Origin of the sequence: Paenibacillus tuaregi, assembly GCF_900086655.1 — a bacterium.
Lineage (GTDB): Bacteria > Bacillota > Bacilli > Paenibacillales > Paenibacillaceae > Fontibacillus > Fontibacillus tuaregi.
In genome coordinates this window covers 5,465,014-5,561,930 of sequence record NZ_LT575476.1, presented here as the reverse complement: position 1 = coordinate 5,561,930, position 96,917 = coordinate 5,465,014, and the positions used below count along the sequence as shown (strand labels likewise).

The 96,917-nt window shown below is 48.6% G+C and carries 85 protein-coding genes, 1 tRNA gene and 2 pseudogenes (2 of these 88 only partly in view); 58 read left to right on the top strand and 30 right to left on the bottom strand.

The features are described from left to right. Window positions 1–1,705, bottom strand: partial view of a DNA gyrase subunit A gene (gene gyrA, locus BN6628_RS25100; protein ID WP_068621663.1) — the 5' portion only. 830 nt of this gene lie to the left of the window's left edge; the window shows 1,705 of its 2,535 coding nt (coding positions 1–1,705); the start codon lies at window positions 1,703–1,705; its stop codon lies off the left edge, out of view. Between the two features lie 473 nt (window positions 1,706–2,178). On the opposite strand from gyrA, the gene BN6628_RS25095 reads away from it, so the two are divergent. Then, window positions 2,179–3,021: a YheC/YheD family protein gene (locus BN6628_RS25095; RefSeq protein WP_068621661.1), complete on the top strand. Its 843-nt coding sequence runs from the start codon at window positions 2,179–2,181 to the stop codon at window positions 3,019–3,021. 52 nt (window positions 3,022–3,073) lie between these two features. On the opposite strand, the gene gyrB is transcribed toward BN6628_RS25095, so the two are convergent. From gyrB to BN6628_RS25050, 9 genes are all read right to left on the bottom strand, one after another. Beyond that, complete coding sequence (gyrB, locus tag BN6628_RS25090) at window positions 3,074–4,984, bottom strand: DNA topoisomerase (ATP-hydrolyzing) subunit B (RefSeq protein WP_068621659.1); 1,911 nt, start codon at window positions 4,982–4,984, stop codon at window positions 3,074–3,076. A gap of 38 nt (window positions 4,985–5,022) precedes the next feature. Next, window positions 5,023–5,274 (bottom strand): extracellular matrix regulator RemB, encoded by a 252-nt coding sequence (gene remB / locus BN6628_RS25085; protein WP_068621657.1) that lies wholly within the window; start codon window positions 5,272–5,274, stop codon window positions 5,023–5,025. 14 nt (window positions 5,275–5,288) lie between these two features. Next, entirely contained in the window at window positions 5,289–6,401 is a 1,113-nt protein-coding gene (gene recF, locus BN6628_RS25080; RefSeq protein WP_068621655.1) for a DNA replication/repair protein RecF, read from the bottom strand. A 68-nt stretch (window positions 6,402–6,469) separates the two neighbouring features. Further along, a complete protein-coding gene (gene yaaA, locus BN6628_RS25075) occupies window positions 6,470–6,685 on the bottom strand; it encodes a S4 domain-containing protein YaaA (protein WP_068621653.1) in 216 nt (71 codons plus the stop codon). Between the two features lie 44 nt (window positions 6,686–6,729). After that, complete coding sequence (gene dnaN, locus BN6628_RS25070) at window positions 6,730–7,872, bottom strand: DNA polymerase III subunit beta (RefSeq protein WP_068621651.1); 1,143 nt, start codon at window positions 7,870–7,872, stop codon at window positions 6,730–6,732. A gap of 306 nt (window positions 7,873–8,178) precedes the next feature. Beyond that, complete coding sequence (gene dnaA / locus BN6628_RS25065) at window positions 8,179–9,525, bottom strand: chromosomal replication initiator protein DnaA (protein WP_068621650.1); 1,347 nt, start codon at window positions 9,523–9,525, stop codon at window positions 8,179–8,181. A 503-nt stretch (window positions 9,526–10,028) separates the two neighbouring features. Next, window positions 10,029–11,573, bottom strand: a complete 1,545-nt coding sequence (gntK, locus tag BN6628_RS25060; protein ID WP_068621648.1) for a gluconokinase — start codon at window positions 11,571–11,573, stop codon at window positions 10,029–10,031. Window positions 11,574–11,607: 34 nt separating this feature from the next. Beyond that, complete coding sequence (locus BN6628_RS25055) at window positions 11,608–12,969, bottom strand: GntP family permease (protein ID WP_068621646.1); 1,362 nt, start codon at window positions 12,967–12,969, stop codon at window positions 11,608–11,610. A gap of 267 nt (window positions 12,970–13,236) precedes the next feature. Next, window positions 13,237–13,914 (bottom strand): GntR family transcriptional regulator, encoded by a 678-nt coding sequence (locus BN6628_RS25050; RefSeq protein ID WP_068622657.1) that lies wholly within the window; start codon window positions 13,912–13,914, stop codon window positions 13,237–13,239. Between the two features lie 611 nt (window positions 13,915–14,525). Between BN6628_RS25050 and rpmH the strand changes: the two genes are divergently transcribed. The 12 genes from rpmH (at window position 14,526) to BN6628_RS24990 (ending at window position 26,464) form a co-directional block, all read left to right on the top strand. Further along, window positions 14,526–14,660, top strand: a complete 135-nt coding sequence (gene rpmH, locus BN6628_RS25045; RefSeq protein ID WP_068621644.1) for a 50S ribosomal protein L34 — start codon at window positions 14,526–14,528, stop codon at window positions 14,658–14,660. Between the two features lie 177 nt (window positions 14,661–14,837). Further along, window positions 14,838–15,188: a ribonuclease P protein component gene (gene rnpA / locus BN6628_RS25040; RefSeq protein WP_068621643.1), complete on the top strand. Its 351-nt coding sequence runs from the start codon at window positions 14,838–14,840 to the stop codon at window positions 15,186–15,188. A gap of 73 nt (window positions 15,189–15,261) precedes the next feature. Then, window positions 15,262–16,149 (top strand): YidC/Oxa1 family membrane protein insertase, encoded by an 888-nt coding sequence (locus tag BN6628_RS25035; protein ID WP_068621642.1) that lies wholly within the window; start codon window positions 15,262–15,264, stop codon window positions 16,147–16,149. Continuing rightward, window positions 16,146–16,868 (top strand): RNA-binding cell elongation regulator Jag/EloR, encoded by a 723-nt coding sequence (gene jag, locus BN6628_RS25030; protein ID WP_068621640.1) that lies wholly within the window; start codon window positions 16,146–16,148, stop codon window positions 16,866–16,868. Before BN6628_RS25035 ends, jag begins: the two co-directional genes overlap by 4 nt. Window positions 16,869–16,936: 68 nt before the next feature. After that, window positions 16,937–18,316 carry a tRNA uridine-5-carboxymethylaminomethyl(34) synthesis GTPase MnmE gene (mnmE, locus tag BN6628_RS25025; protein ID WP_068621637.1) on the top strand — a complete coding sequence of 460 codons (1,380 nt, stop codon included), beginning with the start codon at window positions 16,937–16,939 and terminating at the stop codon, window positions 18,314–18,316. 426 nt (window positions 18,317–18,742) lie between these two features. Continuing rightward, complete coding sequence (mnmG, locus tag BN6628_RS25020; protein ID WP_068621635.1) at window positions 18,743–20,629, top strand: tRNA uridine-5-carboxymethylaminomethyl(34) synthesis enzyme MnmG; 1,887 nt, start codon at window positions 18,743–18,745, stop codon at window positions 20,627–20,629. Window positions 20,630–20,632: 3 nt separating this feature from the next. After that, window positions 20,633–21,355, top strand: coding sequence for a 16S rRNA (guanine(527)-N(7))-methyltransferase RsmG (rsmG, locus tag BN6628_RS25015; RefSeq protein ID WP_068621633.1), 723 nt, complete (start codon window positions 20,633–20,635; stop codon window positions 21,353–21,355). Window positions 21,356–21,770: 415 nt separating this feature from the next. Beyond that, window positions 21,771–22,586 carry a nucleoid occlusion protein gene (gene noc, locus BN6628_RS25010; RefSeq protein ID WP_068621631.1) on the top strand — a complete coding sequence of 272 codons (816 nt, stop codon included), beginning with the start codon at window positions 21,771–21,773 and terminating at the stop codon, window positions 22,584–22,586. Between the two features lie 505 nt (window positions 22,587–23,091). Beyond that, window positions 23,092–23,853, top strand: a complete 762-nt coding sequence (locus BN6628_RS25005) for a ParA family protein (RefSeq protein WP_068621629.1) — start codon at window positions 23,092–23,094, stop codon at window positions 23,851–23,853. Further along, entirely contained in the window at window positions 23,846–24,691 is an 846-nt protein-coding gene (locus BN6628_RS25000; RefSeq protein ID WP_068621627.1) for a ParB/RepB/Spo0J family partition protein, read from the top strand. The genes BN6628_RS25005 and BN6628_RS25000 overlap by 8 nt, the downstream gene beginning before the upstream one ends. Window positions 24,692–24,791: 100 nt before the next feature. Next, a complete protein-coding gene (locus tag BN6628_RS24995) occupies window positions 24,792–25,937 on the top strand; it encodes an aminotransferase class V-fold PLP-dependent enzyme (RefSeq protein WP_068621625.1) in 1,146 nt (381 codons plus the stop codon). A gap of 26 nt (window positions 25,938–25,963) precedes the next feature. Next, window positions 25,964–26,464, top strand: a complete 501-nt coding sequence (locus tag BN6628_RS24990) for a DUF4446 family protein (RefSeq protein WP_068621624.1) — start codon at window positions 25,964–25,966, stop codon at window positions 26,462–26,464. Here BN6628_RS24990 and yyaC read toward each other — a convergent pair. Next, window positions 26,391–27,044, bottom strand: coding sequence for a spore protease YyaC (gene yyaC, locus BN6628_RS24985; RefSeq protein ID WP_068621622.1), 654 nt, complete (start codon window positions 27,042–27,044; stop codon window positions 26,391–26,393). The two genes, BN6628_RS24990 and yyaC, sit on opposite strands and share 74 nt — an antisense overlap. Before the next feature lie 148 nt (window positions 27,045–27,192). Here yyaC and BN6628_RS24980 point away from each other — a divergent pair, with 148 nt between their 5' ends. From BN6628_RS24980 to BN6628_RS24965, 4 genes are all read left to right on the top strand, one after another. Beyond that, on the top strand, window positions 27,193–27,453 hold the full coding sequence (locus tag BN6628_RS24980) for a putative Se/S carrier protein (protein WP_068622655.1): 261 nt from the start codon (window positions 27,193–27,195) through the stop codon (window positions 27,451–27,453). 54 nt (window positions 27,454–27,507) lie between these two features. After that, the gene (locus BN6628_RS24975) at window positions 27,508–28,398 is read left to right on the top strand and encodes a mechanosensitive ion channel family protein (protein ID WP_068621620.1); all 891 of its coding nucleotides are present in this window, start codon (window positions 27,508–27,510) and stop codon (window positions 28,396–28,398) included. Between the two features lie 29 nt (window positions 28,399–28,427). Next, window positions 28,428–28,661 carry a DUF951 domain-containing protein gene (locus tag BN6628_RS24970; protein ID WP_068621619.1) on the top strand — a complete coding sequence of 78 codons (234 nt, stop codon included), beginning with the start codon at window positions 28,428–28,430 and terminating at the stop codon, window positions 28,659–28,661. A 154-nt stretch (window positions 28,662–28,815) separates the two neighbouring features. Beyond that, a tRNA-Ser gene (locus tag BN6628_RS24965) sits at window positions 28,816–28,906 on the top strand. A gap of 517 nt (window positions 28,907–29,423) precedes the next feature. On the opposite strand, the gene BN6628_RS24960 is transcribed toward BN6628_RS24965, so the two are convergent. Continuing rightward, complete coding sequence (locus BN6628_RS24960) at window positions 29,424–29,621, bottom strand: YjzC family protein (RefSeq protein ID WP_068621617.1); 198 nt, start codon at window positions 29,619–29,621, stop codon at window positions 29,424–29,426. Window positions 29,622–29,929: 308 nt separating this feature from the next. Between BN6628_RS24960 and rpsF the strand changes: the two genes are divergently transcribed. From rpsF to BN6628_RS24850, 23 genes are all read left to right on the top strand, one after another. After that, window positions 29,930–30,214 (top strand): 30S ribosomal protein S6, encoded by a 285-nt coding sequence (gene rpsF / locus BN6628_RS24955; RefSeq protein ID WP_068621615.1) that lies wholly within the window; start codon window positions 29,930–29,932, stop codon window positions 30,212–30,214. 40 nt (window positions 30,215–30,254) lie between these two features. Then, window positions 30,255–30,722 (top strand): single-stranded DNA-binding protein, encoded by a 468-nt coding sequence (ssb, locus tag BN6628_RS24950; protein ID WP_068621613.1) that lies wholly within the window; start codon window positions 30,255–30,257, stop codon window positions 30,720–30,722. Between the two features lie 22 nt (window positions 30,723–30,744). Then, the gene (rpsR, locus tag BN6628_RS25835) at window positions 30,745–31,017 is read left to right on the top strand and encodes a 30S ribosomal protein S18 (protein WP_082927055.1); all 273 of its coding nucleotides are present in this window, start codon (window positions 30,745–30,747) and stop codon (window positions 31,015–31,017) included. A gap of 721 nt (window positions 31,018–31,738) precedes the next feature. Then, the gene (locus BN6628_RS24945; protein ID WP_068621611.1) at window positions 31,739–33,457 is read left to right on the top strand and encodes an ABC transporter substrate-binding protein; all 1,719 of its coding nucleotides are present in this window, start codon (window positions 31,739–31,741) and stop codon (window positions 33,455–33,457) included. A gap of 105 nt (window positions 33,458–33,562) precedes the next feature. Further along, on the top strand, window positions 33,563–34,531 hold the full coding sequence (locus BN6628_RS24940; RefSeq protein WP_068621609.1) for an ABC transporter permease: 969 nt from the start codon (window positions 33,563–33,565) through the stop codon (window positions 34,529–34,531). Further along, window positions 34,528–35,508 carry an ABC transporter permease gene (locus BN6628_RS24935; RefSeq protein WP_068621607.1) on the top strand — a complete coding sequence of 327 codons (981 nt, stop codon included), beginning with the start codon at window positions 34,528–34,530 and terminating at the stop codon, window positions 35,506–35,508. Before BN6628_RS24940 ends, BN6628_RS24935 begins: the two co-directional genes overlap by 4 nt. After that, window positions 35,484–36,500, top strand: a complete 1,017-nt coding sequence (locus tag BN6628_RS24930) for an ABC transporter ATP-binding protein (protein WP_068621606.1) — start codon at window positions 35,484–35,486, stop codon at window positions 36,498–36,500. Before BN6628_RS24935 ends, BN6628_RS24930 begins: the two co-directional genes overlap by 25 nt. Then, window positions 36,497–37,525, top strand: a complete 1,029-nt coding sequence (locus tag BN6628_RS24925) for an ABC transporter ATP-binding protein (protein ID WP_068621604.1) — start codon at window positions 36,497–36,499, stop codon at window positions 37,523–37,525. Before BN6628_RS24930 ends, BN6628_RS24925 begins: the two co-directional genes overlap by 4 nt. Before the next feature lie 551 nt (window positions 37,526–38,076). Then, window positions 38,077–39,105: an LCP family protein gene (locus BN6628_RS24920; RefSeq protein ID WP_068621602.1), complete on the top strand. Its 1,029-nt coding sequence runs from the start codon at window positions 38,077–38,079 to the stop codon at window positions 39,103–39,105. Window positions 39,106–39,305: 200 nt separating this feature from the next. Then, window positions 39,306–39,734: a CBS domain-containing protein gene (locus BN6628_RS24915; RefSeq protein ID WP_068621601.1), complete on the top strand. Its 429-nt coding sequence runs from the start codon at window positions 39,306–39,308 to the stop codon at window positions 39,732–39,734. A 108-nt stretch (window positions 39,735–39,842) separates the two neighbouring features. After that, entirely contained in the window at window positions 39,843–40,145 is a 303-nt protein-coding gene (locus tag BN6628_RS24910) for a MazG-like family protein (protein ID WP_068621599.1), read from the top strand. A gap of 6 nt (window positions 40,146–40,151) precedes the next feature. Further along, window positions 40,152–41,087 (top strand): DUF2232 domain-containing protein, encoded by a 936-nt coding sequence (locus tag BN6628_RS24905; RefSeq protein WP_068621597.1) that lies wholly within the window; start codon window positions 40,152–40,154, stop codon window positions 41,085–41,087. A gap of 11 nt (window positions 41,088–41,098) precedes the next feature. Further along, the gene (locus BN6628_RS24900; RefSeq protein WP_068621596.1) at window positions 41,099–43,081 is read left to right on the top strand and encodes a DHH family phosphoesterase; all 1,983 of its coding nucleotides are present in this window, start codon (window positions 41,099–41,101) and stop codon (window positions 43,079–43,081) included. Next, window positions 43,078–43,521, top strand: coding sequence for a 50S ribosomal protein L9 (gene rplI / locus BN6628_RS24895; protein ID WP_068621595.1), 444 nt, complete (start codon window positions 43,078–43,080; stop codon window positions 43,519–43,521). Before BN6628_RS24900 ends, rplI begins: the two co-directional genes overlap by 4 nt. A 1-nt stretch (window position 43,522) precedes the next feature. After that, window positions 43,523–44,884 (top strand): replicative DNA helicase, encoded by a 1,362-nt coding sequence (dnaB, locus tag BN6628_RS24890; RefSeq protein ID WP_068621594.1) that lies wholly within the window; start codon window positions 43,523–43,525, stop codon window positions 44,882–44,884. Window positions 44,885–45,157: 273 nt separating this feature from the next. Then, entirely contained in the window at window positions 45,158–46,444 is a 1,287-nt protein-coding gene (locus tag BN6628_RS24885) for an adenylosuccinate synthase (protein WP_068621593.1), read from the top strand. Between the two features lie 297 nt (window positions 46,445–46,741). Next, window positions 46,742–47,518 (top strand): hypothetical protein, encoded by a 777-nt coding sequence (locus tag BN6628_RS24880; protein ID WP_068621592.1) that lies wholly within the window; start codon window positions 46,742–46,744, stop codon window positions 47,516–47,518. Between the two features lie 227 nt (window positions 47,519–47,745). Next, window positions 47,746–49,191, top strand: a complete 1,446-nt coding sequence (locus BN6628_RS24875; protein WP_068621591.1) for a M23 family metallopeptidase — start codon at window positions 47,746–47,748, stop codon at window positions 49,189–49,191. Between the two features lie 290 nt (window positions 49,192–49,481). Beyond that, entirely contained in the window at window positions 49,482–50,201 is a 720-nt protein-coding gene (gene yycF, locus BN6628_RS24870; protein WP_068621589.1) for a response regulator YycF, read from the top strand. 2 nt (window positions 50,202–50,203) lie between these two features. Beyond that, window positions 50,204–52,042, top strand: a complete 1,839-nt coding sequence (walK, locus tag BN6628_RS24865) for a cell wall metabolism sensor histidine kinase WalK (protein WP_392397655.1) — start codon at window positions 50,204–50,206, stop codon at window positions 52,040–52,042. Further along, on the top strand, window positions 52,039–53,364 hold the full coding sequence (locus BN6628_RS24860) for a YycH family regulatory protein (protein WP_068621587.1): 1,326 nt from the start codon (window positions 52,039–52,041) through the stop codon (window positions 53,362–53,364). Before walK ends, BN6628_RS24860 begins: the two co-directional genes overlap by 4 nt. Window positions 53,365–53,392: 28 nt before the next feature. Further along, window positions 53,393–54,133: a two-component system regulatory protein YycI gene (gene yycI / locus BN6628_RS24855; RefSeq protein ID WP_068621585.1), complete on the top strand. Its 741-nt coding sequence runs from the start codon at window positions 53,393–53,395 to the stop codon at window positions 54,131–54,133. Between the two features lie 5 nt (window positions 54,134–54,138). Next, window positions 54,139–54,945: an MBL fold metallo-hydrolase gene (locus BN6628_RS24850; RefSeq protein WP_068621583.1), complete on the top strand. Its 807-nt coding sequence runs from the start codon at window positions 54,139–54,141 to the stop codon at window positions 54,943–54,945. Here BN6628_RS24850 and BN6628_RS24845 read toward each other — a convergent pair. Further along, on the bottom strand, window positions 54,914–55,120 hold the full coding sequence (locus tag BN6628_RS24845; protein ID WP_068621582.1) for a hypothetical protein: 207 nt from the start codon (window positions 55,118–55,120) through the stop codon (window positions 54,914–54,916). The genes BN6628_RS24850 and BN6628_RS24845 overlap by 32 nt on opposite strands. A gap of 629 nt (window positions 55,121–55,749) precedes the next feature. On the opposite strand from BN6628_RS24845, the gene BN6628_RS24840 reads away from it, so the two are divergent. The 6 genes from BN6628_RS24840 to BN6628_RS24815 all read left to right on the top strand — a co-directional run bounded on the left by BN6628_RS24840 (window position 55,750) and on the right by BN6628_RS24815 (window position 63,049). Further along, window positions 55,750–57,006 carry a S1C family serine protease gene (locus tag BN6628_RS24840; RefSeq protein WP_068621580.1) on the top strand — a complete coding sequence of 419 codons (1,257 nt, stop codon included), beginning with the start codon at window positions 55,750–55,752 and terminating at the stop codon, window positions 57,004–57,006. Window positions 57,007–57,668: 662 nt separating this feature from the next. Next, on the top strand, window positions 57,669–58,226 hold the full coding sequence (locus BN6628_RS24835; protein ID WP_068621578.1) for a glycerol-3-phosphate responsive antiterminator: 558 nt from the start codon (window positions 57,669–57,671) through the stop codon (window positions 58,224–58,226). 250 nt (window positions 58,227–58,476) lie between these two features. Beyond that, window positions 58,477–59,322: an MIP/aquaporin family protein gene (locus BN6628_RS24830; protein ID WP_374706287.1), complete on the top strand. Its 846-nt coding sequence runs from the start codon at window positions 58,477–58,479 to the stop codon at window positions 59,320–59,322. A gap of 42 nt (window positions 59,323–59,364) precedes the next feature. Continuing rightward, window positions 59,365–60,855 carry a glycerol kinase GlpK gene (gene glpK / locus BN6628_RS24825; RefSeq protein WP_068621576.1) on the top strand — a complete coding sequence of 497 codons (1,491 nt, stop codon included), beginning with the start codon at window positions 59,365–59,367 and terminating at the stop codon, window positions 60,853–60,855. Between the two features lie 170 nt (window positions 60,856–61,025). Next, a complete protein-coding gene (locus BN6628_RS24820; protein WP_068621574.1) occupies window positions 61,026–62,735 on the top strand; it encodes a glycerol-3-phosphate dehydrogenase/oxidase in 1,710 nt (569 codons plus the stop codon). 146 nt (window positions 62,736–62,881) lie between these two features. Beyond that, a complete protein-coding gene (locus BN6628_RS24815; protein WP_068621573.1) occupies window positions 62,882–63,049 on the top strand; it encodes a CxxH/CxxC protein in 168 nt (55 codons plus the stop codon). 320 nt (window positions 63,050–63,369) lie between these two features. Here the strand turns inward: BN6628_RS24815 and BN6628_RS24810 are convergent, their stop codons facing one another. Beyond that, window positions 63,370–63,747 carry a VOC family protein gene (locus tag BN6628_RS24810; RefSeq protein WP_068621571.1) on the bottom strand — a complete coding sequence of 126 codons (378 nt, stop codon included), beginning with the start codon at window positions 63,745–63,747 and terminating at the stop codon, window positions 63,370–63,372. An 89-nt stretch (window positions 63,748–63,836) separates the two neighbouring features. Continuing rightward, the gene (locus BN6628_RS24805) at window positions 63,837–64,655 is read right to left on the bottom strand and encodes a helix-turn-helix transcriptional regulator (protein ID WP_068621569.1); all 819 of its coding nucleotides are present in this window, start codon (window positions 64,653–64,655) and stop codon (window positions 63,837–63,839) included. Window positions 64,656–64,934: 279 nt separating this feature from the next. Between BN6628_RS24805 and BN6628_RS24800 the strand changes: the two genes are divergently transcribed. After that, window positions 64,935–65,969 (top strand): NADP-dependent oxidoreductase, encoded by a 1,035-nt coding sequence (locus BN6628_RS24800; RefSeq protein ID WP_068621568.1) that lies wholly within the window; start codon window positions 64,935–64,937, stop codon window positions 65,967–65,969. 580 nt (window positions 65,970–66,549) lie between these two features. Here BN6628_RS24800 and BN6628_RS24790 read toward each other — a convergent pair. After that, entirely contained in the window at window positions 66,550–67,905 is a 1,356-nt protein-coding gene (locus tag BN6628_RS24790) for an aminotransferase-like domain-containing protein (RefSeq protein WP_068621565.1), read from the bottom strand. A gap of 164 nt (window positions 67,906–68,069) precedes the next feature. On the opposite strand from BN6628_RS24790, the gene BN6628_RS24785 reads away from it, so the two are divergent. Then, window positions 68,070–69,038 (top strand): DMT family transporter, encoded by a 969-nt coding sequence (locus tag BN6628_RS24785; protein WP_392397673.1) that lies wholly within the window; start codon window positions 68,070–68,072, stop codon window positions 69,036–69,038. Between the two features lie 480 nt (window positions 69,039–69,518). Here the strand turns inward: BN6628_RS24785 and BN6628_RS24780 are convergent, their stop codons facing one another. The 8 genes from BN6628_RS24780 to BN6628_RS24745 form a co-directional block, all read right to left on the bottom strand. Then, window positions 69,519–70,475, bottom strand: a complete 957-nt coding sequence (locus BN6628_RS24780) for a hypothetical protein (RefSeq protein ID WP_148449318.1) — start codon at window positions 70,473–70,475, stop codon at window positions 69,519–69,521. 308 nt (window positions 70,476–70,783) lie between these two features. Further along, window positions 70,784–72,286 (bottom strand): glycoside hydrolase family 32 protein, encoded by a 1,503-nt coding sequence (locus tag BN6628_RS24775; protein ID WP_392397654.1) that lies wholly within the window; start codon window positions 72,284–72,286, stop codon window positions 70,784–70,786. Between the two features lie 66 nt (window positions 72,287–72,352). Continuing rightward, window positions 72,353–73,810, bottom strand: coding sequence for a glycoside hydrolase family 68 protein (locus BN6628_RS24770; RefSeq protein WP_068621559.1), 1,458 nt, complete (start codon window positions 73,808–73,810; stop codon window positions 72,353–72,355). 265 nt (window positions 73,811–74,075) lie between these two features. Beyond that, window positions 74,076–74,948, bottom strand: a complete 873-nt coding sequence (locus tag BN6628_RS24765; RefSeq protein ID WP_068621558.1) for a PRD domain-containing protein — start codon at window positions 74,946–74,948, stop codon at window positions 74,076–74,078. Further along, window positions 74,945–76,477, bottom strand: a complete 1,533-nt coding sequence (locus tag BN6628_RS24760; protein ID WP_082927053.1) for a PTS transporter subunit EIIC — start codon at window positions 76,475–76,477, stop codon at window positions 74,945–74,947. Before BN6628_RS24760 ends, BN6628_RS24765 begins: the two co-directional genes overlap by 4 nt. Before the next feature lie 268 nt (window positions 76,478–76,745). Then, complete coding sequence (locus BN6628_RS24755) at window positions 76,746–77,450, bottom strand: DUF4097 family beta strand repeat-containing protein (protein WP_068621556.1); 705 nt, start codon at window positions 77,448–77,450, stop codon at window positions 76,746–76,748. A 110-nt stretch (window positions 77,451–77,560) separates the two neighbouring features. Beyond that, entirely contained in the window at window positions 77,561–78,496 is a 936-nt protein-coding gene (locus BN6628_RS24750; RefSeq protein WP_068621554.1) for an ABC transporter permease, read from the bottom strand. Continuing rightward, window positions 78,493–79,404, bottom strand: a complete 912-nt coding sequence (locus BN6628_RS24745; protein ID WP_068621553.1) for an ABC transporter ATP-binding protein — start codon at window positions 79,402–79,404, stop codon at window positions 78,493–78,495. The genes BN6628_RS24750 and BN6628_RS24745 overlap by 4 nt, the downstream gene beginning before the upstream one ends. 203 nt (window positions 79,405–79,607) lie before the next feature. On the opposite strand from BN6628_RS24745, the gene BN6628_RS24740 reads away from it, so the two are divergent. The 4 genes from BN6628_RS24740 (at window position 79,608) to rlmH (ending at window position 86,348) form a co-directional block, all read left to right on the top strand. Then, on the top strand, window positions 79,608–81,395 hold the full coding sequence (locus BN6628_RS24740) for a helix-turn-helix transcriptional regulator (RefSeq protein WP_068621551.1): 1,788 nt from the start codon (window positions 79,608–79,610) through the stop codon (window positions 81,393–81,395). Then, complete coding sequence (locus BN6628_RS24735; protein ID WP_068621549.1) at window positions 81,392–84,559, top strand: ATP-binding response regulator; 3,168 nt, start codon at window positions 81,392–81,394, stop codon at window positions 84,557–84,559. The genes BN6628_RS24740 and BN6628_RS24735 overlap by 4 nt, the downstream gene beginning before the upstream one ends. A gap of 558 nt (window positions 84,560–85,117) precedes the next feature. Next, window positions 85,118–85,555: a hypothetical protein gene (locus BN6628_RS24730; protein WP_082927052.1), complete on the top strand. Its 438-nt coding sequence runs from the start codon at window positions 85,118–85,120 to the stop codon at window positions 85,553–85,555. 313 nt (window positions 85,556–85,868) lie between these two features. Further along, on the top strand, window positions 85,869–86,348 hold the full coding sequence (gene rlmH, locus BN6628_RS24725; protein ID WP_068621546.1) for a 23S rRNA (pseudouridine(1915)-N(3))-methyltransferase RlmH: 480 nt from the start codon (window positions 85,869–85,871) through the stop codon (window positions 86,346–86,348). Window positions 86,349–86,449: 101 nt separating this feature from the next. Here rlmH and BN6628_RS24720 read toward each other — a convergent pair whose 3' ends face one another. Then, complete coding sequence (locus BN6628_RS24720) at window positions 86,450–87,898, bottom strand: serine hydrolase domain-containing protein (protein ID WP_068621544.1); 1,449 nt, start codon at window positions 87,896–87,898, stop codon at window positions 86,450–86,452. A 356-nt stretch (window positions 87,899–88,254) separates the two neighbouring features. Between BN6628_RS24720 and BN6628_RS24715 the strand changes: the two genes are divergently transcribed. The 3 genes from BN6628_RS24715 (at window position 88,255) to BN6628_RS24705 (ending at window position 90,693) form a co-directional block, all read left to right on the top strand. Continuing rightward, window positions 88,255–88,710, top strand: coding sequence for a MarR family winged helix-turn-helix transcriptional regulator (locus BN6628_RS24715; protein WP_068621542.1), 456 nt, complete (start codon window positions 88,255–88,257; stop codon window positions 88,708–88,710). Window positions 88,711–88,795: 85 nt separating this feature from the next. Beyond that, window positions 88,796–89,779 (top strand): aldo/keto reductase, encoded by a 984-nt coding sequence (locus BN6628_RS24710; protein ID WP_235847701.1) that lies wholly within the window; start codon window positions 88,796–88,798, stop codon window positions 89,777–89,779. A gap of 35 nt (window positions 89,780–89,814) precedes the next feature. Further along, window positions 89,815–90,693, top strand: a complete 879-nt coding sequence (locus BN6628_RS24705) for an SDR family oxidoreductase (RefSeq protein ID WP_068621538.1) — start codon at window positions 89,815–89,817, stop codon at window positions 90,691–90,693. Window positions 90,694–90,856: 163 nt separating this feature from the next. On the opposite strand, the pseudogene BN6628_RS24700 reads toward BN6628_RS24705, so the two are convergent. The 3 genes and pseudogenes from BN6628_RS24700 to BN6628_RS24690 all read right to left on the bottom strand — a co-directional run bounded on the left by BN6628_RS24700 (window position 90,857) and on the right by BN6628_RS24690 (window position 92,770). Further along, a pseudogene (locus tag BN6628_RS24700) lies at window positions 90,857–91,388 on the bottom strand (SDR family NAD(P)-dependent oxidoreductase). After that, complete coding sequence (locus BN6628_RS24695) at window positions 91,385–91,552, bottom strand: MerR family transcriptional regulator (protein WP_187386153.1); 168 nt, start codon at window positions 91,550–91,552, stop codon at window positions 91,385–91,387. The pseudogene BN6628_RS24700 and the gene BN6628_RS24695 overlap by 4 nt, the downstream one beginning before the upstream one ends. 87 nt (window positions 91,553–91,639) lie before the next feature. Further along, complete coding sequence (locus BN6628_RS24690; RefSeq protein ID WP_082927051.1) at window positions 91,640–92,770, bottom strand: amidohydrolase family protein; 1,131 nt, start codon at window positions 92,768–92,770, stop codon at window positions 91,640–91,642. A gap of 147 nt (window positions 92,771–92,917) precedes the next feature. Between BN6628_RS24690 and BN6628_RS24685 the strand changes: the two genes are divergently transcribed. Further along, window positions 92,918–93,511, top strand: coding sequence for a TetR/AcrR family transcriptional regulator (locus tag BN6628_RS24685; RefSeq protein WP_068621537.1), 594 nt, complete (start codon window positions 92,918–92,920; stop codon window positions 93,509–93,511). Between the two features lie 211 nt (window positions 93,512–93,722). Then, window positions 93,723–93,893, top strand: a pseudogene (locus BN6628_RS27040) (IS4 family transposase); the annotation flags it as partial. 164 nt (window positions 93,894–94,057) lie between these two features. Here the strand turns inward: BN6628_RS27040 and BN6628_RS24680 are convergent. Then, window positions 94,058–94,366 carry a winged helix-turn-helix transcriptional regulator gene (locus tag BN6628_RS24680; RefSeq protein WP_068621535.1) on the bottom strand — a complete coding sequence of 103 codons (309 nt, stop codon included), beginning with the start codon at window positions 94,364–94,366 and terminating at the stop codon, window positions 94,058–94,060. 170 nt (window positions 94,367–94,536) lie between these two features. On the opposite strand from BN6628_RS24680, the gene BN6628_RS24675 reads away from it, so the two are divergent. Next, complete coding sequence (locus BN6628_RS24675; RefSeq protein WP_068621534.1) at window positions 94,537–95,463, top strand: alpha/beta hydrolase; 927 nt, start codon at window positions 94,537–94,539, stop codon at window positions 95,461–95,463. A 1,006-nt stretch (window positions 95,464–96,469) separates the two neighbouring features. Here BN6628_RS24675 and BN6628_RS26490 read toward each other — a convergent pair. After that, window positions 96,470–96,917: the 3' portion of a hypothetical protein gene (locus BN6628_RS26490; protein WP_068621530.1), read on the bottom strand. It continues 218 nt past the right edge of the window; the window shows 448 of its 666 coding nt (coding positions 219–666); the start codon falls outside the window, past its right edge; it ends in the stop codon at window positions 96,470–96,472.

Sequence of the window (96,917 nt, the reverse complement as noted above, 5' to 3'; positions counted from 1 at the left end):
CTTTAATCCGGTAAGCCTTCCCTTTATCCGTAAAGAACATCAGATAGTGATGTGAGTTCGTTACAAATAAATGCTCCACGAAGTCGCTATCCTTAGTATCCATGCCAACCACGCCCCGGCCTCCGCGTTTCTGGCTCCGGTAAGTGGATACAGGCAGACGCTTGATATAGCCGGTATGCGTAATGGTAATGACCACATCCTCCCGAGGGATCAGGTCTTCATCGAGAATACTCTCTTCCCCTACGGTAATGACGGTACGGCGATCATCCGTGAATTTCTCTTTAATCTCTTGTAATTCCTGATCAATGATCTCAAGAACAAGAGATTCATTAGCAAGAATCTCGCGGTATTCCGCAATTTTCTTAAGCAGTTCGTTATATTCATTTTCAATCTTCTCGCGTTCAAGTCCTGTCAGACGCTGTAGACGCATATCCAGGATCGCCTGAGCTTGTTCAAAGCTCAAGCCAAACCGTTCAATGAGTCCTTCACGGGCAATTTCCGCCGTCTGGGAACTGCGGATCAGTGCGATCACTTCATCCAGATGGTCAAGCGCAATCCGCAAACCTTCCAGAATGTGTGCACGTGCCTCAGCCTTTTTCAGATCAAATTCAGTCCTGCGGCGAATAACCTCAATTTGGTGCTGGAGATAATAATGCAGAACCTCACGAAGAGTCAGAATCTTCGGTTCCTTATTCACAATCGCCAGCATATTGATTCCGAAGGTGGACTGCATCGCTGTATGCTTATACAGGTTATTGAGCACCACATTCGGATTTACATCCCGGCGGAGCTCAATCACGATACGCATACCGTTGCGGTCAGATTCATCACGCAGATCCGTAATTCCCTCAATCCGCTTCTCACGGACAAGTTCGGCAATTTTCTCGACAAGGCGAGCTTTATTAACCTGATATGGAATCTCATGCACAATGATCCGTGCCTTATTGTTATTCTCTTCTATGGTTGCATTGGCACGCATTGTAACCGATCCACGGCCCGTTGTATAAGCCTGACGTATACCCGAGCGGCCAAGGATAAAGCCTCCAGTCGGGAAATCCGGTCCTTGAATGTAATCCATCAGTTCCAGGGAAGTAATCTCTGGATTCTTGATTAATGCCTGAACCCCATCGATCACCTCACCCAGATTGTGTGGCGGTATGTTTGTAGCCATCCCCACCGCAATCCCGGTTACCCCGTTAACAAGCAGGTTTGGAAAACGTGCCGGCAAGACAACAGGTTCCTGCTCTTCCCCGTCGTAGTTCGGCATGAAATCAATGGTCTCTTTATTGATATCACGGAGCATTTCTATCGCAATCTTGGATAGACGTGCCTCCGTATATCGCATGGCCGCAGCCATATCACCGTCAATTGAACCGAAGTTGCCATGTCCATCTACAAGCATGGTACGCATTGCAAAATCCTGAGCCATCCGCACCATGGATTCGTATACAGCAGAGTCCCCGTGAGGGTGGTACTTACCAATAACTTCGCCTACGATTCTGGCGGATTTCTTGTAAGGCTTGTCCGGTGACATGCCTAATTCATTCATGGCGTATAAAATACGGCGGTGAACCGGCTTAAGCCCGTCCCGAACATCCGGGAGGGCACGGCTAACAATGATGCTCATCGCGTAATCCATAAAGGATTCACGCATCTCCACACCAATATCCCGATCTATAATTTGCGAGTGTTTCTCTTCCGCCATGCTGTACCTCCTTATCATCTTCCAAAATGCCTATTTGGTTAAACCCATCCGCTAAATCAACAGCTGCTGTCAGCCGTTCATTCCGATCGTCTTGTATGCGGAGTGAGCTGTACAAATAGACCTGTAAATCAGTCTCAAGATCAATCCACTTAAGTATGAAAAAAGCCGTTAAATCGGCTTAAACGCCTGAAAACCACTAACATTTATTATATTACTTTCACGATATAAGCACAATTAAACGTTAGCTTCGTAAAACTTCCTTTTCTTCATGCGTTTGATGAAAATTGGGGATGTGTCCATTCCCCTTGCCCACCATTCACATACACTACAAGCATAGGCATTCCTGAATTGTCCAAAAAACTTGAAAAATCCCCATATCTTATAATTATATCATTGTTTTTCTCTTCTGTCCTATGTTTTTCGTGTATCCATGGATAACCATCACCTGCTGAGGGAAAGGAAGGAAATTGAACTTGAGAATTCAACGAATAGCAAGCAAGTGGCAAAAAACTCAAATTCTACTGCAGGGCCCGCATCTTCAAGTCTATATTCCCGAGACCCAGAAATTCTCGCTCGAAAATCTAAACACGATGATCCATAAATATGGGCTGGTCTACATCAAGCCGGATAGAGGCACCTACGGTCAAGGGGTTATGAGCGCGGAGTATAACGGACCGCTCACTAGCGATACATCGCCCCAAGCTGAACCGCAGGTACCGCAAATACAGGAGCCTTCACCGCTTCCTCCGTCGTATAAGCATCGTTATGGTGTGCAAACCCAAACCTATCTGAGCATTGATGAGTTGTATGCCGTCTTGATTCACAAAATCCAAGGACGAGAGTATCTCATCCAGCAAGGGATTGACATGCTGACCTATCAAAGACGTAAATTTGACCTTCGGGTGCTTGTTCAAAAAAACCTCAAAGGAGAGTGGGAAACAACCGGTTATATCGGGCGTGTGGCCGCGCATCAAAAGATTATTACAAACCACCACGGGGGAGGAACCGCTCTTCCAATTGAGCACTTATTGGGTCCACATATGAATGAACGCCAGCTCCAGCTTATGATTCAAGAACTCCGGCAAATCGGAACTCTGGTTGGATACCAACTCCAGAGTGCATATCCACGGCTTAAAGAGCTCGGACTGGATGTAGCGGTAGACGCAGGTTTCAAAGCCTGGATTCTGGAGGTAAACACACTGCCTGCGCTTTTCCCATTTAAAGAACTCAAGGATAAAAACATTTACAAGAGAATCCGGAAATACGCGATTCATTATGGAAGGTTCTCCAGGTCAAGAAGCGCATCATTCCGGTAACGAGATCCGTGCACAACAAAAAAGCCACAGCCATAGGCTGCAGCTTCATCAATTAAAAATCAAGGTTGGTCACATATTTGGCATGTTCCTGAATGAAATCACGCCGCGGCTCGACATTGTCACCCATCAGCGTATCGAAGATCGAGTCAGCCTGAATGGCATCCGCAATGGAGACCTGCTGCATAGTCCGGCTTTCCGGGTCCATCGTTGTCTCCCACAGCTGCGTGGCATTCATCTCGCCCAATCCTTTGTAGCGCTGAATGTTGACCTTGGCGTTCTCACCAAATTCAGCGATGATCTCGTCACGTTCCTTCTCGGAGCCCGCATAACGGACCGTCTTATTGCGTTCAATCTTGAAGAGCGGCGGCTGTGCAATATACACGTAACCAGCTTCAATGATCTTGCGCATATAACGATAAAAGAAGGTTAGCATCAGAGTACGGATATGCGCCCCGTCCACGTCCGCATCGGTCATAATAATGACCTTGTGATAACGGGCTTTCTCAAGATCGAAATCATCTCCGATACCGGTACCCAGAGCGGTGATAATCGCCCGGATCTCGGCATTGCCGAGAATACGGTCAAGGCGAGCTTTCTCCACATTCAGGATCTTACCACGGAGCGGCAGAATCGCCTGAAAATGACGATCGCGCCCCTGCTTGGCCGAACCTCCCGCAGAGTCCCCTTCGACAATGTACAGCTCACTGATAGAAGCATCCTTGGAGGAGCAGTCAGCAAGTTTACCCGGCAGCGAGCTGACTTCCAGCGCACTCTTGCGCCGGGTCAGTTCCCGTGCCTTACGGGCCGCTTCACGGGCCCGGGAGGCTTGCAGCGCTTTCTCCAGAATCCGCTTGGAGACCGAAGGGTTCTCCTCCATGAATTCCTGAAGCTTCTCAGCGAACAGGGATTCCACGATGCCGCGCACTTCACTGTTCCCGAGCTTCGTCTTCGTCTGACCTTCGAACTGAGGTTCAGGAATCTTCACCGAGATAATCGCGGTCAGGCCTTCACGAACATCATCACCGGTAAGATTGGAGTCACTATCCTTGATCAGGTTATATTTGCGGGCATAGTCGTTAATAATCCGGGTTAGAGCACTCTTGAATCCGGATTCGTGGGTACCGCCCTCATGTGTATTAATATTATTGGCAAATGAGTAAATATTCTCGGTATAGCTGTCATTGTACTGGAGAGCAACCTCCACCTGAATCATGTCTCTTGAACCTTCGACATAAATCGGATTCTCATGAAGAGCTTCTTTGTTCTGATTCAGAAACTGTACGTATTCACTGATTCCGCCTTCGTATTTGAACGAATTGGACTGTCCTGTCCGCTCATCATGCAGGGAGATGGATATTCCTTTGTTCAGGAAGGCCAGCTCGCGGATACGCGTAAGCAGAATATCGTAATCAAAGACGGTTGTCTCGGTGAAGATTTCCGGATCCGGCACAAACGTTGTTTTGGTTCCTGTCTCATCCGTGTCACCAATAATGCGCAGATCATACTGAGGCACACCGCGCCGATATTCCTGCTGATGGATATGACCGTCCCGCTTGACTTCAACAACAACCTTCTCGGACAGTGCGTTTACAACCGATACGCCCACCCCGTGCAGACCGCCGGATACCTTGTATCCTCCACCGCCGAATTTACCGCCGGCGTGAAGCACAGTCATGACTACTTCCAGCGTGGAACGCTTCAGCTTCGGATGTTCTCCTACCGGAATTCCGCGTCCGTTATCAATAACCGTCACACTGTTGTCCTGGTGCACAATAACATCGATGTGGTCGCAGTAACCTCCCAGCGCTTCATCAATACTATTGTCCACGATTTCCCATACCAAATGATGCAGACCTCTGGCGCTGGTAGAGCCGATATACATACCTGGACGTTTCCGTACGGCTTCTAGGCCCTCCAGCACCTGTATCTGATTCTCATCATAGGATTGTTCATTCATCGACATGCTTTCACCTGCTTCTTATAGAAATTCAGTTGCTGCATTTACGCATTTGCAAAAAAATGATGTGCCCGCTTCTTGAGCGTAGCTGAGGAGATCGGTGAATAGTACACAGTCTGCTTCGTCACCACGATCGACTTCGATTCTTCCTCACTGATGTGAACCACCTGTTTCATCTTGAGCGCATGGGTTACGAATTGCTTGGAGATTTTCGAAGACTTCTCGACAGATATATCAAAAATAGCGACAAGCTCAGCAGAAGAAATAATCTTCTCTCCGCCTAAATGAATGTACATACCGTTCCTCCATCCTAGCTATTTACTTGTCCGTCCTGGACATGATAAATACCGGCGTCCTTCAGCTTGCCGGCATTGATCGTCTCAATCCCGGTAGCGGTAATGAACGTCTGTACTTTGCTTTGAAAGGTCTCAATCAATTGAGTCTGGCGGTACGGGTCCAGCTCAGAAAGAACATCATCAAGAAGGAGAACCGGGTATTCTCCGATCTCCTCATGAATCAGCTCGATTTCCGCCAGCTTCAGGGAGAGGGCCGTTGTTCTCTGCTGGCCCTGAGACCCATAAACTTGGGCTTCTTTGCCGTTGATATGGAAGGCCAGATCGTCCCGGTGCGGTCCTGCAAGCGTCATGCCCCGGCGCATCTCCTGATCCTTCATTTGTGATAACTTTATCATAAACTGCCGCAATAAGACAGCTTCATCTTCTTCCTCTGCCTCTCCGAAGGAAGGCAGATAAGCGAGCTCGAGCTTTTCCGTTCCGTTCGTTATGCCCTGATGGATATCAGAGGCCCACTTTTGCAGCTTTCTTATAAATTGTTTCCTTTTCCTGATAATTTTAACACCATGCTCGGCCAGCTGCTCATTCCAAATCTCCAGCATCGTGGACATGTCGCTCCCACTGCCCCAAGATTGCTTAAGCATGTTGTTGCGTTGAATCAGAACTTTCTGATACATCTGCAGATGATACAGATAACTTGGTGTAACCTGTCCAATCTCCATATCCAGGAATCGCCGTCTGATGCCAGGAGTCCCCTTAACAATCTCCAGATCCTCTGGAGCGAACATCACCACATTCAGCGCTCCGATGAAGTCGCTCAGCTTCCGCTGCTCCAAGCCGTTGATCTTAGCCTTCTTCCCCTGGGGGGACAGCCTCAGCTCCAAAGTCACAGCTCCATACTGCTTGTCCACTTCAGCACCTAGATGGGCCGCATTCTCCTGGAATGCGATAAGCTCCTTGTCCTTGCTTGTCCGGTGCGACTTCGTGAGGGCCAGTACAAAGATGGCCTCGAGCAGGTTCGTCTTCCCCTGAGCATTCCGGCCAATGATCAGGTTGACACTGCCGAAGGAATCCATCTTCAGCTCATTATAGTTGCGGTAATGCTGTAGATTTAAATTTTTGACAAACATTGAACGGTTACCCCCTCATCTTACGCTGCCTTTCCCGGGTAGGGCAGTAACGCGGATTACCAGGGAGATTATTCAGCCGTAACTTGAAAAGTACCGCAGTCCTCAACCTCCACAATATCCCCCGGATACAACTTCCGGCCCCGGCGCTCCTCCGGTTCGCGGTTCACCTTAACCGCCCCCTCCTGCAGCAGGGCCTTCGCCATCCCGCCTGTCGGCACACAATCAGCCAACTTCAGAAATTGGTCCAGCTTAATATATTCACTGTGGATAAGTATATTTTTCATGCATAATCCCTCCTTCTGAAGTTATCAACAGGTGTATAACTTATTTAGTTGGTAGTCCGGTACGGGAGAATCAGGTATAGGCTGCGGCTCTCATCAACCGGCTTAATAATAATTGGACTCATAGGCCCGGTGAATCCAATGTGCAGCTGCTCACTTTCGACAACTTTAAGAACATCAAGCATATATTTAGAGTTAAAAGAAATGCGAAGCGGGTCCCCGGTGAACTCGGCAACATCCAGCTGCTCCGTAACTTTACCAAGTTCAGATGAGCTTGAGGAAATCTCTATTGTACCATCTTCCAAGGTCTGTAGGCGAACAATATTCGTCTTTTCTTCCCTGGAGAGCAAATAAGCACGGTCAATAGATTCGCTGAGCTTCTTGGTATCCAGCACAATCTCCGTTTTGTAGTTGGTTGGAATAATTTTAGAAGTATCGGGATATGTGCCGTCCAATATACGTGAATAGAACAGCACCCGGTCAATTTTGAACAGAACCTGGTTATCTGCCACAACGATATCCACGCGGGTGTTCTGGTCCGGAATGATTTTGCTGAGCTCGTTCAGCGTTTTGCCAGAAATGACAATATTGCTGAATCTTACATTCTCGGCATCATCCAATGGAGCCGTACGGCTGGCTAGACGGTGGCGGTCAGTAGCCACGAATTTGAACAGGCTGTCGCTCAAGTTCCAGAGAACACCTGTAAGAATTGGCGTTGTCTCTTGGGTGGAAATGGAGAAGACCGTCTGCTTAATCATATTACGGAGCAAATCTCCTGGCATGGAAATAACCTGATCCTCTTCGATGCTTGGAAGCACTGGGAATTCCTCGGGATCAAGCCCCACCATCTGGATGTCGGTTGCGCCAGAGCGGATAAAGGTTTGGAAGCCGTCTCTCACTTCCATCTCAATCTCCTGGGATGGCAGCTTTTTAATGATTTCGACAAAAAACTTCGCAGGCAGCACGACACTACCCGGACGTTCTACCTGAACGATGGTCTTCTTGTCATCTTCAGCCGGAATAAAAGCCTGAATGGAAATGTCAGTATCACTTGCGGTCAGAATAACGCCTTGAAAGTTAACCTCCAGCTTAATACCAGTCAGAATCGGGATAGTAGTGCGACTGGAGATTGCTTTGGATACATGCTGGATAGATTCGTTCAGATCATTTTTTAATATGCGAATTTTCATAGTTTCAGCTCCTAAAGGTGGTATAGGCAAAAAGTTTGCAGTATAAGGCATATTGGGATGTTGTCATACATATACTTTAATATGCTGCTTATTTGGTTGAAGATGAAGATTGCCGTTAGGGGGATTTCATCTGCACGTGTTATGAAGATGTATATCTTTTAAATAATTTATAGAAGTAGTAGGGGGCCTGAATATGTGGATAACCAGGCAAACAACATAAAACGAAGCCTATTCACATGTGTATAAATTGTGCATAGGCTTTTGATCTTTTTATGCTGAAATTTTGAGCTATTTCTGTAAGATGACTTAGGACGAATTCTTGATTTTCTCGGTTAGCGTGTTGATCACTTTATACAGCTCGGGATCGACCTTTAGATGCTGGGTGATCTTCTCATGAGCATGGATAACGGTTGTATGATCCCGGCCTCCGAAGGCATCCCCGATCTTAGGAAGGGAATAATCGGTCAGCTCCCGGGATAGATACATCGCAATCTGCCTTGGGAATGCAATGGCCTTCGTCCGTTTGCGCGCTTTGAAATCCTCCATCCGCAGGTTGTAATAATCGCCAACTTTCTGCTGGATATCCTGGATTGTGATCATCTTCGGCCGGCTGGACGGAATAATATCCTTTAGCGCCTCGGCAGCCAAATGGGTGGTCACATCCTGGTTGATGAGCGAGGAATAAGCTACGACACGGATCAGGGCGCCTTCAAGCTCCCGGATGTTCGTATCGATCTGATTCGCGATATACATCATCGCCTCATTCGGAATATCAAGATTCTCAGCCTTGGCTTTCTTGCGGAGAATCGCGATCCGGGTCTCCAGGTCCGGAGGTTGAATATCCGTAATGAGCCCCCATTCAAAGCGGGATCTCAGCCGCTCTTCAAGCGTCGGAATTTCTTTTGGCGGACGGTCACTGGAGATAATGATCTGCTTGCGCTCTTCATGCAGCGCGTTGAACGTATGGAAAAATTCCTCCTGCGTGGACTCCTTGCCGGCCAGGAACTGGATATCATCAATCAGCAGAATATCGATATTCCGGTATTTGTTGCGGAAGCTCTCTGCCCGGTTGTCCCGGATGGAATTAATGAACTCGTTCGTAAATTTCTCGGAAGAAATATAAACCACCTTGCTGCTTGGACTATGTTCGAGAATATAATGTCCGATCGCATGCATAAGGTGGGTTTTGCCGAGACCTACCCCTCCATAGAGAAACAGCGGATTATATGCCCTGGCCGGTGCTTCTGCAACAGCCAAAGAAGCGGCATGTGCGAACCGGTTGCCTGAACCAATAACGAACGTATCGAACGTATATTTCGGATTAAGCATGTGGGTTATCGTGTCTTCACTTGGAACGGGAGGAGGTGTTTGGGCCTGGGGAAGGGATGGTTCGCTTGGTCTTGATTCCTCAATCACAAAGGAAACATCAACTTGCTTGCCCATAATTTCCATGACTGTCGTTGCTACGAGCTTGGTGTAGCGGCTCTCCAGCCACTCCACCGCAAAAGTAGTCGGTGCGGAAATGACGATAGTCTGATCGGTTATAGAAACGGCCTTGGTTGCCTTGAACCAGGTATCATAACTCGGCTTGCTCAGCTTGGTTTGTATAATGGATAAAATTTGCTGCCATATTTCAGAGGTATGGCTGTCCACAGACTGTCACTCCTTTAAAATCATCCAATTGTGGTTAAAGCCATGCGTGGAATGTCGAAAAAAACTGAAATATGGGGGATTTATCCCCATTAATCAGTGAAACGGGAGGATATACACAAAGTATAAAATCGAATTGTTCACAATTTTATCCACAGGCTGTTGATAAGGTTATACGAAAAAGCAAGATATACACAAAGAAAACAATTCAATCATAGCAAAAGAAGTGTTATATTTCAACGCAAAGCCGGAATTTATCCACAAATTCAATAACTTGTGTATAAATATAATTAACACCACTACATATTGTTTATAAATTGTTTAAATTTCGACAGAACCTGTAGAAAACTAAAAAAAATTATTCACAGGTTGTCCGATAACGCAAAAACGGCTGTCCCCAATTTCATGGGGAGCAGCCGTTAGTTTTTGCCCTAAATTGTGATTTATAGCGCTGATTCTGCATCAAATTTCCGCAAAAATGAAGTTATACACAGCCTGATTTCTGCTTATTGATGGACAATTTTACGCTGATACTCGGATATTGCCATATATTCTTTCTCCAAATTGCGGGAGATCCGGATATAGATCGGCAGGAGCTCCTGATACATCTTTACATGCTCTGGAATTGGGGTATGACGATGGGTTGGCCCTACCATAGTGGAGACAACCGACAAGGAGTCGACTTTGCCTAAAGCGTACAAACCAAGCACAACAGCGCCCAGACAAGAGCTTTCGAAGCTCTCCGGGACAATAACCTCCTGATCAAATATGTCCGCCATCATCTGACGCCAAATTGGCGATCGGGCGAATCCGCCCGTCGCATGAATGACTGAAGGCACCATTTGTTCCTTCATGGCAAGCAGTACGGTGTACATATTGAAAATAACGCCCTCCAGGACGGAGCGCACCATATGTTCCTTTTTATGATGAAGCGTAAGGCCGAAGAACGAGCCTCTGGCATCGGGATTCCACAGTGGAGCCCGCTCACCGGTTAAATAAGGATGGAAGAGCAGCCCGTCAGAGCCGGGCTGAACCCGTTCCGCAATCTTGGTCAGCACATCATAAGGGTTGATCCCCAGTCTCTTGGCAGTCTCAACCTCGGAAGCTGCAAATTCATCCTTGACCCACCGGAAGATCACTCCTCCGTTATTCACAGGCCCTCCGATAACCCAGTGTTTATCGGTAAGCGCATAGCAAAAGATCCGCCCCTTCGGATCTGTGACAGGACGGTCTACGACGGTACGGATCGCTCCGCTGGTTCCGATGGTGGCCGCCAGAACTCCCGGTTCAATAGCGTTTACACCGAGATTGGACAGAACTCCGTCACTCGCCCCGATGACAAAAGGGGTTGATGGCAATAGCCCCATCACCCCCGCATATATGGGATCCAATCCTTCGAGCTTGTAAGTCGTCGGTACGAGCTGTGACAGCCGGTCTTTGGTGATCCCAGCCACACGCAGAGCCTCCTCGTCCCAATCCAGGTTCTTAAGATTCATTAGTCCCGTGGAGGAGGCGATGGAATGATCGACGACATATTGTTGGAACAGCTTGGCTGTCACATACTCCTTAATAGAAATAAACTTATCTGTACGGCCGAAAATCTCCGGATGGTCCTCCCGCAGCCAGATCAGCTTAGCAAGAGGGGACATCGGATGAACCGGTGTCCCTGTGCGCAGATATATTTCATGTCCGTTCATGTCCTTCTTAAGTTTGGCAGCCCAGGCTGCACTCCGGTTATCCGCCCAGGTTATGCAGGCCGTCAGCGGCTTGCCTTCCTGATCCACAGCAATGACGCTGTGCATGGCTGAGCTGAATGCGGCGAACATCACTCGTTCCGGCTGTACCCCGCTTGTCTCCATCACTTGCCGGACAGACTGAAGGACCGCACCAAAAATTTGCTCGGGGTCTTGCTCGGCTACCGAAGAATCAGGAGTATAGAGCGGATATTCCTGGGTTGCTGAGGTAACGACCCGTCCATCTTCTTCAAATAACACGGCCTTTGTGCTTGTAGTTCCCATATCAATGCCAATCATGTAGTTCGTATTATTCATGTTTGTACCTTCTTTCTATAATGCTGAGGATGCTTTATACAAAGGCGCTCAGTATAAGAATGAGGACAAGCCCCATCACGGATAATAGAGTCTCCATCACAGTCCAGGATTTCAGAGTCTGTGGAACCGACATGTTGAAGAATTCTTTAACCATCCAGAAGCCGGCGTCATTGACGTGGGACAGGATGATGGAGCCCGCACCGGTTGCCAGAACTACCAGCTCCACATTGGCTCCTGGAGTCAGTGCAAGTACGGGAGCAACGATGCCTGCTGCCGTTGTCATCGCCACGGTGGCTGAACCAGTTGCCACACGAATCAGAGCTGCAACAAGCCAGGCGAACAAGATGACGTTAACATGTGCGCTTGTGGCTATGTCCGCAATAGCTGTGCCGACGCCGCTGTTAATTAACACCTGCTTAAATGCGCCGCCTGCCCCAATAATTAATATGATGGTCGCTGTAGGGGCCAGACATTCACTGGTGAATTTGCTGATGTCTTCCTTCGAGAATTTTCTGGCAAAGCCAAGCGAGAAGAAGGAGAACACCGCTGCAATCAGGAGTGCAATAATTTCATGGCCAATAAACTCGCAAAAGCGGGTAAGACTGCTTATGGCCTTGGGATCAATAATATTAGCCACAGATCCGATGAGCATAAGGATGACCGGCAGCAGGATCGTGAACAGGGTGATGCCGAAGCCGGGCAGGCCGCGTTCGCTTTTTAGGGCGAACTGTTCAGCCAATTTGGCTGGCGGCTCTACTTTAATGCGCTTACCAATATATTTACCGAACAGAGGACCTGCGAAGATGGCTACAGGAAGTCCGACTAGAATCGAGTATAGAATCGTTTTACCCAGATCCGCATGGTAGGCTTCAATGGCAATCATCGGAGCTGGATGCGGGGGTACAAGACCATGAACGGTGGATAGACCCGCCAGAATCGGAATCCCAATTTGCAGCAAAGACATCTTTGTCTTCTTGGCCACGGTGAACACAATTGGGATCAGCAGAATCACACCGACCTCAAAAAATACCGGGATACCGACAATAAAACCAACAAACATCATCGCCCAGTGAACTCTCTTCTCACCGAACTTATTCACAAGGGTGGTGGCAATCTGTTCAGCCCCGCCGGATTCGGCCATCATCTTACCCAGCATGGTCCCAAGAGCTATGACAATCGCAATGGTACCCAGCGTTCCGCCAAGACCACCGGTGATCGATTTAATGACTTCCTCCGGTTTCATGCCGGTAAGCAGACCAAGCATCAGAGCGGAGATAAGCAGGGTCACAAACGGGTTCCATTTGTACTTGGAAATCAGCACAATCAGGAAGACGATAGCGACCAGCGTCCAAATTAACAACGTTGCATTATGACTTAATCCAAAGATGCTGTTCATTGCAATGACTCCTCTGTTTGTAAATTTTTTTATTTCAAGGGGATGAACAAAAGAGTGGAAAAGCTGTTCATCCACTTAAAAGCGCTTACAATAAGTCTTTGTTTTGACTAGTATGGTTAAAATTAAGATAAATCACTCTGGTGTATACTTGTCGACAAGTTTGGTGGCAGCAAGTGCTGCTCCTCTAAGTCTTATTAGGAATGAAATAAATGAATAATCAAGGACAGAGGTTGGGTGAAGCCCTTAGTTCATTCCATACCTTCTTATTTATAAAGAAGGAAAACTGTGGTGAAGTGTCGTTCTGGAATCGGAGAAATATTCACGAACCACCTCTTGAATACGCTTGGGGTCCTTGGATTCAAGTCCTTTTACCAGCAGACGGTGTTTATCAATAACAAACTGGACTTTGTCTTCACCTTTGGAGAACACTTCCTCTGTAGTAATCAGCATGACGGTCATGACGATATGGCGGATGCTCTTCCAGAGATGGAGAATCCGGGTATGGTCAGCTTCCATCACCATCGATTCATGGAATGATAAATCCAAATAAGAAAAATCAACGACATCTTTATGCCTTGCAGCCAGTTCCATCTTATCGATGATCATCTTAAGGCTTGGGATCAGCGTGCCAAGCTTCATCACGGATACCCGCTGCTGAACGAAACTTTCAATCAGGTAACGAACATCATACAGCTCTTCCACATCTTTAAGGCTGAGCCCCAGAACTACGGCTCCCATTCGTTCCAGCCGGATTAGTCCCTCGCTGGCAAGAACCCGCATTGCTTCACGCACGGGCGAGCGGCTTGTGCCGAAATCGGCTGCAATCCGGTTCTCAGACAGAACCTCACCCACCTTGATGGTTCCCTTTATAATTTGTAATCTCAGCTCGCAAGCGATAGATTCACCAAGTGAAGCCCCCTGCAGCCATGATGAAGGATACTGCATCATTAGTAACTCTCCTATCAAGTTCGAGTAACGTTACATTAAACGTATATCCCGATCTTAACACAGGTGCGTGAGCAGGTTCTATGGGACACAGCTGATCTGTAAAACCAACTCCTTATTCATTTGGTATACTTGTATACAACTTGTAAGTGTATATTAACCCAACCAGCTATAACTGTAAACAGGAAATTGTAAGCGATAACAAAAAAACGCAATATATTTTTTCACACTCCTTTTAAAAAAAGAGGGAGATAAGTTGAACTTAAGAAGAAGCAGGAGTGTGAAATGCTTCAAAAAAAGGGTGAAGCCGTCATGCAACGTCACACCGCGCGAAGCGTCCGCCTGGGGGACCGGGCTTTTTCTTTATAAGTTTATTTAGAAAAATAATTATTCACATGTGTATAAGTCAAAACAGGGTTTCAAAGGCATTAAACATGTGGATAACTGCATTTATAAAAAAATTATCCACTGAAATTTGAATTTAAGATCTAGGTTAAGGGGGAGAGGATTGGTTGACTTTCAGCACATTTCATGGTTAAATGTATAAAGGCTTTTTCTGCGGTGATTTTAAAGTAAGAAGAAGACAGTAATCCTGTGAGGGGGTGCAATATATGAAACCGACTTTCAAACCGAATGTGAGCAAACGTAGTAAGGTTCACGGTTTCCGTAAGAGAATGAGCACAAAAAACGGCCGCAAGGTGTTGGCTGCTCGCCGTCTGAAAGGTAGAAAAGTACTTAGTGCGTAAATGATGCGCGTGAAGACCACTGCGGTGGTCTTTTTTTCATAAATGGCAGTAAAAAAGGTAGATCAATCGGATTTTCTTGAATTTGATACTGGTTTAGGGTCTACGGAGATGGTTCATAATACAAGCAATTAACGTACATCTCTTCGGTAAATTAGGTGTGCATTCAAGGAGATTATCGTGCATAAAAAACTGCGTTTGAGAAACCGGGCTGATTTTGGACGGGTATATCGTTATGGCAAGTCCTTTGCCAACCGTCAGCTGGTGGTGTATTGGTCTGTTAAAAATGATGTGGAGCAGTTCCGGCTGGGCATTTCCGTCAGCAAAAAGATTGGCAATGCGGTAGTCCGCAACCGGATGAGGCGGCTGATCAAGGAGATTGTCAGGCTGCATAAGCTTGAGATCCGGGATCATGTTGACATTATTTTTATCGTAAGAAAAGGCGCGGTAACGATGGAGTACAAGGAGCTTGAGAAGAGTGTGCTTCATGCACTTCGAAAAGCAGGCCTTGTAAGGGCTTCACGTGCTTGAGGGGCTTGTTTATTTGTCCTTTCAAATATGGTATGATTTAGGCTGATGGATTGGTTAAGAGAGGGGTTATGAAGTGTCGCGATTGAAGTCAAATAAAAGCAAGTGGCTGCTTATTGCATTGGCCATAGGATTGCTTGTTCTGTTAGCGGGCTGTGCGCCAAGTTCCACCGCCACACATACCACGGCGGATATGGCTAAGAGTGGTTCGTGGTGGACAAGGAATGTGGTTTATTATTTCTCGTATGCTTTGGATACGTTCGCCCAATGGTTCGGCGGCGAGTATGGACTGGCTATTCTGGTCATGGTGATTATTGTGCGGACGATTATTCTTCCGCTTACCCTTAAGCAAGTGAAGAGTTCGAAGGCGATGCAGGCGATTCAGCCGCAGCTGGCTAAGATCAAGGAACAGTATAAGGATAACCCTCAGCTTCAACAGCAGGAGACGATGAAGCTGTTCCAGGAGAATAAGGTAAATCCGATGGCTGGTTGTTTCCCTCTGCTTATTCAGATGCCGGTATTCATCGCGCTGTATAACTCGATTTTCTATAACTCCGCTATTCGGGAGCATCCGTTCTTATGGCTTCAGCTCGGTCAGCCGGATCACTTGTTCATCCTGCCAGCTCTAGCTGCGATCAGTACATTTGTTCAAACGAAAATGATGTCCAATATGAACCCAGCGGGAATGCAGGGACCTATGCAGTTCATGATGTTTATCTATCCTGTTCTGATCTTCATCATGGCTTACAATTTCCCTTCCGCACTTCCTTTGTACTGGTTCTTCAGTAATATCTATACGATTATTCAGAACTACTTCCTCTACAAGAAACCAGCTGGTGAAGTAGCAGCGGCTGTTGCCGGTGGACCTAGCACAGGCGGCGGCAAATCGAAGAGAGGCGGATCGAATCTGAAGGCCGGAACTCCGGCAAGAGGCACCAACAAGGAGGCCAACAAGAAAAAATGAACAGAGTTGTGACGTCGGGAAAAACCATTGAAGATGCTGTAAAACAAGGATTGGCCAAGCTCGGCACCACCGAGAGTCAAGTCGCCGTGAAAGTGTTAGAGCAGCCGTCAAAAGGATTCCTGGGTCTGTTCGGAGTCAAGGAGGCCAAGGTAGAGCTTACTCTGCTGGCTGACAACGGATCAGAACCGCCTGAGATTGAATCTGCTCATGCAGAGATTGTAGAGCCGCCCGTTACAAGCAGCGATGAATTTCAGCATGAAGATAAAGATCCTTATCAAGAGGCGGCGTCATTTATTACTGAAGTGGGTGCAAGTATGGGCCTGCAGGTTGAAGTTGAGATAGTAAAGCGTAAAGACAGCGCAATACTCAACATCTCTGGCTCTGATCTAGGCTTATTGATTGGCCGAAGAGGTCAGACACTGGATGCTTTGCAGTATTTGACCAACATTGTAGCCAACCGCTACTCGCATAGTTTCATACGTCTGGTACTCGATGCGGAGAACTTCCGGGAGCGCCGGAAGAAGACACTCGAGGAGCTTGCCTTAAGGCTCGCAGGAAGAGTGGTTCGGACACAGAAGGAGGTCTCCTTGGAGCCGATGTCCCCTCAGGAGAGGAAGGTTATTCACTCCAAGCTGCAGGATCATCCGGATGTCAAAACTTACAGTAAAGGCGAGGAACCTAATCGCCGGGTTGTCATTACGGTAAGACAAAGTAAATGAATGTATGGGGAGTGACGTTTGCTTAGGCAATCGTCATTTCTTTTTATCTATATATGAAGAGGTGACTTATGGTTACGGATACGATTGCTGCCATTTCAACGGCAGTGGGAGAAGGCGGAATTGCGGTTATACGTGTGAGCGGTCCTGAATCCATTGCTGAGGTAGGCCGTCTGCTCCGTTCCAGAACACCACTGGTCGAAGCTGACAGCCATACCGTGCATTACGGGTTTATTATAGATCCGGATTCGGGAAATAAACTGGAAGAGGTTCTGGTTACAGTGATGAGGGCCCCGCGTTCCTTTACCACAGAGGATGTAGTGGAGATCAGCACGCATGGCGGAGTGATCTCAGTTAAACGGGTGATGGATCTGCTGCTCCGGCAGCCAGCTATTCGTCTCGCTGAGCCGGGTGAGTTCACGAAGCGGGCTTTCTTGAACGGAAGAATTGACTTGTCCCAAGCGGAGGCCGTCATTGATTTGATCCGATCGAAGTCGGACCGCGCTTTCTCAGTGGCTCTAAAGCAGGTCGAGGGGGATCTATCCCGGAGAATTCAAGACATCCGTCAGACGCTTCTTGAGACGCTGGCCCACATTGAGGTGAACATTGATTATCCGGAGCATGACGTGGAGTCTCTAACTTCTGCTTTTATTAAAGATAAATGTTCTCTTGCTATACAGGAAATCGACAAGCTGCTTAAGCGGTCGAACGAAGGTAAAATTCTGCGCGAGGGGATTACAACTGCAATTGTCGGTCGTCCGAACGTGGGCAAATCATCGTTGATGAACGCACTTTCGCGGGAGAATAAAGCTATTGTTACGGATATCCCGGGCACAACGCGGGATGTTATTGAGGAGTTCGTTACGATTAACAATATCCCACTGAAGCTGCTCGATACCGCAGGGATTCGGGAGACGATGGATGTTGTAGAGCAGATTGGTGTGGAGCGCTCCAAAGCGGCGGTGAATGAAGCCGATCTGATCCTGCTTGTACTGAACGGGGCTGAGCCGCTGCATGAGGATGAGGTTAAGTTGATGGAGCAAATTCAAGACCGTCAGGTTATTGTGCTCATCAACAAGAGTGACCTTCCTCAGCAAATTGATCTTGAAACTGTCAGCCGTTATTTTCCGGAGCAGAACCGGGTTAAACTGTCGGTACGGACAACGGAGGGGTTGGAAAAGCTGGAGGAGGCGATCACGGAGTTGTTCCTTGGGGGCCAGCTTGAATCGGGCGATCTGACGTATGTCAGCAATGTAAGGCATATAGCCCTGCTTCACAAAGCTGCCGCCTCGCTTAAGGATGCTTATGCGGCCGCAGATGCCGGAATACCTATTGATATTTATCAAATTGATGTACGGCTTGCGTGGGAACAACTGGGTGAAGTGATTGGAGATTCCGCTCCTGATTCGCTGCTTGATCAGATTTTCTCCCAATTTTGCTTGGGGAAATAAAAGGATTTATGCCAGCGTGCCGTTCAGAGGACCCGGATCATGATATGATGGTGAAGGATTGTAATGCAAGGTGAGCTAAAGATTTACCAATAGGCAAAAGTGTGAATGATTCTGGAGAAGCGAAGCGTTCGCCTTTGTGACCGGGCTTCCACCTCATAAATTTAATTCAAGAAATCTGGGAGCAACAGCGATCGAAAGAACATTTCACACGGCTGCGTTACTTGTAAATCAATTGTTCAACTTATCTATTCCATAAATCCAAGAACAACAGTTGATTTTAGGAGCATTTTACGTGCTGTACTTTTCTTGTCCATCATTAGTTCAGTCGTTGTAGGTAATAATGAGATAGATCAGCGTTTCTCGGATGCGGTGAGGATGGAAATCATAAGACGAGAGAAACGCTCTATATAAGGAGGCAACAATAAAATGGGATACCCAGCGGGTGAATATGATGTAATCGTCGTGGGCGCGGGTCATGCCGGTGTGGAGGCTGCGCTTGCTGCGGCACGGATGGGCTGTAGTACACTAATGGTCACCATTAATCTGGATATGGTGGCATTCATGCCTTGTAACCCGTCCATTGGCGGCCCTGCTAAAGGCCATGTGGTTCGTGAGATTGACGCGCTTGGCGGCGAAATGGGCCGGAATATCGATAAAACCTTCATCCAAATGCGGATGTTGAACACAGGGAAAGGACCGGCTGTTCATGCTCTGCGGGCTCAGGCGGATAAGTTCCTGTATCAACATGCGATGAAGGAAACGATGGAGAAGGAAGAGAATCTAACCCTTCGCCAAGGTATGGTTGAGAAATTAATTATTGAAGACGGAAACTGTGTCGGCGTTATTACGAAGACTGGAGCAGAGTACCGCGGGAAAGCGGTAGTGTTAACCACTGGTACTTATCTCCGCGGCAAAATTATAATGGGTGAACTGATGTACGAAAGCGGCCCTAATAATCAGCAGCCTTCTGTAGGACTGGCCCACCATTTGAAGGAAATTGGTTTTGAACTGGTTCGCTTTAAGACGGGAACACCACCGCGTGTTCATAAAGATACGATTGATTTCTCCCAAACTGAAATTCAGCCAGGGGATGATAAGCCGAAGTTCTTCTCTTACGAAACCAAAGGTTCGAACAATGAACAGCTGCCATGCTGGCTGACTTATACTTCAATTGAAACCCATGAGATTATCAATGCGAATCTGCACCGGGCTCCGATGTTCTCGGGAGTTATTGAAGGAACGGGCCCAAGATATTGTCCTTCTATTGAGGATAAAATCGTGCGGTTCAGCGATAAGCCTAAGCATCAGATTTTTCTTGAGCCGGAAGGTAAGAACACTTCTGAGTACTATGTGCAAGGGCTATCCACCAGCATGCCGGAGGATGTTCAGCTGCAGATTCTTCGTTCGATTCCAGGCCTGCAAAATGTGGAGATGATGCGTACCGGATATGCGATCGAGTACGATGCCATGGTGCCGACTCAGCTCTGGCCTTCGCTGGAGACCAAGCTTGTTCCCGGCCTGTTCACGGCTGGCCAGCTTAATGGTACTTCGGGTTATGAGGAAGCGGCTGGCCAGGGGATTATGGCAGGTATTAATGCCGCACGGAAAGTACAAGGCAAAGAGCCTGTTGTACTGGACCGTTCCCAAGGTTATATTGGAGTGTTGATTGATGACCTGGTCACCAAAGGAACCAATGAACCTTACCGTCTGCTGACCTCCCGGGCGGAATACCGTCTTCTGCTCCGCCATGATAATGCCGATCTTCGTTTAACTCCAATCGGTTATGAGATTGGCCTGATCAAGCAGGAGCGATATGATCAATTCCTCACCAAAAAGATGAATGTGGAAGTGGAGATTGAGCGGCTCAAGAACACGAAGGTGAAACCGGTGGATGTGAATCCGATTCTGGAATCGATTGGGTCAGCGCCTATTCAGGATGGCAGTACACTGCTGAACATTTTGCGTCGTCCTGAAGTTGGCTATGCTCATATTGAGCCTTTGTCTCCTTCTTCGGTAGAACTGGACGAAGAGACCAAAGAGCAGGTTGAAATTCAAGTGAAATACGCGGGATACATCGAGAAGCAATTGCTCCACGTGGAACGTTTACAGAAGATGGAAAAGAAGAAAATACCGGAGAACATTAAGTATGAAGATATCCATGGCATCGCTATGGAAGCCCGTCAGAAGCTTGACCGGATCCGCCCGATTTCCATTGGGCAGGCTTCCCGGATTTCGGGAGTTACCCCAGCCGATATTTCGATCCTGCTTGTCTATCTTGAACACTATAACCGGGTAACCGCAGCAGGGGGATAAGGAATGGATTCTGTTCAGACGGGATTTGTAGAATTACTTCAAAATCAAGGAATGGAATTAAGCGAGCATCAGTTGAACCAGTTTGAGATTTATTTCAAGGAACTGGTGGCATGGAATGAAAAAATGAATCTAACCGGGATTACGGAGCGTGATCAGGTTTACCTGAAGCATTTTTATGATTCATTGAGTCTTAGCTTCTATATGGAGATGGGCAAGATAAGCAACCTCATCGATGTAGGTTCTGGGGCGGGTTTTCCAGGTATACCGCTAAAAATCGCTTTTCCTCATTTACGGTTAACGATTGTTGATTCATTAAATAAACGTATTGGCTTCCTTCAGCATGTAGTGGATGATTTGCAGTTGGAGCAGGTTAAGTTAATTCATGGCAGGGCAGAGGACGTGGCCAGACTGGCAGAGCATAGAGACTCTTATGATTTGGCCACGGCGCGTGCTGTTGCACGAATGGCTGTACTGAATGAGTTCTGTTTACCTTTTGTGAAACCCGGTGGGACTTTTGCCGCCATGAAGGGCAATGATCCAGAGGAAGAGCTAAAGGAAGCTGCTTTTAGCTTGAAAGAGCTTAAAGGTTCAGTAGTTAAAAACTTCAAGTTTTCACTTCCAGTTGAGCAGTCAGAACGGCATATAATCTTGATTAAAAAGACGGCGGCTACTCCAAAAAAATATCCGCGAAAAGCGGGAACACCATTAAAATCACCTCTAATTTAGGGGTGATTTTTTTGGTATATTTTGTGTTCCACGTGAAACAAATACTTGAGGAAGTAAAGTAAATTTCACTTTTTAAAATGCCCTGAAGTCGCCATTTCATAAAAGGGTGGAAAAGAGCAGCTTGGTTTCATACAAAGTGATGATACATAACATGTTTACAAAACCTGCATTTATCAGAAATCTGGTATGATTCTATAGAAACTGGTAAGATAGAGAATAGGATTATAGAGGAAAAAGTGATAGAATAGATTATATGTATAGCTAGCGAATTTCCTTCTGAAATGGGATGGATATCCCGCATGACCTGAGGTAACTTAAGGACCTTATAGGATGCCATTAAACTCATTCCCATGGAATGAAGATCATAAGGCTAGAGAGCCTTATGCTACTTTGAAATTAGGTGGTAATCTACGGAATGAAAGAACAATTTTCTAAATTGTTTGGGTTGACCGAACGAAATCATGGGGAAGAAGTGAAGCAGCTTCCGGTGGACAATATTGTCAGCGGGCCTTATCAGCCAAGGACAATCTTTGACGATGAACGGATTGATGAGTTGTGTCAGACCATCAAGACTCATGGCGTCATTCAACCCATTGTGGTTCGCCTCCGGAATGAGAAATATGAGATTATTGCAGGTGAGCGTCGTTGGCGTGCGGTTAGGAAGCTCGGTATCGAGACGATTCCTGCTATTATCCGGGACTTCAATGATTCTCAAGCAGCCTCGATTGCATTGATCGAGAACCTTCAGCGTGAGAATCTGACCTCAATTGAGGAAGCAATTGCTTACCAGAACCTCATTGATCTTCATCAATTAACCCAGGAAAGTCTGGCCCAGAGACTTGGAAAGAGCCAGTCTACCATCGCAAACAAGATACGTCTTCTTCAGCTGCCGGAAGTCGTGAAGAATGCTTTAATGGAACGTAAAATTACAGAACGTCATGCAAGAGCCTTGCTCTCCCTGGAGACCGAGGAATTGCAGCTCAAAATTCTGGAAGAGATTATTGCCAAAGACTTAAATGTCAAACAGACGGAGGCAAGAATTGCTTTCTACAAAGAAGTAGCTAAAAACAAAAAATCAAAGCGTATTTCTTTCACTAAAGATGTCCGTCTGGCCTTAAATACGATTCGTCAATCCATTGATATGGTATCGGGATCCGGCTTGCAGATTAAGACGGCTGAAACAGATCATGAAGATCATTATGAAATCGTAATCAAAATTCCCAAACGCTAAAACGGGCAAATTTGCGCTAGAAGGCGGCGGCAGAGCCGCTTTTTCTGTCTTTTTGTAGCTGCTTCTTGGTGTTGACTGGCATAGTTGTACAGATATGATAGGCTTAACCGAGATGCTTGGGGAAGAGGACTAGGGTGTTCAAGTTGAATAAGGCAGACGACATTACACTCTAGGTCAGCTATGCTGATACAGGGTGAATTGTCTGATAGTGATGAACAGTGACTACTGGCAGGGAGTAAGTGATCCTTTGTAACGTAAGTGGCTGCTTTGGCAAGTAGATTTCTATTGTATGACTAGCCATGGGATCAAGAAGCCGAGGCACAACGACGAAAGGAACATTTTACTCACGAAAAGGATTGGTCCTGAAATTTCACTATTGAGATTTTCTGTATTAATCAGTCATCCTATTTGAACAGTTTAGCTTAAATCGTTTTCCAGCTTCCGCACAGCCTGTATTCTGTATGGATCTACAAGAAGATTTTTAAATAATATTGAGGTGAACAGGTTGTCTAAAATCATTGCCATTGCCAACCAAAAAGGCGGTGTAGGAAAAACAACAACATCGGTCAATTTGGGAGCCGGGCTGGCTACGTTGGGGAAGAAAGTTTTACTTGTGGACATAGACCCTCAAGGAAATACAACCAGCGGTATTGGTATAAATAAAGCGGACGTTGCCAATTGCATATATGATGTTTTAATTAACGAGGTTCATCCTAAAGAAGCCATCACTTCAACGCAAATTGAAGGGTTAGATATGATTCCGGCAACCATTCAGCTTGCGGGTGCTGAGATTGAACTTGTTCCCACCATTTCGCGTGAGGTGAGACTGAAGAAGTCGCTGCAGATGGTGAAGAGCCAATACGATTATATTATTATCGATTGTCCTCCTTCGCTTGGTATTCTTACGATTAACTCACTGACAGCTGCCGATTCGGTGCTGATCCCGATTCAATGTGAGTATTATGCTCTTGAGGGACTCAGCCAACTGCTTAATACGGTACGTCTTGTTCAGAAGCATCTGAATACCTCGTTGCAGATCGAAGGTGTGCTTCTTACCATGTTTGATGCAAGAACAAATCTTGGTATTCAGGTTATTGAAGAAGTGAAGAAGTATTTCCAGCAGAAGGTATATAAAACTGTTATTCCGAGAAATGTCAGACTTAGTGAAGCGCCTTCGCACGGTCAGTCAATTATTACGTACGACCCTCGCTCCAAAGGGGCAGAAGTGTATCTAGAATTGGCAAAGGAAGTGATTTCTTATGAGTAAGCGCCTGGGAAAAGGTCTTGATGCGTTGATTCCATCGCTTACTGTGAGTGAGGACGATAAGGTGGTCGAAATCCCCCTTAATCAACTTCGGGCGAATCCATACCAGCCACGTAAAACTTTTGATGAGGAAGCCATTCGTGATCTTGCGGAATCGATTCGTCAGCATGGTGTTATTCAACCTATTATTGTACGAAGTGTTCTCAAGGGCTACGAGATTATTGCCGGGGAGCGCCGGTTTAGAGCTTCTCAATATTGCGGCAACACAACCGTGCCTGCTGTAGTGAGAAATTTTACCGATCAACAGGTTATGGAAATTGCATTGATTGAGAACCTTCAGCGTGAGAATTTAAATGCAATGGAAATTGCAGTCGCTTATCAGGGGCTAATGGATCAGTTTGATCTCACACAGGAGGAGTTATCTTTAAAGGTAGGAAAGTCGCGTTCTCATATTGCCAACTTCCTTCGCTTGCTAGCTCTACCTGAAGAGGTGAAGGATTATGTTTCACGTGGAACATTATCTATGGGGCATGCAAGAGCCATAGTTGGATTGAAGGATGCGACTATGATTAAACAGCTTGCTAAGCAGTGTATTGAGAATGAGTGGAGTGTTAGAGAACTTGAGGATGCGGTTCAGCAATTAGATCGTAAGAAGCTGGACGCAGCAAAAGTGAAAGTTGCAACTAAGAAACGGGACCCTTATATTGAAGAAGTAGAAGAAAGTTTGCGGGAACGTTTCAAGACAACGGTCAAAATCAAGTCATCTAAGGACAAAGGAAAGATCGAAATTAACTACTTCAGCCAACAGGATCTACAGCGATTACTTGACATGCTTCAATGATGGATTGACATATCTCTCCTTGTAGTCAGGGGCAGGGGTATGTCTTTCTTGATCTTAAAGTCAAAGATTGAAGTGAGCAGAGGGGGAGGGTGAGAGGAAGATGATTTACCTGGATCATGCAGCTACCTCATGGCCCAAACCGGCAGGTGTTATTCAAGCCGTTCAGGAAGTTCTTACCAGCGGCACAACCAATCCTGGACGTGGTACCCATGGGATGGCAATACAGGCGGGCCGGGTTCTGATGCGGACGCGAAGCCGTATAGCACAGCTGCTTAATGTTAAGAATCCAGCAGATATTGCATTTACTTCCAATACTACCAGTGCCCTGAATCTAGCGATCAAAGGGCTGTTAAGGCCAGGAGATCATGTGATAGCTACAATGGTGGAGCATAATTCTGTCCGTAGGCCGTTGGAGTTTCTAAAGAGGGCATACGGGGTTAAGGTTGATTATATAGCTGCGGATCAAGAAGGAAAGATTGATCTGGTGGGGTTCGAACGTAGTTTTATGTCCAATAATACAAGACTGGTTGTCTGCAGCCATAGCTCCAATCTGCTGGGAAGTATTACTCCTGTTAAGGAAATTTCTAAGTTGGCTCATAAGAATGGGGCTTTACTGCTGGTCGATGCTGCCCAGACCGCTGGTGCGTATTCCATCGATGTGGGGGACATGGGCATTGATCTATTGGCTTTCCCCGGGCATAAAGCACTCTTGGGACCTCAGGGAACGGGTGGGCTCTACATTAGCCCGGAAATTGATTTGGTTCCCCATTTGCATGGCGGGACCGGAAGCCAGTCGGAAGAGCTGGAGCAGCCTTCAGTCCGGCCGGACCGATATGAAGCGGGGACACCTAACACCCCTGGAATAGCCGGCTTGGGAGAAGGGGTAGGTGAAGTGTTGTCTGTGGGCGTGGATAACATCCATAAGCATGAGTGGATGCTGACCCAGCTGATCATGAAGGGATTGGCTGAGATTCCTGGAATACACATACTTGGTCCCGCATTGGGCAAGCCAAGAACGGGTATTGTATCTTTTAACGTGGAGAATATGGATGCAGCAGAGGTTGCATTCAAGTTAGACCGCAATTATCAAATTGCTGTGAGGGCTGGTTTTCATTGTACTCCGCTTGGACATGAGACAGCGGGTACACTTCAGAGCGGGGCTGTGAGAGCGAGCGTCGGATATAACACAACGGTAGAGGAAGTTCAGGCGTTGATCACGGCCATGCAGGAGATATATAAGTCATAGATTATTATAGAGGGGTAGAGCCAGGCATGTGGGAGTGGAATAAACTAGTCAGCGAGCAATTGGGATTAATCATCGTAGGTACCGCACTGTTGTTTATCTTATTTCTCATCTGGAATATCGTACAGGGCAGCAAGCTGAAGAAGATGCGCCGGAAATATGAAGTAATGATGGCTGGTGCGGGCGTTGAGAACCTGGAGACTTTATTGATTGATCTTAAAGTGCAGATGGATCAAATTGAGGATGAGCAGGGAGAACAGCAGCGGCAACTGCAGTCCATCCACAAGCTCCTCCCGAAGCAAAAAGCAAAAATAGGCATTAAGCGTTATAATGCCTTTGAAGAACGTGGCAACGAGCTAAGCTTTTCTGTCGCTTTTGTTGATAATCAGCTGGATGGGGTAGTACTGACCGGGATTTACAGCCGGGAGGGCTCCTATGTATATGCCAAGCCCGTAGTTAGTGGAGATTCGCCTTATTCATTATCTCCTGAGGAAAAGGACGCCATTCGTCTCGCCGGGCAAGAGGCTTAAAGCTTCGATTCCATTCTTTAATGGCGGCGAACAGGCTGGTCGCAATGATGTCAGATAGACGCATGACCAGACTTAATCTGGTGTTCTGCAGCACAAAATATTCCATAAAGCCGCCGACATTGACGATGCCTGTAAGATGGATATCGCCAACCGGCGGCAGTTCTTTATTTACCCCGGCACCAGGACGCAGAGGGCCCTGCACTACCTGGATGCATCCCACACTGGAAGATTGGCCAAGACAAGCGTCTATTCCTATGACAAAAGGGTTCTCGTGAACCTGCTGAATATGAAGAAGGGTATCTTGAAGATTCATGGCATGTACGGGTTCCTCGAGTGTTCCGTATAAATGATAGCTGCCGCTTTGAAGCTTGGATAAGGCGGTGCCTACCAGAGGGCCTAGACAGTCCCCTGTAGAACGGTCAGTGCCAATACATACGATTACGATATCTTGCCTGGAAGAGAGCTTGGTGAAATGGAGAAGAAGCCGATGGATAATAGCCGAATGTATGCCAGGCTCAGTGTGGGGGATTTTTAAATAAGGTGTCTCTTGAGCAGCATGAGTTGGATCTGTAGGGGACATAGTATCTTCCTTTCCATTCAATATAAGAAGAATAAACTTCTGAATAGCCTATGGACTCTAACTTGTATAGTAGTCAGTATATGAATGTATGGAAGATTTTATACTCGCAGGGTATTTTGAAGTTTGGAAGCAAAGGGGTATTCTGATGATGGATAACTGGCTGGTTATGGCTTTTGACTCTACACAGCAGGCGCTGCGGGCGGAAATGCTGCTGGAATATGCGGAGATTGAGATCGACCTGTTTCCCACACCGAAGGAGATTACAGCCGGCTGTGCACTGTCTATTCAATTTGACAGAGTGGATCTGCCAAGGGTTCAGCGGATTGTCCTGGAAGAAACCGTAGAGATCCGGGGGATATATTCGAAAGATGGCAGGGGTTATGTTAACATTGATATAAATATAGACTAAAGCCGCCATAGAGGACGTAAAGAAAGGCGGAGGTTGGAAGCAGGAGGGGGAGCCATGTACTTTCCATTGAACAATTCGGATGGCGCAGCAGATAAAGCGTTTAAGGGTGTACTGACTTTAAAGGACAAGATTTGGAACTGGTTCACGGATGTAGATATGTGGGAAAAGCTTATGTTTTCCTGCCTAAGAATAATTCTTATCATGGTAATAACGCGGTTATTTATCCGCATTGTCTTTAAGTTTATTGACCACTCGCTGGAGCGGCATGAAGAAAGCCGGATTAACTTGAATCCGCGGCGCTTTGTCACCGTAGGGGCCCTGCTGAAAAATATCATAACTATCACTAGTAATTTTATTATGATCATGCTCCTGCTTCAGGAGTTCGGCGTGAATCTGGCTCCGCTGCTGGCTGGAGCGGGCGTTATCGGCTTGGCCGTTGGATTTGGAGCCCAGAGTCTCGTGAAAGATGTCATTACTGGTTTTTTTATCATCTTGGAGGATCAATTTGCTGTGGGTGACGTGATTCAGACGGGAACACTTAAGGGGACGGTGGAAATTATCGGGCTTCGGACCACACGTCTGGTCAGCTGGACGGGAGAGGTGCACATTATTCCCAATGGCATGATCACGAATGTGACCAACTATTCCTTGAATAATGCGCTGGCTGTGGTTGACATCCCCTTCAGTAATCAGAAGAAGCTGGATGATTCCCTTGCGGTTCTGCGCAAATCTATGCAGGAGCTTAAGGATAGCTCCGAGGCTATGGTGAGTGTGCCAAATGTGTTAGGTATTCAGTCGATCACATCAAGTGAGTATGTGGTGCGGATTATTGCGGAGACGCTGCCTGGTAACCGTGCTGATCTGGAGCGTCAAATCCAGACCTATGCCAAGGAAGCGTTGGAAGAGGTTGAAGCGAGGCAGTTGTCTGAGGCCAACGGCGGATAAATTTATAGGTGTAAAGGAGTTGTATCGATTTGGAGCGCAAAGTATTTCAGCTTGGCGATATCGTACAGATGAAAAAAAATCATCCTTGCGGCAGCAATGAAATGGAGATCATCCGCATGGGAATGGATATCCGGATTAAGTGTGTCGGATGTAAGCACAGCGTGCTGATCCCGCGCGCCAAATTCGAGAAGAACATGAAGAAGGTTCTTCGGTCTGCCGAGGCTGAGATGGGTGCAGACGCAAGTCCGAACGACCTCACTTAAGGGCTGAATCTGAATCCTTGAACACAGGGGCCTGGCAACATTGACGGCCGTCATGAAGCACCACCTCGTGTGCTGTAAGCTTCGCAAAGTGCAAAATCAGCCAACTAAGAAGGTTGCAAAATAACATAGTTTATGCTACAATGTTATATGCTGCGGAAAGGTACCCAAGAGGCCCAAGGGGGCTGACTCGAAATCAGCTAGGCGTCGCAAGGCGTGCGTGGGTTCGAATCCCACTCTTTCCGCCACCATATATGAACATGAACGCCTCCGTCGATGACGGGGGCTTTTTTATTGCTTATTTATAGAAGTTGAACTAAATAAGGATCAGGGAATTAGGAAAAAAGGGAAATGATTCCGAAAAAAGCGTAGTGTTCGCTTTTGTGAATGAAAAAGAACATTTCACCCGGAGTCTTCATCCGTGCAGCAAGTTGTCCAACTTATATAAGTTGAAGCCATCTAAGGAAAAAGGCCCCCGAATGGGGACCTCTTTATGGTTGACGGCGTACGAATGGAATTCTTCTCTCACACAAATGCAGGATACGATCCTTCACAGATAATCAAAGCTTACATCCGCCCATCTTCACAGAGGTCAGATATTTCTTCACATTATGCTGAACACTGGTTGTGAATAAGACTCCTGAACAGATGATTCGCTGAAACGGTCCAACGGAACCACACCTCTCTTGTACGCCGTCTGAATATAGAATGTGCAGAAGCTGAGTGGAATATACGAATAGGTTCTGGAAAACGCAACCGGTTACTTTAGTGAACTCTGGCTTTCTCGGCCTTCTTCCACTTTCTGTTCTTGTTCGTGGTATCCGGGAATGTTTCTCCGCGCTCCAGCTTAATGCGTTTCGGATTTTGAATTTGAGTATGGAAGCTCCGCGCTTCGCCTACCTCGGTATAAATGCCGGGATTCGGGGCTTTATCCCCTGGTTCGTATTCGGTCTGCTCACCCATATCAGATTAAGCTCCTTTCCTTAAGTTATAAAGAGTACGGATTTATTGTGCACGATTATGGGGAAGTTGATGTGAAGCGAACGGGAGAGCGGTAAGGTAGTTCATGGGATGACTGCTTCCTGGCCCCGGGAGAAGATAAATAACAGGACGATGATCTGCGTATGGAAAATGGCGAAAGGCTGCGATGAGCCTAATTAGACTTGCATCGGATGTTCGGATTTGTTATATTATTATGGTGCGAGTTTAGGCTCGCTCCTTGCTCCCAAGCCTTGCATTGGGGGCCGTGAGTCCAAGAGGAGGTGAAAGATATGCGCAAATACGAAGTGATGTACATTATTCGTCCTGATCTTGAACAAGAAGCGGTTCAAGCTGTAGTCGAAAAATTCCAAGGCATCATCCAAAACGGCGGGGAAATTACAAAACATGATGTTTTAGGTAAACGCCGGCTTGCGTATGAGATTAACAAGGTTCGTGATGGAGTTTATGTTCTTGTAAACTTTACTGCGACTCCAGATGTGGTAAACGAGTTGGAACGTATTCTGAAGATTTCCGACGAAGTTATCCGTTATCTCATTACCAAAGACGTTGCTTAAGACTTGTTTGTAAATTATTCGCTCAGAGGAGGAGACCAGATTGTTAAACCGTGTCATTCTCATCGGAAGACTAACCCGTGATCCGGAGCTGCGTTATACGCCATCAGGCGTGGCGGTCACCCAGTTTACGATTGCCGTAGACAGACCTTTCACATCCCAAGGCGGAGAACGCGAAGCGGACTTTATACCGGTCGTTACGTGGAGACAGCTGGCTGAGACTTGTGCCAACTACCTGCGTAAAGGTCGTTTGACCGCAGTAGAAGGACGCATTCAAGTACGGAATTACGATAATAACGAAGGTAAACGTGTATACGTGACCGAAGTCATCGCCGATAATGTCCGTTTCTTGGAGTCGAACCGAGAAGGTGGCGGCGGGCAACGGGAAGAAGCTCCATTCGGAGGCGGCAGCGGTGGTAACCGCAGCGGCAGCAGCTCCCGCAGCAATCAGGATCCATTCTCCGATGACGGTAAGCCGATTGATATTTCGGATGACGATTTGCCATTTTAATATTGGAAAGGACTGAAACAGCATGGCTTTTAAACCAAGAGAAGGCGGAGACAACGACAAAAGACCGGCTCGCCGCGGCGGCCGTAACAAACGTCGTAAAGTGTGCTTCTTCACTGTGAACAAAATTACTCACATTGACTATAAAGACACTGAACTGTTGAAGAAATTCATCAGCGAACGCGGTAAAATTTTGCCACGCCGTGTAACTGGCACTAGCGCAAAATACCAACGTTTGTTGACAATTGCTATCAAACGTTCCCGTCAAATCGCATTGTTGCCTTATACGACGGAGTAATAAAGTTAACAGAGCAGCCGAGAAATCGGCTGTTTTTTTGTTTTAAGTCGGTATTATAAATATGCAGAAAAGTAGGATTTTATACAATCTTATACAGCAAAAATGGAAGTTTTGGAGGCTTCTTTTCTTAAAGGAAAATGAAATTTAGAGGGTGCAGCCGAGTGACCTTCCAGGCAAATCGTAGATTGAAAAGTTTTTTCTATACATGACATTAAAAAAAAATTAAAAACAAAACATAAAATTAGTTGGAATTTTGGTAAATTTAATGTATATTATTTACTAATAATGAAACATAGCATTAATAATTCAGATGTTTGTTCGGAAATGTAATAGGGAGACATTAACATTAAATTGACCCGTGGTTAACAAAATTGGTTTTAGGGGACCGCAGCAAGAAATTGTCTTTGAGAATATAATTCCGAGTAAACCTATGTATATTATGCTTTTTTTATTAGGATATATTGATTAACAATATATTAGAAGTTAATTAAACAGCTTCTCAGATTCTGAACCATGAGGGGGGTCAAAGCCCACGTAGCATGTGAAATGAACTAAAGACTGGTGAAGTCAGCCATGCTGGAGGTGTAGTTGAAGCAGCAATAGCATGTTGTATCTTTAGTTCAATTCATATCGTAGACAGAATTAGGAAAGACGTGAGGTTAGCTTCGACCCGGAGGACGCTTTACAGCAGTACAATTTTAAAAATGGGAGGAACACGTTAATGGTAAAAACAAAAAAATGGGTTGCCCTATTAGCGACGCTTACACTTGTTGGCGCTCTGTTCGTAGGTTGCAGCAACTCCAACAAATCCGCTGAAGGTGGATCTACTAAAGCGCCTACAGGCTCCGAGACAAATGCCAATAAGTCTACTGATAAACCGGTAGATGGTGGAACACTGACATTCAGCAGCTTCTCTGATATCGTATCGATCAACCCGATCTATATCGATAACACAGCTTCTGCGGATGCAGCCAAGTTCGTGATGGCTAATCTGTATGATCTTGACCGTAAGGGTAACCTTGCTGCTGAACCTTGGTCTCTTGCAGCTGAACTGCCAAAAGTATCCGCTGACGGCAAAACTTATGAGATCAAGCTGAAAAAAGAAGCTAAATGGAGTGACGGCCAACCGGTTACTGCGGATGACGTTATCTTCACAATTGACACGTTCCGTAACCCTAAAGCAGGTTCTCCGGGTATCGGGCAATTTGACAAAGTGGATAAGCTTGAGAAAATTGACGATCAAACCGTTAAAATTACTTTGAAGCAAGTATTTGCACCGTTCCAATACAGCTTGTTCAACCAGTTGATTCCATATCACGTGTTGAAGGATGTTAAACCGGAAGATCTGAAGAACAATGCATATGGTAAGGACCCTGCCAAGACTGTAACTAACGGTACTTGGAAATGGACCGAGTGGAAACAAAAGCAGTATCTGACATTTGAGAAAGATCCTAACTACTGGGGTCAACAACCTCACATTGACAAAGTCGTTTACAAAATCTATGCGGACCAAAACACTGAGGTTCAAGCTCTGATTAAAGGCGATGTGGACATGGTCCAAGCGATTCCTGTAACCCAAGTGGAAGCTGTTAAGAAGAAACAAGGCCTGACCGTTCTTCTTGCTCCAGGACCTCAATATGAGTATGTTGCATTCAACTTCAAGCCTGAGAACTTCCCGGACAAATTCGTTCCATTCACTGGCGTGAAGACAAGACAAGCGATTGCCACAGCACTTAACCGCGAAGGTATGATCAACAACATTCTTAAAGGAACTGGTACTAAGCTGAATGCTCCGTTCCTGCCAAATACTTGGGCTGATCCAGGCTCAGCTGTAACTGAGTACAAATATGACCCTGAAGCAGCTAAGAAGCTTCTTGCTGAAGACGGTTGGGTTGCAGGCTCTGATGGTATCCTGGCTAAAGACGGTCATCGTTTCTCCTTCGAGCTTCAATACAATGCGGGTAACAGCCGCCGTCAACAAGTGGCTACGGTTATCCAACAGAACCTGAAAGAAGTAGGTATCGAGGTTAAACCTAAAGCGATTGACTTCTCTTCCTGGGCTGATAACAACCTGACACCAGGTAAGTTCCCTGCAGTTCTGTTGTCTTGGTCTCTGAACAACCCGGATCCAGATGGAGAGCAAACCTTCTCCTCCAAATACTTCCCACCAAATGGTCAAAACATGGGATGGTATAAAAACGAGAAGCTCGATAAGCTGTGGGTAGATGGATATTCCACAGTTGACCAAGCTCAGCGTAAGAAAATTTATGAAGAAGTGGGTAAGGAAATTTCCACTGACCTGCCATATGTATTCTTGTACCAATATGGACAACCGCAAGGTTTAGGCTCACGTGTAAAATTTGCTGAAGCCGATGCACCTGAAGCATCACTTCCATATGGAGCTTTCTTCCATATTCAAAACTGGTGGGTAACTCAATAATTACACGACTACTAAACGAGGGGGAAGGAGAGTCTTCTCCTCTCCCTTTTTTTGTTTTTAGGCTTAAATCGGTTGTACCTATGTACAATCATGGGAGGATAGTCAATGACTGAATATTTCATTCGCCGTGTCCTGCAGTCTCTTTTGGTTCTTGTTCTGATCAGTATCGTCACTTTCGGTCTGATCCATGCGGCACCGGGTGGCCCTACACAGATTTTCTTAGCGCCGGGCTTATCTCAGGAGGCAGCCAAAATACAGGCTCATAACTTAGGACTTGATAGACCAGTATACGAGCAATACTTCTCTTGGGTTGGCGGATTGCTTAAGGGCGATCTGGGTTATACATTTAAGAACCACGTTCCTGTAGGTCAAATTCTATGGCCAACTGTTCAAAATACCGTCATCTTGATGAGTGTAGCTTGGCTTCTATCCTTGCTGATAGCGATTCCATGGGGTATTTATAACAGTACCAAGGAATATGGCCTTTCTGACCAAACGGCTTCATTTGTTGCTTATATTGGTTTTGCCATGCCAACCTTCTGGTTTGGTATATTGCTTCAGGAGCTGTTCGCACTAGAACTCGATTGGCTTCCACTTTCAGATATGTGGACCATGGGGCAAGAAGGAAACCTGGGCAATTTGTTCATGCATATGATTCTGCCGGTATCCGTACTGACTTTAGGATTCCTGGCCTCTTACTCTAAGTACTCTCGTGCAAGTATGCTGGAAGTGCTTGAGCAGGATTATATCCGCACAGCACGTGCTAAAGGGGTTAAAGAAAACAAGGTTATTTTCCGTCACGCGCTGCGTAATGCGCTCATTCCTGTTATTACGGTACTGGGTCTTGATCTGCCGATCCTGGTTAGTGGTGCCGCACTAACTGAGAGCGTGTTTAACTGGCCGGGTATGGGCCGTTTGTTCATTGAAATGGCAAATGCCAGAGAATACTCGGTATTGATGGCAATTGCTCTGATTACTGCAGTTGTTGTTATTGTTGGTAATCTGATTGCCGATATTCTATACGCAGTAGTCGATCCTCGGGTTCAGCTTGGTAAGGGAGGAAAATCGGCATGAGTATGAATATGAATACGGAAATTGCACAAAGCAGTCAGCCGGGCCTTGAGCCTCCAATGGAGGAAGTCACTTCTACTGCACCTTCCAAGAAGCCGCCGGGTCCGTGGAAGACTGTGTGGAAGAAATTTTCCCGTAATCCGTACGCGATGACGGGTTTGGTCGTCCTGTCCATTTTTGTACTCGCGGCTATTTTTGCTCCATGGCTGGCTCCTTACAAGCCAGAAGCGATTAATCTGGATGGGGATATGGGAGGCGGTGGCCATCTGCTTGGCGTGGATGAGCTTGGCCGTGATATTTTCTCCAGATTGTTATACAGCGCCCGAATTTCCTTGTTAGTTGGTTTTACTGTGGCTGCGGCTTCGGTTATTATCGGATCGTTTGTCGGAGCTATTTCGGGTTATTTCGGCGGATGGATCGATACAATCTTTATGCGTTTTGTTGATGTTATGAACTCGATCCCACTATTGTTCTTGAACATTCTCGTTCTCGCCATCTTTGGTTCGAAAGTAAGTTATATGATTATGATCTTGGTATTTACAAGCTGGATGAGCGTAGCCCGTCTGGTGCGGGGGAACTTCCTGCAGCTGCGGGAGACTCAGTACGTAGAGGCTGCCAAAGCGATTGGTGTGTCCAGCTGGGGAATTATATTCAGACATTTGCTTCGCAACGCAAGCTTCCCGATTATCGTTAATGCCACGTTGATGGTAGGGGGCGCTATCCTGAGTGAATCAGCACTATCCTTCCTTGGGCTTGGTGTACAGGCTCCGGATACAAGCTGGGGGCAAATGCTGAGTAATGCACAGGAATTCATGCTCACTGATCCTATCCAAGCGGTATATCCAGGATTATGTATCCTGATTGTGGTGTTGTCCGTTAACTTTATCGGTGATGGCATCCGTGATGCTCTTGATCCTAGACAAAAAGCGACGGTATCCCGGAGGAGGCTGAAACAATGGCGGAAAGATTACTCGAAATAGAGAATCTGACAACCGGATTTATGACAGAAAAGGGATTTGTCAAAGCGACAGACAATATCTCTATAAACATAGAAAAAGGAAAGACACTCTGCCTTGTTGGCGAATCCGGTAGCGGTAAGAGTGTAACCTCCTTGTCCATCATGCGCCTGATCGATTATGCGGGCGGAGCCATCTTGGATGGCAAAATTAAATTTCAGGGTGAGGATCTGGCCTCCAAAGACCAGGAGGACATGCGCAAGATTCGCGGTAACAAGATTGCGATGATCTTCCAGGACCCAATGTCCGCACTTAACCCTGTATTTACCGTGGGCGATCAGATCGCAGAAAGTATTATTCTGCACCAGAACAAGAGTGAGGCAGAAGCGAAGAAGGAAGCGATCAACCTGCTGAGAATGGTTGGTATTCCTGCACCGGAAATCCGTGTTAAGCAGTATCCGCATGAATTGTCCGGGGGGATGTGTCAGCGTGTCGTTATTGCGGTAGCCTTGGCATGTAATCCCGAGCTGTTGATTGCGGATGAGCCTACTACAGCACTTGACGTAACTGTGCAGGCACAGATTCTCGATCTTCTCCAGCGTCTGAAGGAAGAGCTGGGTATGTCCATTCTTCTTATTACCCACGATATGGGGGTAGCTGCTGAAATGGCAGACCGGATCGCGGTTATGTACGCTGGAGCTATTGTAGAAGAGGGTACTGTTGAGGAGATCTTCTCCAACCCGTCCCATCCTTATACCGTAGGTCTGCTGCAATCCATTCCAGGGTTTGAAGGCACCCGCGGAAAAGAACTGTACACCATCAAAGGAACGATTCCGGGCCTCGGTAATCTTCCGGGTGGCTGCCGCTTCAATCCCCGCTGTCCGCATGTGATGGATAAATGCAAATCCCAGGAGCCGCTTAACTTCAAGGTAGGCGACGATCATAGTGCCGTGTGCTGGCTGTATGAGGATAAGGCGCCTGTGGAGATCGGCAGAAACGGGGGCGACACCAAATGAGTATGAAAGAGCCAAAAGTTCAAGATAATGAGAATTTGATTGAGATTAAACATCTCAAAAAGTATTTCCCAATTAAGGCGGGGTTATTTAACCGCGTTGTCGGCAACGTTAAAGCGGTTGACGACGTATCTGTCACGATCCGCAAGGGTGAGACCTTTGGCCTTGTTGGTGAATCAGGCTGTGGCAAGTCCACGTTCGGCCGTGTTGTGCTCAAGCTGCAAAGCGCTACCGATGGAGAGGTCCTGTTCAACGGGAAGAATGTACATTCCCTGAGTGGTTCGGAGCTTCGTAAGCTTCGGGAAGAGATGCAGATTATTTTCCAGGATCCGTTTGGTTCCCTGAATCCGCGCTTTCTGGTCAAAGATATTATCGGTGAGCCGCTGCGCGTTCACCGCAATATGTCCGCCAAGGAGATTGACGACCGGGTGGTCGAGCTTCTGCAGTTGGTCGGACTTGATCCGTCCCGCCGAAACCGGTATCCGCACGAATTCTCCGGTGGACAGCGGCAGCGGATCGGAATTGCCCGGGCAATTGCCCTGAACCCTCAGTTTATCGTAGCGGATGAGGCGGTATCGGCGCTTGACGTGTCCGTCCAGTCCCAGGTTATCAACCTGCTGATGAAACTGCAGAAGGAGCTGGGACTGACCTTCCTATTCATTGCTCACGGGTTGAATGTGGTGCGCCATATTTCGGACCGCGTTGGAGTTATGTACCTGGGTAAAATGGTTGAGGTATCCGAAACGGAAGAGCTCTTTGCGCATCCGCTCCATCCTTACACGGCGGCACTGCTGTCGGCTATTCCGAAGCCGACTCCAAGCCGTAAGCGGGAGCGTATCGTCTTGAAGGGTGATGTTCCGTCACCTGCAAATCCGCCGTCCGGCTGCCGGTTCCATACCCGCTGTCCTCTTGCACAAGAGAAGTGCAGCCAGGTTGAACCGCTGCTGGAAGAGGCTCTTCCAGGCAGACAGGTGGCCTGCCACTTCCCACTGCTGGAAGGCAGCGATGCGCTCAAGAAGCTTCAATAGTATGCAGCTTAGGAGCGGGTAAAGGAGTTGTCCTTTACCCGCTTTTTTTGGTGCCCAGGGATAATTAAGTGCTGTGGGCTCACAAGGTCTTACTTAGGAACATTTACAGCTTTCATTCGTATTTTGTTAGAGGATATTTATCATTATAGAAGCGTTATTAGGATAGAAGATCAGGCATATCCCAGTGTTTAATAGTTGATAGATGATAGTTAATTAGGTTATATTGTTCGTTGTGCAAGTGTATTTTAACCTTTTTGTAGTGTTTTGCTGGAAACAACTCAGTACAATGGAAGATAAAGTAGATTTGTGTTGCAAAAGCCTTGATTCTCGTGCTTCGGTAAACGGCTCTAGCGTTTATTAAGGAAGGAGGATGGATACGTTCATTTGAAGCCCAAGGCCACTTATGCCGTAAAAATATGTCGTATGGTATTCTACTATACTTTCGAGTAGGACTTTAATCATGTCTTCTGCTAGGAAAGACATGTATAACATATACATGAAGATGAAGATGTACTCGGGGATCTGAGCTGCATCTAAATGGAGGCAAATGAATGAGTGATAAACAATTAAGCAGGGTAAAGCCAAAACCCAAAAAGAAAAAGAATAGATTAAGAACGTGGGGAATTGTCCTTCTGGTTCTTGTTATTCTGGGTTCAGGCGCTTATGTATACAGGAAACCTCTTGCCATTATGGCATTTGATTTATTTCTGTCTGATCATGTGGAGCAGAAATTGCAGAAATCCTATGCCCCTCTTCAAGGGGAGAAACCCAAGCCGGTGGTCTATCAGACCAAGCCGTTTACCGCGCTTCTTCTTGGGGTAGATCAGCGGGATAACGAGCCAGCACGTTCGGATACGATGATCTATGCGGTGATTCGGCCTAAAGATTCCAAGGTGTTGCTCATTTCAATTCCGCGGGATACGTACACTGAGATTGTAGGCAAGCACAAAAAGGATAAGATCAACCATGCATACGCGTTCGGCGGGGAAAAGATGTCTAAGGATACCGTAGAAGCTTTCCTGGGGCATAAGGTAGAGTATTATGCTGCCATTAACTTCAAAGGTCTGCGGGACGTCGTTGACGCGCTGGGCGGCGTGGAGCTGCCAATTACGAAGGATATTGTGAACAAAGCCAAGGAACACGAGAAGTTCACGATCAAGGCAAACCAGCCTATCTATAACGGGAAGGACGCCCTTAATTTCGTCCGTTACCGGGAAGACAGTGACTTTAACCGGACCAAGAGACATCAGGTCTTCCTGAATGCAATGGTTAGCCGGGTTCTAAAGCTGGATCAAGTCGGTAAAATTCCTGAGCTGATGGACATCGCGGGTGCGAACTTCAAGACAGATATTATGCCAAACAATATTATTGATCTTGCTAAACAGCTGTTGACCGGGGAGAATCCGCCGCAGATTTACAGTTTTACAATCATGGGCAAAGGTGTCCGTATGAATAATATCTTCTATGACCTGGCTGATAAGAAGGATGTGGCTTATGCCGAACAGCTGATTGAAAGCTGGTCTGATCCGAATACAGCAGCTTCACAGCTTATGATTCCTGAGAAGCAGGCCGTTGAATGAGCGTCCTAGAGATGCCATAATATATACAGAAACTGGATGGGTACATCTGCTTTTTGTATGGAGGAGATGTCTGTTCGGCAGTCCGGGGTACCGGCTGCCGATTTTTTCGCCCTGTGAGAAAACGGGCAGGGGTCCATACGGTCCATGGGGGCTTATACTTTCTTGACCTTTAAGAAAGGATAGAGGAGGCTTATTGTTCAATGAATATCGCGTTTTTCCTGCTGCCGAAAAGTGAGGTCGCAACGGTTACTCTGGATTCCACACTAAGACAAACGCTGGAACGCATGGAGTACCATCGTTATACGGCTGTCCCGATTATTGATAGACACGGGGTTTATGTTGGCACAATTACGGAAGGAGATCTGTTGTGGTACATGAAGAATTCTCAAGGTAAGGTGACTTTTGAGAACGCTTCGAAATACTTGCTGAAGGATATCCCGCTTAGACTGGATATCAAGCCAGTCTCGATTGACGAAGATATGGAGGACCTGATTAATTTGGCCAAGGTCCAGAACTTTGTTCCAGTTGTGGATGACATGAACCGGTTCATCGGCATCGTCCGCCGCAGCCAAATCATCGAATACTGTGAGAAATTTGTATCCCGTGGTGAAGCAGCGCCCAGACAATAGGGCACGGGAGCATCCTGTCAGTCACATACCGGCCTTGGGCTGGCCACCGGGTTTTATGCTATAATGGAGAATAAAGCTTTTTCTAGGAGAGAGAGTGATTGGTCTACTATGCATAAAGAAATGGATGTAGCCAAACGGGCGAAGGTCATTGAGTGGCTGAAAACGGAAGTCGTCGATCATGTATCCCGTCTGTTCAAAGCTCTGTGGGAGGGCAGCACGACCCGGATTACCGACAGTCTCGCCAGTCTGATTGTGAGCGGGTATATATTAGGCAGAAGACTGGGCATCTCATATCGTGACTTGGATGAGAATATTATGGAGAAGCTGAAGAAGCACAAGCAGGAAGGCCATCAGCTTGAGGATTGGTATCAAGACATTTCTGCATTGGAAGAACATATGCGTAAGAGGTGAACCTATTTGAAATTTCACTGGACATCCGTTGCCTGGAGCGTGGTCTATTTCCTACTCCTGCTATCTCTGATAACGCCGTTGACTGTGATCACGGCTTTGTTCCTTCTGGTGCCAGGCGTAGTGCTCTACTCAACCTTATCCAAAACATCATTTATTGTGCACATTGTGCCTGTATTAGTTCTCTTATTTTTAGTATTTAATTCAGTATTGTCTAACTCTCTATTTATCTTGATCCCGCTCTATTTCCTGGTTCCTTCTGTGGTTATGGGACATCTGTATAAAAAAAGAGCGTCCGCGCTGCGGACCGTATTATTTGGGGCGGGAACGATCCTGCTGGAGTTCATTCTGCTGCTGCTGATCAGCACACTGTTCTTCGACTTCAATCTCGTACAAACAATTGAGGATGTGATCAACTCTACCGCCTCACCGTTCAGGGACATGGCCGGCAGTGGTCTTGCGCCAGGCCTGGCTTGGACGGAAGAAATGACGCGTCAGCTGTCCAGTCTCACGGTGCGGATGATTCCTTTCACCATGACGGTCACCTCGCTTGCTATTGCGATTGTGACCCATGCGGTGACGCGGCCGACGCTCAGCAGTATGGGGCAGATTACACCGAAGATGAAGCCGCTGCGGGACTGGAGACTGCCTCGTTCCCTGGTCTGGTATTATATTATTGGTCTGATCGTGCAGATGTTTGCGGGCGAGGCGGCTCGTCAGGGATTCCTTGGAACCGTACTGCTTAACCTGATGCCGCTGCTTCAATTCGGCTTCATTATCCAAACAGCAGGTTTCTTCTTCTTTCTGGCCTATCAGAGAAAATGGAACTTGGCCATACCTATCCTGCTGACCATCGCACTTGTGTTCGTTCGCCCTTTATGGCTTATTGGTGTGTTTGACATTGCTTTTCCGCTGCGGGACATGATTACTAGATCAAGACGATAGGGTGAGAAGGCATGCCAAATTTATTGCAAAAGCGCTGGTACGGCTATCAGACCGTGTGGGCGTTCATGCTCATGCTGCTGCTTGTCATTTTCGTATCCTATTACAATTGGATTCTGGGTCTGGTAGGTCTGTGCCTGGTATGTGCGTTAGCCTACATCATGCTTCAAGCGGAGCGAAGATTCCGGAAGGACATGGTTCAATATATTACGGAGCTTACCTTCCGCATCAAAAGGGTGGAAGGGGAGGCCATCAGCAGGCTGCCATTCGGCGTCCTGTTGTACGCCGAGGATAAGACGGTAGAGTGGCATAACCGCTTCGTGAAGGGCATGTTCGGCCGCGGGAGTGTGGTCGGGGTTAGCCTGCAGGAGCTTCTGCCGCCCCTCCCTCAGCTGAGCCGTGACAAGCGGGAAGGGGAGCACAACCGTTCGACGGTGGAAGTTGTGGTCAATGGCCGCTATTACGAGTTGACGATTCAGGCTGACGAACGCCTGATCTATGTTCATGATATGACCGAGCTTGCCGTTCTGAGGGAGAAGTATGAAGACGAGCGGCTCGCTCTGGGTATTATTATGCTCGACAATCTGGATGAGGCCTCCCAAGGGATGGACGACCAGCAGAGGGCGGCCCTTATTGCGCGTGTAGCTGCCGCTTTAACGGCGTGGGCGAAGCAGTACAGAGTGTATCTGCGGCGGCTGTCCTCCGAGAGATACCTGATGATGTTCAACCATCTGTCGCTGAAGGAGCTTGAGCAGAGCCGGTTCGTCATCCTGGATGAGGTGCGGGAGATGACAGCCGAGCTTAAGGTGCCGATTACCCTCAGCATAGGACTCGCCTTTGGTACGGAGAGCATCAGTGAGCTTGGCGAGCTGGCACAATCGAGTCTGGATATGGCTCTGGGTCGTGGTGGAGACCAGGCAGCTGTGAAGTCCGGACAGCGGCTGAGCTTCTACGGAGGCAAGACGACAGCAGTTGAGAAGCGGACCCGCGTGCGTGCACGGGTGATTGCCCATGCCCTGCGTGATTTGATGCAGGAAAGCGACCGAGTGATGATTATGGGCCACAGGGTGCCTGATCTTGATGTAATTGGAGCCTCTATCGGGGTGCTGAAAGCCGCGGATATGTACCGTGTGGAAGCCCACATTGTCTTAGAAGGCGTGAATCCAGCGGTCGAGCGAATTATGGAGCGAATTGAGAAGGACGAACCGCTTAGGAAAAGATTTATTTCTCCTGAGCAGGCGATGGCCATGGTGACGGAGAATACGCTGCTTGTGATTGTGGATACACATAAGGCTTCGATGACGATGGAGCCGCGGCTGGTGGAAGCCGCACGCCGGGTTGTGATTGTTGACCATCACCGGCGCGGTGAGGAGTTTATTAATGATGCGGTTCTGGTATACCTGGAGCCGTATGCCTCCTCGGCATGTGAGCTGGTCACCGAGCTGCTTCAGTACATTCACGAGAAAGTGGAGCTGAGTCCACTGGAGGCCACGGCCCTATTGGCCGGGATTACTGTGGATACGAAGCATTTTGCGCTGCATACGGGATCGCGGACGTTCGAAGCGGCGGGCTTCCTCCGCCGGAGCGGGGCGGATACCGTTATGGTGCAGCGGATTCTGAAAGAAGACCTTCAAGAATATATCGAGAAGGCCGAGATTATTAAACATGCCCGCATGCTTCATGGGCATATCGCTTTGGCGGTAACGGAACCGAACCGTAAAATTCCGCAGCTGCTGATTGCCCAAGTGGCCGATACTCTGCTTAACATGACCAATGTTCTGGCCTCGTTCGTGATCAGTGAGCGGCCGGACGGGAAGATCGGCATCAGTGCGAGATCGCTGGGCACGATGAACGTGCAGGTGGTCATGGAGCGGCTGGGCGGCGGAGGGCATCTGACCAATGCGGCAGCCCAGCTGGACTGTTCGCAGGCGGAAGCGGAGAAACGGCTGCTCGAAGTGCTTGATGAAATTGAGAAGAAAGAGGGGTTATTCGAATGAAAGTAATTTTCTTGCAGGACGTTAAAGGACAAGGCAAAAAGGGGCAGGTTAAAGAGGTTTCTGAGGGATACGCGCAGAACTTCCTGCTGCCTAAGGGTCTGGTTAAGCCGGCGACCCAAGGCAATATGAAGACGCTGGAGAACCAATCGGCTGCAGAGCTTAGACGCAAGCAGCAGGAGAAGGAAGAGGCGATCCAGCTTGGCAAGAAGCTGGAGGAGCTGACTGTAGGTCTGAAAGCAAAATCGGGGGAAGGCGGCCGTCTGTTTGGGGCCATCACCAGCAAGCAGATTGCGGAAGGTCTTCAGGGGCTTGGTATCAAGATTGACAAGCGCAAAATTGAACTGAATGACCCGATCCGTACGTTGGGGGTTACCCAGGTAACAGTTAAGCTTCATCCAGAAGTAAAAACAACGCTCAAGGTCCAAGTGACGGAGGAATAAGATGGGCGCAGAGTTATTTATCGACCGAATTCCTCCTCAGAACCTGGAAGCAGAGCAGGCGGTTCTCGGTGCCATTCTGCTGCAGTCCGAAGCGTTAATTACCGCGATGGAACGGGTGCGTACCGAGGACTTCTACGATAAGTCTCATCAAATGATCTATGAAGCCATGATTGAGCTTGGGGAGGCTGGCGAGCCGATTGATCTGATTACCCTGACCTCAAGGCTTCAGGATAAAGGCGAGCTGGAGGAGGTCGGCGGGGTCAGCCATTTGGCCAGATTAGCCCATGCTGTGCCGACAGCGGCCAACGTGGATTATTATGCCCGGATTATAGAAGAGAAATCGATGCTGCGCAGGTTGATCCGCACAGCCACCCAGATCGTCAGCGATGGTTATACAAGCGGTGACGATGTGGGCGGCATGTTGAGCGATGCGGAGCGCCGGATTCTGGAGATATCCAACGGGCGCTCGGGCAGCGGCTTTATTGCCATCCGCGATGTGCTTATGGAAGTGTTCGAGCGGGTGGAGGAGCTGCATCAGAACCGCGGCACGACTACCGGAGTCTCGTCCGGGTTCGTGGACCTGGACAAGATGACCTCCGGATTTCAGCGCAACGACCTCATAATTGTGGCTGCCCGTCCTTCCGTAGGTAAGACGGCGTTCGCCTTGAATATAGCCCAGAATGCGGCTGTACGCAGCAAGGAGACGGTAGCGATCTTCAGTCTGGAGATGTCCGCCGCCCAGCTGGTGCAGCGGATGATCTGTGCGGAAGCGAACCTGGACGCGGGGGTTATGCGGACAGGGGACTTCAAGAGCGATGATGATTGGTCCAAGCTGACGATGGGCATTGCGGCCCTGTCTGAAGCGGAGATTTATATTGATGATACGCCAGGCGTTACCGTGGCCGATATTCGTGCCAAGTGCCGCCGCCTCAAGAAGGAGAGAGGCCTCGGCATGATTGTAATCGACTACCTGCAGCTGATTCACGGCCGGGGTAAAGCGGGCGAGAACCGTCAGCAGGAGGTATCGGAGATCTCCCGTACCCTGAAGCAGATTGCCCGTGAGCTTGAAGTGCCGGTTATTGCGCTCTCCCAGCTCAGCCGGGGTGTGGAGCAGCGTCAGGACAAGCGTCCGATGATGTCCGACCTTCGGGAATCCGGTTCTATCGAGCAGGATGCCGATATTGTCGCGTTCTTGTACCGCGATGACTATTACAACCAGGAGACCGAGAAGAAGAATATTATCGAGATTATCATTGCCAAACAGCGTAATGGCCCAGTAGGTACGGTCGAGCTGGTTTTTTTGAAGAACTACAACAAGTTTGCGAATTATGAGCGGGCACATGCCGATCCTTTTGCAGGATAAATAGAGAGAGCAATTGAACTTTTAACCTTATAAATTTGTATATTCCCGAACAATTCTGCACAGAGGTGTGGAATTGTTCGTTTTTGATTTGACTTTAAAAAAGCGGACTGGTACACTGATATTGCTGCTTTAGGGCAGTAAATGGTTGCAATGCGTATAATGTCCAAGACGTTCCATAAGCTAAGCGAATGGCAGCACCGTTTGCTTTGAAGGTTTATGGGTAGTTATTTTGAGTGAAAATAAAGGTGCGGGTGCACCGGCGGGGGAATGTACATGTCAACAGTAGTCGTTGTGGGGACACAATGGGGAGACGAAGGCAAAGGCAAAATCACGGATTATCTGGCGGAAAGCGCCGATGTGGTGGCCCGTTATCAAGGCGGTAACAACGCCGGTCACACTATACTGATTGATGGGAAGAAGTACAAACTTAGCTTGATTCCATCCGGAGTTTTTTATGAAGATAAAATCTGTGTCATCGGCAATGGAATGGTTATCAATCCGGAAGCGTTGATTCAGGAGATCACATACATTCATGACAATGGCTTCAGTACGAAGAACTTGAGAATCAGCGACCGCGCACATGTGATTCTGCCTTATCATATGCTGCTGGATGCGCTGGAAGAGGACCGCAAGGGGCCGAACAAGATCGGAACGACCCGTAAGGGGATTGGTCCGGCTTATATGGACAAGGCGGCCAGAAACGGAATCCGGATCGCAGACCTGCTTGATGCGGAGGAGTTCGAATTAAAACTTCGCCATCTGGTCAAGGAGAAGAACCATATTATTCAGCAGGTATATGGTGCCGAGCCGCTGAATGTGGAGGAGATTCTCAAGCAGTATCTGGAGTATGCAGAATTCATCCGTCCGTATGTTACGGATACTTCTGTTGTTCTGAACGATGCAATTGATGAGGATAAGAAGGTTCTGTTCGAGGGTGCGCAGGGCGTTATGCTGGATATTGACCAGGGGACCTATCCGTTCGTTACTTCTTCCAACCCGTCCGCTGGCGGAGTATGCATTGGCTCAGGCGTTGGACCATCGAAGATCAAACAGGTTATCGGTGTGGCGAAGTCTTACACGACGCGTGTCGGTGATGGCCCATTTCCTACAGAGCTGCATGATGAAATCGGCGATCAGATCCGGGAGACTGGACATGAGTACGGAACCGTTACAGGCCGCCCGCGGCGCGTGGGCTGGTTCGATAGTGTCGTTGTGCGCCATGCCCGCCGTGTGAGCGGTCTGACAGGGTTGTCACTGAACTCTCTGGACGTGCTTACAGGTCTAGAGACCGTGAAGATCTGCACCGGGTACAAGTACCGCGGTGAGGTAATCACACACTATCCGGCAAGCCTTAAGATGCTGGCGGAGTGCGAAGCCGTCTATGAAGAGCTTCCAGGCTGGAGCGAAGATATTACCGGTGCGAAGACGCTGGAGGATCTTCCTGAGACAACACGGAATTACGTGAAGCGTGTATCTGAGTTGACGGGCATTCCAATTGCTATTTTCTCCGTTGGACGCAACCGGAATCAGACGAATCAGGTGCTTCCAATTTACGAATAAGCAAGTACAGAGCTGTTCCCGGGTCCGGTATGGACTGCGGGGAACAGCTTTTTTATTTCCACATGCGCGGAGTGCTGATGTTTGCTGACCCGGAAATATCTACGGCCTTTGGTATTCCTCAGTGATTTCAATGATAGTTACCCAAACCCAAACCCAAACCCAAACCCGTTGTAGCCGCGGGATCAAAGAGTCCTCCTCTTAGACTTTTTCCCAAATCCTAGGTAGAAAAAGTGCCTAAAAGGGCAATACTTAAGCCTAAGTAAGCCAATGTGCGGCTGGGAAAAGGAGGAGTAACGGATGAAATGGGCCTCAAGAGCTGCTGTGATTGCACTGGGAACCATATTGGTCTGCGCCATGACTATTCTGACAACGGGATATGTTGTTAATGCGTATGTTCAGTCTTTGTTAACAAGCTTAAATATTAAGTGGGAGGGGCAGCCTACAAGCTTTGGGGGCATGCTTCAGAGTGCAGTGGGACTTGGTGGCGGTAGTGGGAGCACAGCTAAGAAGGAGAAGGCTGAGTCCAAGGAGCAAGAACAAACGAAGGCACAAACAGATACGCCAGCAGGAACACAGACAGGGACACATGGAGAAGCTCAGGGCCTAAGCGGGCCTGAACATAAGGAGACAGGGAGCCTAGGGCAAAGATCAACGGGCGATAATGCTGCCGCTCTGGGACAAGAGTCCACCGGGGCAGGAGTGCCGGATAAAGGGCCTAAGTCTGGTGATGGTGTGGAAGATAATGGTGGTACGAAAGGTACCAGCCAGGGGATTCCAGAGAATGCCGTACCGGTAATGGGTGGGGAATCTTCGTCTTCTTCCTCGGAGTCAAAAGATGAGATGGTGATTACACCGGATGATCTGGCGGCAAAGAAGAAGGAACTGGCAGACAAGGACAAGGCGGAAATCTTTCAAATTCTGATGAACAAGCTTCCGCAAAAAGAGATGCAGTCGATTACAGCTTCGCTGGAAGACGGTCTGACAGAGACCGAAATGATTGATATTCAGCAGGTGCTGTCCAAATATCTGGACAAGACGGAATATGCTAAAATAATGAATATGTTAGGGAAATAATCGAAGCAGAAAAAATTAACAATATTGTTACTAACGGATGAACATGCCGGATATAAGCCATAATAGGAAAACCCGCGATTTTAGCGGGTTTTTCACATTTTTTACAAAGTTGAAATAGCCGTTCGAATTATGTTAAGGTTAGTTAGTGTTTAAAAGGTTAATTTTTTGACACTATTTGGGGAGTTATCCACCTCTTTTTGAAATCAGGAAATAAAAAGGAGAGCATCATGAAGGGTTCCAACAAGATACAGAGGTTACGAATCGGTATGGCTGCTGCAGCTGGAGGTTTGCTGGTTGCTGGCACCCTGCTGTGGGCGGGCCATCAATATGTGGAGGCGAATACGGTTCCCTATTACCGGGTATATAAGGATGGCCGGGAGGTAGGCACGGTGCGAAGCAAGGAGTCATTACAGAAACTGTACGACAGCACCCAAGCCGAGTACGAGCGGAAATATCCGGCGGCTGAAATCAAGCTGGATACCCAAGGGATTACTACAGTGTATGAGCAGGCCTATAAGGCGGATATAGAACAGGATACGGCTATCGCGAAGCTTGGCACATTGCTTAAGCCTACCGCTGTGGGCGTGGAGCTGAAGGTAGATGGGAAGACGGTTGGTATTGTTAAAGATCAAGCGACGGCCGACAAGGTACTAAACCAGGTGAAGAGTAAGTACATACCGGAAGCAGCAGTGCCTGTTTTTGCAAGTAAAGTGCAGCGGACCTCTTACACACCGGGTGAAGCCAAGAAACCGGCAGCCGGACAGGCAGCCGCACTTATAGAGTCTGCTGTATTTGTGGAGAAGGTTGCGAAAAGGACTGTTGAGACTGACCCTGCGAAGGTGATGACCCCAGAAGAGGCCGTAAACAAGCTCGTTCGCGGAGAGAAAGAGACAGTAACCTATAAAGTTCAGCCCGGCGATACAATCAGCTCGATTGCCAAGGCTGCGGGAATCAGCCAAAAGGAACTGAGAAGCATGAACCCCGGTGTCAAGGAGACCGCGATACAGATCGGTGCCGATCTGAACCTGTCTGTTTCAGAGCCGATCTTAACAGTGAAGACCGTGGAGAGCATTTCGAAGGAAGCAGCGAGCAAGCCGGATGTTCAGATTCGTAAAACCAATCAGCTGCGCAAAGGCATTACCAAAGTGGTAGCTCCCGGCGTTGAAGGAAAGAAGCTGATGTCCTTCCGTGTCGTTAAGGAGAACGGACAAGTTGTTCAGAAACAGTTCTTGAGTCAAAAGGTGATCAGTGCGTCCCAGCCCAAGGTAATTCTGCAAGGGACGAAGGTGGTCAGCACGGCAGGCAGCGGCCGGTTCGCATGGCCGGTCTCCGCTCATTCGATTACAAGCCGCTTCGGGGAACGCTGGAACAAGCTGCACAAAGGGATTGATATGATCTCATCCAACTCCAGCATCATGGCCGCGGACGGCGGGACCGTAAGTTTTGCGGGCGTGAAGACTGGCTATGGCAACTGTATCATCATCAGACATGGCAACGGGTATGAGACTTTGTACGGGCACCTTAGCCGCATTGATGTGAAGCGGGGGGACAAGGTGGAGAAGGGTGAACATATTGGAGTGATGGGTGATACGGGCCATTCTTTCGGAATTCACCTTCACTTTGAGATTCACCGGAACGGAGAGCTTCAGAATCCGATCAAGTACTTGAGCTAAAGTAAGTTGAACAGCTGCTTGCACGGATGAGGGCATCCTGGTGAGATAAAATAGGGCTTAGCCTCTCTTCCAAGCTACTTTGGAATTCGTGGATATATACTGCAGCATCCGGGACAAGTAAGGGGTTCCGGGTGCTTTTTTGTGAGTGGAGAGTGGAGGTTATGAGATAGCCTGAGAGGGGATCTGGATTTTAATGGTTATTTTTATGACAGTTTAGGATACGGGGCCCCAGGTGTGCTAAAATAGAGGAAGTGTGGGTGAAAGCCTGAAAATATGGGGTGAAAGAGAGAATGCAGGGGAAAATTCTAGTCGTAGATGATGAACAGCCAATTGCGGATATTCTAAAATTTAATTTAGAAAAAGAGGGGTATGAAGTTATTCTCGCCTTCGATGGAATCAGCGCCGCAGAGCTTGCTTTGTCTGAACGCCCGGACCTGATTCTGCTCGACCTGATGCTGCCTGGCAAGGATGGCATGGATGTGTGCCGGGAAGTGCGGGCGAAGCTTGAGACCCCTATTATTATGCTCACAGCCAAGGATGGGGAGATTGATAAAGTGCTCGGTCTTGAGCTGGGTGCCGATGATTATGTGACCAAGCCTTTCAGCACAAGAGAGCTGCTAGCCCGGGTCAAGGCGCAAATGCGGCGGCGCCAGAGCAAGCCGGAAGAGGCGGCAGGGAATGGGGCCGGCAGCCAGGGACTTCATTTGTTTGATTTATTCATAGATACAGACATGTATACCGTATATAAGAATGGTGAACCGCTGGATTTGACCCACCGGGAATATGAGCTTGTCTACTACATGGCGCGGAATGCCGGAAAGGTGATGACGCGCGAGCATTTGCTGCAGGCCGTATGGGGCTTTGAGTATTTCGGGGACGTCCGGACGGTGGATGTGACGATCCGGCGGCTTAGAGAGAAGATTGAGGATGACCCGAGCAAGCCGGAATATATTTTGACGCGGCGGGGACTTGGTTATTTGATGAGAAGCTCGAAAACGGGTGGTTTCTAGTCATGAGACTGAAGCTGAAGCTGCCTGCTTTCTTCCGTACAATTCAAGCTAAGCTGATTATTATCTATGTCTTGCTAATCCTGATCGCGATGCAGTTGATCGGGGTTTATTTCGTCAGTGCGATGAAAAATTCCCTGACCAGCAACTTCACCCAGGAGCTGAAGGCCCGGGCTGAGCTGCTGTCGGTGCTGGCCGCGCAGAATCTGGGCACCGCAGGGACGGCGGAGACCCGGGGGGAGAAGCTCGATAACCTCGGTGTGCTGGTGGAGAACTTATTCAATCAGCCGGGTGCGGAGATTCAGGTGCTTGATTCCAGCGGCAAGGTGCTTAAGACATCCAAGTGGTCCCATGCTGATTATGTGGGCCGCAAGAATACACAGACAGTAGTTAGTATGGCGCTTCAGGGGATTGAAGATAACGAGGAATATATTATCGATGATGACAACATCCGCAAAAAGGTGGTAGCCAAGCCCGTAGTAAGTGACGGTAAGATCGTTGGCGCCATCTATATTGCCGCTTCGATGAGTGAGCTGTATGCGACCATGGACCGGATCAACAGCATCTTCATCTCGGGGATTCTGCTGGCTCTTGGTCTGACGGCGATCTTGGGCGTAATTCTAGCCCATACCATTACCTCGCCGATCAAAGAGCTTACCCGGCGGGCTACGGCCGTGGCTGAAGGCCAGCTGTACCAGAAGGTGCCTGTGCTGGGGAACGATGAAATCGGCCAGCTCAGCAACGCCTTTAATTATATGACCAGCCGGCTGCGGGATGCGCTCGCCCAGAATGAAGAGGAGAAGGAGAAGCTGGCATCGATTCTCACCAATATGAGCGATGGGGTGATCGCCACCGATGAGCTGGGGACCGTGATCCTCATGAATCGGCGGGCCAGCGCGATGCTGTTCACGGAAGGCGAGGACAAGCTTGGAACGAGCATCCAGAGCCTGCTCAGCCTGCCGAAGGATGGGAATACCACCTTCGTGCAGGGCGGCATGCCGACCGAACTCCTGGAGATCGATACGCCGGAGGGCGGGACATCGTTGATCCGGGTGACCTTTACGCCGATCCATCGGCGTGAATTCGGGATCATCGGTACGATTGCCGTGCTTCAGGATGTCACGGAGCAGGAGAAGCTGGAGGCATCCCGCCGTGAGTTCGTGGCGAATGTCTCCCACGAGCTGCGCACTCCGCTGACGACCATCAAGAGCTACACCGAAGCGCTGGAGGACGGCGCGCTGCAGGACCCGGCTCTTGGACCCCGCTTCGTCGGCGTGATCCAGAACGAGACCGAGCGGATGATCCGCCTGGTCACGGATCTGCTGCATCTGTCCCGGCTCGATTCCAAGGAATCGCCGCTGCGGATGCAGATGACCGGGATTGCCGAGATGCTGGACGAGGTGGCTGACCGGTTTTCTTTTCAGATGCAGGAGAAGGAGATCGACATCCATGTTGAAGTGGAGCAAGGCATCCATGAGGTGGCGCTTGACCGGGATCAGATTGACCAGGTGCTGGACAACCTGATTTCCAATGCAATGAAATATACCGCTGGCGGGTCGATTGCAATCAAGGCTCGCAGAACCGAAGATGGAATGCTGGCGATCTCGGTTCAGGATACCGGAATCGGAATTCCTAAGAAGGATTTGGACCGTATTTTTGAACGCTTTTACCGCGTGGACAAGGCCCGTTCGCGCAATATGGGCGGCACTGGGCTTGGATTATCCATTGCCCGGGAAATTGTCAAAGCGCATGGGGGGACGATCTCCCTGGAATCCGAACTTGGCAAGGGCACGACAGTCACCTTCACCTTACCGATGGAGATGAGAGGGGGCGGAGAGCTGTGAAGGAGACAGTGAAGTCCACGGTGCTTCTGCTGCTGATCCTCTGCAGCTTGGTTCAGAGTTATTTCCTGATTTACCGGCTTCCCGGCAACAATCCGGTGGTGAAGTCGGAGAGCGACTATGTGAAGACGGACAATATGGGTGCGGAGATGAAGGCGGAGGAACTGGTCTACCCGGCGGAGATGATTGTGCATATGGGCAGCGGCAAGCATACTATCTTCTACCCAGGATCAACCTTCTACAAGTTGATTAATACGCGCCTGCAGGGCCGGTTATTCGGCGGGTTCCAGCGCTATGACACAAGTGGAATGAACTGGAATACCATCCGGAAGCAGAATGAGGGCATTGAGCTGCGGTTTGGCGCAGGAGTTCCAGTAGCGATGCTGCAGAAGGTTATGCAAATCTCCAATGATCTGATGCTTCAAGAGGAGACGATCAACCGGATTCTGATCTACAATGTGAAGAGCGAGGACAAGGTCCGCGCATTCTTCTTCAGCTCACGGGGCGGGGCGGTGTATGAAGCCAAGAGTGCCGACTTGACGGTGCAGGATGTACGGCAGCAGGTCGGCTTTGGCAGAGAATGGACACCGTCGTACACTCTGATGGACAGCGGTTATTATGTGCCAGATACGAAAATTGGGGCCCTTGAGGTGACCCTCAAGACAGGAGTCTTCACAACGGATCAAATGCAGAAGAGCCTGTTCGCGGACCCGAGCATTACCCGGAATATCCGGGAGAAGGATGGCTCCGAAATTTATACAGATATCAAGCGAAGTCTGCAATTCAAGCAGAATCAGAACTGGATTAACTATACCGACCCGGCGGCATCGGGCGGTACAGATAATAATATCGGGAAGAACGCCCTATCCGCGGTGGAGTTCGTCAACCAGCACGGCGGATGGGATAATACGGCCGGTTCCTCTTACCGGATGGAAGTAACCAGCGAAGCTGAGTTCAGCGGAGACAGCAAGCGCCGCCAGGATCTGGTGACGTTCCAGCAGTATTATAAGTCCCTGCCGATCCTGGATCTGGATGCGTTCCATTATGGCGTGATGAGGCTGGACATGCATCAGGGGATGGTGACGAGCTATGAGCGGTCACTGATCTATACCCGCAGTATGGATATGGGCAAGACCGTTAAGAGACAACTGCCTGGCGGCAAAGAGCTTGCCGCGCTGGTGAATAAGGCGGCGAAGGACAGAACCGTAAGCTGGCTGTATCCTGCGTATCAGCCGCTCCTTACAGGCGAGGAGCTTCAGCTCCAGCCGGTCTGGGTGCTGGTATTCAGCAGCGGTGAGAAGCAAATTTTGCAGCAGGGTTTCTGAGAATCAACCCGGGAAAGGGGGATGAGGGATGCATTGGGGAAGAGCGAAGAATGTGTTGATCTATGCTTTTCTGCTGCTTAATCTGGTGCTCGGTTATCAGCTGTGGATGGATAAACGCGATCAGGCGAGCGCCAATTTGGACCTCACCTCCTTGACCGAGAGCACACAGCGGAGTATGGATGAGAAACAGATTCAGGTGCGGGCTCAGATTCCGGCAGAGACCCCGGCCCTGCCCAAGATTAACTATAGGCTGATTAAGCCTACTGGAAGCGAGCCGATCAAGCTGGCAGAGCCGGTTGACAGCAGGTTGATTTTTAATGCGAAAGGGCTCGTAAGTGCTCTGGAGTCTCAAATCCCTCAGATCGGCAGCTACCGTTATGATCAGGAGAGCAGCATGGACAGTGTGTTCATCCTTCATCCCCTGGCTCTGGAGGAATGGCCGCTGTTTAATATTAATCTGGAGCTGAACTATAGCAATCAGAAGGTTATATCTTACCGGATGGAATCGATTGAGGTGGTTCAGATGGATGAGGAGAAGGCGCAGCCGGTGCTGCCCGCTTCCAAGGCGCTTGGGTTTCTGATTGATAAATTTCTGCCGAAAAGGACGATTGTGACCGATATCGAGCTTGGTTATTACGGACAAGTGTTCAATTCGGAGGCCCAGGTGGCTGCGCCAGCCTGGAGATTCACTCTGGGCAACGGGGAGAAGTATTACGTTCTAGGCAGCGGAGATGTGATCAGTCCGGATGCAGAGAAAATAAAGGAGTAATCAGCATGGGAATACAATTTACAGTGCTGTCCAGCGGCTCGACCGGGAACGCCACAGTGGTGACGGACGGTCAAGTCACGCTCATGATCGATGCCGGCTTCAGTGCACGGCGTATCGACGAGCTGCTCGGCATGCGTGAAATGACAGGAGATCAGCTTCACGGAATACTCATCACCCATGAGCATTCCGATCATATCAAAGGACTTGGGCCGGTGGCTCGCAAGTACAACCTTCCGGTATATGCTAATGAGAAGACTTGGGAGGCTATTGGCAAAAGTGTCGGGGCGCTTGCTGACGACCAGCGCATCATCTTCGGAACCGGGGAAGCCCGCGACTTCGGGTCGCTGCGGGTGGAGTCGTTCTCCATTTCCCACGATGCTGCCGATCCGGTGGGTTACGTCTTCCATGATGGCAAGCATAAGCTGAGTGTCGTGACTGACCTCGGTTATGCCAGCGACAAAGTGAAGACGACTATTGCTGATTCGGATGTGCTTGTGCTTGAGGCCAATCATGATATCGAAATGCTTCGTATGGGCCGCTACCCATGGAATACGAAACGCAGAATTCTTGGCGATATGGGGCACTTGTCCAATGAGGCTTCAGGCGAGGTGCTGAGCGAGCTGCTCAATGGCCGGCTGAAGCGCACGTATTTGGCTCACCTGAGCCGGGAGCATAACATGCTTGATCTGGCCAAGCTTGCGGTCCGCGGTGCGATGGAAGACCGGGGCTGCTTCTACAAGGACAGTGAGTTTAAGCTGTGTGAAACTTATTATGATCGGCCTACGCCATGGGATATGGTGGGGGAACCATAAATTGATCGAGTTCGGCGGCCTTCCCCGCGATATCCTCCCGGGTAAGGATGCCCTTCTCAATCAGCAGTTCGATGACTACGCTGAGCGCAAGCACGGTATGATAGTGCTCATCCTTCAGATCCGCCAGCTTGGCCATCACATTCACTTCGTTCATTGGGGATGATAACCGGTCCATAGGTTCAGCTCCTTGAGCGTATTTTTTTTTTTGCAAAAACGTCCTGGCTCTGCGGGTAAACAGCCCGAAAAAAGGGTAAAAGTACTATACGGTTGCCCCAGTGCAGTACTACCTAATACCCGCTTTACATTCTTCCATTAAAAACCGTAATTTAATTCACCTGCGACGGGATAAAATTTGATAGAATGGACATATCTACTAAGCTTGTACTAGTGTAGTCCAAGACTCGTAGAAACATTCCTTTTTCAGAAAGAAAAAGTTTGTTTTTTATCTTACATTCGGGTAACTATTTGAGTTCTGGTTACGTCAACAATTGCAGAGTGAAGTCAGTATGGTTCGATTGAAGAGACGGGCCTGACAGGAAAATGGAAAATCCGGCGTTTTGCCGGGCATACGGGAACACATCCGGCGCATAACATGAAGAGGCGAATCTCAGCCTAAAGCTTGCTCTCTCATACAGCCGGGCATCAGATTGCCTGAACTATTCTCAGGCAGCCCCCTCCATAACCAAGAGCAGTAAGCCACGGGCGAACAGGTGGCTTTAGATAGAGTCTGACAACCATGCAGTTCATATATAGAGATGAGTACAGGTAAGGCGGAGCGCAAGTAACGGAGGGAGAGAATCAACCATGGGATTGTTTGACGACGACTTTTATTCCACAAAAGTATCTAAACGGCTTACCCGCAGGAGCAATACAGACAGCAGCAGATGGTCCTCGGGCACGAAGCGGCGCAAAAGCCTCGGCACCTTTCAAATTTCACTGATCTGTTCAGTACTGAGTGCGGTTGTGGCCGTGGCATTGTACACCTGGATTGCAAGTCCCCCCTCCAGAACCCAGGCGGGAGCGCTTAGCGGCAGCTTCCTGCATAAGACGGATAGTGATCCGTATGAACGGATTGTGCAGGCAGCGGCCAAGGTACGTCCGGCGGTGGTGAGCATTCTTAATCACCGTGATGAATCCTCCAAGGTGGCACCTGATGATGCGGCCCTCGGCTCAGGTGTAATCTTCAAAAAGACAGATAACAAGGCGTACATTATTACTAATGCCCACGTTATTGCCAATACGCAGGATCTGGAGATCGTCACCGTGGATGGGGATTCCCGTACAGCAACGGTGGTAGGCAAGGACACGGTAAGTGATCTTGCGGTGCTTGAGATTGATGCGGAAGGGATCAAGACGGTAGCCGAAATGGGCAATTCCAAGGCTCTCCGGCTGGGCGAGACGGTAATTGCCATCGGCAACCCGCTGGGACTTGGCGATACCTTGACCTCCGGCATTGTCAGCTATCCGAACCGGATTATTCCGGTGTCCCTGAACCAGGATGGTGTCTATGATTGGGAGCAGGAAGTGATCCAGACCGATGCCGCGATCAATGAAGGCAACAGCGGCGGAGCCCTGGTTAACCTGAACGGTCAAGTGATCGGCATCAACACGATGAAGATCTCGGATACCGGCGTGGAAGGGATTGGCTTTGCCATTCCGGTCTCGGATGTGATGAGCACCGTGAATAATCTGATTGAGCACGGCAAGGTAGTCCGGCCGTACCTTGGAGTATACTCCCTAGATCTGAACAATCCGTATGCCCCTTTGAGCGAGGATCAGCGCAAGGATCTTAAACTGCCGCCGGATATCAAGGATGGCGTGCTTGTGCTGGAAGCCCATGGACCAGCGGAGAAGGCCGGTATCAAGCTTAATGATGTGATTACGAAGCTCGATGGCAAGCCTGTGGATTCGACGCTCGCGCTCCGCAAATATTTGTATGATGTGAAGAAGGTTGGCGAAGAGATGGAAGTGACGCTGTACCGGGGCGGGAAGGAAGAGACGGTGAGTGTCACCTTGACCGATAAGCCGACCGAAGACAGCGACGCCGATTCGCAGAAATAAAACAAAATCTGGCCGAAGGCACCTCTTGGATGTGGAATTCTAAGAAGGTGTCTTTTTTTGCGGGGGAAATTTTTGTAGGGGGCATCCGGGCTGCTAAATAAAAAAAACTTTAAAAATTAACCGATCTCAGCTTCGATCCCGAGTGAGTCTGAAGAAGCAGAGCGTCCGCCTTTGTCTCCGAAATGCCCCTACTTGGATATCCAGTCCAAGCATTTCGGAGACAACAGCGGCCTTAAAGAACACTCGGCATCGCAGCGCCCCATAAGGGTAACCTTCATAAGTACATTTTATATAGCATTATTTATCGGGGGGATCAAGAATTGGACACTTGGGAAGCAGTTTGGTTATTTTTTGGTGTAGGACTTCGTAGATTAGTATTGCAGGCAGGTATTTCAGTATGATAAATAAATAGGCAGACTTAAATGGCAAAATAACAGAGACTATATAAAATGAACTTTAGAATTAACCGATCTCAGCTTCGATCCCGAGTGAGTCTGAAGAAGCGGAGCGTCAGCCTTTGTCTCCGAAATGCCCCACCGATATCTAGTTCAAGCATTTCGGAGACACAGGGGCCTTAAAGAACACTCGGCATCGCAGCGTCCGAATAGGGTAATTTTCATAAGTTCATTTTATATATATTAAAGGATCGAAAGAGGGACAATATGGCCTTTCATGGACAAAAAATTTTGCCGGCCGCCCGGCATATGAAGCATTTCGAGCGGATTCTGAAAAGTTCTTACGAATATGCGGTCTTTCTGGACACGCATGTGGCCCAGCTGAAGAACATTTACCAAATGGCCCGCGATCACGGTAAAAAAATGCTGCTGCATGCGGATCTGGTTCAGGGGCTGAAAACCGATGATTATGCGGTGGAATATTTGTGTCAGGATATCAAGCCCTACGGGCTGATCTCTACCAGGGCCGGTGTAATTCTTAAGGCGAAGCAGAAGGGCGTAGTTGCAATTCAGCGGCTGTTCCTGCTAGATACCCTGGCTTTGGAGAAGAGTTATGTGCTGCTGGAGAAAACACAGCCAGATTACATTGAGGTACTGCCGGGAATTATGCCTGAGATTATTACTGAGGTGCATGAGCGAACGAATATTCCGATTCTGGCCGGGGGGCTAATCCGCAGCGCTGAAGACGTAGAGAAAGCAATTAAAGCGGGAGCCTCTGCGGTAACCACTTCCAATGAACAGCTGATCAAACAGTATGGCCGATGAAGAGGGGGCCGGGCAAGGGCCCATTTTTTGGCTTATTTTTATTGTCAATGAAATTTAGTTGTTGACACCGCTTACATTATGATCTATTGTTGAACTACAAGGTACGAACTAACACTCTTACTAAGTGACTTACCTCATGATTTAGTTCGGGCCCGACAAGTTCATAATTGTGGCGGAGATATGGAGACCCACATCAATTTTCTTCCGTGAGGAGGGATTTTTGATGCAGGTCTCTTTTTGTTTGCGCCCGATGAAAGAGGAGGAGAAGATTGTGACGCCATTTGTTGCTGAATTGTTAGGCACCATGATCCTTATTGTGTTAGGAGCTGGCGTATGTGCCGGGGTATCCCTGAAGAAATCCTTTGCCGCAAACTCAGGCTGGATAGTCATCACGATGGGGTGGGGACTTGCGGTGGCTGTGGCCGTCTATGCGGTCGGACAGTTTAGCGGGGCTCACCTGAATCCGGCGGTGACATTGGCACTGGCACTTAAGGGTGATTTCCCATGGTCAGAGGTACCTAGTTACATGCTTGCGCAGCTGATCGGCGCTATTCTGGGCGCGGTGATCGTGTATTTGCACTATCTGCCGCACTGGAGAGAGACGGAGGATCCCGGCACCAAGCTGGGCGTGTTCGCCACAGGAGGCGCCATTCCTCATGCCTTTTCCAATGTGCTCAGTGAAACCATAGGAACGTTCATCTTCGTTATGGCCCTGCTCGCGATGGGTGCCAACAAATTCACAGACGGATTGAATCCGCTGCTTGTCGGTTTCCTGGTTGTTTCGATCGGGTTATCCCTTGGAGGGACTACAGGATATGCGATTAATCCAGCACGGGATCTTGGACCCCGGATTGCACATATGCTGCTGCCGATTCCTGGCAAGGGATCATCGAATTGGGGGTATGCCTGGATTCCGGTGGTCGGGCCCCTGCTTGGCGGAGGTTTTGCCGGAGTGTTCTACAAAGCGGTGTTCCAGGGTGTATGGACTCAGGCATTCTGGTATGTATTGGCCGCGAATATTATGATATTGTTAATTGCTTTTGTGGCGAGCCGCAAACCTGCCCCGCCAGCCCGTCGAGGCAAGGCCGCTGCTTGACCCTTATAAGATTCCTAAATTAAGTACTGGAGGTATTCATTCATGGAAAAATATATTATGTCCCTTGATCAGGGTACGACAAGCTCCCGCGCGATACTGTTCAATAAACAAGGTGAGATCGTATATACAGCACAAAGAGAGTTCCCCCAGTATTTCCCTCAACCGGGCTGGGTGGAGCAGAATGCCAATGAGATCTGGAGTTCCATCCTTGCGGTTATTGCCTCATGTCTTGCGGAGTCAGGCGTAAAGCCTAGCCAGATTGAAGGCATCGGGATCACGAATCAGCGTGAGACCGCAGTTGTATGGGATAAGGAGACCGGAGTTCCGATCTATCATGCGATTGTCTGGCAGTCCCGCCAGACGGCGGATATTTGCGAGCAGCTGAAGGCAGAGGGGCTCGACGATTTGTTCCGGCAGAAGACCGGCCTTCTGATCGATGCGTATTTCTCCGGTACGAAGGTGAAGTGGATTCTGGACCATGTGGATGGAGCCCGGGAGAAGGCGGAGCGCGGCGAGCTGCTGTTCGGCACGATTGATACGTGGCTGATCTGGAAGCTGTCGGGGGGAGCCGTACACGTGACCGATTATTCCAATGCTTCGCGGACACTGATGTACAACATACATGAGCTTAAGTGGGATGAGGAGCTTCTGGAGATTCTGAATATACCTAAGGCTATGCTGCCAGAGGTTCGTCCTTCCTCTGAAATATATGGCCATACGGTGGATTATCATTTCTTCGGGGAGCAGATTCCGATTGCGGGAGCAGCCGGAGACCAGCAGGCGGCGTTGTTCGGTCAGGCATGTTATGAGCAGGGCATGGTGAAGTCCACGTACGGCACCGGATGTTTCATGCTGATGAATACTGGTACGGAGCCGGTTACCTCCAAGCACGGGCTTATCACCACAATTGCCTGGGGAATCGACGGCAGGGTGGAGTATGCGCTGGAGGGCAGTATTTTTGTCGGTGGCTCGGCGATCCAATGGCTGCGTGACGGTCTGCGGATGTTCCGTGAGGCCAAGGACAGTGAGCAGTATGCGGCCCGGGTGGAATCGACGGATGGCGTATATCTGGTGCCAGCCTTTGTAGGTCTTGGCAGCCCGTATTGGGACAGTGAGGTCCGGGGGGCTATGTTCGGATTGACGCGGGGCACGACCAAAGAGCACTTTATCCGTGCTACGCTGGAGTCGCTGGCTTATCAGACGAAGGATATTCTGGATGTGATGGAGCAGGACTCCGGAATACCGGTGAAGACTCTGCGGGTGGACGGCGGAGCAGTAATGAACAACTTCCTGATGAATTTCCAGAGTGATATTATAGGCCTGCCCGTAGAGCGTCCGGTCATTCATGAGACGACCGCGCTTGGGGCTGCCTATCTGGCAGGGCTTGCCGTCGGATATTGGAAGGATCAAGAGGAAATCTGCAACAAGTGGAGTGTAGAGCGCGTATTTGAGCCGGAAATGGAAGAAGAGCGCAAGAATAAGCTTTATGAGGGTTGGAAAAAGGCAGTTCATGCTGCTATGGCCTTTAAATAATAAAAAATGGGCCAATTCCCCGGTTGGATTGTAATGATTATCATGGTATTATAATTACAAGTTAATAATTTGTCAGGAGATCAGGAGAGACCACATTACATGACAGCCTATGCAAGGCGGCTGGAGTGTATTTGTGGTCTCTTTTGTGTTAATTGGAGGAGGAGCAGGATATGACAACCGCATTTTCAAGCAAGAGAAGAGAGATGACGTTGCAGGACATGGTGAATGGGACTCTTGATGTGCTGGTTATTGGGGGAGGTATTACAGGCTCGGGTATCGCTCTGGATGCGGCATCCCGCGGTATGGATGTCGGCCTGGTCGAGATGCAGGATTATGCTGCTGGTACCTCTAGCCGCTCCACCAAGCTCGTGCACGGGGGACTTAGATATTTGAAACAACTGGAAGTCGGTGTGGTAGCTGAAGTCGGCAAGGAGCGTGCGATCGTATATGAGAATGGCCCGCATGTAACCACACCGGAATGGATGCTGCTTCCGTTTCATAAGGGAGGAACGTTTGGCAAGTTCACGACCTCAATGGGCCTTCGTGTCTATGACTTCCTCGCTGGGGTGAAGCGCAGCGAGCGGCGCAAGATGCTGTCGGTGTCGGAGACGCTCAGCAAGGAGCCGCTGATCAAGAAGAAGGACCTTAAGGGCGGCGGGTACTATGTTGAATATCGTACCGATGATGCCAGACTGACGATCGAGGTGCTGAAGGAGGCCGTGTCCAAGGGGGCCTTGGCCGTAAACTATGCTAAAGTAACGGAGTTTATTTATGAGAAGGATATCGTGGCCGGGGTGGTTATCACCGATCTGCTAAGCGGCAGAACGTATGAGGTCCGCGCCCGGAAGATTGTAAATGCCGCCGGTCCTTGGGTCGATACGCTTCGCGAAATGGATCATTCCAAGATCGGCAAGACGCTGCAGCTGACCAAGGGGATTCATTTGGTAATTGACCAGAAGCGGTTCCCGCTTCGCCAGGCGATCTACTTCGATACGCCGGACGGCCGGATGGTATTCGCCATTCCCCGGGACGGCAAAACGTATGTGGGAACGACCGATACCGTCTATAAAGCGGACACCAGCCATCCCCGGATGACGGTAGCGGACCGGAAATATGTGATGGATGCCATCAACTACATGTTCCCGGAGGTGCAAATTACCGAGAAGGATATCGAATCCAGCTGGGCGGGTGTGCGCCCGCTGATTCATGAGGAAGGCAAGGACCCTTCGGAAATCTCCCGCAAGGATGAAATCTGGCAGTCCGATTCCGGACTGATTACAATTGCCGGCGGCAAGCTGACCGGATACCGCAAGATGGCCGAGACGGTCGTGGATAAGGTTGCCTCCCAGCTGCAGGCTGAAGGCCATTCCGCGTTCCCTGCTTGCTCCACCAAGCATATGCCGATATCCGGTGGACATGTTGGTGGCTCTGATAAATTCAAGGCTTTTGTGGCAGAGAAGGTAGAGCAGGGAATAAAGCAGGGGCTGCCAAGAGAGCTTGCGGCCAAATGGACTTCATCTTACGGCTCCAATGTGGACCGTCTGTATGAGATTGCTGCCGAATGCGCGGCTGAGGCTGCGGCAGGACCTCTGCCGCTGGAGGTGCTGGTTCCTCTCCGGTATGCGATGGAGGAGGAGATGACGGTTAAGCCGGCGGACTTCTTCATCCGGCGCACGGGAGCCCTATTTTTCAATATCCAGTGGGTACGCACTTGGAAGCAGCATGTCGTGAACTATATGGCAGAGTCCCTTGGATGGAGCCCGGAACAGAAAATGTCTTACGCCAGCGAGCTCGAAATGTATTTGCATGATGCGGTTGTACCTGAAGACGCGGAAAATCTGCGTTCAAGTAAGGCGAGAGAGCCTCAGAAGATCAGTTAATGGATAGGATCAAATGCCTTTCGTGTCCCTGGACTTGGGACATATGCGGTTTTCTTTTGGCTGGGAGTATGGTAGAACTGATATAGGGGAGAATCCCCTGACAGACCAAATGGAGATTGCAGCATAGAAAGGATGCGCTTTAGCTTATGTACGTAGTATGCAAAGATCATGTGGAACTGGCGATTGATATGTTCGTGGACGAATTTGAGGATGCCCCGGATATCGTGGATTTGAAGGAGACGGAGTTCTCGGATTGGGATCCGCCAGTCAAGTGCTCGCAGTGTGACCAGGCGGCTGTATTTCTGGTTGTGTAAAGTAAATGTGCAGATGAATCCGGTGAACGAGCGGATATCATAATAGAATCATCAACAAGGGGCGCCTATAGGCGTCCTTTTTTTGCATGGAAGGCGTCTCGCTAGTGAAGCGAGCGGCGGGTGGGGAATAGCTGAAAGCTGGCCAAAGACAAAGGGGTTTAGGGAAGCGGGGCAGGTGTAATATTTCCCAGCAGAAAGAAGTGTGGGACTGACCTTAGAAATTGAGACAGCGACAGCAAAGGAAAATTGAATGCAGTCCTAGACCGTCGCCATCCCATTTTTTAAACTAATTTTTCCCAGGAACCGTAATTTGTTCTGAATCAAGCGACCAGACTGATCAAATTGCCATCAGGGTCCTTTATGATTGCATAACGCTCGTTCCAAGGCGTATCGTTCGGCTCAAGATGCCCTTTATATCCCCGTTCTGTCAATCGGTCATATGTTTCATCCAGCGCTTCCTTGCTGTCCAACTGGAAAGCAATCTCCATCCGGTAACCGGCAGGCTCCTGCTTGACACCTAAAACCATCTCCGCTGCTTCCAACGTATCAAAAGCAAGGAGAACATCGTGATATGCTACTTCGACATGTGCTTCTCCATTTGCGTTTTCCGGTATTTCCAAGCCCAATATCCGATAAAATTCTAAGGACTTCTTCATTTCTTTTACGAAAAACGCTATTCTTTTTAACTTAACTGCCATGCTTCCCAGCTCCCATCTAATGATTTGATTGTTCACCTCCCATTGTATCGATGAAAAAGACTGTTCAAATAGGAAAAAACGGACTCCTTTTACCTCTTTCTTATCAAGCCTTTAAGAGACATTCCATAATATTGTGTAAAAGTATTGGTGAAATGCGACTCGTCGTAATAGCCATATTTGAGCGCAAGATCCGCTAAACTGGAATACCTGCCATGATGAAACTCCTGCAGTGTGCTTTGAAACCGGACAATGCCCAGCATCTCCTTCGGACTTAAGCCGAATTCCTGATCGAATATCCTTCTAAGATGCCGTTCACTACAGTGAACTTGATTGGCCAAGTTCGTTACGGATAGATTCCCTTTGCGGTCATAAATAATCCGCATGCTTTGGTACACTAGGGGGGAAATTGCTATATCGCTATCCGCTAAAATCCGAACTAAATGTTGCTCGGCAACCGCAAGAATGTCGGGGATTGTTTGAGCGGCTAATATTTCTTCGACACAATACATTCCTTTAAGACCCAGGACATCTTCCAAATAGATACGTTCTCCCTTTAACACCGAAAGGGGGGTTTTTAGAATCGAACGGGCTGACTCCGAATATAACCGAATGCCAAATAGGGAACGTGCTTCCGAGAACTGAAGTACTTCTGATTGAGTTGTAAGTCCCACAACATAGGCTGCCTTCTGACTGGCGGGAGAAAGAAGATTCACGACAATATCGACACAGCCATCGGGTATAACCCGATGACCAATTTGGTCCGGAACAGGACGGAAATCCATTGTCCAAAAAGAAGCCACATGCGATTCCAAGCGAGGACTAGGCGGATATTCCCGGCATCTATACCATGGCTGATGCAGCTCTGGCTGCAATATGGGAGATTGAACAGGATGGAACGAATGAGTCATTCTCAGTCCCTCCTTGATCGAGATCATTTCTGTCACAACTTTGTATTCATTAAAGCCTTTGCATCCCAATACAACCATAACTTTGAGGTAAAGTTCAAGGTCAAGAGTGAAAATATAAAAAGACTTTAAACAGAATCAAGTATTTATTTTCAAGGGATAGTATTAAGAAGGATTACCTTGTTGTCTCGATTGCTTTTCTGAAAATAATGATTTATTATTATAGTTCTAAAATATTAGAACTATTAAATAAAATATTTGCCCACTGGAGAGTGATTACGTATGACACAGATGTTAAATAACCGCTCTATCCTCCTGCGTTCCCGTCCGCAGGGGCTGCCAACGGAAGACAATTTCGAATTTATACAATCCCCGGTAAGGGAGCTTAAGGAGAATGAGGTGCTCATCCGGTCCATTTATTTGTCCGTCGATCCGTACATGAGGGGACGGATGAGTGAAGGCAAGTCCTATGTGGAGCCGTATCGGGTGGGTGAGCCCATTACCGGCGGTGTGGTGGGTGAGGTTGTAAAGTCCAGCTCTCCACAGCTCAAAGTGGGAGATCACGTTCTGGGTATGCTCGGATGGCAGCACTATAATGTAGCGGATGCAGGCTCCGTACGCAAAATTGACAGTTCGCTTGCCCCTCTGTCGGCGTACTTAAGCGTCCTTGGCCTAACCGGCCTTACCGCGTATTTCGGGCTGATCGATATCGGAAAGCCCAAAGCGGGGGAGACCGTGGTGGTGTCCGGTGCAGCTGGCGCGGTAGGCATGATTGTCGGGCAGATTGCTAAGATCAAGGGCGCCCGTGTGGTTGGAATCGCAGGAACGGATGAAAAGGTGCGGTATTTGCAGGAGGAGCTTGGGTTCGATGCGGCAATTAATTACAAGACCGCTGCCGATCTGGAGCAAGCCGTGAAGCTGGCCTGCCCGGAAGGCGTTGATGTGTATTTTGACAACGTGGGCGGACCGGTGTCGGATGCCGTCATGAATGCGCTGAACGATCACGCAAGAATTCCGCTGTGCGGGGCTATTTCCTCGTACAACAATCCCGAGGGAGATATCGGTCCCCGTATTCAGACCAAGCTGATCAAGACCCGGTCCCTGATTCAAGGGTTCGTGCTTAGTGATTATTCGGACCGGATGAGTGAGGGAATGCAGGAGCTTGGGCAGTGGGTGGCCCAGGGCCGTCTGAAATACAAAGAGACGGTGATCGAGGGCTTCGATCAAGTGCCGCAGGCCTTCCTTAAGCTGTTCCAAGGCTCAAACCTTGGAAAAATGCTCGTAAAGGTGAGCGATGAAGATACTCGCCTTTTATAAACGATTTGATGTAAGAAAGGCCCTTCACGTTGATGAAGGGTCTTTCTTTCGTATGTATTACGGTTATAAGGGTGGCCCTTGAGCACCCGCATGATCCAGACTCTGTTTCCATGCAATGCGGGTTAGATGTGTGTGAATTCAAAAAGGAGAAGGCCCATAGGGCCCTCCGGAGCAAGTAATCCTTACCAGCAGTGTTTTCTGTGGTGGTGTTTTCTATGCTTTTTGCAAACTACGACAGCCTTTTGACCAGGTTTGAGGACAACAACCTTTACTTTCTTGTGATGATGGCGACGATGTCCGTCACAGTGGCAGCTTTTACCGTAATCATATCCGTACAAAGTGATCACCTCCGCTTGTTTGATAATGCAGTGTATTCCGTTGAGGTCCCTCCCGGTTGGGATTCGGACAAAATTGATGGATGATCCTAATTCGTATTTTTTCATCGAAATGGTAGGAAATATCGGCGCGAAGATGGCAAAAAACCCGGTTTCCGTTCAGGGCGGAAGACCGGGCGGGGGCTAGGATATCGTAGTTAGGGGAAAGAGGGATATGGATGGATACAGCGGTTACTTTACGGTGATTATCTTCTGTTCCTTTCTTTCCGCAGTTCCTCTGCGAGCTGGGCAATCCCCAGTCCGATGTCAGCTTCTTGGATCGTGGTGGCATTGAGCTTCAGCAGGTTCTCTTGGCGGTGACCGGGCAGATAATGACTGTCTATGGGACCCAGGAGAACATTGCGCTTCTTCATCCGCTGAATTATGCGAGGGATGGAGATCCGCTCGTGAAGCACCAGGTGGGTATGAATGCTCGGATAACCATTCGCGGGGTACGTGAACGCCCCGCCGCAGAGCGGAAGCTCCTGTGTGATGGACTTGGCAAGCTGCGCCCCCCGCTTCGCATAGGAAGCCCGGATGTTCATTTTATGCCGTTCGAACATGCCGCTCTTTAAATAGATTTCAAGTGCGCCCTGGGACAGCATGGAACTGTCGATATCCAGGGTGCGTTTGTAGTGGGTGAAGACCTGCACAAGAGACTCGGGCAGAACGGCCAGGCCAACCCGAAGCCCCGGGAAAATTATTTTTGAGTAGCTCTTCAGGTAAATAACCTTCTCATTTCGGTCGAACGCATACATAGGGTCGGCTTTGCTGTCCTGTTCCAGATCAGCCATATAGTCATCTTCCACCAGGTAGACATCGTATTTATGGGCGAGTTCCACGATCTCTTTTTTCTGGGCGTTAGTGTAGGAAGTACCTAAGGGATGATGGAACCGGGGCGTTGTGTAAAAGAACTTGATATCCCCCGTACGAAACAGCTGCTCCAGTTCATCGAGGTCCAGCCCCCCGGCTGTCCGGGATATGCCAAGTGCCGGAATCTGGTGTGTCACCAGATGCTGAATGAACAGATGATAACCCGGCTGCTCCATTAAGACGGCCTTCTTCCCGTTTGGGAAGGGAATGGCCGCAAGCACCGCAAGTGCCTGCTGCACCCCGGAGGTCACCACCATATGGCGTTCCGGTGCGAATACCTGCAGATCAGCCAGCTGCTTCTGCATGACGGCAAGCAGGGAGGGCAGTCCCCGCGCCGTCCCGTATATGAACAGATCATTCCTGTAGGTGTCAATGGCTTTATTGATGCAGTGCTGGAAGTCCAGATAAGGGAAAAGCTCCGGGTCAGGGGCTGATGCGGCAAAATCAATTGGCAGCGCCTCAGCCTTCTCCTTCTTAGATGAGGTCTGCACCACGTAGTAACCGCTTCTCGGAATCGAATAGATCATATGACGCCGCTCCAGCTCATCTAATGCGGCCAGGATGGTGCTTGTGCTGCATTGATACTGTTCGGCCAGCCTGCGAATGGAGGGAAGCTTGCTTCCCTGCTTGAGCAAGCCGCTTCTAACAGCGTTTTCCAGTTCATTGCACAATTGCATGTATTTCAGCATGGGGAGCCTCCAGGTGAAGCTAAGATGAAATCTGTACCGGTACAGATTGGTTATTCTTGAATTGTAACACAGCCTCTGGGGCCTTACTATTAAACTGCGGTCTGAAAGTTAGAGGCATGGCTGCACGCACGATGAAGTGCAGATATGGAGGGATATCTATGAAAATATCGCAGACAGGGCGCGCTTATGCCGCCGCGATTACTTATGCCCTGATTATTGGGTTCTCATTTATGTTTGTAAAAATGGCCTTGACCGTGTCCAATCCACTGGATACTTTGGCGCACCGGTTCACCATTTCCTTGATTTCGATATGGCTGGTCATGATCATTGCCCGCCGGCCGTTCCGTTTCAGCTGGAGGGCCGTGCTGACGATGCTCCCAATCGCTTTGTTCTATCCGTTTCTGTTCTTCCTCTTACAGACCTTTGGCCTTGTGTATACAACCTCTGCAGAGGCAGGAATCGTGAATGCTGCAGCTCCTATATTCACGATGCTGCTGGCGTCTTTTTTCTTGAAGGAGCGCTCCACCTGGCTGCAGAAGCTGTTCACCCTGGTGAGTGTGGCGGGAGTGATCTTTATTTTCCTGATGAACGGGGTAAAGCTTGCTTCATCCAGCACGTTAGGGATTGTACTTATCCTGCTCTCGGCGCTTTCGTTCGCAGCCTACAGTGTGCTGGTTCGCAAGCAGACCCAGAAGTATCACTTTCTGGACATGACGTTTATGGTAACTCTTATCGGCTGCATTCTGCTTAATCTGATTTCGGTATTCAGGCATACCGCAGAGGGAACACTCGCAAGCTATTTCGCTCCGTTCACAGCCCCGGCCTTCATCTGGGCAATCTTGTACCTTGGCATTATGAGCTCGGCAGGCTCATCGCTGTCATCCAACTACGCCTTGTCCAAGCTGGAAGCGTCCAAAATGAGCATCTTCGGCAATCTGGCCACGGTAATCACCCTGTTCGCCGGCGTTCTGGTTCTCCATGAGAAGCTGGCCTACTACCATTTCATTGGTGCGGCTATGGTTATTGCCGGTGTGATCGGAGTAGGGCTGGCTGGGCGCGAGCGCAAGATGCCTGAGCGGGTCCCTGCGCGCCCGAGAGAGAGGAAGTCTGATCCGGCAAGGTATGGAGGATAAAGGACTGGAAAGGTTTGAGTTTGCCGGATGTTGACAGCCGTCATGTAGCGCCACACCGTGCGCTGGGGGCTTCGCCCGGTGCGATGAATTAAGGCGGGAGCCTCATTATAGGATGAGGAATAAGCAATGATAAGGAATAAGCATTATGGAATACACCTTGAGATATCGCAGTTAACGAGGGGACTGGGTGACAAATAGAGCGGCTAAGGAGGAGAAAGTGCTTCACGTGGAACATTTTTCAGGGAGCATATCTAACTTTGGCTGACAGACAACAAGCTGGGGAGGGGCCAAAGGTTCCCCTGCAATGAGCACTTGGGGAATTTGGAGACATAGATAGATAGATAGATAGATACAGAGACAGAGGGAGAGATAGAGACAAAAACAAAACAAAAACAAAACAAAAACAAAGAAGAAGACGAAGACAAAGATAAAGACCGCTCCGGGTGATCCGGCGGCGGTCTTTATCTTTTTGAGGGGGAGTTAATCGGAGTCCAGCGGCGAATACTCGGGTGAATCTTCGGACGTTGGAGACAGGTCATCAATGTGTCCTGTTAAGGTATTGACGGAGTATCTTGCTATAACTCTGCCACTCTTATCCAAACCAACCACAACCTTAAGCTCCTTGGTTGCGTAGAGTTCTTCGTTCCATTCCACACTACGGTCCAGCCTGTAGGTCAGAGGCTCCGTATCCTTCTTATTCTTTGTGTATTCCCTGATCAAAGCTACGGGGTCCAGATACGTCATGTCCTTATACGGGTTACGGACCAGGGTCCGCTCGGTCTTGAAGAATTGTTTAAGTTCATCCTCGCCTGAGCTCAGCTTGAGGCTGATCTTAATCTGCCCGGGTTCAAGCGTAATGGTGCCCGTCCCCTTGCCGACATCATCGTTGAATTGAAAGGTCGCTTTATTGTTCTTGATCTTAATCTCGGCGCCTGAGTCGGTTACCCGACCGCCTTCATTATACAGCGTAAAGTAAATTGTGCCGCTGTTCCGGCTGCTGCTGTGAATCTCAACGGAATTCTCACTATCATTGGTCGTCGCTAGATTATACTGGGTATCTATCCAGGATCCCTCGTAGTCCGTCAAGGAATAGGCAGTTTTGCTCTGAGCCTGAGAGGGACGAGGGGACTTAGCTGGCTTCGTTTTTTGAGCTGGAGCCTTAGATGAGGTTTCAGCCGGGGTCGAAGTTTGGGTTTGATCTTGGGTGCTGGCATGAAGTTTGTCGGGTTGCCCCTGGACATTAAGATTATCCTCAGGCTGGTCCTTGGATATCTGTGTGGGGTCTGAGTTTTGGGAAGTCTCATGCTCTTTAGAGGCAGTCTGGGGTGCCTGTGTGCCGGCATTCTTGGAAGCTTCCGGTGAACATGCTGCTAAGACCGCCAGTGTTATTAGTACAAGCAGAAGCAGGATTACTTGGTTCATTCGAATTAGTTTCACGAGCTAAATACCACCTTGAGTGTTTGTTTTCTTGTCATGTAGTAATTGATTATGTAATTGATTATGTATATAGATTATGTAATTGGTTATCTGACTGATTATGAACTGATTGGAGTGAGCTCTGGCAAAAGGGTCCAGTCCAGTGTACTACATGGTTTCCAGAAATTCACCAAGAAGTTGGAAGGGGCGCCGGAAGGGGAAGGTATCTAGCAGGGATTAAATTTGGGAGGTATTAGAGTAGGGCAGAGGGGAGTCCATGAAAAATACCCGACTCCAGCTAAGCCGGAATCGGGTGAAGGCTGAGAAACTCATTTAAGCTGTTTGATCACAACATTGCTGAAAATCGCGGTACCCCCTTCAGAGAAGAGAGAAATCCCTTGATCTTTCAATTCGGGGAAAACAATGTTGGAATAAACGACAGATCCATCATCAATAAAGACTTCGATGCTTGTCGTATCAACAAAAATTCTCAAGTGAACCTTCTTCTTACTCACGTCAAAGGGAGCCCTGCTCTCCAGATATCTCCCGGTCTTATCGGGGTTTCCTGTGTAAGCCCGATTGGCATAGGTGTACCCGCCTTTTACAAAAACTCCGACATCCACATGCCGCTTCTTGTCCGAGGATTCCCGAAGCCGTAATCCTGCATTCTGGAGCTCTGACCAGGCGATATCGGCGTTAAGCTCATACGAATACCCTGTAAAAGGAAGCGTCGTTGACCCGTTCACAACGATTTGCTTATAGGTAACAGCAGCCTTCGGCGTCTGGCTTAAGGCTTCAAGAGGCTGGGATACAAGATGGTAGCTGCCTGTGCCAGTCTGCTTCATCTCAATCCGGCGCACAATCGAGTCCATGCCGTTGAAGCCTTCCCGCAGAGTCGGAGTAGTATTGGCGTAATCCCAGTTATTCATCCAGGCTAAAGCGTAGCGCTGACGGGGGGGATCTTGGCTTGCTGCATCTTCAAAGGTAACGGCAGCGTACCAATCAAATCCATAGTCCAGCCACTGGGGCTCCTGGTGGTCGGGCAGATAACTCGCTCCATTAAAGTCACCCGTCCAGTAGGCATAGGTGTTAGGCCTTCCTGACGATTTGCCGTTGGCGCTGACGCCAAGCACCCACTTGTAGGTTCCGTCATCCGCACGCATTAGGTAAAGGTCGGGGCATTCCACCAATCCGATGCCTTTGGTAACAAAGCTGCTCATATAACGCCAGGTTTTTAAGTTCTGGGATTCATAAAAGCTAACTTTTGTGCCCTCCGCCAAGGCCATAATCCATTTGTGGGATAAGGAGTCCCAAATAATTTTTGGATCTCTAAAATCAGCGGTCCCTGGATTACGCAGGACGGGAGCCTTGCCATAAGCCTTGAATGTGTACCCGTGGTCGGTGCTGTACCATAAATATTGCTCCTGCTGTCTCCTTCCAGCGGTGGGCTGTGTCATAATCGCAACCACGGCCCCTTGGCCGAACCCCGCTGTACCCGCCTTGTCAACCACAACCGAGCCTGACCAGGGGTCGCCGTTTGGATTTGTATACTTGGGGATGGCAACCCCCTCGTCCTTCCAGTGCACCAGGTCTGTAGAGGTCGCATGCCGCCATTCGGTGCCATTCCCGTTGGGATAGTCCCGGTTATAAAGATAATAGTAATGGTATGCCCCATCCAAATAAATCGGCTTCTGCGGATCATTCTTCCACTTATCAGGCGTGGTGAAATGATAGCCAGCCCGATAAGTCTGGGGAGAAGAGGAAGTAGCAGCCTCCGAGATGCTGCTGTTCTTCTCCGCATAGTAGGCTGCTAGTCCTGTTATGATGATCAAGCCAAGTCCGATGAAACAGCAAATACGGAAAGGCCGCTGAAATCCTCTTTTACTCACAATCAAGTGTTAATTGACGGTTAGTTGGCCCTGTTCAAGGACGCTGTCTTTGACAACCGAAGTCTTCGAGCCTTTAATGTTCAGCAGGAAGCTAGGAGCAAAGGTAGAATGCTGGTCGGCGAACAAGCCTCTGTTTGTCATATAGCTGGTGATCACGACATTGTTCCCTTTCGCCTGTGGAACGGCAAAGTGAGAGTAAGTCCAAGTAAGATCTTTAGGGTCCAGACCCATGTGCAGAACCAGTCCGTTTTTGTTCAGGGGTTTATATGGGCCGGTCAATGAATCGGCTACATAACCTAGCATGTATACGTCATTGGCGCCGATCCCATCAATCGTCATCTTGGAGCCCCGGGAATCGGTGAATAAATACCACTTGCCATTCATTTGAAATACGTTTGCGCGTTCAATCTCATCGGTGACGGTATTAGAGGCAATGAGCGGCTTCATGACTTTTTTCAACGAATAGTCATCGTTCAATTCAATAATACCAAGCGAGCCATTCGCTAATGTCGCCAGAGATTTCTTAGAGCCGGACAGCAGCTTGTCTCTCTCAGCCTGGAAGAAGTTCTTATTTCCCCCATAGTAGGCTCTGTTGTTCAGCGAGTCCTCTCCTTGATAGCCCGTTTCTGTTCCGGTATTGGATTCAAATACAAGGTATTTATGACCTTTGTCTTCCACATAGTGAGGATCTCTCAGGGTGTGGTTATCTGAATAATCTCCTGCGCTGAAGGCTTGATCGACATTTTGATAGAATTTTCCGTCTCCGTCAAAGATTGATTTCAGATCTTCCACGCCATCGATCTTCAGGGTATCCGCGTCCGGCTTTGACACATTCACTTGAGCGGTTGTCAGGGTCTGCTTGCCAAAGAATCCATGTTCCGGGTCCCAGCCTTGGCGGTTGGTATAGAACAGACGAACCTTGCCATCCTTCGTCAAGGTGGCGGAACCGGACCATTCCTCGGCTTCATTGTTCAGGATCGGATCGTTCGGAACATATTTATCGCTGTCTTTAAATACTCTGCCGGCATTCTTCCAGCTATCTAAAGATGTATCGCCTACTTTTTGATAGAACATGTAGATGAAGGTGTCCCAGCCTCTTTTCGGGTCACCGGCCAAGGCGAATACGATGTGGTAGCCGTTATACTCGGCAACTGTGCCATCCGGATTTTGAAGCGGCCAGCTGTCCCAGACATCAATATCGATGGGATTGCCCCATTGGTCGGTGCCTTTTGCTGAAGGGATATTCTTGATTGTGGACCCGTTGAAGGAAGGGACCTGGAACTGCTGGTCATTTTGTTGCGCCGGTATGTTCAGCATCTCAGAACGGGTAATGTGAGAGAACCCGTAGGTTTCTTGGTAATCCTGGTTGGTCTTGTCCTTGGCCATAACTGAAGTCCCGCCGCCTGCGAGTAAAGCTGTAGTAAAGGTTACGGCTGCTGCTCTTCTTACAAACTTTCTGATATTCATGTTTTCTGTCTCCTCTTCTTTTTGATTTGAAATTTGCTCTCTTAAACAGAAAAAAAGACCTAAAAATTCCAATGGGGATACGTGTCCGTATCTTGTCCCCAATCGGATTTTTAGGTCTTGCCTGCTTAACAGTAACAATCCCGACATATGATGTTGCCGCGTTAATCTTATAATTTTGTAGCCCAGGGTGGCTATAGACTGAAACTCCTGATTTTGATCCGGCGATAATAAGGCCCCCCGGTAATCTGAGATCAATTTCAAGGGACTATGGACCCGTAATGCCGGTCTTCATTATATTCCCATTCCCCGACCGGGTATTGATCCGGTTGATCTCCAGGGCGAGGAATACCAGCTGGCTGTCGCTCAGCGTATATCCGTAATCCTCCTCCACCTGAGCGCCAACCTCTTGAGCTTGCCGGTAGGCTTGTCCACAGCGCTCTTTGGCGATTCGTACAATTTCGGGATTCAGCTCGTTGAGCAGCTTGCCGGTCTCATCGGATTGCAGAATGTTCTCAAGCTGGGTCACCAGACGTTCGTAGTTGGCAGAGCCCCGCTTGAGCGTAGTCCCAGCGGCCTGTTCTACTCCTTCGGCAATATCCCGGATCATGGCCGCCAGTTCGGCATTGGTTCCGGGTCCCCCGGCATTTTGCCAGGCGGTATGGATATGCATCGCGATATATCCCACCTCATCCTCGGGAATATCAACCTTCAGGGCTTCGCGAATAATGTTTCGGGCGTGCAGCCCAATCTGGAACTCCCTAGGATATAGGATGCGGATTTCATCCAGCAGCGTGTTCTGGATGATCATCCCTTTGTTGATCCGTTCCAGGGCGAAAGAGAGATGATCGGTCAGCGCAATATGTATATGCTCATTGAACGTTACTTCCAGTTCACGTTCTGCATAAGAGATAATCTGCTCCGACACCGCGATTTCTTCTTCGGGAAGGGTTCGCAGCATTTCCTGCAGATGGCCGTATTGATCCGGGTCGTCCATAATGAATACTTTCTCGATAAGGGAGGGATCAAGAATATCGTTCTTCTTTTTCTGAAAAGCAATTCCAGAACCCATGACAATCTTCTCTTCTCCGAGGTCGTTCACCACAACCGCGTTGTTGTTCAGAATTTTTTTGATTTTCATGTTAATTCTCCTATGCTTTCGTGTTCTTTAGGCAGAGTATGGTTCACATCAAGGAACCAGGTCACCACAAAGGCGGTGACTGCTGCCAGCAGAAAACCGATTATATAATGAATAAGATTCATCTGTCCGAGCTGAACGATAAAGGCAATCATCGGAATTCCGGTCAAGCCGAAGGAATCGGCTGCTACCTGATGGAAGGCTACATAAGCCCCTCCCACGGCGCCTCCAGCCGCAGCGCCCAGGAAAGGGCGGCCCAGCTTGAGGTTGATGCCGAAGATAACCGGTTCGGTGATGCCGAAAAAGGCGGTGATCGATGCGGGCAGCGCTAGTTGCCTCAAGGCTGTGTCCTTCGTTCTAGCATAGACGGCCAGTCCAGCCGCCCCTTGGGCGATATTAGCCATGGACCAGATCGGGAGCAGAAAATTGACGCTGATATCCGGATTGGTTATCAGTCCGATCTCCACGGCTTGAATGCCGTGATGCAGTCCGCTTACGACGATCAGGCTGTAGATTCCCCCGAGCAGCAGCCCAAAGGCCATGCCGCCGAAGCTGTACATGAACGCCAGCATGCTGCTGAGAGATCCGCTAAGCCGGGAAGTAAGCGGGCCTATAACCAGCAGGGCAATGATCCCCCCAATAGCCAGGCTTAGAAAAGGGATCAGCATCCCCGCAGTTGATGGTGGAAGCAGCCGGCGCAGCCCCTTCTCGATCAGGGTCATCAGCAATACCGCAAGAATCGTGGGAATAACGGCCCCTTGGTACCAGAACTGCGGAGCCATGATTACATCTGTAGAGCTTACAGGTGCTCCGCCGAGTCCGGTGACCCGTAGAAGATCGGAATGGGTCATTACCATGCCGATGACGGCGCCGAGCGGCGGAGTGCCTCCGAACCGCTTGGCAGTATGATAACCGAACATGGCAGCCATAACCTGAAATGCTGACCCGGTTAACAACGCCAAGGTCCGGAACCAGACGCTATCATGGGAGGCCCAGCCGAAGACCTCAATCATGCTGAGTATGCCCAGCAGCAGGCCAGCCCCGATGAAGAGTGGAATGATGGGGACAACGATATCGGAAAAGAAGCTGACCGCATGGGTAATCCGTCTTAGCAAAGCTGGCAAGAAGGAGGACCGCGTCCAGAAAGTCCCGGTATGGCTGCTCTGGCTGAGAGGTTCAACCGGAACCGGAGGCTGTTCCTCCGCCTGCTGCTGGCCTGGCCCCCCGTCTTGAAGGATGCGTACTACTTGCCGGTATACTCTGAAGACGGCCGCCGAGCCCAGGATGATCTGCAGCTGTTCTCCCCGGAAGAATACGCCTTGGACCTCCCGCATGCCCGACAGGCGGGCCTCATCTACCCGGGAGCTGTCCCGCAGTCTAAGGCGAAGCCGGGTTGTGCAGTGAACGGCTTCTGATATATTGCCGGTCCCTCCGGCCAGCTCAATCAGACGCAGAGCCAAGCTTTCCGCTGAACCTCGGGACTTCTGCGCAGTCGGTTCAGCTTGATCTGGATAAATACTTTTTTGGGGCATTGCAGCTCCTCCTTACACTTACGCCAGCCGGCTTTCACTAATATCCAGACATTTTATATAATCTCAAGGTATTTTTCTATATAAAAAAAGACCTTATGAAGGATCAGGCAGCGTCCTTCATCTCAAGAACAGCCGAACATGATCTTCCCAGGTCTTTGACTTGTCTCAAAAAAGTAACAACTTCGTAATAACTGGCTGCTATCCTATTGTGACAATGATTGTTTGCAAAATCAATGTCAGGAGTTACCATCCGGCTGCGCTAATTCCTTTATAAGTTCTGAAAAATCTTGCCTTTGATCTCACCTAATTTAACTTTGCCGCTACCGGTCTGTGTAATCGTTGCATCCTTCTCCACGTGGTCGATATCCAGACTGCCATCACCTACATGGATCTCGGCTGAGCCGCCTATCCCATTGACCACAATATGACCATTGTTGTTGTCAATCATCACATCAGAGCCGATATCTTGAACGTTGATGCCGCCGTCTTGATTTTTTATTTTCAGGGTGCCGGATAGCTTGGATATTTCAATGTCACCATTGATGTTGTCGATTGTCCCGTTAGCCGATACATCCGAGATTTGAATCTTGCCGTCACGGTGTGACGTGATCTCCAGGTTAAGCTGCTTCGGAACTTTGATCTCCAGGTCAACACTTCCCTCTCCCATAGAGAGGAACTGACCCTTAAACCGTGCATCTAACGATGCGGTATCCTGCTGAGCTTCCAGCTTTAGCTCTAAATTGTCCATACTGATCCCACTGGCCTTAACGGAAGCATCGACTTCGATCTTGTCTGAGTCGGAACGGCCCGTTATTCTCACACTTCCGTTCTTATGGTTAATGACCAGCTTTGCCAGACCGGCTGAAGGCAGCTCCAGCTTCTTGGCCGTTGATTCCTCCTGACCTCCACAGCCTGAAATGAGCAGTAATAACACGATTAGCACAGCAGACTGGATTTTTTTTACCTTGTTCATTTGCACATTCCCCATTTTCCTTCAGAAATTGTCCGAATTTCCCGATATTTATGAATAACACCAGAGCACCTTGCATGGCAGATGTAAGATTCGAATTTACGCTGCTCAGACTAGACTACATCGCGTTTGACAAACAAAGGGTAGGATATCAGATGCAGAATTGCCAGATGGAGCACGATAAGTACGAGAGAGAAACCTAACGTCACGCCGTCTACGGACGGATTTCCGTATAGGAACGGGGTGAGGTCCGTATGGGAGAAGACGAAGTATTTCGTCCAATCCCAGCCGTCCATGGCAATCGCAATTACAAATCCGGTTACCGATACGATCAGGGAGATCACGATGGAGAACGTCGAGCTCCGGAAGGCAGCAGAGATCATAAAAGCCAGCGTGATCGTGATGAGCAGAAACGGGATGTTGAGTACAAATCCGGCTAATAAAGCCTGCAGCATCGGAACTTGGCCTACGGTGTGATCTTTTACAAAGAAATAGCTGTCCGCTAATCCGCCAAAACCAAATATGAGGCCTCCGGCCAAGATAGATACCAGTATGCCTGCTGCGGTTAACAGAAGGCCAAACAGAAGGGCGGCGATATACTTGGAGAAATAAATCTTGGTACGGCTCGCTGAGCGGGTCAGCAATAATTTAATCGTCCCCGATGTAAATTCTCCGGCTACGATCTCACCCGCGATAATAATGGAGATCAGGGCTACGGCAATAATAATATTCCGTACTTGGCTCACCGCAAAATTCCATGCATTCGTGCTGGGCGGAATGTTCTTGTCCAGGTGGTATTGGTTCAGCAGCATATTCTTCTCCGCCTGCTTGACTTCAATGTTCAGTGCACCCGGTTTGGAGGCTTCCTCACGGAGCTTCACGTTCTGTTGTTCTAACTGGGCTCTCCAATCCCCGCTCACAGCATCTCTTCCAGTTGTCTTAATATTCACGATCTGGAGCAGTACGAACAGCAGGACGATGGCGATCATCACCCATGTGCGGTTCCGTTTATAGATTTTCATATTTTCATTGCGAATGAATGGAATCAATGGTCTTCTCCTCCTGTGATCTCCATGAACTTGTCTTCCAGTGTCTTCTTGATCGTGTTGACATTAAATACGTTGATCCCGGCCTCCATGAGCTTCCGGTTAATCTCCGGAATCCTCGTTTTAGGGATGTGTACCAGGATATGTCCTTGATCGGTTGTGATTTCATCACCTGACATGATCGTCTGCAGAATTTGTACAGCCAGATCCGGCCGATCGACCTCAAATTGAACCCCGGCCCGTTCATCAGCTGCCATATCCTCAATCTTCTGAATGGCAACCAGCCGTCCCTTCTGCACAATGGCAACGCGGTCGCACATCATTTCCATCTCGGACATGAGATGGCTGGAGATCATGATGCCAACGCCTTCTTGATCAGCCAAATCCTTCAGGTGGCCTCTCAGCTCCCGAATCCCGGCCGGGTCAAGCCCGTTAGTGGGTTCATCGAGCACAAGCAAGGAGGGCTTGTGGGCCAGAACGACAGCTAACCCCAGGCGCTGCCGCATGCCCAGTGAGTAGGTGGCTACCTTGTCATGGATGCTATTCTCTAATCCTACGAGAGCAATGACCTCCTGAATTCTTGCCTCCGTGACACCCGGGGTCATCCGAGAGAAGTGCACCAGATTGTCATAACCGGATAAATATTTGTACAAATCCGGATTCTCCACAATGACGCCTACATGTCTCATGGCCTGTTCAAAGTTGGTATTCGTATCCGTACCGTTAATCATGACTTGACCTGCGGTTTTGGACATGAGGCCAACGATCATCCGGATCGTTGTCGTTTTTCCGGCTCCATTCGGACCGAGCAGGCCTAGAATTTCCCCTTTCTCCATATCCAGCGTTAGCTGATCGACGAGGACTTTGTTTCCTATCTTTTTCGTGAGGCCTCGGATTTGCAGCAGCGACAATGCAACCACTCCTTTTATTGGGAATTAGAATGAGATATAATTTTCCATAATTCTAAAGGGACTATCTCAGCTATCCCCACACTAACAGGGCGTTGTCATAAAGCCGAGTGATTAGCAGTCATCTCTGGATATGACAAGGAAAACCCGGGCTGATACAGGCCGACTTTTGCTTGTTCCAATAAGGTTGAACGGAGTTGTTATATATGCGTTTTCTTAACCTGAACCGGTGGTCATGGCAGGACTGGTCGATGTTGACCATACGTACGCTATGGGTTGTCGCCGTGATCATTTTGATGTATCAGGATCAGCCTCTCTTTCCTTTCTGGGGGGTATTTGTCCCTCTTGTGCTGTGTAATTTGATCCCTTTTATATTTGTAAAAGGTCACTATTACCGTTATTTGATCGCCGAGTGTTTATTTGCTGGAGGTATATCTTTATTTCTTGCTTATGAACTCGGCCTGCCAAGACTGTTCTTTCCCGCCCTCTTCACGATTGCGTTCTACAGCCGGGGCCGGGTCCACGCCTACTCACTGCCGATTTCTGTGGCGCTGTTTGCACTCAGTGGGGGGAATTCTGTCAGCTCCTCGTTGTCACATTCTGTCATATGGAAAAGCTTAAGTGATGCACTCATTCTCTACGCGGCAAGCTATGCCCTGCAGAAAGGGGCCTTGGCGATCAATGCCATCAAGCAGAAGCTCGCGGTAATTAAAGAGCAGTATACGATCCTGGAGCAGTATTCTTCTCAAATTGAAAGAATGACCTTGCTGGAGGAACGTTACCGCATGGCCCGAGAACTGCATGATACGATTGGCCACACGTTCACCTCCATGATTCTGGGCATGGAGAGGCTGAAGTCTCATATCCAGACAGAAGAGGGGGAAGAGAAGCTGCACGGAATACTCAAGCTGGCGAGAACCGGCCTGGACGACATTCGCCGTCAGGTGCATCAGATGGACCCTATCGAGGAGGCGGTGCCGTTAGACCGGTCACTGCTGCAAATTATGGATGAGTTCAAGGCTAATACCGGAATCCGGATTGTATTTCGTACGATGGGTGAGCCTTATCCTGTCATGAAGCCGGTCAAGCTTGCCCTGTACCGCTGTCTGCAGGAGGCTCTAACCAATGCCAGCCGTCATGGGCAGGCCAGCACGATACAAGTGCTTTTGCAATATGATCACACTCAGGTGATGCTGCAGATACAGGATAATGGCAAAGGGACGGATAACCTCCAATATGGGTTCGGTCTGACGGGTATGAAGGAGCGTCTAGCCTCACTTCAGGGCAAGCTCTACATTCATTCACAGGCGGATGCCGGCACGATGGTCACCTGTACGATCCCGAATTCTTCTCAAGAGGGTGGACAGAAAATCAAAATCCTGCTTGCGGATGATCAGCCGTTGGTCCGTGAAAGCCTGAGATTGCTGCTGGGAGAAGAAAAGGATTTCGAAATCAAAGTAGCCGGGGATGGCATACAGGCCATCGAAGCCTGTAAGAAGGAGCTTCCCGACATTGTATTAATGGACATCAATATGCCGGAGATGGACGGAATTATGGCGACAAAGCAGATGAAAGAAATGTGGCCGAAGCTTCGGATAATTATGATCACGAGCATAGAGGATGTTGCCATGGCAGCTGAGGCGCTTCGGATCGGGGCGGAGGGTTATATGCTGAAATCGATACACCCTAAGGAATTAGCCGCAACGATCCGGCTCATCTATGGTGGAGGGACGATGATCTCGCAGGACGTGGCCCATCAGTTGTTTCAGCACCAGATCGAGGAGAGTGCGCCGAATCCGTATGAGCTGACCGAGCGGGAGACGGATGTTCTCCGGTGCCTCACGGAAGGACTTCGCAATAAGGAAATTGCCCAGAGGCTGTATCTGTCGGAGGGGACGGTCCGAAATTATATTTCCTCGATATACTTGAAGCTGCAGGTAAACGGCCGGGAAGAGGCCGTGGAGAAGGCAAGAGTCGAGGCTTTAACGAAATGAAGCGGGAGCGAAATGTTCTATCTGTGGGAAGAGGTAAAAGAGTTCCATACAAATATATAGTGACTCTGCTTCTTATATTTGGCGTTCTAACGGGAATGAGGTGGGGCTGGGCCCAGCTGTTTGCCGTGAAGGACCAGCCTCGGGCCGTTGACGGCGTACTTGACCTCCGAGGGACGGACTTGGAGAAGTCGCCTGCCTTTTATTTGAATGGGGAGTGGAAGTTCTACCCGGGGGCACTTATTACCCAAGACGAGATACATAGAGTGGAACCGAATTCCCGAACTATTCAGGTCCCGGGAGATTGGGGCAGTGCGCTGCACCCAGACTCTGGCAGCTCATACGGATATGGGACGTATCGGCTGCGTATATTGACCGACCCGCTTAAATCGCCCGTTTCATTCTGGTTTAAGGGAATTCAGTCCTCATCCGCTGTCGAAATCAATGGAGAAATGGCGGGAAGCATCGGCAAAATTGCGGTCTCTGAACGTGAATACGTTCCCGAAAGTGTCTCTTACACAGCTTCCAGGGATGCAGAGGGGGCTACGGAGATTGAACTGTCGGTTCGTATATCCAACTTCGATAGTCCTTACCACGGTGGAATCGTAAGTCCTATCCGTTTTGGTTCTCAGGCAGCCATTGATTATCTACGCTGGTACTCCATTGGGTTTCAGCTGTTTACTTTTTTGGTGCTGGTTCTTCATGGCTTGTACGCCTGCATTCTTTATATGCTCAATCGACAGGAGAAGGCTTTACTCATACTGGCGCTGTTGCTGCTGGCAATAAGCATTGCGATTCTGGTCGTTCACGATACTGTGCTGTTGTTATGGCTGCCGATTAACTATACATGGGCGGTGAAAATCAGACTGATCAGTCTGCTCTGGCAGAATCTGCTCATCATTATGTTATTTAAGAAATTTGCGCCTTCCTATATTCAGGGAGGCAAGCTGCGGGCTTACATTGCGGCTAGTGTGGTTCTTACCGTTGTTTTGTTAGCTGTACCGGCTTCCACGGTGTTCGGGATTATCCATTTTCATATTTTTGATGCTTATTATTACTTGTCATTTGCATGGTTCGTATATCTCTCGGGTAAGATGATTTTCAAAAGGCAGCCGGATTCAGACAGCATCTTCCTGCTGGTGACTTCGGCAGGTATCATTTCTAACATTCTGTGGAGCTTGGCAGAAGCGGCCTGGGACGTTACAACGGTCTACTATCCTATTGACATTGTTGTGGCTATTACGGGTTATTGCTCCTATTGGTTTAAGAAATACTTCCAGAAATCAAGGGAAAACGCGGAATTAAACGAGAAGCTGACCAAAGCCGATCATATCAAGGACCAATTCCTGGTCAATACCTCACATGAGCTGAGGACGCCCCTGCATGGCATTATGAATATCGCCCACAACGTGGTCACCAAGGAAAAGGATACCCTGGAGAAGGACAGTCTTGACGATATGCAGCTGCTTATTACGATCAGCAGACGCATGTCTTATCTGCTTGGCGATCTTCTTGATGTAGTCCGGCTGAAGGAGAAGCGGATTGTGCTGCAGCAGGAGCCACTGAAAATTCAGTCCGTCGTGCCGGGTATTATTGCCATGCTGCAGTATATGGTGGAGACCAAGCCGATCAGCCTAAAGGTGGAGATCCCGGAATCGCTGCCTCCGGTCATGGCGGATGAGAAGAGGCTTGTTCAGGTTCTGTACAACCTGCTGCATAACGCCCTCAAATATACGGAGACGGGCACGATCTCTGTGTCCGCCGAAATTCGGGTAGAACGTGTAGATATTCAAATCGCCGACACCGGGATAGGCATGGATGAGGCAACTCAGGCGCGAATCTTTATCCCTTATGAGCAGGGGGCTCAGGGGATAAGCAACGGGCAGGGCATCGGACTGGGGCTAAGTATTAGCAAAGAGCTCGTTGAGCTTCATGGCGGCACATTGACGGTTCATTCGGAGCCTGGCAAAGGGTCAGTCTTCTGCTTTGATCTGCCTCTGGCGAATGAGCCAAGTCTCTCCATGCCGCAGGCTCCTCTGTATACGGAGATGAGCATAGACGAAGCGGACGGGGAGCATGTCCGGTCTCTGCTGCCGGATGTCACCACCGCAGAGCAGGAAGTCTCTGCCACGGCACTGCCGCCGCTTCTGGATGAGAGCCGGGCGCGCATCCTTGCCGTGGACGATGATCCGATCAACCTGAAAGTGTTGGTCGGCATGCTGTCTTCCGAGCCTTATGATATTGTAACGGCTCAGTCAGGCCAAGAGGCGCTGGAGCTGCTGGGTAGCCAGCCGTGGGATTTGCTCATCGCCGATGTGATGATGCCAAATATGTCCGGGTATGAATTAACCCGAAGTGTAAGGGAGCAGTTCCCCATGTCGGAGCTTCCTGTTCTGCTGCTGACCGCCCGCAGCCAGCCAGCCGATATCTACACCGGATTTCAGGCTGGAGCGAGCGATTACGTCACGAAGCCAGTGGACGCTCTAGAGCTGAAATACCGGATCAGGGCCTTGGTCACCCTGAGACAGTCCATTAATGAGCGGCTGCGTATGGAAGCTGCCTATTTGCAGGCGCAAATTCAACCGCATTTTCTGCTGAACACCCTCAATTCGTTGATGGCGGTCAGTGAAGTTGATACGGAGAACATGCGCAGGCTTGGAGAGGCTTTTGCATCTTATTTAGAGATCAGCTTCAACTATCTAAACCGGGGGGAACTGGTTGATCTGTCCCATGAGCTGGAGCTCGTCAAAGCCTACTTGTATATCGAACAAGTGCGGTTCGGCGACCGGCTGTCGATGGAGTGGGAGGTTGAGCCGGACATCCGCTTACAGCTTCCTCCGCTCTCGATCCAGCCGCTGGTCGAAAATGCCGTCAAGCACGGTCTGCTCAGCAGTATTAAAGGCGGCACGGTTCGTCTGGCCATTACCCGGCAAAATGGTTATAGCCTGATTGAAATCACAGATAATGGAAAGGGAATGGATCAGGAACAGGTTGCCCGGGTGCTGAACTCTACTCTGAGCCGTAAAGGCGGGATTGGCATTGCCAATACGAATCGGAGGTTACGGCAATTGTACGGGCGGGGGCTGTCGATTGCGAGCAAGCTTGGCGAGGGAACAACGGTGTCGTTTGTTATACCGGATAGGGAGAGGATGGAGGAGAGTGGTTAGGTGGAGTGGGGCAGTAGTATTCGCCAAAATTACGGGGCATGTTTTTTCTTCATGGTTCGGCCGCTAGGCATATGATCCGGTTGGTTAGCTTGTTTGCTTATCATATTGAGACATTTCGTTTGTTCTTTTATATTTGGTTAGGAATTCCTTCTTGATCGTCGGATTAATAAAAAGAAGATGAAAAACTGTTTAATTCATCAGTTCATCGTTCCTAAATCCCAATGAAACCCGGAGCCGCCCGGGTTTCATTGGGATTTTTAACGGGACTTGCGAGGAAGCAAAAGACTTTTCGGGGTATTGCTCAAACAGTAGGGTTTCTCCGCTTCTTCGTCGCTCTGCAAGCATTACAATGAGAGATTTAGGCGCTATTCGAACCGTGATAGATAAACCTTTGCCAGACAATAAGGGCTGTACCTTCTGTCTGTTATGCCTTTCCTGGTGATAAATGGAGTGCGGGTTTAATTGTTATGATTCCGCTTTTTATTGAAGGGTAACTTGCGTGTTTTATTCGGCACATAAATCTACCCAGATGTGGGAACATAGGGACTAGGTGATTATATGAGAAGAAAACTGATGTCCACACTGATCTTTTCAATGGCTATTGCATTATTCATGTCGTCAACAAGTTTAGCTCAACCACAGGATGAAACTATTAAGGAAGAGGATACGATTGAATGGGTGGCGTTATGGGGATTTCCTCAAACTAGAGAAGAACAACTGGAACGTATGTTAACAACTGAATTACAAAGAAGGACATTGAGGGCACTCCAAGAAAAGCGATATTTAAAGCCAGGGAAAGAAAATGTTTACCACTTTGATCCGTTTCAAGTAACAGATATCAGGGAGGTTAAGGGAGGTTTTTATGAGTTAGATATTTTAGCAAGTGTTCATAAGGTTAGAAATAATAAGATTGACAAGAAAACAGACAAATATCAAATTACATTACGTTACAGTTATGATTCGGGGTTTGTAGTCACAAATGTAGGTGAAAAGTAATGTCTCTTTCACATATAATTATTGACTAGCGGTACGAAGGCTTAAGGATCGCAGCGGCAAACCAGCCTTTGAGAGGACTGGTTTTTTCAGTACATAAGATAAGTTGCGTGTGAGAAAGTTGCCCAAAATTGTTGATCTCCAATACATAACTAGGCGGGAAGATTCCTGTAATTTTTCTTAGATAAAGCTGTAATTGGGTAGGGGGGAATCGTTCGCTGGTCATCGGGGGTATGAACCGGTTTCTCATGCTATAATAGGCTGAATTCAGAATTTACAGACTGGCTTGCCAGTCTTTATTTATATAGGAGGCTTTATGTTTATTCAAATTATTGGGGTTGGCAAGCTGAAGGAGAAATATCTGGTACAGGGTATAGCCGAATACGCTAAGCGGCTTACGCCGTACGTGAAATTTCAGGTCATCGAGGTACCCGATGAGAAGGCGCCGGAGACGATGAGTGAGGCGGAGGTGCGGCAGGTCAAGGAGCGCGAGGGCGAACGCATCCTCGCGCACGTCAAGGGCGACGCACATGTCGTCGCCCTCGCCATCGGCGGCCAGCTCTGGAGCTCGGAAGAGCTGGCCGCTGAACTTGACAAGCTCGGCACCTACGGGACGAGCCATGTCGTGTTCATCATCGGAGGGAGCCATGGGCTCTCTGATGATGTGCTGCGGCGCGCCCAGCAGAAGCTCAGCTTCGGGCGCATGACGCTGCCGCATCAGCTCATGCGGCTGGTGCTGGTGGAGCAGATTTATCGGGCGGTGAAGATTAATCGAGGTGAACCGTATCATAAGTAGGGCGAAAAATAGGGGGTGCCTGACACTTCCTTTTTGCTGATATTATTCTCTCATTAAAAGAAATCTTCGCGTTTTTTCAATAAGGCGAACGAATGAAATGCTTATTTTCGGAGCGAGGCATTATATCGGTGAGTGTATACAAACCATGTAATGCTTGCTGTTAATAATGCCGACGAAATCAAAGCTGTAAGAACACTATATGTTTGCCAAATAAGTATCGTTGACCAATCTAATGCACAGCACATTATACACTGGACAATCGTAGCAATCAGCAAAATAGCTGTTACGATTATTCGCTTTTTTGTCATTGGCTGCCGTTCATTCGTTTTCCTTCTGCGTAAGCCTAAGAGAAAGAACAGAACAGCCAATAGGCAAAGAATAATTGTGGTAGACGACAAAATGATGTCCAAAAGCTGTGTGCCGCTTATTCCATATGACTGAGTCAGATTGCCGTCTAATATATCTTTAACTTTTAGTACCATGCTTCTATTGATATTTGCGCCGTTGGTCAGCAAGCAGATGGCTGTTCGTTCATGTGGCAGTATGGCTACTTCGGTTCCGAAATTGGGATTGCCCCCTGGGTGCTCTATAATCGTTTGGTTGGCGTTTACCGACCAGCCCGCCGCATAATACATTTCATTGACAGCCGGAACAGACATATCACCCTGATGTGATTTTTCGATAACCGTATGGAATATTTCGGGTATGTCCTGCACAATACCCATCTGTATGCCCATCCAACGCGCCATATCTTTTGTACAAGAAATGATGTAGCCTGCGGGTTTATTCCCGGAATAATCCGGCGCGTTATATGGAGTTGTCATAAAAAAGGAAGAACGGTAGCCCTGTGCCAACTGTCCGGTGGCTTGAGCATCTTCTTTATAAACATACGTCTGGTGAAGACCCAACGGCTGAAATACCTGTTCCCTCATAAAGTCTTCATAGCTTTGTCCCGACACAATCTCAATAACCAGACCTAATACGTCATAATTAACAGTTCCGTAATTATACTGCTCACCAGGATAGAACGACAATTCAGAATCTACGAGCATTTCTACGGTTTTTTGCAACATATCCCGCGTATTGCCTTGTGGAATGTTTTGACTGTGACTGCTATTTGTTAAGCCGCTAGTATGGTGTAAAAAGTTATTGAGAGTAATACTTTGCATATCAACGTGTTTCCCCTGATATTTTAACGTAAACCAAGGCAAATATTTCTGGATAGGGTCTGACATTGACAGCAGTCCTTGTTCTTCCATCAGCAGAATACCCATGCCGGTAAAAGCTTTACTTACCGAAGCCAGCTCATATAGAGTATTTTCACTTGCCGACAGTCCCTTTTCACGATCTGCGTACCCGGAAGAAAAGTAGAGCACTTCATTGTTCTCAAGTATTGAAATTGACATTCCCGGTACACCTGATATACGGCTTGCATCATCCAACAATGTTTGTATTGAATCAGATTGCGAATCTGATAATGCATAACTTGGTGTTGCGAATCCGGTAAACAGTATAAATAATGCAATCATAAAGACAATAATTTTTTTCATAGTCTCTCCATTCCGCAAAAACTCCCGTACGGAAAATATAAATAATCCGCAGTACGCCTTATTCCCCTAAAGTGTAATAAGGTATATATTATGAAGCTTATGATTGCATAATCTTATTGTATGTGAAGAATCATACGATATAAAAAATTAGATTGCTATCATAATCTTCTACTTACTACGAACTAAGTTCGCTTTATAGATGATACGGTGAGCCGTATCATAAGTGACGCAAATAAATTCTAGACTATGGTGGGATTAATCGTCCAACAAAGAATATATCATTGGTTTTATGGAATTGACAAAATAAAACAACCAATTTATAGTGTAGACATCTACATAATGTGAGGGAAAAATATATGCCAAGTGTTTTCGAAATGTACCCCTATAGCCTATACATTAAACTTATCGCACAACGGGTCCGGGAAATCATCGACCAGCTTCTGAAGGATCATGGCTTGAACAGCTCACAAGCGATTCTCCTGTCACATATTTATCAATCCATAGAGGACCATATAGAGATCAACCGAAAGTTTCTTGAAAAAACGATGGCCCTAAGTGGTCCGTCTGTGACAAACTTGTTGAACGGTCTGGAGAACTCCGGATATATCACGCGCAGCAGCAATCCTGCCGACGGGCGAAACCTCCGTATCGATATAACAGACAAAGCCAAAAAGTTTCTTAGTGAGAGGAGTGATGCCTTCTCGAAATCTGAAGAGTTGATCACGCAAGGGATGTCTGAGGCCGAAAAAGCCATGTTTGTTTCTCTGCTGACCCGAGCTTTTGAAAACGTTGAAAAACGGCTCCCAAAGTGATAAATCTGCCATCAATATTTATTTTTTTAAACAAATGTGTAGACAACTACATGATTTAACTTTAATAAAGTTGAAGGAGGTGGTCATGATGAATGATCAACAAAACAGATTGGAGCTATCCAGAATCGGACTCGGCTGCGCTCATTTGTCAAATGTCAATGAAGCTGTCAAAAGTGCTGGCATTGCCGCCATTCATGCCGCTTTTGAGAGTGGAATCAATCATCTCAACACAGGGGATTTTTACGGTGCAGGCCAAAGCGAGATGGTTATCGCCGAAGCACTAAAGGGGTACAAAAGGGATGACTATTTTATATCGCTGAAGTTCGGGGCATTGAATACGCCGAACGGCTCCATGTACGGACTGGATGTCTCCCCCCATCATGTTAAGAACTACCTCGCCTATTCACTCAAACGCCTCAATCTTGACTATATTGATCTTTATCAGCCCGCAAGAATCGATCTGGGTATCCCTGTTGAAGAAACGATCGGCGCCATTTCTGAACTGGTTAAGGCCGGCTATGTCAGGCAGATCGGAGTCAGCCAGGTCGATGCAGAGACGTTGAGAAGGGCACATGCCACGCATCCGATCAGTTGGCTGGAAGTCGAATACTCGCTTTTTAACCGAAGCATCGAGAAGTATATTTTGCCGACTTCGAGGGAACTGGGTATCGGCGTTATTGCGTTTGGGGTGTTGGCTCATGGTCTTCTTGCCGGCCATTGGACAAACGAGCGAATCCAAAGGAGCAAAGGCGGCTACGTTCCGTTGTTTTTTGAAGAGAATATTGAAAAAAACGTTGTTATGGCTCAAAAGCTGGGTGAGATCGCCGTAAAAAAACAAATGACGTTATCCCAATTGGCGCTTGCATGGATGTTATCCAAAGGAGAAGACATCATACCGCTTATCGGTACCGTATCGCCGGCTCATCTTCAAGAAGCTTTGCAGTCACTTGATATTCATCTGACTGAAGATGATGTCATGGAAATTGAAGATGCGATCCCAGAGCAGGAGATCGCCGGCGCTTCTTTTCCCAATATGCAATTTAGAAACGGTAAGACTGTTCGCGTATAAACATGATCACACATAATGAAAGGATGTTGTAAGTTATGATTATCGTTACCGGAGCTAACGGGAAATTGGGGCGGGCCGTGGTAGAGCAGTTACTTAAGCGTGTTCCTGCCGAGCAGATCGGTGTCAGCGTCCGTGAACCGAATCAGGCACAAGAGCTTCGGGAATGTGGAGTTCGTGTCCGTCGGGGTGACTTTGACGATGCCAGGACTCTGCACCATGCCTTTGAGGGGGCGTCGCAGGTTCTCATCGTTTCGTCCGGCATTATGGGCGAAGCTGAAATCCCGCATGGTATTCAGCAGCATCAAACCGCGATTGACACGGCAAAGAAGGCAGGGGCTAGTCGGGTGCTATACACAAGTCATATGGGTTCTTCCCCAACATCACACTTCGCCCCCATGATTCACCATGCGGCCACCGAAAATCTACTGGAGGATTCAGGAGTTGCCTTCACGTCGCTCCGTAATGGCTATTACGCCTCAATGGCACTAATGATGATCGATGGAGCAATAAGGACAGGGGAATTGATCGCTCCAGTGGACGGTCCAGTTGCCTGGACTGCCCACTCCGACTTAGCCGAAGCTGCAGCGACGATCATAAGTGAGCAGAAATGGTATGGTATGACCCCCAATCTAACGGGACCCGAAGCCATTGACATGGAGGGAATTGCGACAATTGCATCCGAAGTCTTGGGGCGGAATATCCGTCGAACTATTGTGTCAGACGAAGAGTTTAGGGAGCGCATGATGTCTCAGGGTGTGCCGGAAGCGAGTATAAATATGCGGATGGGGATGTTTCTAGCTAGCCGTCAGGGTGATTTCGCTCAAGTCGATCTTGCTCTGGCTCATTTGATCGGCCGGTCTCCGAAAAGTTTTAGAGAGGTCCTGAAAGAGTCGATTATTCATCAGCAAGGTTGATTGCATGAAAAATGCTAAGAGGGTTTCCTTCGTTCAATTGGTGCTCCAGACTGTCGACAAAGTGTCGGCAGTCTTTGTCTATTTACTATTCTCGATCCTTTTTCGACGATACCCCGTTGCGGTTAACCGTATCACAAGTAATGGCAAGTTTTCAGACATTTTTTCAGCAAGAACAAAGCTCGCCGTCACTGCGGCGAGCTTTGTTTTTCGCGTATTCGTCGATTTCGTCTCGGGACATACGTAAGCGGGCCACGGAAGTACCATACCCGATTTCTATTTTACCCTCAGCTAAATCGTTGAAAATCCCATCCGCGAAGGCATCTAGGGGTTCTCCATGCGTATGCAGCCCTGTCCCTCCTAAGCTTGTATTTACCGCAGTAGGGGCAACTTCAATCACTTCGACAGCTGTCTCGGAAAGTTGGTGCCTTAGGCTTATGGTGAATGAATGGAGTGCAGCTTTGGTTGCCGAATACATGGGAGCAATTGCAAACGGTGTAAAAGCCAATCGGATTCCAGATCCAAATCGCACACATGAGTGATGAGATGGGGAGTTTCCCCTTTTGCCTGTTGCAGTACATTTTCGCGTCGACCGCAAACTATGACTCGATTTCCGGCTTTGATAAATCTTTTCGCAAAAGCGAGCCCGATCCGGAGCCTCCCCCGGTAATCAGAATTGTATTTTCTAGAAGCTTCACGGTTGTACCTCCTTCCAATGTTTGATATAGCGATCAATTTTAGCATCAATATTCGGTAGGTTTTCGGTCAGCAATGCAATTTCATCCAGCACTCTTTGCTTATGTTTCTTCATCATGTCAAGCCGGCGTTCAATAGTGGCTTCTCCTTCTACGATCCAATCCATATACTGGCGGTGAGAATCCTTTAATGCCGAATCTCCTAACGAAAATGGCCACTCCACACTTCCGGGTTATTATGGGTGCTTCTCCGCTTACCTGACCCGTACGCCTTCGATCCACACGGCTTCAATATTCTGGGTTGCTCGAATATCCTTAGTCGGATCGCCATTAATCAGAACCAGATCGGCTCGGCGACCGGGCTCGATAACGCCGCGGTCTTCGAAGCCAAGCAGAGCCGCAGACGTTCTCGTTGCGCTTTGAAGCGCCTTAGTCGGCGTCATGCCCGCCGCAACGTATTCTTCCAATTCTCTGTGCAGCGACAGGCCGTGTGCCAACTGGTGCGGAGCAAGTGGATTGTCGTTGGCATCCGTGCCGGCGGCGATGGGAACGCCTGATCGGATCAAAGTACGAAGTGTTTCGTCGACGGGGAAATAGGACAAGTTAGGATTCATCCCTTTGAACTTGTCCACAATACCTTTCATCATCAGCACGGTCGGGACGGAGACAATGCCGCGTTCCGCCATCGTTTGCGCCAGCGCTTCCGGAAGCGGACCGTCCAGCGGGACATGAGTCAGCACATCCACGCCGGCTTCGATGCCGATCTTGAAAGACCCCGCATTCGGCGCATGGGCGAATGTTCGCAGATCGCGCCGATGCGCGGCGCGGATGATCGCGGCGGCGGCAGCTGGCGTCAGCGCGGTATCGGGGTTGAGCGCTGGATCTTCAAGAATAAGCTTAATATAGTCCGCACCGAATGAGACCTGCCGCTCAACAAACGCTTCGGCATCCTCGGGACGGGCGACGATCGACGTTTCTGGAAAGCCCATCCGCAAAACAGAAGGGCCGCCCGCCGCCGAAGCCGGATGATAGGGGCTGCGTATATCAGGCAGGCCGTTCAGGTTGCGCTGGCTGTCGACCAGACGAGGATCGGTGGTGGCCATATCAAGCAAGGTTGTGATTCCCCAGTGGGCGGCGTTTTTTAATACTCCGGTATCTTCGGATAGATGGATATGTGCATCGATCAATCCGGGAATCAGGGTATGACCGCCGCCATCCACGGTTTGATCGATAGACCCAGTTTCGAGTTTGGGCCATACAATCAGACCGTCTTGCATCGTTACAGTGGTAGGAGAGGACAGCTGGCTTCCGTCAAAAACACGGACATTAGTAATAGCCGTAATGGACATCGTCATCACTCCATTCAATGAATAAAATTTATTCAATAATATATCCCTTTACTTTTTTTGTCAAGAGAACTGTTTAGTCGAAAATGCCAGGCTTCGAGGAGTGAACGAGTCGGTTGACAGAGCATATGCAGGCTGATATTCTTTTACGAATGAATATTATTTACCGGAAGGAGAGCTTTTTTTATGCCTAGAAAGCAAGAGGTGAATCAACAGATCCGCGATGAACGCCGAGAACGGATTTTGCGGGTCGCCGCGGCAATTTTTGCCGAAAAGGGCATTGCTGCGATCAAGATCGGTGAGCTTGCGGAAGCGGCGGGAATGAGCCAAGGGCTTCTGTACCGCTATTTTTCGAGTAAAGAGGAGATTTTTGCCGTTCTGGTGGAAAAGGCTGTTCATTCACTGATCCGGCCGATGCACGATATACTGGCCGATACGGATAAATCGGCCGCCGAGCGGTTGCACGATCTGACCCGGCTCATGTTGGACGACATTCAGGCTTGTTCGCAGCGACATCGGTTGATCTCGCAAGCGCAAGCGTTACCTGGACAAACGAAGGAAGCTTTAGCGGAAATGGGCAACTACTTACAGCAGGGATTGTGTCAACTGATTGTAGCGGGTCAGCAGGAGAAAAAGATTCGCAATGGAGACCCGAACCGACTCTGCGTTTTGTACCTCTCCACTTTGCAGGGACTAGCCGCAAGCCTACATCTCTTCGGCCAGCCAATCCGCGATTATTTTCCGGATGTGGACACCGTTTATCGACTGCTGGAAGCGTAATTTCGGGGACGAATGATAGAAATAACAGTGCTCAATCTGTATTTCATTTTTCTAAATTCAACTTTTGCAGCTTAAACCAGCCTAAACGCTGGCACAGTATGGAACTAAGCCATCGATAATCGTTATCTTGACAACAAAGAAAGACACCGCTTCGTTTGGTAAAGTGAGAGTGACGAGCAATCACTACCAGACCGAAGAGGTGTCTCCCAACATGATAGCCCAACAACCATCATTCGATCAACCGCCAAACGAAGTAAAGTCTGCATTTCATGAACTAAATGTACTGAAACACTTGAGTAGTCCAGGATTCGAAAATAAATTCGGTTTTACCTGTGTTTACTTGTTTCGCCTTGTGTTCAGGCTGCTGTTCCATCAGAAGAACTAGTTTCGGTTGCTAGAAAGCAAGAAGGGCGAGGCTTTTCCAGGTAAAGACACCGTATCTCCCCAGTCGTAAGCCCCCGTCGTTAGATGGGGGCTGATTGAATTTAAAGTACGGACACAACATCAGCTGTTACTGAATGGCATTACCAAAGCTCCACTAATTAATCAACCATTACGTTCAAGATGAGCTAACCCCCACTGTGCCATCGATTGCATAACAGGGATAAAAGTCCTGCCGTAGTCACTGAGTGAGTACTCGACTTTCGGTGGAACTACGGGGTAGACCGTTCTTACGATCAAGTTATCACTTTCCAACTCTCGTAGTTGTTCCGTTAACATCTTGCGGGTAATGGGTGAAATTGCACGTAGGAGTTCGTTAAACCGCATGGTACCTCGTGCCAGACGCCAAAGAATAACAATCTTCCACTTGCCCCCGATCACGGACAGTGTTGCCTCCACAGGACATCCACTCATGTACAACACATCCTATCCTTACAGTTTCGAATTGGGTACTATGTCACGAAAAAGTGCGTACTTATGTGTTCCATACTTAGTAAGTATACTACATCAAGAAAGGTGTAGTTACTGTCACCTGTAATTCATTAAAGCCAGATTAATCATGACACAATAGGGAGGAGATTCTTATGCCGCTCGATTCTCAGGTTCAAATGGTATTAGAAAAAATGAAGCAGTTGGGTGTTCCGCCTCTGCATACTTTATCCGTGGAGGATGCGAGAAAAATCAATTTAAACGGGATGGCTGCACAGCCGGAAGAAGTTTGGAGGATTGAAAATCAAAAAATCCCGGGTCCTAGCGACTGCATTCCGGTTCGGATTTATACTCCTCGAAGGGAAGCACCTTTGCCGGTTATCGTTTATTATCATGGTGGAGGTTGGGTGGTTGGGAATCTTGATGCAGCTGACGTGTTGTGCCGAAGGCTGGCTAATGGTGTGAACAGTATTGTGGTCTCTGTAGATTACCGTTTGGCACCGGAGCATAAATTCCCCGCTGCAACTGAGGATTCCCACGCAGCAGTGGTGTGGGTTGCAGAACATGCCGCTGCTCTTGGTGCGGATCCGAATCGGATTGCGGTTGGTGGAGATAGCGCAGGTGGAAACCTTGCCGCGGTTGTGTCATTAATGGCTCGGGACAGAGGCTTCCCATCCGTCAAGTTTCAGCTGTTGGTCAATCCGGTTACCCATTACTCGTTCGATACGGATTCATATAGAGAAAATGCAGAAGGATACGGTCTAACAACGAACACCATGCGATGGTTTTGGAACCACTACTTGGCGAAAGAAGAGGATGGACAGAACCCATACGCTTCACCGTTATTGTCTCCCAGTCTTAGTGGTCTGCCGCCAGCACTCGTTCTCACTGCCGAATTTGATCCTTTGCGTGATGATGGGGAAGCTTACGCTGAGAAATTGAAAGCAGCCGGGGTTCCAGTAGAAGCGAAGCGCTATGCTGGCATGGTCCATGGCTTCATCCTCCAAACAGGCGCATATGAACAAGGAAGAAATGCTGAGGAGCATGCGATAAGCGCACTGCGGAAGGTTCTACATGCTTAGTAGGAGATGAGGAATCCGAGCTGGTAAAGAAGGTTCTTACTAATGAAAGAAGCAGTTGTGGAATTGAATCATGGAGGATCAGAAAGAAGGTATCCCTTATAACGGCAATACTTTTCTGGTGCGGTTTAGTGGTTATATCCAGCCTATATATCACTATGTGCATAGTTAGCGAGAACTTAGGTTGGAACTATGTGTTCTATCTCCTCGGAGCGCTTTATCTAATCACCGCAATATTAGTAACCCTTTTTATCCCCAAGAATAGTGTCCCTGTATGTACGAAGTGCCGGTATTTTGGGAGTTAGCTCTAATTTGGTCTTCCTTATCGTGATGAGTGTTGTTTTGTGGCGGGCATCTCCATAACCGTTTATAAGCTAATCTCACTGGTCGGACAATTAGCAGGAACTGCAAGGGGGGCTGCGATTTCACTGTACTCGTTTATTTTATTTCTTGGTGCAACTCTCGGGTCGATTGTAACGATTGGTATTTTGAAAAGAAGCAGTTATCTAATAGCTTTTGAATCATTAGCGCTTTTGTTAGGAATAGGATTAATCGCCTCCATTCTTATTAGAAGTCGAGACCAAGAAAGCTCGCTCATGAAGGCTTCGCAAGGAGACTTCCAGTTTGGACACTTACTGGAATGATGGTTGATGAAGCGAACAGACTCTGCTAACTTAGCGTCTGTCACCGTAACGAAATCGTACCTTCTCGCTAAGGACTCTCATAGGGGCAACCATTTTTGGATGCCCTGAATAATTTCGCTTTATCAATGTTACGGTGAACCTATCATAAGTAGGGCGAAAACTGCCGTTTCCTGGCATCGAGATCTTTAATAAACGTCTGTTTGAGGCATTATGCGTTACGAATGACTATTGTCAAAAAACAATTGTTTCAAAGCCTGCTGAATTTGGCGACTGATCCAGTCGCTTCAGATTCTTCAGCAAGTGAGAAGTGATCGCATTCAGGATCGGCATGAGCCGTGGATTGCGCTAGCCGGTATCCTTTCATTTTATAGTGGTAGTGAAATGTTGCGCTCGGTCATAATAGGGATTAATTTACGAAATGCTATTGTGCTTGCAGCCTGTCCATCCCGTTGATATGCATTATAATCGTTCTCGAAGGTTTTCTGCATTTCCTCCGGTAAGTGGCGGATGTATCGATGCGCGCATTCACGTATTTGTTCAGGTGAGCCGAAATCAACCACCAGGTCTAGAACGTCAAGCACATAGAATTCCGTTGGATACGCCTTCGGCAAAAACCATCCATTCTGGATGACCTCCTCAAGGATCTCCTCAAGATTAGTCTCGTACCTGTCCATCAATGGAGCGACCTTATTTTGAATCAACGTGATTATTTCTGCCAGTTCCCGCTCTCGGGTGGCTTCTTTGGCCAAATTCCATACCTTGCCTTTGTCCCGGAAGCTGCTCAAGCTGATCTCCCAGTATACTTTTCCGCTG

Coding starts and splice junctions, on each gene's coding strand:
- gyrB (WP_068621659.1), bottom strand. CDS start 4,984: ATGTCGATGAATGAACAATCCTATGATGAGAATCAGATACAGGTGCTG.
- remB (WP_068621657.1), bottom strand. CDS start 5,274: ATGTACATTCATTTAGGCGGAGAGAAGATTATTTCTTCTGCTGAGCTT.
- recF (WP_068621655.1), bottom strand. CDS start 6,401: ATGTTTGTCAAAAATTTAAATCTACAGCATTACCGCAACTATAATGAG.
- yaaA (WP_068621653.1), bottom strand. CDS start 6,685: ATGAAAAATATACTTATCCACAGTGAATATATTAAGCTGGACCAATTT.
- dnaN (WP_068621651.1), bottom strand. CDS start 7,872: ATGAAAATTCGCATATTAAAAAATGATCTGAACGAATCTATCCAGCAT.
- gntK (WP_068621648.1), bottom strand. CDS start 11,573: ATGAATAATACGAACTACATGATTGGCATTGATATGGGAACTACAAGC.
- BN6628_RS25055 (WP_068621646.1), bottom strand. CDS start 12,969: ATGAACAGCATCTTTGGATTAAGTCATAATGCAACGTTGTTAATTTGG.
- BN6628_RS25050 (WP_068622657.1), bottom strand. CDS start 13,914: ATGCAGTATCCTTCATCATGGCTGCAGGGGGCTTCACTTGGTGAATCT.
- rpmH (WP_068621644.1), top strand. CDS start 14,526: ATGAAACCGACTTTCAAACCGAATGTGAGCAAACGTAGTAAGGTTCAC.
- jag (WP_068621640.1), top strand. CDS start 16,146: ATGAACAGAGTTGTGACGTCGGGAAAAACCATTGAAGATGCTGTAAAA.
- mnmE (WP_068621637.1), top strand. CDS start 16,937: ATGGTTACGGATACGATTGCTGCCATTTCAACGGCAGTGGGAGAAGGC.
- mnmG (WP_068621635.1), top strand. CDS start 18,743: ATGGGATACCCAGCGGGTGAATATGATGTAATCGTCGTGGGCGCGGGT.
- rsmG (WP_068621633.1), top strand. CDS start 20,633: ATGGATTCTGTTCAGACGGGATTTGTAGAATTACTTCAAAATCAAGGA.
- noc (WP_068621631.1), top strand. CDS start 21,771: ATGAAAGAACAATTTTCTAAATTGTTTGGGTTGACCGAACGAAATCAT.
- BN6628_RS25000 (WP_068621627.1), top strand. CDS start 23,846: ATGAGTAAGCGCCTGGGAAAAGGTCTTGATGCGTTGATTCCATCGCTT.
- BN6628_RS24995 (WP_068621625.1), top strand. CDS start 24,792: ATGATTTACCTGGATCATGCAGCTACCTCATGGCCCAAACCGGCAGGT.
- BN6628_RS24990 (WP_068621624.1), top strand. CDS start 25,964: ATGTGGGAGTGGAATAAACTAGTCAGCGAGCAATTGGGATTAATCATC.
- yyaC (WP_068621622.1), bottom strand. CDS start 27,044: ATGTCCCCTACAGATCCAACTCATGCTGCTCAAGAGACACCTTATTTA.
- BN6628_RS24980 (WP_068622655.1), top strand. CDS start 27,193: ATGGATAACTGGCTGGTTATGGCTTTTGACTCTACACAGCAGGCGCTG.
- BN6628_RS24975 (WP_068621620.1), top strand. CDS start 27,508: ATGTACTTTCCATTGAACAATTCGGATGGCGCAGCAGATAAAGCGTTT.
- BN6628_RS24960 (WP_068621617.1), bottom strand. CDS start 29,621: ATGGGTGAGCAGACCGAATACGAACCAGGGGATAAAGCCCCGAATCCC.
- rpsF (WP_068621615.1), top strand. CDS start 29,930: ATGCGCAAATACGAAGTGATGTACATTATTCGTCCTGATCTTGAACAA.
- rpsR (WP_082927055.1), top strand. CDS start 30,745: ATGGCTTTTAAACCAAGAGAAGGCGGAGACAACGACAAAAGACCGGCT.
- BN6628_RS24945 (WP_068621611.1), top strand. CDS start 31,739: ATGGTAAAAACAAAAAAATGGGTTGCCCTATTAGCGACGCTTACACTT.
- BN6628_RS24940 (WP_068621609.1), top strand. CDS start 33,563: ATGACTGAATATTTCATTCGCCGTGTCCTGCAGTCTCTTTTGGTTCTT.
- BN6628_RS24935 (WP_068621607.1), top strand. CDS start 34,528: ATGAGTATGAATATGAATACGGAAATTGCACAAAGCAGTCAGCCGGGC.
- BN6628_RS24930 (WP_068621606.1), top strand. CDS start 35,484: ATGGCGGAAAGATTACTCGAAATAGAGAATCTGACAACCGGATTTATG.
- BN6628_RS24925 (WP_068621604.1), top strand. CDS start 36,497: ATGAGTATGAAAGAGCCAAAAGTTCAAGATAATGAGAATTTGATTGAG.
- BN6628_RS24920 (WP_068621602.1), top strand. CDS start 38,077: ATGAGTGATAAACAATTAAGCAGGGTAAAGCCAAAACCCAAAAAGAAA.
- BN6628_RS24915 (WP_068621601.1), top strand. CDS start 39,306: ATGAATATCGCGTTTTTCCTGCTGCCGAAAAGTGAGGTCGCAACGGTT.
- BN6628_RS24910 (WP_068621599.1), top strand. CDS start 39,843: ATGCATAAAGAAATGGATGTAGCCAAACGGGCGAAGGTCATTGAGTGG.
- BN6628_RS24900 (WP_068621596.1), top strand. CDS start 41,099: ATGCCAAATTTATTGCAAAAGCGCTGGTACGGCTATCAGACCGTGTGG.
- rplI (WP_068621595.1), top strand. CDS start 43,078: ATGAAAGTAATTTTCTTGCAGGACGTTAAAGGACAAGGCAAAAAGGGG.
- dnaB (WP_068621594.1), top strand. CDS start 43,523: ATGGGCGCAGAGTTATTTATCGACCGAATTCCTCCTCAGAACCTGGAA.
- BN6628_RS24885 (WP_068621593.1), top strand. CDS start 45,158: ATGTCAACAGTAGTCGTTGTGGGGACACAATGGGGAGACGAAGGCAAA.
- BN6628_RS24880 (WP_068621592.1), top strand. CDS start 46,742: ATGAAATGGGCCTCAAGAGCTGCTGTGATTGCACTGGGAACCATATTG.
- BN6628_RS24875 (WP_068621591.1), top strand. CDS start 47,746: ATGAAGGGTTCCAACAAGATACAGAGGTTACGAATCGGTATGGCTGCT.
- yycF (WP_068621589.1), top strand. CDS start 49,482: ATGCAGGGGAAAATTCTAGTCGTAGATGATGAACAGCCAATTGCGGAT.
- walK (WP_392397655.1), top strand. CDS start 50,204: ATGAGACTGAAGCTGAAGCTGCCTGCTTTCTTCCGTACAATTCAAGCT.
- yycI (WP_068621585.1), top strand. CDS start 53,393: ATGCATTGGGGAAGAGCGAAGAATGTGTTGATCTATGCTTTTCTGCTG.
- BN6628_RS24850 (WP_068621583.1), top strand. CDS start 54,139: ATGGGAATACAATTTACAGTGCTGTCCAGCGGCTCGACCGGGAACGCC.
- BN6628_RS24845 (WP_068621582.1), bottom strand. CDS start 55,120: ATGGACCGGTTATCATCCCCAATGAACGAAGTGAATGTGATGGCCAAG.
- BN6628_RS24840 (WP_068621580.1), top strand. CDS start 55,750: ATGGGATTGTTTGACGACGACTTTTATTCCACAAAAGTATCTAAACGG.
- BN6628_RS24835 (WP_068621578.1), top strand. CDS start 57,669: ATGGCCTTTCATGGACAAAAAATTTTGCCGGCCGCCCGGCATATGAAG.
- BN6628_RS24830 (WP_374706287.1), top strand. CDS start 58,477: ATGAAAGAGGAGGAGAAGATTGTGACGCCATTTGTTGCTGAATTGTTA.
- glpK (WP_068621576.1), top strand. CDS start 59,365: ATGGAAAAATATATTATGTCCCTTGATCAGGGTACGACAAGCTCCCGC.
- BN6628_RS24820 (WP_068621574.1), top strand. CDS start 61,026: ATGACAACCGCATTTTCAAGCAAGAGAAGAGAGATGACGTTGCAGGAC.
- BN6628_RS24815 (WP_068621573.1), top strand. CDS start 62,882: ATGTACGTAGTATGCAAAGATCATGTGGAACTGGCGATTGATATGTTC.
- BN6628_RS24810 (WP_068621571.1), bottom strand. CDS start 63,747: ATGGCAGTTAAGTTAAAAAGAATAGCGTTTTTCGTAAAAGAAATGAAG.
- BN6628_RS24805 (WP_068621569.1), bottom strand. CDS start 64,655: ATGACTCATTCGTTCCATCCTGTTCAATCTCCCATATTGCAGCCAGAG.
- BN6628_RS24800 (WP_068621568.1), top strand. CDS start 64,935: ATGACACAGATGTTAAATAACCGCTCTATCCTCCTGCGTTCCCGTCCG.
- BN6628_RS24790 (WP_068621565.1), bottom strand. CDS start 67,905: ATGCTGAAATACATGCAATTGTGCAATGAACTGGAAAACGCTGTTAGA.
- BN6628_RS24770 (WP_068621559.1), bottom strand. CDS start 73,810: ATGAATATCAGAAAGTTTGTAAGAAGAGCAGCAGCCGTAACCTTTACT.
- BN6628_RS24765 (WP_068621558.1), bottom strand. CDS start 74,948: ATGAAAATCAAAAAAATTCTGAACAACAACGCGGTTGTGGTGAACGAC.
- BN6628_RS24760 (WP_082927053.1), bottom strand. CDS start 76,477: ATGCCCCAAAAAAGTATTTATCCAGATCAAGCTGAACCGACTGCGCAG.
- BN6628_RS24755 (WP_068621556.1), bottom strand. CDS start 77,450: ATGAACAAGGTAAAAAAAATCCAGTCTGCTGTGCTAATCGTGTTATTA.
- BN6628_RS24740 (WP_068621551.1), top strand. CDS start 79,608: ATGCGTTTTCTTAACCTGAACCGGTGGTCATGGCAGGACTGGTCGATG.
- BN6628_RS24735 (WP_068621549.1), top strand. CDS start 81,392: ATGAAGCGGGAGCGAAATGTTCTATCTGTGGGAAGAGGTAAAAGAGTT.
- BN6628_RS24730 (WP_082927052.1), top strand. CDS start 85,118: ATGAGAAGAAAACTGATGTCCACACTGATCTTTTCAATGGCTATTGCA.
- rlmH (WP_068621546.1), top strand. CDS start 85,869: ATGTTTATTCAAATTATTGGGGTTGGCAAGCTGAAGGAGAAATATCTG.
- BN6628_RS24720 (WP_068621544.1), bottom strand. CDS start 87,898: ATGAAAAAAATTATTGTCTTTATGATTGCATTATTTATACTGTTTACC.
- BN6628_RS24715 (WP_068621542.1), top strand. CDS start 88,255: ATGCCAAGTGTTTTCGAAATGTACCCCTATAGCCTATACATTAAACTT.
- BN6628_RS24710 (WP_235847701.1), top strand. CDS start 88,796: ATGATGAATGATCAACAAAACAGATTGGAGCTATCCAGAATCGGACTC.
- BN6628_RS24705 (WP_068621538.1), top strand. CDS start 89,815: ATGATTATCGTTACCGGAGCTAACGGGAAATTGGGGCGGGCCGTGGTA.
- BN6628_RS24695 (WP_187386153.1), bottom strand. CDS start 91,552: ATGGATTGGATCGTAGAAGGAGAAGCCACTATTGAACGCCGGCTTGAC.
- BN6628_RS24685 (WP_068621537.1), top strand. CDS start 92,918: ATGCCTAGAAAGCAAGAGGTGAATCAACAGATCCGCGATGAACGCCGA.
- BN6628_RS24680 (WP_068621535.1), bottom strand. CDS start 94,366: ATGAGTGGATGTCCTGTGGAGGCAACACTGTCCGTGATCGGGGGCAAG.
- BN6628_RS24675 (WP_068621534.1), top strand. CDS start 94,537: ATGCCGCTCGATTCTCAGGTTCAAATGGTATTAGAAAAAATGAAGCAG.